82 protein-coding genes and 3 pseudogenes (1 of these 85 only partly in view) are annotated in these 88,460 nt (G+C 66.7%); 57 read left to right on the forward strand and 28 right to left on the reverse strand.

Going from position 1 to position 88,460, the window contains the following annotated elements:
- The 9 genes from ON19_RS35785 to ON19_RS35825 all read left to right on the forward strand — a co-directional run.
- Positions 1–1,231, forward strand: partial view of a PEP/pyruvate-binding domain-containing protein gene (locus ON19_RS35785; RefSeq protein WP_043703314.1) — the 3' end only. 1,517 nt of this gene lie to the left of the window's left edge; 1,231 of the gene's 2,748 nt are visible here — the last part of the coding sequence; its start codon lies off the left edge, out of view; its stop codon occupies positions 1,229–1,231.
- Entirely contained in the window at positions 1,228–2,520 is a 1,293-nt protein-coding gene (locus ON19_RS35790; RefSeq protein WP_051169659.1) for an aminotransferase class I/II-fold pyridoxal phosphate-dependent enzyme, read from the forward strand. Before ON19_RS35785 ends, ON19_RS35790 begins: the two co-directional genes overlap by 4 nt.
- Before the next feature lies 1 nt (position 2,521).
- Positions 2,522–3,928 (forward strand): nucleotidyltransferase domain-containing protein, encoded by a 1,407-nt coding sequence (locus ON19_RS35795; RefSeq protein ID WP_043703316.1) that lies wholly within the window; start codon positions 2,522–2,524, stop codon positions 3,926–3,928.
- Positions 3,925–4,659 carry an HAD family hydrolase gene (locus tag ON19_RS39545; RefSeq protein WP_083899871.1) on the forward strand — a complete coding sequence of 245 codons (735 nt, stop codon included), beginning with the start codon at positions 3,925–3,927 and terminating at the stop codon, positions 4,657–4,659. The genes ON19_RS35795 and ON19_RS39545 overlap by 4 nt, the downstream gene beginning before the upstream one ends.
- Positions 4,644–5,585 (forward strand): diacylglycerol/lipid kinase family protein, encoded by a 942-nt coding sequence (locus ON19_RS35805; RefSeq protein ID WP_043703317.1) that lies wholly within the window; start codon positions 4,644–4,646, stop codon positions 5,583–5,585. The genes ON19_RS39545 and ON19_RS35805 overlap by 16 nt, the downstream gene beginning before the upstream one ends.
- The gene (locus ON19_RS35810; protein ID WP_157230025.1) at positions 5,582–6,385 is read left to right on the forward strand and encodes an SDR family NAD(P)-dependent oxidoreductase; all 804 of its coding nucleotides are present in this window, start codon (positions 5,582–5,584) and stop codon (positions 6,383–6,385) included. The genes ON19_RS35805 and ON19_RS35810 overlap by 4 nt, the downstream gene beginning before the upstream one ends.
- Before the next feature lie 31 nt (positions 6,386–6,416).
- Complete coding sequence (locus ON19_RS35815) at positions 6,417–7,217, forward strand: phytanoyl-CoA dioxygenase family protein (RefSeq protein WP_051169662.1); 801 nt, start codon at positions 6,417–6,419, stop codon at positions 7,215–7,217.
- A gap of 170 nt (positions 7,218–7,387) precedes the next feature.
- Positions 7,388–8,920 (forward strand): esterase-like activity of phytase family protein, encoded by a 1,533-nt coding sequence (locus tag ON19_RS35820; protein WP_043703318.1) that lies wholly within the window; start codon positions 7,388–7,390, stop codon positions 8,918–8,920.
- A 92-nt stretch (positions 8,921–9,012) separates the two neighbouring features.
- Positions 9,013–10,281, forward strand: coding sequence for a TMEM143 family protein (locus tag ON19_RS35825; protein ID WP_051169663.1), 1,269 nt, complete (start codon positions 9,013–9,015; stop codon positions 10,279–10,281).
- Positions 10,282–10,312: 31 nt separating this feature from the next.
- Here ON19_RS35825 and ON19_RS35830 read toward each other — a convergent pair whose 3' ends face one another.
- The 5 genes from ON19_RS35830 to ON19_RS35845 form a co-directional block, all read right to left on the reverse strand.
- Positions 10,313–11,326 (reverse strand): MerR family transcriptional regulator, encoded by a 1,014-nt coding sequence (locus ON19_RS35830; protein WP_043703321.1) that lies wholly within the window; start codon positions 11,324–11,326, stop codon positions 10,313–10,315.
- Positions 11,320–12,006, reverse strand: a complete 687-nt coding sequence (locus ON19_RS35835; protein ID WP_218006541.1) for a HEAT repeat domain-containing protein — start codon at positions 12,004–12,006, stop codon at positions 11,320–11,322. The genes ON19_RS35830 and ON19_RS35835 overlap by 7 nt, the downstream gene beginning before the upstream one ends.
- Before the next feature lie 38 nt (positions 12,007–12,044).
- Positions 12,045–12,167 (reverse strand): hypothetical protein, encoded by a 123-nt coding sequence (locus ON19_RS44320; RefSeq protein WP_255218457.1) that lies wholly within the window; start codon positions 12,165–12,167, stop codon positions 12,045–12,047.
- A 13-nt stretch (positions 12,168–12,180) separates the two neighbouring features.
- Complete coding sequence (locus tag ON19_RS35840) at positions 12,181–12,945, reverse strand: potassium channel family protein (RefSeq protein WP_043703326.1); 765 nt, start codon at positions 12,943–12,945, stop codon at positions 12,181–12,183.
- A gap of 258 nt (positions 12,946–13,203) precedes the next feature.
- Positions 13,204–14,067, reverse strand: a complete 864-nt coding sequence (locus ON19_RS35845; RefSeq protein WP_043703328.1) for an IclR family transcriptional regulator — start codon at positions 14,065–14,067, stop codon at positions 13,204–13,206.
- A gap of 430 nt (positions 14,068–14,497) precedes the next feature.
- Here ON19_RS35845 and ON19_RS44325 point away from each other — a divergent pair, with 430 nt between their 5' ends.
- The 3 genes from ON19_RS44325 to ON19_RS35865 all read left to right on the forward strand — a co-directional run bounded on the left by ON19_RS44325 (position 14,498) and on the right by ON19_RS35865 (position 20,233).
- Positions 14,498–15,205 (forward strand): Zn-ribbon domain-containing OB-fold protein, encoded by a 708-nt coding sequence (locus ON19_RS44325; RefSeq protein WP_227955009.1) that lies wholly within the window; start codon positions 14,498–14,500, stop codon positions 15,203–15,205.
- Between the two features lie 164 nt (positions 15,206–15,369).
- Positions 15,370–18,642: a protein kinase domain-containing protein gene (locus tag ON19_RS35860; protein WP_043703331.1), complete on the forward strand. Its 3,273-nt coding sequence runs from the start codon at positions 15,370–15,372 to the stop codon at positions 18,640–18,642.
- A 421-nt stretch (positions 18,643–19,063) separates the two neighbouring features.
- Complete coding sequence (locus ON19_RS35865; protein ID WP_043703333.1) at positions 19,064–20,233, forward strand: type III polyketide synthase; 1,170 nt, start codon at positions 19,064–19,066, stop codon at positions 20,231–20,233.
- Between the two features lie 229 nt (positions 20,234–20,462).
- On the opposite strand, the gene ON19_RS35870 is transcribed toward ON19_RS35865, so the two are convergent.
- Positions 20,463–21,242, reverse strand: a complete 780-nt coding sequence (locus ON19_RS35870) for an enoyl-CoA hydratase-related protein (RefSeq protein WP_043703336.1) — start codon at positions 21,240–21,242, stop codon at positions 20,463–20,465.
- Positions 21,243–21,372: 130 nt separating this feature from the next.
- Positions 21,373–21,774, reverse strand: coding sequence for a VOC family protein (locus ON19_RS35875; RefSeq protein ID WP_218006538.1), 402 nt, complete (start codon positions 21,772–21,774; stop codon positions 21,373–21,375).
- Positions 21,775–22,175: 401 nt separating this feature from the next.
- Here ON19_RS35875 and ON19_RS35880 point away from each other — a divergent pair, with 401 nt between their 5' ends.
- The 3 genes and pseudogenes from ON19_RS35880 (at position 22,176) to ON19_RS35885 (ending at position 23,706) form a co-directional block, all read left to right on the forward strand.
- The gene (locus tag ON19_RS35880; RefSeq protein WP_227955010.1) at positions 22,176–22,592 is read left to right on the forward strand and encodes a Zn-ribbon domain-containing OB-fold protein; all 417 of its coding nucleotides are present in this window, start codon (positions 22,176–22,178) and stop codon (positions 22,590–22,592) included.
- 9 nt (positions 22,593–22,601) lie between these two features.
- A pseudogene (locus ON19_RS44915) lies at positions 22,602–22,892 on the forward strand (hypothetical protein); the annotation flags it as partial.
- Between the two features lie 91 nt (positions 22,893–22,983).
- Positions 22,984–23,706, forward strand: a complete 723-nt coding sequence (locus ON19_RS35885) for a spore photoproduct lyase family protein (protein ID WP_227954765.1) — start codon at positions 22,984–22,986, stop codon at positions 23,704–23,706.
- A 116-nt stretch (positions 23,707–23,822) separates the two neighbouring features.
- Here ON19_RS35885 and ON19_RS35890 read toward each other — a convergent pair whose 3' ends face one another.
- Positions 23,823–24,428, reverse strand: coding sequence for a helix-turn-helix domain-containing protein (locus tag ON19_RS35890; protein ID WP_043703341.1), 606 nt, complete (start codon positions 24,426–24,428; stop codon positions 23,823–23,825).
- Between the two features lie 87 nt (positions 24,429–24,515).
- On the opposite strand from ON19_RS35890, the gene ON19_RS35895 reads away from it, so the two are divergent.
- The 3 genes from ON19_RS35895 to ON19_RS35905 are packed head-to-tail and all read left to right on the forward strand — an operon-like array spanning position 24,516 to position 26,730.
- Entirely contained in the window at positions 24,516–25,142 is a 627-nt protein-coding gene (locus ON19_RS35895) for a class I SAM-dependent methyltransferase (RefSeq protein ID WP_043703344.1), read from the forward strand.
- A 37-nt stretch (positions 25,143–25,179) separates the two neighbouring features.
- Positions 25,180–25,680 (forward strand): DinB family protein, encoded by a 501-nt coding sequence (locus tag ON19_RS35900; RefSeq protein WP_043703347.1) that lies wholly within the window; start codon positions 25,180–25,182, stop codon positions 25,678–25,680.
- Positions 25,681–25,704: 24 nt separating this feature from the next.
- Entirely contained in the window at positions 25,705–26,730 is a 1,026-nt protein-coding gene (locus ON19_RS35905; RefSeq protein WP_043703350.1) for an alpha/beta fold hydrolase, read from the forward strand.
- 25 nt (positions 26,731–26,755) lie between these two features.
- On the opposite strand, the gene ON19_RS39550 is transcribed toward ON19_RS35905, so the two are convergent.
- Positions 26,756–28,183 carry a M48 family metalloprotease gene (locus ON19_RS39550; RefSeq protein ID WP_051169664.1) on the reverse strand — a complete coding sequence of 476 codons (1,428 nt, stop codon included), beginning with the start codon at positions 28,181–28,183 and terminating at the stop codon, positions 26,756–26,758.
- The gene (locus tag ON19_RS35910) at positions 28,180–28,647 is read right to left on the reverse strand and encodes a hypothetical protein (protein ID WP_051169665.1); all 468 of its coding nucleotides are present in this window, start codon (positions 28,645–28,647) and stop codon (positions 28,180–28,182) included. Before ON19_RS35910 ends, ON19_RS39550 begins: the two co-directional genes overlap by 4 nt.
- A 448-nt stretch (positions 28,648–29,095) precedes the next feature.
- Here ON19_RS35910 and ON19_RS35915 point away from each other — a divergent pair, with 448 nt between their 5' ends.
- On the forward strand, positions 29,096–29,506 hold the full coding sequence (locus ON19_RS35915; RefSeq protein WP_043703351.1) for a hypothetical protein: 411 nt from the start codon (positions 29,096–29,098) through the stop codon (positions 29,504–29,506).
- Between the two features lie 206 nt (positions 29,507–29,712).
- Positions 29,713–30,453, forward strand: a complete 741-nt coding sequence (locus ON19_RS35920) for a TetR/AcrR family transcriptional regulator C-terminal domain-containing protein (RefSeq protein WP_051169666.1) — start codon at positions 29,713–29,715, stop codon at positions 30,451–30,453.
- A gap of 80 nt (positions 30,454–30,533) precedes the next feature.
- Here ON19_RS35920 and ON19_RS35925 read toward each other — a convergent pair whose 3' ends face one another.
- A complete protein-coding gene (locus ON19_RS35925; protein ID WP_043703353.1) occupies positions 30,534–31,229 on the reverse strand; it encodes an MBL fold metallo-hydrolase in 696 nt (231 codons plus the stop codon).
- A gap of 414 nt (positions 31,230–31,643) precedes the next feature.
- Here ON19_RS35925 and ON19_RS35930 point away from each other — a divergent pair, with 414 nt between their 5' ends.
- The 4 genes from ON19_RS35930 to ON19_RS35945 all read left to right on the forward strand — a co-directional run bounded on the left by ON19_RS35930 (position 31,644) and on the right by ON19_RS35945 (position 36,115).
- Positions 31,644–33,044 (forward strand): hypothetical protein, encoded by a 1,401-nt coding sequence (locus ON19_RS35930; RefSeq protein ID WP_043703356.1) that lies wholly within the window; start codon positions 31,644–31,646, stop codon positions 33,042–33,044.
- 47 nt (positions 33,045–33,091) lie between these two features.
- Positions 33,092–34,333: an AAA family ATPase gene (locus ON19_RS35935; protein ID WP_043703359.1), complete on the forward strand. Its 1,242-nt coding sequence runs from the start codon at positions 33,092–33,094 to the stop codon at positions 34,331–34,333.
- Positions 34,330–35,568, forward strand: a complete 1,239-nt coding sequence (locus tag ON19_RS35940) for a vWA domain-containing protein (RefSeq protein WP_043703361.1) — start codon at positions 34,330–34,332, stop codon at positions 35,566–35,568. Before ON19_RS35935 ends, ON19_RS35940 begins: the two co-directional genes overlap by 4 nt.
- Before the next feature lie 169 nt (positions 35,569–35,737).
- On the forward strand, positions 35,738–36,115 hold the full coding sequence (locus tag ON19_RS35945; protein WP_043703363.1) for a PLDc N-terminal domain-containing protein: 378 nt from the start codon (positions 35,738–35,740) through the stop codon (positions 36,113–36,115).
- A gap of 157 nt (positions 36,116–36,272) precedes the next feature.
- On the opposite strand, the gene ON19_RS35950 is transcribed toward ON19_RS35945, so the two are convergent.
- Complete coding sequence (locus ON19_RS35950) at positions 36,273–37,484, reverse strand: cytochrome P450 family protein (protein ID WP_051169679.1); 1,212 nt, start codon at positions 37,482–37,484, stop codon at positions 36,273–36,275.
- 281 nt (positions 37,485–37,765) lie between these two features.
- Here ON19_RS35950 and ON19_RS35955 point away from each other — a divergent pair, with 281 nt between their 5' ends.
- The 3 genes from ON19_RS35955 (at position 37,766) to ON19_RS35965 (ending at position 39,880) form a co-directional block, all read left to right on the forward strand.
- Positions 37,766–38,161 carry a VOC family protein gene (locus ON19_RS35955; RefSeq protein WP_043703365.1) on the forward strand — a complete coding sequence of 132 codons (396 nt, stop codon included), beginning with the start codon at positions 37,766–37,768 and terminating at the stop codon, positions 38,159–38,161.
- Positions 38,162–38,163: 2 nt separating this feature from the next.
- Positions 38,164–38,532, forward strand: coding sequence for a VOC family protein (locus ON19_RS35960; RefSeq protein WP_043703368.1), 369 nt, complete (start codon positions 38,164–38,166; stop codon positions 38,530–38,532).
- A 196-nt stretch (positions 38,533–38,728) separates the two neighbouring features.
- Entirely contained in the window at positions 38,729–39,880 is a 1,152-nt protein-coding gene (locus tag ON19_RS35965; protein WP_227954766.1) for an ABC transporter substrate-binding protein, read from the forward strand.
- Between the two features lie 139 nt (positions 39,881–40,019).
- Here ON19_RS35965 and ON19_RS35970 read toward each other — a convergent pair whose 3' ends face one another.
- Positions 40,020–40,319 carry a hypothetical protein gene (locus ON19_RS35970; RefSeq protein ID WP_043703372.1) on the reverse strand — a complete coding sequence of 100 codons (300 nt, stop codon included), beginning with the start codon at positions 40,317–40,319 and terminating at the stop codon, positions 40,020–40,022.
- Between the two features lie 499 nt (positions 40,320–40,818).
- On the opposite strand from ON19_RS35970, the pseudogene ON19_RS35975 reads away from it, so the two are divergent.
- The 3 genes and pseudogenes from ON19_RS35975 to ON19_RS35980 form a co-directional block, all read left to right on the forward strand.
- Positions 40,819–41,238 (forward strand): annotated as a pseudogene (locus ON19_RS35975) (FAD-dependent oxidoreductase); the annotation flags it as partial.
- A gap of 71 nt (positions 41,239–41,309) precedes the next feature.
- Entirely contained in the window at positions 41,310–41,447 is a 138-nt protein-coding gene (locus ON19_RS41170) for a hypothetical protein (RefSeq protein WP_174377767.1), read from the forward strand.
- Between the two features lie 54 nt (positions 41,448–41,501).
- Entirely contained in the window at positions 41,502–41,936 is a 435-nt protein-coding gene (locus ON19_RS35980) for an ester cyclase (RefSeq protein ID WP_043703374.1), read from the forward strand.
- Positions 41,937–42,034: 98 nt separating this feature from the next.
- Here ON19_RS35980 and ON19_RS35985 read toward each other — a convergent pair whose 3' ends face one another.
- From ON19_RS35985 to ON19_RS36005, 5 genes are all read right to left on the reverse strand, one after another.
- Complete coding sequence (locus ON19_RS35985) at positions 42,035–42,793, reverse strand: MerR family transcriptional regulator (protein ID WP_043703376.1); 759 nt, start codon at positions 42,791–42,793, stop codon at positions 42,035–42,037.
- Between the two features lie 198 nt (positions 42,794–42,991).
- Positions 42,992–43,894, reverse strand: a complete 903-nt coding sequence (locus ON19_RS35990; protein WP_043703379.1) for an alpha/beta fold hydrolase — start codon at positions 43,892–43,894, stop codon at positions 42,992–42,994.
- 166 nt (positions 43,895–44,060) lie between these two features.
- Positions 44,061–45,038, reverse strand: a complete 978-nt coding sequence (locus ON19_RS35995) for an ATP-binding protein (protein ID WP_227954767.1) — start codon at positions 45,036–45,038, stop codon at positions 44,061–44,063.
- 463 nt (positions 45,039–45,501) lie between these two features.
- On the reverse strand, positions 45,502–46,263 hold the full coding sequence (locus ON19_RS36000) for a TIGR03943 family putative permease subunit (RefSeq protein WP_043703381.1): 762 nt from the start codon (positions 46,261–46,263) through the stop codon (positions 45,502–45,504).
- Positions 46,260–47,261 (reverse strand): permease, encoded by a 1,002-nt coding sequence (locus ON19_RS36005; protein WP_051169668.1) that lies wholly within the window; start codon positions 47,259–47,261, stop codon positions 46,260–46,262. Before ON19_RS36005 ends, ON19_RS36000 begins: the two co-directional genes overlap by 4 nt.
- 847 nt (positions 47,262–48,108) lie before the next feature.
- On the opposite strand from ON19_RS36005, the gene ON19_RS36010 reads away from it, so the two are divergent.
- The 3 genes from ON19_RS36010 to ON19_RS41190 all read left to right on the forward strand — a co-directional run bounded on the left by ON19_RS36010 (position 48,109) and on the right by ON19_RS41190 (position 49,906).
- Positions 48,109–49,197 carry an Rv2629 family ribosome hibernation factor gene (locus ON19_RS36010; protein ID WP_051169669.1) on the forward strand — a complete coding sequence of 363 codons (1,089 nt, stop codon included), beginning with the start codon at positions 48,109–48,111 and terminating at the stop codon, positions 49,195–49,197.
- 36 nt (positions 49,198–49,233) lie between these two features.
- The gene (locus tag ON19_RS41185) at positions 49,234–49,440 is read left to right on the forward strand and encodes a hypothetical protein (RefSeq protein ID WP_083899877.1); all 207 of its coding nucleotides are present in this window, start codon (positions 49,234–49,236) and stop codon (positions 49,438–49,440) included.
- Positions 49,441–49,618: 178 nt separating this feature from the next.
- Complete coding sequence (locus tag ON19_RS41190; protein ID WP_083899878.1) at positions 49,619–49,906, forward strand: hypothetical protein; 288 nt, start codon at positions 49,619–49,621, stop codon at positions 49,904–49,906.
- A 217-nt stretch (positions 49,907–50,123) separates the two neighbouring features.
- Here the strand turns inward: ON19_RS41190 and ON19_RS36015 are convergent, their stop codons facing one another.
- The 3 genes from ON19_RS36015 to ON19_RS36025 all read right to left on the reverse strand — a co-directional run bounded on the left by ON19_RS36015 (position 50,124) and on the right by ON19_RS36025 (position 52,145).
- Complete coding sequence (locus ON19_RS36015; RefSeq protein WP_043703383.1) at positions 50,124–50,471, reverse strand: DUF6766 family protein; 348 nt, start codon at positions 50,469–50,471, stop codon at positions 50,124–50,126.
- A gap of 169 nt (positions 50,472–50,640) precedes the next feature.
- On the reverse strand, positions 50,641–51,507 hold the full coding sequence (locus ON19_RS36020; RefSeq protein ID WP_043703385.1) for a Vgb family protein: 867 nt from the start codon (positions 51,505–51,507) through the stop codon (positions 50,641–50,643).
- Positions 51,504–52,145 (reverse strand): CatB-related O-acetyltransferase, encoded by a 642-nt coding sequence (locus ON19_RS36025; protein WP_043703387.1) that lies wholly within the window; start codon positions 52,143–52,145, stop codon positions 51,504–51,506. Before ON19_RS36025 ends, ON19_RS36020 begins: the two co-directional genes overlap by 4 nt.
- A 397-nt stretch (positions 52,146–52,542) precedes the next feature.
- Between ON19_RS36025 and ON19_RS36030 the strand changes: the two genes are divergently transcribed.
- Together ON19_RS36030 and ON19_RS36035 are read left to right on the forward strand one after the other, a co-directional pair.
- The gene (locus ON19_RS36030; RefSeq protein WP_043703390.1) at positions 52,543–53,829 is read left to right on the forward strand and encodes an ATP-grasp domain-containing protein; all 1,287 of its coding nucleotides are present in this window, start codon (positions 52,543–52,545) and stop codon (positions 53,827–53,829) included.
- Positions 53,830–55,875, forward strand: coding sequence for a CocE/NonD family hydrolase (locus ON19_RS36035; protein ID WP_043703392.1), 2,046 nt, complete (start codon positions 53,830–53,832; stop codon positions 55,873–55,875).
- A gap of 74 nt (positions 55,876–55,949) precedes the next feature.
- On the opposite strand, the gene ON19_RS36040 is transcribed toward ON19_RS36035, so the two are convergent.
- A complete protein-coding gene (locus ON19_RS36040; RefSeq protein ID WP_083899880.1) occupies positions 55,950–57,164 on the reverse strand; it encodes an RNA polymerase subunit sigma-70 in 1,215 nt (404 codons plus the stop codon).
- On the opposite strand from ON19_RS36040, the gene ON19_RS36045 reads away from it, so the two are divergent.
- Both ON19_RS36045 and ON19_RS36050 read left to right on the forward strand, forming a co-directional pair.
- Positions 57,082–57,846, forward strand: a complete 765-nt coding sequence (locus tag ON19_RS36045) for an SDR family NAD(P)-dependent oxidoreductase (protein ID WP_043703396.1) — start codon at positions 57,082–57,084, stop codon at positions 57,844–57,846. The two genes, ON19_RS36040 and ON19_RS36045, sit on opposite strands and share 83 nt — an antisense overlap.
- A 30-nt stretch (positions 57,847–57,876) precedes the next feature.
- Positions 57,877–58,635 carry a DUF899 domain-containing protein gene (locus ON19_RS36050; RefSeq protein ID WP_043703399.1) on the forward strand — a complete coding sequence of 253 codons (759 nt, stop codon included), beginning with the start codon at positions 57,877–57,879 and terminating at the stop codon, positions 58,633–58,635.
- A 25-nt stretch (positions 58,636–58,660) separates the two neighbouring features.
- Here the strand turns inward: ON19_RS36050 and ON19_RS36055 are convergent, their stop codons facing one another.
- Positions 58,661–59,386: an SDR family oxidoreductase gene (locus ON19_RS36055; protein ID WP_043703401.1), complete on the reverse strand. Its 726-nt coding sequence runs from the start codon at positions 59,384–59,386 to the stop codon at positions 58,661–58,663.
- Between the two features lie 105 nt (positions 59,387–59,491).
- Between ON19_RS36055 and ON19_RS36060 the strand changes: the two genes are divergently transcribed.
- Together ON19_RS36060 and ON19_RS36065 are read left to right on the forward strand one after the other, a co-directional pair.
- Positions 59,492–60,340, forward strand: a complete 849-nt coding sequence (locus ON19_RS36060; RefSeq protein ID WP_043703403.1) for a LysR family transcriptional regulator — start codon at positions 59,492–59,494, stop codon at positions 60,338–60,340.
- A gap of 10 nt (positions 60,341–60,350) precedes the next feature.
- Entirely contained in the window at positions 60,351–61,127 is a 777-nt protein-coding gene (locus ON19_RS36065) for a hemerythrin domain-containing protein (protein WP_227954768.1), read from the forward strand.
- Between the two features lie 161 nt (positions 61,128–61,288).
- On the opposite strand, the gene ON19_RS36070 is transcribed toward ON19_RS36065, so the two are convergent.
- A complete protein-coding gene (locus tag ON19_RS36070) occupies positions 61,289–62,617 on the reverse strand; it encodes a cytochrome P450 (protein ID WP_043703409.1) in 1,329 nt (442 codons plus the stop codon).
- Between the two features lie 192 nt (positions 62,618–62,809).
- Entirely contained in the window at positions 62,810–63,688 is an 879-nt protein-coding gene (locus ON19_RS36075; protein WP_043703411.1) for an alpha/beta hydrolase, read from the reverse strand.
- 594 nt (positions 63,689–64,282) lie between these two features.
- Here ON19_RS36075 and ON19_RS39555 point away from each other — a divergent pair.
- The 3 genes from ON19_RS39555 (at position 64,283) to ON19_RS36090 (ending at position 69,070) form a co-directional block, all read left to right on the forward strand.
- Entirely contained in the window at positions 64,283–66,637 is a 2,355-nt protein-coding gene (locus ON19_RS39555; protein WP_157230026.1) for a serine/threonine-protein kinase, read from the forward strand.
- Positions 66,638–66,930: 293 nt separating this feature from the next.
- Complete coding sequence (locus ON19_RS36085) at positions 66,931–68,121, forward strand: NAD(P)/FAD-dependent oxidoreductase (protein WP_043703413.1); 1,191 nt, start codon at positions 66,931–66,933, stop codon at positions 68,119–68,121.
- A 10-nt stretch (positions 68,122–68,131) separates the two neighbouring features.
- Entirely contained in the window at positions 68,132–69,070 is a 939-nt protein-coding gene (locus tag ON19_RS36090) for a sigma-70 family RNA polymerase sigma factor (RefSeq protein WP_043703416.1), read from the forward strand.
- Between the two features lie 149 nt (positions 69,071–69,219).
- Here ON19_RS36090 and ON19_RS36095 read toward each other — a convergent pair whose 3' ends face one another.
- Positions 69,220–69,612, reverse strand: coding sequence for an Rv0313 family protein (locus tag ON19_RS36095; RefSeq protein ID WP_043703418.1), 393 nt, complete (start codon positions 69,610–69,612; stop codon positions 69,220–69,222).
- Between the two features lie 237 nt (positions 69,613–69,849).
- Between ON19_RS36095 and ON19_RS42620 the strand changes: the two genes are divergently transcribed.
- Together ON19_RS42620 and ligA are read left to right on the forward strand one after the other, a co-directional pair.
- Complete coding sequence (locus tag ON19_RS42620; protein WP_157230027.1) at positions 69,850–70,437, forward strand: hypothetical protein; 588 nt, start codon at positions 69,850–69,852, stop codon at positions 70,435–70,437.
- A 215-nt stretch (positions 70,438–70,652) separates the two neighbouring features.
- Positions 70,653–72,644 (forward strand): NAD-dependent DNA ligase LigA, encoded by a 1,992-nt coding sequence (gene ligA / locus ON19_RS36105; RefSeq protein WP_043703518.1) that lies wholly within the window; start codon positions 70,653–70,655, stop codon positions 72,642–72,644.
- Positions 72,645–72,790: 146 nt separating this feature from the next.
- Here ligA and ON19_RS36110 read toward each other — a convergent pair whose 3' ends face one another.
- Complete coding sequence (locus ON19_RS36110; RefSeq protein ID WP_043703423.1) at positions 72,791–73,399, reverse strand: TetR/AcrR family transcriptional regulator; 609 nt, start codon at positions 73,397–73,399, stop codon at positions 72,791–72,793.
- Between the two features lie 184 nt (positions 73,400–73,583).
- On the opposite strand from ON19_RS36110, the gene ON19_RS36115 reads away from it, so the two are divergent.
- The 11 genes from ON19_RS36115 to ON19_RS36165 all read left to right on the forward strand — a co-directional run bounded on the left by ON19_RS36115 (position 73,584) and on the right by ON19_RS36165 (position 85,982).
- Entirely contained in the window at positions 73,584–74,756 is a 1,173-nt protein-coding gene (locus ON19_RS36115; protein ID WP_043703425.1) for a spirocyclase AveC family protein, read from the forward strand.
- A 1-nt stretch (position 74,757) separates the two neighbouring features.
- Complete coding sequence (locus ON19_RS36120; RefSeq protein ID WP_043703428.1) at positions 74,758–75,576, forward strand: CbbQ/NirQ/NorQ/GpvN family protein; 819 nt, start codon at positions 74,758–74,760, stop codon at positions 75,574–75,576.
- On the forward strand, positions 75,573–77,264 hold the full coding sequence (locus tag ON19_RS36125; protein ID WP_043703430.1) for a nitric oxide reductase activation protein NorD: 1,692 nt from the start codon (positions 75,573–75,575) through the stop codon (positions 77,262–77,264). The genes ON19_RS36120 and ON19_RS36125 overlap by 4 nt, the downstream gene beginning before the upstream one ends.
- A gap of 105 nt (positions 77,265–77,369) precedes the next feature.
- Positions 77,370–78,236, forward strand: a complete 867-nt coding sequence (locus tag ON19_RS36130; RefSeq protein WP_051169671.1) for an MlaE family ABC transporter permease — start codon at positions 77,370–77,372, stop codon at positions 78,234–78,236.
- Positions 78,236–79,090, forward strand: a complete 855-nt coding sequence (locus ON19_RS36135) for an ABC transporter permease (RefSeq protein WP_043703432.1) — start codon at positions 78,236–78,238, stop codon at positions 79,088–79,090. Before ON19_RS36130 ends, ON19_RS36135 begins: the two co-directional genes overlap by 1 nt.
- Positions 79,091–79,094: 4 nt before the next feature.
- Positions 79,095–80,393 (forward strand): MlaD family protein, encoded by a 1,299-nt coding sequence (locus ON19_RS36140; protein ID WP_051169672.1) that lies wholly within the window; start codon positions 79,095–79,097, stop codon positions 80,391–80,393.
- Positions 80,390–81,427 carry an MlaD family protein gene (locus ON19_RS36145; RefSeq protein ID WP_063709541.1) on the forward strand — a complete coding sequence of 346 codons (1,038 nt, stop codon included), beginning with the start codon at positions 80,390–80,392 and terminating at the stop codon, positions 81,425–81,427. Before ON19_RS36140 ends, ON19_RS36145 begins: the two co-directional genes overlap by 4 nt.
- 4 nt (positions 81,428–81,431) lie before the next feature.
- A complete protein-coding gene (locus ON19_RS36150) occupies positions 81,432–82,505 on the forward strand; it encodes an MCE family protein (RefSeq protein ID WP_083899882.1) in 1,074 nt (357 codons plus the stop codon).
- On the forward strand, positions 82,502–83,605 hold the full coding sequence (locus ON19_RS36155) for an MCE family protein (protein ID WP_043703434.1): 1,104 nt from the start codon (positions 82,502–82,504) through the stop codon (positions 83,603–83,605). The genes ON19_RS36150 and ON19_RS36155 overlap by 4 nt, the downstream gene beginning before the upstream one ends.
- A complete protein-coding gene (locus ON19_RS36160; RefSeq protein WP_043703435.1) occupies positions 83,602–84,708 on the forward strand; it encodes an MlaD family protein in 1,107 nt (368 codons plus the stop codon). The genes ON19_RS36155 and ON19_RS36160 overlap by 4 nt, the downstream gene beginning before the upstream one ends.
- Complete coding sequence (locus ON19_RS36165; protein WP_051169674.1) at positions 84,705–85,982, forward strand: MlaD family protein; 1,278 nt, start codon at positions 84,705–84,707, stop codon at positions 85,980–85,982. The genes ON19_RS36160 and ON19_RS36165 overlap by 4 nt, the downstream gene beginning before the upstream one ends.
- A gap of 89 nt (positions 85,983–86,071) precedes the next feature.
- On the opposite strand, the gene ON19_RS36170 is transcribed toward ON19_RS36165, so the two are convergent.
- The gene (locus ON19_RS36170) at positions 86,072–86,716 is read right to left on the reverse strand and encodes a TetR/AcrR family transcriptional regulator (protein ID WP_043703532.1); all 645 of its coding nucleotides are present in this window, start codon (positions 86,714–86,716) and stop codon (positions 86,072–86,074) included.
- A 471-nt stretch (positions 86,717–87,187) separates the two neighbouring features.
- Between ON19_RS36170 and ON19_RS36175 the strand changes: the two genes are divergently transcribed.
- Entirely contained in the window at positions 87,188–87,724 is a 537-nt protein-coding gene (locus ON19_RS36175) for a hypothetical protein (protein ID WP_043703436.1), read from the forward strand.
- Positions 87,725–88,181: 457 nt separating this feature from the next.
- Positions 88,182–88,460 (forward strand): annotated as a pseudogene (locus tag ON19_RS42625) (lipase); the annotation flags it as partial.

The raw sequence follows: 88,460 nt of genomic DNA on the forward strand, positions 1-88,460 counted from the left end.
CTTCGACGAGCTCGTGCCCGCGTATTCGGTGCAGATCTTCAACGACTTCCTCGCTCAGCAGATGTTCCATGTGGTCGGACTGCAGTTGCGACGAGCCGGCTCGGCCGAGGACGCCGCGCTCACCCTGCGCAACGAGTTGTTCTGCGGCGAGGACGGTGTGGACAGCGTCGATCCGGTGCGTTCTGCACTGGCACTGACCGCGCAAGTGCGCGCCGACTCGGCATTGCGTGCGCTGTTCGACGGCCCGGCCACCGCATCCGAGGTGTGGACGGCGTTGTCGGAAGATCGGTTCGCGAACTTCCACGCGGCTTGCCTGCGCCACATCAGGGAGTTCGGCGACCGCACCGTGGACGAACTCAAGCTGGAGACCGATCCACTGGGCGAGCATCCCGAACGACTGGTGCCCATGCTGCGCAACTATCTGCGCGGTGGACAGAACGCCGACGACATGATCGCGCGCGAGCAAGCGATCCGCCGCGCCGCCGAGCGCGAGGCGGACAACCTGTTCGCAGGTAAACGTCTGCAGCGCTGGATGTTTCGCTTCGCCCTCCGTCTCGCCCGCGAACACGTGAAGCAGCGGGAGAACATGCGGCTGGGCCGAAGCCGCTCCTTCGGCCTGGTCAAGCGGGTGTTCCGGGAGTACGGCAGGCGACTGCACACCGACGGCCTGCTGAGCGATCCGCGCGATATCTTCTGGCTCACCTACGAGGAGATCGCGGCCCTCACCCGCGGAACGGCGGTGGACACCGACACCACCCGTATCGTCGCCGTGCGGAAGGCCGATTACGAGCGCTGGCGCGCCCAACGACTGCCCTCCCGCATCGTCACGACCGGGATCGCCGCGGCGGGAATTGCGGATGTCACGCTGGAGGAACCGGGCGAGAGTGTCGCCGCCGGAGCGCGAGTACTGCACGGAATCGGTTGTGCCCCCGGTCGCGTCGAGGCGCCCGCGCTGGTTCTGCGCAGCCCGGACCCGGACGTCGCGATCGACGGACAGATCCTGGTCGCCTCGACCACCGACCCGGGCTGGGTGTTCCTAATGGTCGCCGCGGGCGGCCTGGTCAGCGAACGGGGCAGCCTCCTTTCCCACACCGCCATCATCGGACGCGAACTCGGTATCCCCACGGTCGTCGGCGTTCCGGGGGTCACCGGCCTGATCGAAAACGGTGACGTACTGGTACTGGACGGCCGCGCCGGAACCGTGACGCTCGGGCAGGAGCAACGACGATGACCGCACCCGATCTGGCCCACGGCGAGAACTTCAGCCTGGAGCACTACCTCGACCCCGCCGCGCACACGTTCGAACAGCGTTTCGCGGAATTCCGGCTGTATGCCCAGCACGCTCGCGGCAGCGGTTTCGTGTTGCGGGAAGTGGCCGGACCGTCCGGCGCGGTCGTGCCGGTGCGCGATCCGGCGACCGGCGCGACCGACGAGCTGATCATGCTCGGGTCCAACAACTATCTCGGCCTCGGCAACGAACCATCCATCGTCGAGGCGGCCATCGCCGCGATCCGCGAATACGGTGTGGGACACGGCGGCCCGCCCTTGCTCAACGGCACCACCACCTTGCACCGGCGGCTGGAGGAACGGCTGGCCGAGCTGAAGGGCTGCGAGGACGCCATGGTCTTCTCCTCGGGCTATGCCGCCAATGTCGGCTGGGTGACCGGTCTGCTGCGCAAAGGCGATGTGCTGCTCTACGACGAGCAGAACCATGCCAGCCTCTACGACGGCATCCAGCTCGGTCGCGTGCGCTCGATGGCCTTCGCGCACAACGACCTGCGACACCTGCGCCACCGGCTGATGCAGATCCGCTGGCGCAATCCGGGTGCGAATGTCGTGGTAGCCGTCGAGGGCGTGTACTCGATGGACGGCGACATCGCGCCGCTGGCCGAGATCCGCGCGCTGTGCGACGCGTTCGGCGCGTGGCTGGCAGTGGACGACGCGCACGGCACCGGAGTGCTCGGCGCGCACGGACACGGCACCGCCGAGCACTTCGGGCTCGGCCCGGGAGCGGTGGAACTGACCATGGGCACGTTCTCGAAGGTCTTCGCCGGCACCGGCGGTTTCGTCGCCGGATCCCGAGACCTGGTGGACACCCTGCGCTTCTTCGCCCGCTCCTACATGTTCTCCGCCGCGCTCGCACCCTCGGTGGTCGCGGCGGTGCTGGCGGGAATCGACTTCCTCGCCGCGCATCCCGAGCGGGTGGCGCGACTGCACGACAACGTCGGATATTTCGTGCGCGGTCTGCGTGCCATGGGCTTCGCCGTCGACCCGCAGACCGCGATCATCCCGCTCCTCGTGCCGCAGCGTCTCGCCGTCGCCGATGTGGTCGCCGCCCTGCACCGAGAAGGCGTGTTCGTCAACGGCGTCGAGTTCCCGGCCGTGCCCCGCGACCAGCAGCGCCTGCGCATCAGCATGATGGCCACCCTCACCCGCGACCACCTCGACCACGCTCTGGACCGTATCGACGTCGTCGCCCGCCGCTTCGGCTTCCATCCCGAACAGGAAGGGATCGCTTGACATGACCGACACCATGATCGCCGCGGGTGGGACGGAGGCCGATCGGCTGCTGGTGTACGCAGCGCTGGCCACACCCACCGAACAGGAACGTGCCGCGCTGGTCGAGCTGGCCCACCGGGTCACCGATTGGGCGGCCTTCTTCGAGCTGGCTCAGCTGAACGCGACTGTCCCGCTGGTGCGGCGTTCGCTGATCGCCGGCGAGGTGTATCCGCGCGTTCCGCCACTGGTTCGGGTACGGTTCGACGCCGCGACCGAGCGGATCGCGACCGCGAACGACCGCCGCCTGGCCGGTGCGGTGCGACTGCTGCGGCGCTTCGACGAACGCGGCGTGCGCTGCGTGGTGCTCAAAGGCATGCTTTTCGCCACCGAGATCTACCACGACCCGCGCTACAAACGCATGAACGACCTGGACATCCTGCTGGAACCGGACCAGATCGACGTGGCCGTCGAGATCTACCGTGAACTGGGTCTTTTCGCGACCTCGGAGCTGCTGGGGAAGGCGCCCAAGGCGCGGACCGAGCGATCCCACCACCTGCCGTCGTTCGTCTCCCGCGACGGCGCGCTCGTGGTGGGCACACACTGGGGATTGATCACGCCGCTGGCACCCTACACAGTCGACTACGCCGCGATCTGGAAACGCGTGCGGCCCATTGACTTCCACGGCGTGCCCGCATGGGCGATGGCGCACGAGGACAACCTGCACCATCTGGGCATCCACCTGCCCTATTACAAGACCGGCGTACGCGAGCTCGGTGACATCTGGAACCTGGCCCGTTATGCGGGTGCCGACCTGGACTACGACCTGCTGGCCGCGCAGATCGCGGCGGCAGGCAGCGAAGGCTTGATGTACCACGCCCTCGCACTGGCCCACCGGCTGGTGCCCGACCCGCACTTCGCCATGCTGCTGGACCGTATCGCACCGCGCGTGGACCGATTCACCCGCGCCGACACCGTACGCAAGATCGCCGATGTGCGTACGCTGCTGCGCAGCCGCTCCACGCACACCTCCCGAATCGAGAAGGCCTACACCGAATTCAACATGACCGCCGACCCGTGGGAGAAACTGGACGGCTTCCGGCGGTTGTGGTCCGGGCTGCTACTGGTCCCCGGCGCGGAGGCGGCCCGGATGAACTCGGTGCGCGACCCGGGCGCACTTGCCGCCGTCGGCGCCCGCCTGATCGCGCCCTACCGCCTGACCCGGGTGTTCCAGCGCGACCTGGGCCGGTGGCTGTTTCCCGCCGCGCTGGCCAAGACGGTCTACGACCTCGGCGCGGCATACGCCGGGGAGTTCCGGACCCGCACCGAGATCGGCGGTGCGCGGCCCGCGCCGCCCGGCATCGACGAGTACGCCGCCCGCCTCGGGCTGACCAGAGCGGACCTGCAAGCAGTACTGGACAGCCAGGAATGAGCCCACGACCGACCGTGCTGTGGGATCTGGACGGCACGTTGATCGGGCAGCGGCGGCGCACCTTCGCGACGCTGATGCCCACGGGAGCGGCCTGGGTATTCCGCGATCTCATGCCACCGCACCGTTTCCTGCCGCTGTTGGGCCGCACGCTGCGCGACGTACGTGCCAACGACACCGAACACACCAACACGGAGCTGATGTTGCGGCTGCTCGCCGAGCGCGTCGGCACCGGCCGCGACGTGGTGGAAGCCCGCCTGGCCCGGCTGGCAGAGGTCGAATTCGCCCGGTTGCGAGCGTGCTTCCCGGCACGACCGGCAGCGGTGGCGGCGGTACGCGGGCTGGCGGAGGCGGGTGCGCGTCAGGTGGTCGCGACCAACCCGTTGTGGCCGCGCAGCACCGTCGAAGCCAGGATCCGCTGGGGTGGACACGATCTCACCTCGTTCGCCTTCGTCACCAGCGGCGAGACCATGCGCCGCGCCAAGCCACGGCTCGATTTCTATCGCGAATTGCTCGATCGGCTGGGCGCGGCGGCGGGTGACTGCGTGATGGTCGGCAACGACCCGGCCGACGACGGACCCGCGGCGCAACTGGGGATCCCCGTGTTCCTGCTGGGCGCGCGGACAACCGATATTCCACCCACTGTGGCCCGGACCGGACTGATCACGACCGGAGACCACCGCGCACTACGCCGATGGCTCGGCATCGAGGAGGATCTGTGCTCGTCGTCCTGAACCCGCGATCGAACGCGGGCACCGCACTCCGGCGCTGGGAGCCGGTGGAATCCGTGCTGCGCGCTCGGCACCCGGACCTCTCCGTGGAACTGCCTGCCGACGCACAGCACGCCACCGAGCTCGTGCGCGCAGCCGTTACCCGCCCGAATCCACCGTCCGTGCTGGTCGCCGCCGGTGGCGACGGCATGGTGAACCTGGTGCTGAACGCCCTCATGGACCCCGCCACCGACCGCCCGCGCGCCGTCGGCTCGGCGCTGGGCGCGGTGGGACTGGGCAGCTCCAACGACTTCCACAAACCGGTGCCCGACAGCGCCCGCGTCGGGTCCGTTCCGGTGCGGATCGACGCAGCGCGCGCTGACCTGGTGGACGTCGGCAAGGCCAGCGTGCTGCTGGCCGACGGCACCCGCGCCGTGCGCTACTTCTTGCTCAACGCCAGTATGGGACTGGTCGCGGCGGGCAATCATTCGTTCAACCAGGCCGCCGGGCTGATCGGCTGGCTCAAGTCGCGCAGCGTGGATGCCGCCATTCTCGCCACGGCGCTGGCCACCATCGCCACTCATCGGCCGCTGCCGGTCGCGGTGCGCGGCGACAATTGGATGCATGCCGCCCCGATCACGAACATCGGCGTGCTCAAGAGCGTGCACTTCGCCGGCGGCATGCACTACGACACCGCGGTCACCCGTGCCGACGGCCGGTTCGACGTGAACATCTGGGCCGAAGCGGGCAGGCTGCGGACACTCGGCCTGGTCGCCGGGCTGTACGCCGGGCGATTCCGGCGGTCGCGGCTGGCGGTGTGCTATCGGGACGCGGTCGTGGAACTGCGGCCCGACCGTCCGGCGCCACTGGAACTGGACGGCGAGATCACGATGGTGGAGTCGGCGCGGCTGGAGGTTCTGCCACGGGTGCTGAAGGTGTGTGCCGCATGACGGTCGTGCTGGTCACCGGAGCCGCCAACGGAATGGGCGCGGCCACCGCGGAACATCTTGCCGCGCTGGGATATACGGTCGAAGGATGCGATCGGATGGCGGCGCCGGACATCGCTCAGGTCGACGTGGGTGACGCCGAGGCGGTGAACCGCTGGGTACAGGACGCGCACAACAGGCACGGCCGGATCGACGCGGTCGTCACGTTCGCGGCATACGGCGTCGTCGGCGCGGTCGAGGAGACCACACCCGAGGAGGCCGCGGCGCTGTACGACATTAACGTGCTCGGCACACACCGCGTGCTGCGAGCAGTGCTGCCACTCCTCCGCGACCAGGGCGAAGGCCGGGTGATCGTCGTGAGCTCGGGAGCGGGCGCCATCGCCGAGCCGTACGGCGGGTGGTATTCGGCCACCAAGGCGGCCGTGGAACGGATCGGCGAGGCCGCGCGAATGGAGACGGCTGGGTCCGGCGTGCACGTCTCGGTGCTCATTCCCGGTTGGACGGTCACCCCGATCATCGACACGGCGGTTCATGTGGCTACCCCGATCTCGGTGTACGACCACGACCGCGCCGCCGTACTCCACCTGGTGCGCGGCTATCTGGCCGCCGGACAGCCCGCCGCAGCGGTGGCCCGGAAGGTCGCGATGATCCTGGCGGCGGACCGGCCACGGCAGTCCTACCTCTGTGGCCGAGACGTCCGCTTGTCCTTCTGGACCCGCAGGCTGGTCCCGGCTCGTGTCTACGAGCGACTGGTACAGAGGTACTACGGTTTTCGACCGGGCGCTCTCCGGCTTAGGACGTGATTCGCCCTAAGCGGCTCCTATCGTGCGTCTTGTGACTGAAACAACCGAGCATCCTGGTCGTAGCGGCGGCGAGATCACGACAGCGCAGAACCTTCCGGCCGAATTCGTCGAGCGATACCGCCGAGACGGCTACGTCCACATTCCACGAGTACTCGATGCGACGGAAGTGGACGAGTTCCTGGCCGAAGCCCGTACCCAATTGCACGAGCAGCCCACGGTCTCCTGGGAGGCACCCGAAGGCGGGAACGTGATGGATTGGGTCGCCGAACCGGAGAACGCCAGTGCGCAGATGCGAAGGCTCGCATTGCATCCCGAGATCACCGCCATCGCCGAGCGTCTGGCCGGGCGGTCGCTGCGCATGTTCAAATCCGAACTGCTGCGCAAGCATTCGTCGGGAAGCGCCCCCACACCGTTGCACATCGACGAGCCTGCTTTCCCCATCGCGGCGGCGCCGGTCACCCTCACCGCCTGGGTGGCGCTGGTCGATGTGCCCGTGGAGCGGGGATGCCTGACGTTCATTCCGGGATCACACCGCTGGCCCGGTGACACGGTCCCCGCGGACGGTGAGCCGTTCGACGTTCGACCGGAATTGCGGTGGTGGCCCCAAGTGACCGTTCCGCTGCGAGCCGGTGACTGCACTTTCCACCACGCTCGGCTGGTCCACTCGGCCGGTGCCAATCATACGGAGGTGACGCGGATTTCCCTGGCATCGGTGTACATCGACGCAGAGGCGGTCTATGACCCCAACCCGGACTCGTGGTATCAGGACAAGGTGCCCGACCGGGAACCCGGACAAACACTCGTCGGCGACCGGTATCCGCGACTCAGCTGAATCCGAAACCACGTCCGGGTGGCCACGCATCCAGCCCGGTGTCGCGGCAGAATGATCGGATGGTTGTGGGGATGGACGGCTCGAGTTCAGCTCGATGCCAACTGATGGTCGGGCGCGGTCGGTACGCATCGCTGGTGAGAATGCACCGCCGTACCCGAAGCGCAGTCGTCATGGTGGCCGTATGCGCGAGCGCCGTTCTGTCCGCATGCTCCTCATCGAGTTCGGAGGGGGACTTCACGGCGACCGAAGATCAGCCCTTGGTGATCTCGCTGGACGATCTGCTCGCCCGGACCGGCGGCAGCGCGGCGGTCGGGATCGCCGATCCGCAGCACGGCACGATCACCCGGCGCACCGACGGTGCGGTGGTGTACACGCCGGCGGCCGGGTACACCGGGACCGACAGCGTCACCGTGACCACCACCGACGCCGTCAAGCTGTTCACCACCGATATTCCACCGCTCGGTGACTTCGGCGGGGTGAGCTTGCAGGGCAGTGGGTACGGGTCGGCGTTCACCCCGGTGCCCGGATCGACCGACGAGTTCTACGGTCTGACCGACCGTGGGCCGAATGTGGACGGCAAGGGCAAGAACGAGAAGATCACGCCCGTACCGTCTTTTACGCCCGCCATCGCCAAGTTCAAGCTGGTCGGCACGAAGGCGGTGCTGGAAAGCGCCATTCCCCTGAAGGATTCGGCGGGACGGCCGTTCAACGGCCTGGTCGACACCTCCGCAAGCACCGGCGAGACCATCCGCGCCCTCGACGGCGCCATCCTGCCGCCCACCGATCACGGCATCGACAGCGAGGGCCTGGTGGCGATGCCCGACGGAAGCTTCTGGGTGTCCGACGAGTATGGGCCGTTCATCGTGCACTTCGATGCCAACGGCACCGAGCTGGAGCGGCTGGCGCCGGGCCGCGGCCTGCCCAACGAGTTTTCGTTGCGCACCCCCAACCAGGGGATGGAGGGGCTCACCGTCACGCCGGACGGCAACACGCTGGTCGGCATCGTGCAGAGCGCACTGAGCGAGCCGGGTGTCGCGTCGGCTCGTGAGGTGCCCATGACGCGAATCGTCACCGTGGATCTGAAGACCCGGGATGTCGAAGAATTCGTGTATCCGCTCGAGGATCCGAAGCAGAAGCTCGCGGTCTCCGAGATCACCGCGCTGAGCAACACCACCTTCCTGGTCGATGAGCGCGACGGCAACAAAGCGCCCAGGGCGAACAAGAAACTCTGGACCATCGACATCACCGGCGCCACCGATGTCGGCCCGCGGGCGAAGGTCCAGGGCGCGCAATATGATCCGGAGTTGGGCCTGCTGGTGGACGGCAAGCCATTGGAACTCCTCGTCGGCGCCGTGCCCACCGCCGACGGCGTCGCCACGCTCCGGAAGGCGGGCATCGTCCCCGTCGCCAAGAAGTCCAACCTGGACCTCGGCGGCCTGCTGGACGGCCTCGACGCCGGCGGCAAGTTCTTCGGCCACGACAAGATCGAGGGAGTCGCCACCCGCGACGGCGGCAGGACCCTCTACATCGCCGACGACAGCGACTTCGGCATCGATGCCGCCACCGGCGACCAGCCGCCATTCGGGCTGAAGGCCAAGCTCCTCGCCAACGGCATGCAGGACTCGGGTGAGGTGCTGATGGTCGACACCACCAAGCTGCCCGCCGAGACGCAGACGAAGACGATCACCATCACCGTGAAGTAGGTCCCACCAGGCGGCAAGAACATACGGTGCCCGGCACCGGCTTTCCTCCTATGGTTATGGCCGACGGGCCGGTCCGTCGAGAGGAGTTGCCGATGGATGCCGAACACTTCCTGCCGTTCCGCAAGAGCGCGGTGATCTCTCTGTGTGCCGATGAACTCCCCGCCGCGGAACGCGAGTCGTTTGTGGAGTTCGCGCGTCTGCTGGCGGCAGTGGTGCACTACGAGTTCCATGTGCGCGGTGAGGCTGCACTCGATGCCTATCAGCTGGTCGATCCCGCGGACGACGAGCGGACGGTCCGTGCCGCTACGGCCGAGCGCCGGGCGGCGGCGCGGGCGAGGGTGGAAGGTGAGCTGGTCGCGCTGGCCGAGGCGGCGGATTTCACGCGTATCGATGCCGCTGAGATCGAGCGCGCGTTCGCCGAGCACTCCCTGGTGAAGCTGCGCTTGGAGGTCGACCAGGAAGACATCGATACCGCGATGTTCTTCCGGCGCGGGGTGTCGCAGCGCACCGAACAGGTGCGGTGGCTGTTCGGTTTGCGGCGGCGCAGCATCGAATTCACCAGCTACGGCAAGGTTTTGGTGTACATCGCATTCACCGAGCGTCCGGAGGCGGTCGCGGATCGGCCCAACGGCGGTGTGCTGCTGAAGCTGTTCCAGAACGTCCCGAAGAACGACCTCGAGATGCTGTATCCGAGCGTTCGGGTGCGGATGCGGCCACTGGACAAGCTGCTGATCGGGGTCCCCGCGGTGGTCTCCGGAATCGTCGTGGTCGTCACCAAGCTGGTCGCCTCATTGGGGCCGCTGGTACTGATGCTGGCGTTCTGGATCGGGCTGCGCGAGGAATCCGTACGGCTGGATCAGGCCACGCTGATCACCCTCGGCGCCGGGTTGGCCGCCTTCGGCGGTTACCTGGTGCGGCAGTTCTCCAAGTTCAAAAATCGCAAGATCAAGTTGATGAAGACGCTGTCGGAACACCTCTACTTCCGCAATCTCGACAACGATGCGGGAGTGTTCCACCATCTACTCGGTGCCGCCGAGGAATCCGAGGTGAAGGAAGCCGTGCTGGCCTACCACTTCTTGCGCACGGCCGACCGCCCGCTCACCGCCGCCGAACTCGATCAACGAGTGGAGGACTGGTTCGGCCGACAGTGGGGGACCACCTTCGACTTCCAGACCCGCGACGGGCTTCGCAGACTCCGGGAATGGGAACTTCTCATCGAGCACGAACAAGGCACACTCGGCGCGCTGCCGCTCGACGAGGCGAAACAGCGGCTGGACTCTCACTGGGACAACCTGTTTCGTCTCCGACCACAGGCAGACCACATCGCGACTGCGCGCCGGACGGCGGTGACATCCGGCTGAAGCGGGCGCCCTGATCCGCGGCACACCGGGTTCAGTGCTCGGACCGCTCTTCGATCACACCCGCGAGGGCCGACGCGATGAGAGCGACAGCCCGATCGTCGTCGTGGGCCAATTGCCGCAGGACGCCCAGCGCGATGGTTCCCGGCATCTCGGCGAAGGCCTGGGCCAGGCGTATCCGCACTGTGGAGTCCGCCGCATGTGCGGCGAGTTCATCGACCAGCGCACTCATGATCCGGTCCGCGAGCTCGGCGTCCAGTGCCAATGTTCCGAGGACCTCGGCCGCCTCGACGTCGCAGGTCCCCTCGACCACCATGCCGACGAGTGTCGGCACGGCTGCGGTCGCGCCGCGCTTACCCAACGCCAGACCAGCATGCCCGCGCACCGTCGGGTCGGAGTCTCCGAGTGCGTCCGCGAGCAACGCGGTCGCTTCGTCACCGGGCATCTCGGCGATCGCCAGGACGGCGCGCCGCCGGATGTCGACGTTCTCCGAGCGCAGGCCGGACGCCACGCTCGCCACACCGTCACCGCCTGCCCGCGCGAGGGCCCACCGTAGAGCACCGGCGACATTCGGATCCGATTCGGCGAGGACCGCCCCAGCCAGCAGCTCGAGGGGAACCGGCACGTCCTCGGCCGGGGCCAGGACGGTTTGCTGCCGGCGCGCAGCATCGGGCGAGTTGAGCCCGTGCAGCAGCTCGACGATGCGCAGCACGTCCTGCCAGCCGGAGGGCGCCGAGGCATCGACCGTACGGAGTCGCTCGAGTAGCTCCTGCTCCCGATTCAGTCGCTCTTCGGTGCGTCGGATGAGGTCACCGACCAGTGCGGACGGCGTGAAGGCGGGATCCTCCAGAGCGCGTCCGATCTGTCGCAGCGACAATCCCAGGGACCGTAGGCATTCCACGTGGAAGATCCGGCGAATGTCCTCGGCGGAGTACTCGCGGTAGCCACCCACGGTACGGCCTGTCGGCCGCACCAGTCCGAGGTTGTCGTAGTGCCTGAGCATCCGGGTGCTCACCCCCGAGCGGCGTGCCACCTCACCGATCAGCACGCTGTTCCCTCGACCCGTTCCGGGCCCAGCGCGACGATCCGCTTCGCCTCGTCGACGGCTGGGTCGAAACCGGCATCCGGGTCGTGCAGAAGCCGCTGGGTAGCGCGGGCATGCGCACGCACCGTCGGGTCCAGGCTCGCCAGTCCCGTCCGCAGGACAGGCTCGATCCCGTCGCCGAGTGCGACGAGCGCTCGGCTGAGACTCAGTTGCACAACTCGGTCGCCGCGACCGAGTTGTGCGGCCAGTTCCGCGGCCAGCCATTTCTGTTCCTCGGCGGGCACGAGGACGACGGCAGCACGCCATGCGCTGCGCGCGACCTCGTCGTCGGCGTCGTGCAGCAACGACCGCGTGATCGCGGGCCACGCAGTCGCGTCCCCGATCTTGGACAGCGTATGCAACGCCTGGCTCCGGGCCTGAGCGCGCTCGGAACGGAGCTCCGCACGAAGTATGGGCACCGTGATCTCCGACGGGAAACGAGTCAACGCCCATGTGAGCATGTCGCGCACGAAAAAGTCCGGCTCGATCGCGCACCGTGCTACGAGGGTATCGATGAGCCCGGGCTCGGGGTGCGTACCAGCGGCCAGAGCCGCCTGGAGCCGCGTCGACGAGTTTCCGGCGCCCAACGCGTCGAGCAGGCGCGTGTCCGGTGAATTCCTGTGTGGCGAGTTGATGGGGACCACCTCCTGCACTCAGTGAAGACCTTGTCACGGTGTCAACGTCAAGTCGCGATTCCGGGGGCGTCCGCCACCGCCAACGCCCCCGTGCCGGGGCGGTATGCCACCGCGAGCACCGCCACCAGACGCGCGCCGATCGGTGCGCGGCCTTGTGTGCGCAAGGGCACGGTGATCCGCGGGTCATTCGGCCGGTACGGTATCCGGCGCGACCGCAGGGGAGCGCAGAGCGGCCACTTCGGCGCGCAGGGCTCTGATCTCGGCGACGAGTTCGGTGAGCTCCCGGTCGGTATTCTCCACATTCGCCTCGACACTCTTCAGCTGATCCATCACCCAGCTGGTAGTGGTGCCGATCGCGAAACTGATCAGGCCGATGCCCAAGGTCATCAGGATCAACGAGATCAAACGACCTTCGGTCGTCACCGGATACACATCGCCGTAGCCGACGGTGGTCACCGACACCATCGACCACCACAGCGCGTCACCGAAATTGTGGATCTTGCTGTCGGTCGCCCCGTACTCGGCGTCGAAGAAGGCCAGACTGCACAGCAGCAGCAGGAGTATCGAACTGGCTCCGACGAACACCGCGAGCCTGGCTCTGGTGGTCGTGTTCCGGTTCAACGTGCCGATCACGAGCATGGCGGCCCGCAGCAGCCGCAACGGGCGAAGCGGTGGCAGCACCACGATCAGCAGGTCGACCGGATGGGTGCGCAGGAACCGCGACCGATTGCCGGACAGCCACCACCGCACCGCGAAGTCCAGCGCGAACGCCGCCCAGATCACCACGTCGACCCGGGTGAGCCAGGCGTCGAGACGAGGTGAGGCACCGGTATCGAGCACCTGCCAGGCGTAGACGCCGAGGAACGCGACGGCCAGCATCATCAGCGGAATGCCGGTCCTCCGCTCCCAGGACTGTCTGCGGGTGAACTCGGAATGTGTTTCGGGCATCGAACTACCTGTGTCGCTCGGCTGCGGCGTCGGCGACACCGCAGGTTCGGCCGCTGTGGCTCCCGAAAGAGACCGGCCGTTCTCCCGCTGATTCTCACACGGAACCGAAGACGCCATGCCGCTCCATGTCGGCACTGCGACGAGGCATGACCCCGACACGCTTTTGGTCGGTTTTCGGATTGTGAAACCCGGGCGCGAGTGACGGCCGGACGCGGGGGTCCGTTGTCGCCCACGCGCGGGATACCCGGCCAGGCGGACTCAGGAGCGGCCGGGCCGGGGCAGGGTAGTGATCGCCGCGGCCTTCCTGGTCAGATGTCGTCCGATGGCCTCGATGCGTTCGGAGGGGAGCTCGACTAGGGGATGCACCGCTATCAGCAGTGCGACATGACCTCGTGGATCCAGGACCGGCGCCGCGATCGCCGCGACCGGGCCGGACGTGGCGTCGGGGAATCCGATCGTGGTGAATTCCGCCCTGAGTTGATCGAGAGTCTCGCGGATGTTCGGCGGGAGCGCGATGGCGCCGGTGTCGAGGGTGCCCAGCAAGCTCGCGGCCTGGCCCAGGGCAGGGGAGGTGCAGTCCACGTCGAATCCGCGATCACGCACCGCGGCCAGCCCTTCGGCCAGTCGCTTCGAAGTCGGTGTGCCGGCGGGTGCGGTCCGCTGGATCCAAGCCCGGCGCCCCTCCTCGGTATCCCAGGCCGCGAACCCGGCGCCGAACGGCGGAGCGTACGGGATGCGATCACCCGGCCACAGTCGCTCGCCACCTTCGAACGCCGTGATCACCAAGGAGTCGTCGGTGAATTTCTCGGTAACCGAGGCGGCATAGCCGAACTCTGCGGCGAGTTCGACCACCGCAGCCCGCGCGGCCTCGACGAACGGGCGAGTGCTGACCGCCGCCGCCACCGGAGCCAGACCGGGCCCGAGCGCGAAAGTCTTGGCGGCGGGATCGCGGCTGACCCACCCCCGGTCGCACAGGGTTTTGAGAATCGCGTGTGTGGTGGCCTGCGTCAGGTCCAGCTCGCGAGCGATGTCGCTGTAACGCAGCCGTTCACTGCCGGGGCGGGACAGCAACTCGATGATATCGACTACCCGTGCTGTCGGCGCCGATACCGCTCCCCGCATTCTGGCTCCTTTCGCCCACGCATCACCTTCAGAAAACAAGCTGATTTGATAGAGTATATCGAATATTCGATTACTGCAAGAATTTCGATCTCGCTCACCACGCGGCAGTCGGGTCGCGCGTGCCGTCTGTTGGGCTGCCCCGACATGATCCAGCACGTCGATCCCGGTTCTCGGCCCCTGAGGACTGACCGCAGCGAGGCACTCGGACGAAATTCGACCATTGACTCGAGCAAGTGACGTCTGCCGGAGGGTCTGTGCGCGGGAACGCTCCGCAGAAGTAGGTATGCCCCCTAGTAGTTCGACGGTCGCGGTCGGGCTCCGAGGCGGACACGCTTCGTAGGGACAGAATCACAGCTACCACGCCGAGGTCTAGATGCCCGAGCACATATCCGAGCCCAGCGGCAAACCCGTACGAGACCAGAAAATATTGATGATTCAGCGGTGCGGGCGCTGTAGAAAGTTATTTGCGCCGCTGACCGCTGTGTGTTCCTCGTGTCTGCCGGGGGATCTCGAGTCGGTGCCATCGTCTGGTATCGGTTCGATCGTCTCGTGGCGACTTATCCATCGAAGCCTGAGCTGTGCGCACGCCCCAGTCGTGCCGTTGACGATCGCCATTGTGGAACTCGACGAGGGTCCGTGGGTATGTACGACGATCGAAGGAGACGTTCCACCGTTCTCCAGTCGGCCCGTCCGGGTGCGATTCGAGCCGCGGTCTCGGGTGGACCGATTCCCCGTGTTCGCCGTCTGCCCTGTTGCGCCCGGTTCGGATGACGGCGTCGGTCCCGCGCCGCAGTGCGGGAACGCTTCGAACAATGCGCGGTCGACGCGTCGTTCCGATGCAGAGCATTGCTACGACGCATCGTGGGTACGGACCTCGCTTCGCCAATGCGATCTCTTGGCGGGCGCGAAATCTCTCGACTCGGCGGACAGGTCCCTGGTCGGTTTCGCGATCCGATGGGCGCCGTTCGGCGGCGCCGATGCCGGCGAGCTGCTCGTGACCTTTGGCGTGACCCGCAGGCGGTTCTTGCAGATGATGGGCGAGGCGCTGCGTCCACGACGGACCGACAGCGTCAAGGTGCGCGGGCTGAAGCATCGTTTGACGGACTCGCTGATGTGGGCATGGCGGATAAATACGTAAATACGCCCCTGTTTCGGCCGGTGGGGCCGGATGTGTACACCTGGAATTCTCGATTCGGACGGGCAGACCGTTCGCCTTTGTTTGCGATACGCTGGTCATCATCCAAGGTGAGCGCATGGTGTTCCCGGTGTTCGCCCACATGCCCGGTGAATCGCATGCCGTAGATGACAGACGAGGATCCACTCCGGACCCGCCGCGACACGATCACACCCGTCACGGCCGATTTGAGTGCGTCCGGGTTCGAGGCCGCCGAGCAGGTCGGGCACGGCGGTTTCGGTGAGGTCTATCGCTGCACACAGGTAGCCCTGGAGCGCACGGTGGCGGTGAAGGTGCTGACCGCCGAACTCGACGAGGACAACCAGGCGCGATTCTTGCGCGAGCAGCGGGCGATGGGTCGGCTGACCGGACATCCGAACATCGTCACTGTGCTCCAAGCGGGTGTCACCGAAAGCGGGCGTCCCTACCTGGTGATGCCCTATTACCCCTTGGATTCGCTGGATGCCTGGATTCGTCGGCAGGGCGCGTTGCCGGTGGAGACCGTGCTGTGGATCGGGTTGAAGATCGCTGGTGCGCTGGAAAGCGCGAACCAGCTCGGAATTGTGCATCGCGATGTGAAACCGGGAAACATTCTCTTCACCGATTTCGGCGAGCCGGCGTTGACCGATTTCGGTATCGCGCGCATCGCCGATGCATTTCAAACGACCGCGGGCACCCTCACCGGGTCCCCGGCATTCACCGCGCCCGAGGCGCTCGGCGGCGATGCCCCGACTCCGGCCACGGATGTCTACGGCCTCGGTGCGACCTTGTTCTGCGCCCTCACCGGGCATGCCGCGTTCGAACGCCGCAGCGGTGAGCAGGTGGTAGCGCAGTTCCTGCGGACCACCAGCGAGCCGGTGCCGGATCTGCGGGAAAGCGGCATTCCCGACGACGTGTCGGCCCTGGTGGAATCGGCGATGAGCCGGGACCCGCGGGAGCGGCCGTCGGTGGCTGCGATCGGCGAGGCCATCCGGCGGATACAGCAGTGTCACGGATACCAGGTCGGTGAGATGGCGCTGCACGCGAGACCGGCCCGCGGGCCGCGGAATCAGACACCGTCGCTGCGAGTATGGGCACCGCCCGCTACGGCGGGGATCCGCGGCGACACCCGCCATCCGCCGCTCGAGCTGACCAGTTTCGTCGACCGCCGCACCGAGACGTCGGAGGTGAAGAATCTGCTGTCGGCCTGTCGGCTGGTGACGTTGGCCGGGATCGGTGGCGTCGGAAAGACCCGGCTGGCGCTCCGGGTGGCGACCAAGGCTCGGCGCGATTTCGCCGATGGGGTGTGGATCGTCGAGCTGGCCGATCTGCGCGACCCGTTACTGCTGGTCGAAGTCGTCGCGGGCACCCTGGGCCTGCGGGATCAGTCCGACCGGTCGCTGCTCGACGTTCTGGTCCGATTCCTGGGCTCGCAGGAAGCGCTGCTGGTTCTCGACAGCTGCGAGCACGTGGTGGCAGCCTCGGCGGAGCTGGCCGAGACGTTGTTGGCGGCTTGTCCGAATCTGCGGATCCTCGTCACCAGCCGCGAGCCGCTGGACATCGCCGGGGAAGCGATGGTGCGGGTGTTGCCACTGACGGTCCCGGATCCCGATCGCGAGCCGACGTTGCGGGGACTGCCCAAATACGACGCGGTCACGTTGTTCACCGACCGCGCCGCCGCGGCGGTGCCGGGCTTCGAACTTGCCGAGGGGAACAAGTCCACGGTGGCTCGGATCTGTTCCCGGCTGGACGGCTTGCCGCTGGCGATCGAACTCGCGGCGGCCCGGATGCGCACCATGTCGCCCGAGCAGATCCTGCAGCGGCTCACCAACCGGTACGCGCTGCTCACCCGCAACAGTCGCACCGCGCCGACCCGGCAGCAGACACTGCGCTGGTGCATCGACTGGAGCCACCAGCTGTGCACACCGGTCGAGCAACGGCTGTGGGCCCGGCTATCGGTGTTCGCCGGCGGCTTCGAACTAGACGCCGCCGAGCAGGTGTGCGGCGCCGGCCTGGCGCCAGAGGATTTGCTCGATGGTTTGTCCTCTCTGGTGGACAAATCGATTGCGATTCGGGAGGCAGCGGATGGCACCGTGCGCTTCCGGATGCTCGAGACCGTGCGCGACTACGGGCGAAAGAAGCTGCAAGAGACCGGCGAATACACCGATCTGCGTCGACGACACCGCGACTGGTACCAACGATTGGCTATGGACGCGGAGGCCGGGTGGATCAGCGACCAGCAGCTCGACTGGCTCGCTCGACTCGAGCGCGAACAAACGAATTTCCGGGACGCGCTCGAGTTCTGCCTGTCCGAGGACGATGCGGAGGCCGCCGAAACCGGGCTGCGCATCGCCGCCGCGCTATTCATGTTCTGGAGCTTTCGGGGCCTCTACAGCGAAGGTCGCCGCTGGCTCGGCCGCGTGCTCGCACACCCCGCCGCGCACTCGACACCCGATCGCGTCAGAGCACTTCACTCGAGCACGATCTTGGCGGCGGTGCAGGGGGACCTGCAGTACGCGACCACCTTGGTGGAGCAGGCACGCGCGCTCACCGAACAGGACGCCGCTCCCACATCCCAGGCGCTGGCCTCGTACGCCGACGGCGCTCTGGCGCTGTATCGAGGTGAACTCGACCGGGCGGTATCCGCGCTCGAGCCTGCCCTCGGAGTGTTCGAATCGGACAGGCCGGAATATCTGTATGTCGCCGCGTTGTCCATGCTCGGTTGGGCACACGCACTCCAGGGCAATATAAGCCGGGCGCTGGAGTATCACGAGCGAATACTCACCATCACCGAAGCGTGCGGTGAGTCGCTTTTTCGGTCGACCACGCTGTGGGGTATCGCCATTGCCGTATGGCAGCAGGGCGAGCGGTCCCGGGCACAAGAGTTGCTGCTGGAATCGCTGCGGGTCAATCGGCGCGTGGGCAGCCCGGTCGTCGCTGCCCTCGACCTCGAGGGGCTGGCTTGGACCATCGCCGATGGCAATGGTGAGCGCTCGGCCGTCCTGATGGGTGCCGCGGAAAATCTGTTGTGGTCCGCCTCCGGCGTCGCCACCTTTTTCACAGAGCTGACCCAATATCACGATGAATGTGAGCGCATGGTGCGTCGCGCGCTCGGGGCACGAAAATTCGATGCGGCATTCCGGCGCGGCCAGGCTCTGGGGATGAGTGCTGGAGTGGCCTACGCACTGGAGGAGCCGTCAACCGCCACGCAGCCCCCTTCGACACTGAAATTGACCAAGCGTGAGCGGCAGGTCGCGGACCTTGTCGCCCAAGGACTCACCAACAAGCAGATCGCCGCGAAATTTGTTCTCTCGCAACGCACCACAGAAGGCCATGTGGAACATATCCTGAGCAAACTCGGATTCACCTCTCGCGCGCAGATCGCCGCGTGGGTCGCGGAAGATGCTTACCAAGAGAGTTGACCGTTCGGCCGGCGCCTCGACCACGCGAATCGGCGCGGAGTTCGCCCCACGCATGTTGACTCCTTTCCCGCGACGGCCTACCGATGCACCAATCGATTAACTGATATCAAGTACCGAGTAATCGACAGGAGGTGCGCGGTGTGCAGTAAGGCATGCATGGCGACCTGGGCCATACCCACCTCGCCGTTCGCGCCCATCTGGATCACCGAGATGGTGCGCCGACAGCACGACAAGTAGGAAGGTTCGCGCCAACGAACACCCTCGCCGGCAGGGCTCGACCGCGAGCGCTTGCCTCGCACTCGAGCAACTCGGAGGCCGGGGTGGGGGATCCACACCCCTTGGGTGCCTATTTGCCAGGCGTTCGCTACTCGACGATTGGAGTACTCATCCCCAATCGCTCAGGCGAGGAAGAACGAGCCTTATGTCAATCGCTCTCGAACAGCCACGTCTCACCCGCAGGGCTGCGCACGCGCGCGAGCACACAACTCCCTCACCGCCGCGGACGACCGTCCCCGTCATCGAAGCAATCGCGACCGGTTCGCCTAGCCAGGTCCTCGACCAAACCGTCGCAGCCGACTGGATAGCTGGGCAATTCACCGATCCGGAGCAGCAAACCCGGATCAGACGCATCTTCCGCAAGACCATGATCGACACCCGGCGATTCGCGGTCGACCCGCTGGATCCTCGACATCATGCGCCCAGCGGCAAACCAGCGACGATCCAAGATCGCATGCAGCTGTTCTACCGCCACGCCGTCCCACTGGCGATCGATGTGGCGCGGCGAGCGCTCGACGGTGTCGACCCGGCCGACCTCGGACTTCTCGTGTTCGCCACGAGCACCGGCGTCATCGCGCCCGGCGTTGACGTCGCGGTCGTCGATGACCTCGGACTGCCCCGGTCGGTCGCCCGCCTGGTGGTCAACTTCATGGGCTGCGCGGCGGCGATGAACGGAATTCGCACCGCCTCGGACTTCGTCCGGGCCAACCCGGGCAAGAAGGCGATGGTCCTGTGCATCGAGCTCAACTCGGTGCATGCCGTCCCCATCGCAGACGTCGATGACGCGGTGAGCTACAGCCTGTTCGGAGACGGCTGCGGCGCGGTCGTCATCGGGGCGCGCCAAGGGGCAGAGCGTGCCGAAGCCGGAACGATCGTTATCCGTGACAACTTCACCCACCTGTTCGAGGGCACCCAAGACGGCATCGCGGTCGGCGTCAACCCCGACGCCATCACGTGCGAGCTGTCCGAGAACGTACCCCAGTACATCTACAACGGCGTTGCTCCCGTCGTCGGAGACATTCTGCGCCGCAATGAATTACGACAGCCAGACGTCGATGTGTGGGCAATCCACCCGGGCGGGCCGAAGATCTTGCTCGAATCCGCGCGATCGCTCGGCCTCCCGCCGGAGGCCTCGTCGACGAGCTGGGGCGTTCTCGGTGAGTACGGAAACATGTCGAGCGTCTCACTGGTCTTCGTGCTCGAACGGATAGCCGGTGAGACAGGGGCGGACAAGCCGATCTCGACGGGCGTCGCGTTCTCGTTCGCGCCGGGAATCACGATCGAGGGCATCGTCTTCGACGTCGTTCGCCGCTGATCATGCTGTCTCTCGGCCATCCGGCCCGTCGAGCGCCCCCTGCCTCCGAGAATGCGACAACTGCCCCTTCGAAGGTGGTGGACCTGCGAGCGATACCAGTTGATCCACCACTTCGACCAGCGGATCCCAGCTGTTCCAACGCAATCAGCGCGGCCAACTTCCCCGTGCCGGACATGCCCGTCACCAGGATCACCGCCACAAGCGGATCGTACGCCCAACTGGTGGAAGCTCAATCACGCCAGACGGGTGGGCGCTTCGCCAGGAACGCCGCCATCCCCTCGCGCGCGCCGGGAAGTTGCGCGGCGGCGGCCATGACTTCCAGGGCGAGAGCGTAGGCATCTGCTTCGGGGCGGTCGAGTTGGGCGTAGAGAGTGCGTTTGCCGAGTGCCTTGCTGGCACGGCTGCCACGGGTAGCGCGCGCGAGCAACTCGCCCACTGCGGCGTCCAGCTCGGCGTCCGGCACCGCCCGGTTGATCAGACCCCACTGTTCGGCGGTGCGGGCGTCGATCGGGTCGCCGGTGAGGGCCAGTTCCATCAGGCGTTTACGGCCGACGGCGCGGGCCACCGGCACCGCAGGGGTGTGGCAGAACCAGCCCCCTTTGCCGCCGGGGAGCGCGAAACCGGCCGATTCGGCGGCGACAGCGAGATCGCACGAGGCCACCAGCTGGCAGCCGGCGGCCGTGGCCAGACCTTGCACCCGGGCGATCACTACCTGCGGCACCGACTCGATGGTCGACATCAGCTCGGTGCACAGTGTGAGCAGTTCCCGCACACCGAGCAGGTCACGCGCGGCGACGTCGGCGAAGTCGTGTCCCGCGGAGAACACCGGGCCGTGCGCCCCGAGCACTATCCCGGTGGCGTCGGTCTCGCCGGCGTCCCGGAAGGAGGCGAGCAGTTCGGCCAGATGCTCGCCCGACAGCGCATTGCGCCGCTCCGGCCGGTTCATGGTGATGCGCACCGTGTCACCGTCCCGCGCGACCAGCAGATGCCGATATTCCAAGGCGGTCATCTCTCCACCGTAGATCCTTGGTCAGCGCTGCCGCGCCACGGATGACAGGCTGTTATCCGTGGCACCAGCCAACTTCTTCCGCGGGCTTTTCGCCGGTACCCGCCAGGACTCAATGGTTCAACTCGGCGGACTATTCCGCGTACGGCTGATCTGCCGCCTGGGCGCTGTAGCCGATGCTCCAGATGTAGCCGTCCGGGTCCGCGAAGGTGCCGCCGTATCCACCCCACTCCGTGGCGGCGGCAGGCTTGAGGATCGTGGCGCCTGCCTTCTCGGCTTCGGCGAGAATCTCATCGACCCGCGACTCGCTGCGGACCACGTAGGTCAGGGCCAGCCCGCTGAAACCGCTGCCCTCCGGATTCGTGCCCATCTCGGCGGCCAGACCATCGCGACCGTAGAAACCGATGAGCGGCCCGCCCTCTGATGAAAAGAACACCGATACGCCATAGTCCCGATCGATTTTCCAACCGAGCCCCTCCACATAGAAACGCTTCGACCGGTCCATGTCCTGGACCCCGAGGAGGACCGAACTCATCTTCGATTTCATTCCCTGTCTCCTAAGTTCGTAGAACCGTGTGATGCACACAGCGGCCACGTTATTTGCGGCTCGCTGCGCGGCGCTTCTCGATTCCTGATCGGTTCGTCGGCGCGCACGTATGGCGCCGCGGAACCGATGGAACGCAAGATGGCGCGCCCGAGCGATTCGAAGACTCGGGCGGTCGGCGAGCCCGCACAGGTGCTGGCCGCACTGTCACGCGGCAGGAAAAAACAGGTATGTCCCGGGTCATTCGGCCGACGCGCGGCGCGGCCTGTCGAGGCAGGCTGGAGCGGACTTTGCCAGCACCCTCTCGGGAGGCTCGTATGCACACGAACAAGGTGAACAACGCTTCGAATGTCGGCAGCGACGGCAGCGCACTGTGCCGGAATGGCATGTTGATGCTCTACCTCTGCGTGCAGTGCGACAAGTTGCTCGCGCCGATAACGGCTGCCTGTTCGTCCTGCGGATCGGACGAACTCGAGAGTGTGCCATCGTCGGGCACGGGTTCCGTCGTGTCATGGCGGGTGGTGGATCGCGCCCCGGCCGACCGGCATGGTGAGTTGGTGCCGCTGACGATCGCCATCGTCGAACTCGACGAAGGGCCGTTGGTATACACGTCCATCGAAGGGGAGATCCCCTCGTCGCCGGGCCGTCCGATGCGCGTCCGCTTCCAGCCCCACCCCCGCGAAGGCAGGTTCCCTGTCTTCGCGGTCAGTACCGATGAGCCATCGCTGACCCGAGCGACCCGGCCTGGGCGGTCGCACTGCTCACCCGGGGTCGCTCGCGCCCACCGGAATGTCGGTGGAGTGGAGTAGGCAGAGGTCATGACTCGATCCGCCAGAGCTCCCGACCCCTTCCTGCCCACCTCGGGCCCCCGCCTGCTGGACGTCCGTCGGCTGTGGGCCGAACCGGACGCGCTGGCGAGCCCGCGCGGCCGGCAGGTGCGCGCGCGCTTCCCCGATGCCGAGGTCATCACCGTCGCCTCGCACTGGAAGATCGACGAGCTGCACGGCAACGCGGGCAACATCGACCGCTGGATCCGGGTCAAGACCGAGGACCTCGTGCTCGGGATCAAGAAGTCGCTGACGGCCCGGGAGAACGGTCGCTCGGCCGACTGGATCGCACCCTCGACGTCCAACGGCTGCGCGATGGCGTGCGCCTACTGCTACGTCCCCCCGCCGCAAGGGCTACGCCAACCCGATCACGGTGTTCACGAACATCGACAAGATCATCGGCTACCTCGCAGGTCACGTGCGCAGGCAGGGGCCCAAGACCGTGCCGAACCAGTGCGACCCCCACGCGTGGGTCTACGACCTTGGCGAGAACAGCGACTGCTCGGTCGACGCCCTGGTCAGCGACAACGTCGCCGACCTGATCACTGCGTTCGGCGCGTGGCCCACCGCGAAGGCGTCGTTCGCCACCAAGTACGTCAACCGGGACCTGCTCGACCTCGACCCCCGCGGGCGTACCCGGATCAGGTTCTCGCTCATGCCCGAGGCCGACTCCCAGCTGCTCGACCTGCGCACCACGCCGATCCGGCAGCGGATCGCCGCGATCGACGACTTCGTGGCAGCGGGCTACGAGGTGCACGTCAACTTTTCGCCTGTGGTCGTCCGTCCCGGGTGGGAGGAGGACTGGGCGGAGCTGCTGGATCAGCTCTCGGACGGCACGGGTTCCGCGTTCAAGGCCCAGGCCGCTGCGGAGATCATCATGCTCACGCACAACGAGCAATTGCACGAACTCAACCTCGGCTGGCATCCGAAGTCCGAGGAACTGTTGTGGCGCCCGGAGATCCAGCAGGCCAAGCGCTCCCAATCGGGCATGTGGAACGTGCGCTATCGCAACAACGTCAAGGCCGCCGGGGTCGAGACGCTGACCGACCTCATTGCCCAGCGGGCACCCTGGTTGACGGTGCGCTACGCGTTCTGAACCGCCGAGTTGCCCTCCGCCGAACGCCATCTGGGTCGACGGTCGTCAACAGGTGACAGGGGTGCACCTGCGCTTCGGCCGGTCGATCGATCAGCCGACGCGGTTGCGGGCGCAGCTCACCGCTGAGTCCCTCCGTGCGGCACCAGAGGAGCGTCGGGCCGCACGTGCGCACGCATCCCTTGCAAGCCGAACAGGATGAGAAGCTCCACCACGCCGCCGTCGGCGCTGCCCAGCCAGTGCGGCAAGGACGTGTCGAATTCGGCTGCCTCACCGGCCGACAACGTCAGGTCGCGCTCGCCGAGCACCAGCCGCAGGCGACCGTTGAGCACGTACAGCCACTCGAAGCCTTCGTGCGTTTGCGGCGTCGGTTCCAGCGGTTCCGGCCGAGCGGGGATGATCATCTTGAACGCCTGGGTACCGCCGGGCCGGCGGGAAAGCGGAATGAAGATCATCCCGAACCGCCGGATCGGCTTCAGGTGGACCCGGGGGTCGCCGGTGCGGGGGGCGCCGACGAGCTCGTCCAGCGGAACGTCGTAGGTGCGTGCCAGCGGCAGCAGCAACTCCAGACTCGCCCGGCGCTGCCCGCTCTCCAGCCGCGACAGGGTGCTCTCCGACACCCCGGTCCGCACTGCGAGATCGGCGAGGGTGATGCCGCGGTCGCGTCGCAGCGCACGCAGCCGCGGCCCCACCGCGTCGAGTACATCGTTTGTTTCGGGGTCCACGAGCCCATCTTGCCGGAACCGCAAGATTTCGTGCCAGATCGCGGTGTGCGCGGCGAGACTGAGCGCGTCCCGACACTAGGAGCCTCGATGAGCACCACCGATGCGGTCACATTCTGGGACGGCGTCTACGCCGCCCGACCGGAAGCCACCGCCCCGCAGCCGAATTACCGTCTCGCCGAGTTGGTTTCGAGCCTGCCGCCCGGAAAGATGTTGGATCTGGGATGCGGCGCAGGTGGCGACGCACTGTGGCTCGCCCACCGGGGTTGGCACGTCACCGCCATCGACATCTCGGCCGTCGCGGTCGGGCGGCTCGGCCGCCTCGCCATCTCACACGGCCTCGGCGACCGCATCGTCGCCGAGCGGCACGACCTGCGCGAATCCTTCCCGCAGGGCCGGTTCGACCTGATCTGCGCCCACTACCTGCACACCCCCTTCGACCTGGATCGGGCAACCGTCCTGCGCGCGGCCGCGCAGGCGCTGCGTTCGAGTGGGCGGCTGCTGGTCGTCGACCACGGATCCACCGCGCCGTGGTCATGGAACCAGGATCCCGACCTGCGGTACCCGACCCCCCACGAGGTCGCCGCGGGAATCGGGCTCGACCCGGCGACATGGACGGTCGAGCGGGCTGACGCACCCCACCGGATCGCGACCGGACCGGACGGGCGCACCGCCGAGGTCACCGACCACGTCCTGCTCATCCGCCGCACCGCCTGACCAGCCGCCGAAGCCGCTCCCGCTGGAAGGAGCCACCATGCCCACCGCCTCCCACCGCAACCGCCGCGGCGACAACCCGCCGCCCCGGACCGGAAGCACCGAGGCCGAAACCCTGCGCGGTTTCCTCGACTACCTGCGGACCTCGATCGCAGCGAAGGTCGAAGGCGCCGCCGAACCGGAGGTCCGAACAGCCGCAGTGCCGTCGGGCACGAACCTGCTCGGACTGCTCGAGCACCTCACTTTCGTCGAGCGCTCGACGTTCCTGGGAGACACAGTCACCAACTGGCAGGCGACCTTCCAGGCCGCGCCGGCCGACAGCGTCGCCGACGTCGTCGCCCGCTACCGGCAAACGGTCGAACACGCGAACAAAGTGCTCGATGAATGCACCGAACTCGGCGCACCCGTCCCCCGGCGGCGGCCGAACAGCCCCGTTCCCAGCCTCCGCTGGGCACTCACCCACATGATCGAGGAAACCGCCCGACACGCCGGCCACGCAGACATCCTCCGCGAACTGATCGACGGCGCGACAGGCCGCTGACATCTTGTCCAGGAAAAGGACCACATGATCACCGTGACCCGGCCGCCGACGCGCGCCCTCCTCCGACCCGCACGCGCGATGGTTGCCGTCGCGCTCACCCTCCTGATCACGATGGGCGCCGCAGCCTGCTCCGCCACCACCCATGACGTCGCCCCCTACGCCACCGCCACCCAGGGCGACCCCGCGTTCGAGGAGACTTTCCGGCACGAGTTCGCCGACGTCGACGGTGTCGGTATGCACTATGTGACCGGCGGTAGCGGCACGCCGGTCGTCCTGATCCACGGCTGGCCACAGACCTGGTACGGCTGGTGGCCGATCATGCCCGCACTCGCCGAACACCACACCGTCTACGCCCTCGATCTCCCCGGACTGGGCGACAGCACCGGCTCACCGACCGGCTACGACAAGGCCACCCTCGCGCGATACATACACACCCTCATCGCCGACCAGCTCGGAGTGCGCGACGCCCGCGTCATCGGCCATGACTTCGGCGCCGCCGTCGCATTCCAGTACGCCGCTCAATTCCCCGCCGACACCACACGTCTCGGCTATCTCGACCTGCCGCTGCCTGGGCCCGCGATCGATGCGCCCACATACCGCTCACTGAGCTGGCACGTCGCCTTCCACACCCAGCGGCGGGTCCCCGAAACGGTGGTCGGCGACGACGTCCGCGAGTACCTGGCCTTGTTCTACCCACAAGTCTCCTTCGGCGGAACGGCATTCGGCGGCACGTCGGACCGAGCCCCCTTCACCGACGCCGAGATCACTGAATTCGCACGCAGTTACAGCAGGCCCGAGGTCCTCGCAGGCGGCTTCGAGCTCTACCGCACCCTCGACAAAGACGTCCGCGACACCATGGCGGCAGCACCGACACATGTCCCGACCCTTCTCCTGACCGCCCAGGGGCAACTCGATGCGGTCCGAGCCACCGTGTCCCCACGTCTGACCAATATCGTGCAAGCCGTGGACGTGCCGCGCGCGGGGCACTGGCTCGTCGAGGAGAATCCCCAGTTCGTCACCGCGGAACTACTGCGCTTCCTCGATCGATGACACCGCAATGGATCGAGAGACAGAACTAGAGCAACCATCTGTTGTCCTCGTCGCGGTACCGCCTGGGCATATCGAGCCTGCCGGGGTCCGCGAGGTTCGGCAGATCGGGGAAATCGTGACGGTCATGGGCGGCGGAGTGTTTCCACTGATGGGTCTTTCCCTTGGAAATGCCGTCGCTCAGTGAAAACAATATCGCGAGCGTCAGCACGACGAGAATCATCAATATGAGGCGGGGGACGCCTTCGATCCCGGGCCAGACGCGAATCATCCCGCCCCCGGTCAGCGTGCACGCGCCCACGGCGAGGAAGCTGGGCAGGATCTTGCCGTGATTGTCATCGATGAACCCGGACTCCGCCAGCCATCGGCATCTCCGGGCGCTCATCGGATGCGTCTGCCAGCTCTCGGCGAGCCGGGTGAGGATCCAGCCCATGACCCCGGCGATCAGAGCGAGCGGGCGGCGAACTCCATCGGTCCAGCGCAGGGGAGACAACCAGCCTGCGCGACGGATCTCCGCCAGCGCATCGGTGCCGCCCTCGAGCGCCGCCCACACCTCGGGGTCGGCTCCCCATACACGTGCATCGTGATCGGCTACCTGCTCGCGGGTGCGTTGCAGGCCCGCGTAGATCAGATGGCCCGTGACGATCAGCGATCCTAGAAAAACCAACTCTCGCAACGGGTTCGCCGCAACGTTCGGCTGGGAATTGCTACCCGCCGGGACAAGGCCGGTCGACAACCAGAGATGCACTGCCGCGGCGGGTACGGCGACACCGACGACGAACGTCAGCCACAGTGCACGCGCACCGTATCCGATCAGGACGTCTCGGTTGTGGACGTGGGCCAGTTCATGCAGCACCACCGCCCGGAAAATATCGGGCTGCCGCTGCCGCCTGCTCTGTCCCGTCCTGCTCAACTCCTCCTTGACCAGACCCGCGCCGAGGCAGATCGTCGGTCGGCCTCGACGGCGGATGGTGACAGCATCCGTGCTGCGATCGAAGATCGCGACAGCGAACTTCGGTGGGCGCGAGGTGAGTCCGGCGATCTCGACGAGGTCCTCGACCGTGGCCCGAAGCTGGGCGGGCACCGTCCCGAGCGTCGTACGCCGGGCCCACAGCGGCCCGATCCAGTAGATGACCAACGCCACGATCAGCACCGCAGCGGTCCACCAAAGCGCCGGCCGCACCGCCTGGGACACGGTTGCCGGAAGGCAATGAGAATACCGGCCGAATCCGGCCGGGAGTCGCAGCATCTCGACGTCCCATGGGTCGTCCGGATCGAATCCGGCCGCGTCCAGACAGCGTCGGTACGCGGCTTCGCCCTTCAAGGCCAGCAGCATCCGGCTGGACAGTATGAGCGACCATGCCGGGATCACCGCCAGCAGCAGTACGCAACGGCGGCGAGTACCCCAGGACAGAAAGCCGCGATGCCGCCGCGCACCGTCGGCGTTCCTGGTCACTGTCCGATATCCGGTTCGATCGCCCGGAGCCGGGCGACGACCTCCTCGGCCAGTTCCTCGGCCCGGGCGTTGTCGAATCCCCGCGCGACCGCGCCATCGACGACCTGGTGCCGCACGCGCCGCAGCGTCTCCGAATCCACCGGAGGCACAACGGGATCCGCCACACGCCGCCTGCCGACCATGGCGCGCACACGAGTGCCGATCCTGCTCGTGGCGGCATCGACGGCCTTTCCGGTCGCATGGTCGGAAAGTTGTTCGACCACCATCCAGACCAGCGGCAGCACGAACGGCGCGACATCGGCGAGCCCGAAACGTACCGGTCCCCGCCATCGCCCACCGGCGCGGCGCAGCGATCGGCTCACCTGCTCATCGTCCAAGGAATCCAGACTTTCCAGTAGCCACCGCTCTTCCGGAACCTTGCTTCCTACGACATCCCACACGATTTGGCGCACCGTCGTGACCATGAGACCCCCTATTCGTCAAGCTCGCCGAAATTGTGATGGTACCGATCGGGCACATCGGGTGCGGCTCCCTCGCGATGACCGCATCGGCTCACACGCGGTCAGTCTTCATGCGCCACCACGACGTTCCGCCTCCGGTGCAAAGGGGATCTCGACGAGGCACCTTCAGCTCAACCAGGCCCCCGGACCCTTGCCCGCACCCAGTACGACATCCCGGGCCGAGACCTTCCGATGTCCCACGGTGGCGGCTCGGTGCTCTTGCGCATGTACGAGCGCCGCAGCGGCCGTGAATGGCTCCGGGGGGGACCCGCCTGAATGGTTATCAAAGGGTGTCCGTTGTGTGGCTGTGCCGCGCTGTCAGCGCAGCCCCGCCTTTACCCGTTCATTTTTCCAGTTCAGGGGTAGTCGACTGGCGTTAGGGTGAAGAGGGGAGAGTGCGAGGAGTCGAAAGATGAGCACCACCATTGTGATCGTGATCGTCGTCGCGGTTGTAGTTCTGCTTTTGGCCGGCGTATGGGTGTTGATGCGCAAACGGCGCGAACACCAGCGGGCCGAAGCCCGAGGCATTCGTGACCGCGCGGCGGAACAAGCATTCGAGGTCGGTCAGCAGGAGGCGCGGGCGAAGGAGACCGCCGCCAAGAGCCGGGCGGCAAAGGCCGAAGCCGAGGCCAAGGCGGCGCAGGCCGAGCAACTTGCCCAGCAGGCGCACGTGCATCGCGGTGTGGCGGCGGATTCGCGAACCGAGCTGGACAAGGAGTGGGAGCGCGCGGATAAGGTCGATCCGGCCTCGAAGGCAGGTGAGTCGCAGCACAGGGCTGATCCTGATCAGCCGCCGCCGCCCAAAACCGGTGGCGTGGCGTGAACCTTCCATCCCGCGGTTCGCAGCCGCCGGCGGAACCGGCGTAGTCGAGCACCGCGCGTCAGAACGCTCGATAGGCGGTTGGTAGCAACAGCCGCTGCGCGAAACAGTTGTCTGCCCAGCTCAGGGCCTAGATACATCGTATGTCTACAGTGTAGACTTACAACGATGACAGGACAGCGCTCCGACCGAGAGGAGGCGTTGATCCGATGAGCCGTGTCAAGGCCGGACCGATCGGTTCCGCAGATTCCTCGGCAGACCGCGCCGCCCGCGTGAACCACGCGGGCAACCCGCTGACCCGGTCCGCGATGCTGGCGGCCGCCCTCGAGATCATCGATCGCGATAGTGTCGAGCGCCTGTCGATGCGGCGCCTCGGCCAAGCGCTCGACCGCGACCCGATGGTGCTCTACCGGCACGCGGCCAACAAAGCCGCACTCCTCGACGGAGTCGCCGAAAGCGTGCTCGAACAACTCACCGTCGACCCCACCGACCCGGACTGGCGCCGTCAACTGCGCATCATCGCCCGCGACTTCCGCCGACTGGCCGTAGCCCACCCGAACGTGGTTCCCCTGCTGGTCACCCACCCGCTGTCCACCCCGCTCGGACTGCGGCCGTTCGGCATCCTGCGGCCATTGGAACGCACCCTCGACCTGCTCACCCGAGCCGACTTCAGCAGTACCGACGCCCTGCACATCTACCGCGCGCTGTTCGGATTCCTCTATGGCCACGTCCTCAACGAACTCCAGGAAATCATCGAACGCCCCGAGGAGACCGACGATGTACTGCGCCTCGGCCTGCACCGCTTACCGGTCGGCGAATTTCCCTTACTTCGCGGCCTCGCCTCGGATCTGGCCGCCTACGAAGGCGGAGCCGAACTCGAACGCGGCCTCGACATCCTGATCAGTGGTCTCACCGAGACCATGGCACCAGCCGCCACGCCGCCGAGATAGGCGCCCAACGCCGGGCGTCAGGTTGACGGGTCCGGGGGGCGGACGGACTCGTGTTGGCCGCAGCCGTGGCGCGACCGGCGTCAGTGCGCCGACCGCTGACTGCGCCACGCGCGCAGCGGCTCGCCCATCAGTACGTCCCCGTGGCCGACGCAGACGATATCGACGTCCAGTGCGGTCAACCGATGCGCGGCTGCGTCGACGGCCGTGCTGTCGAGGTTGAACACGCCCGGCATGGTGACACCGCGAAGGTTGGCCAGCGTGTCACCGGTGAACAGCACACGGTGATGTGGCAGATGCAACGCCAGACTGCCTTCGGTGTGTCCAGGGACAGCGAGGATTTCGGCGCCGCCGCCGAAGTCGAGCACCTCGCCGCCGCGTAGCTCGCGGTGCACCGGGGCCGGGCGCGGAGGTGTGCCCGGTTCCAGAGCCTCGGCGATCGGACGTTCCCAATCGCGCAACACCGGCGCCGGCTGTGGACGTTCGCCGCGCACGATATCGGCATCGGCGTGATGGGCCCAGATCTCGGCTCCCCATTCGGCGAGGTCGGCTGCTGAGCCGATGTGGTCGTCATGGGCATGGGTGAGTATCACCCGCCGCACCTGGTCGGCGCCGAAACCCAAGGCGCGCAGCCCTTGCTCGATCTCTGCGGCGGCCCCCGGCAGACTGCTGTCGATCAGCGTCACCTCCGCTCCGTCGTTCCACACGTAGACGTTGAGGTCGTTCACCTCGGCAAACCGTAGCGCCCCGAGCTGCGGCAATACAGATACGATTTCCACTCTCGGAAATCTACTGAGGACCAGCTCGTCCGCCCCACGCGATCTGCTCTGGGCAGAAAACACCCGTCGACACCGGACGCCGAACTCACAGATTCCCGCCACGACCGCCGGGAACCCTGGGCATGGCCTCCATCGAATAGCTGCTGCTGGCCACCGACCGCCCGAACAACTCGGAGAAGATCCTTGGGCTCGATTGTGGATCGCTTCTGCTTGGTCGAGGGACCCACCAATTATCAACTGCGGCAACATATCTGGGCGGGTAAGTAGCAGTAGCTCGAAACGAGTGGGCGGCTCGGCGAAGCTACCGCCGGGCTCCCTTGGCTGGCCGGTGTCGGTGCGGGACGTTATGATCATCGCGATGACGACTCATTCTGTTCAAAGATTGGGGGTTCCATTCGTGCAAGGTGAGTGCTGATGCTCACTCACATCGCGAATGGGGACGACTCCCGTTTTTCCTTCTGGCTGCGTGTGCGTGAGTTCGCCGTGCCGCCCACCATGATCGAGACCGCTACCGCCCGCCGTCGCGTGGGCGACTGGGCGGGCGCGTGCGCCGCCGCAGGCTTCGATGTCGATTTCAGTTTGCGGTCGGTGGCGCGTAGCCACGGGCACGAACTCGCGGCTCGAATCCGGTCCGATCTCCGCCATCTGGCTCCTGACCTGTTGCGCTGGCATCTGCCGAGGGTTGCTCCGGACGGGTTGTTGCGACCAGGTCTGACCATCGCCTTGGCGCGGTACGACGTGGCACCGGACCAGCGCGGCGGCGCGCATCCCATACAGCTCGTCGTTCGAACCGCGCCGGCTTGGGCGGATGCCGGTCAGCGGATCAGTCTCGCGCTGTGGGACGGATCCGCCACCGGGCCCGGAACCAGCTTCCATCCGCATCCTCGTCCCAACCGGCGTTTCCGCCTGGATCTCCATCGCCACCTGTGGGACGCGCGGAGGATCGATGAGCTGGGGACGCGGTCCGGGGCGCAGCGGCCCGGAGACGACCGCCCGATGCCGGACTCCGAGCTGCTCGCCACGGTGCCGCAAGTCCACCGCTGCGCCGTTGACCGATGGGCGGCGGAGGCGGAAATTCTCCGCCACGCCGAGGGGCGGCGTAGCAATACTTTTGTCGTGCGGTTCGGGGCCCGGCAACGGTTGATCCTGGACGTGGATGCCGACGGCGCCGGACCGCCCGTGGTGCGGATCGCGTCGGGATACCCGGCCGGCGGCGTCTCCGCGCTGCCGGTCCTGCCCGACGCGGCGACCTGGGTGCTGCCTGATCTGGAACTGATCCGCACCGGCGCGATAGCGGCCGATCGGCTGCATCCGCTGGTCGCCTCGGCACTGGTACCCGACTGCTCGCCGACCGAGGCATCCCGCCTCCCGGACCGGGCAGGTCAACCGCGCGTCGTGCAGTGCAGGGGAGAACAGCACCGGATCGGACTGGTCAACGGGGTCTTGTCCGCGCTGGACCACGACCGGGCCGAGATCCGGCGGGAGGAACTGCTGGTCGCCCTGACCGGCACTCCGCTGCCTTGCCTGCGGGCTATTGACGAGGCGCACCGGCGTCCGGACTGTCTTGTTGGCGTCCGGGAGCGTTTGGACCATGGCGACACCGCCGGCGCGCTGGCCATCGTAGCGGGACTGCTCGGTACCGACGCATCACTGCGCGACGGTGCTCTGCGCGACGAACTCGAAACGTCCGCGCAACGGCGAATCACCTATGGACTGTTCAGAGCAGGCCTGTCCGAACCCGGAATCGGCCGCATTCCCCCGGTTCGCCGTCCACGCGACCGACGCGCGCACCCGCGCCACGCGACGTCGCACTGACTCGGCGATTTCGTCCCACATCCACTCGACCCCCGAGGTGATCACACATGCTTGCTGCTGTCCGCACATCCGCCGATCCGGCCCACCCCTCCCAGCTCGACGTCGCCGACGAGTTGCTGACTCTGCTGCGCGAGGTAACCACCGAACCCCGCCCCGACACCCAACTCGAAGCCCTGGCACTGGCCGTGGCCGCCGACCTACCGGTTCTCCTGTGGGGTGAACCGGGGATCGGGAAGACCGCGGCCCTGACCCAGCTCGCCGCCGACCTGGACCTACCGCTGACCACGGTAATCGCGAGTGTGCATGAGCCGTCGGACTTCTCGGGCCTGCCCATCATCGGAGACGATCCCGCCCAGAACGGCGTCCCGATGGCTCCGCCGGACTGGGCCGTACGACTCGTCCGGGCCGGCCGCGGACTGCTGTTCCTGGACGAGCTGTCCACCGCGCCGCCCGCTGTGCAAGCCGCCCTGCTCCGTCTGGTGCTGGAGCGGCGGATCGGCAACATCCAACTGCCGCGCGGTGTCCGGATCGTGGCCGCGGCCAACCCGCGATCTTCGGCGGCCGATGGCTGGGAGCTGAGCCCGCCGCTGGCCAACCGATTCGTGCACCTGCAATGGACCCACGATCACGACGTCGTCGTTCGCGGCCTCGGCGGGACCTGGCCCCATGCGACCCTGCCGCGGCTGGCTCCGGAGAAATTGAGCGAGGCGGTGGCTTTCGCACGCCGCGCGGTGTGTGTGCTCCTCGCGGCCCGTCCCGCTCTCGTGCACCAACTCCCCAGCGCTGAAACGCGCCGGGGCGGTCCCTGGCCGTCGCCTCGAAGCTGGGAGATGACACTGTGGCTGATCGCCTTCGCCACCGCGGCCGGCTCATCTCGCGAGGTGCTTTCCCTGCTGGTCCGGGGCACGGTGGGCGATGGGCCGGGCTTCGAACTGCTGGCCGGCCTGGACCGGATGGACCTCCCGGACCCGGAGGCGCTGCTCGCCGATCCGGCGGGCGCTGCCTTGCCCGAGCGAGGGGATCTGCGCCAGGCCGTGCTCGACGGTGTTGTGGCGGCGGTCCGTAAACGCCCGGAAAAATCCCGCTGGGATGCGGCATGGGCGCTTTTGGTGAAGGCTTTGGAAACCGGAGCCCCGGATCTGATCGTCGTTCCCGCAACCACTCTCGCCACGCTGCGCCGAGACCACTGGGACGTGCCTGCGGCGATCGAGGAACTCGCCGGAGTGGTATCGGTGTCCCAGGAAGCGGATCAGGCAGCCGACCGTGTCGCCGCGAAGGCAGGCCGATGACCGCGACCGCACCGCGGACGCTGGACCGCGACAAGCTCTTCGCCGCCCGATTGCACGCCGCCAGGGTCCGGCCCTATCTGGCGACCGCCCTGTTCGCCCTGTGCGTGGTCGAGTCGCGCCGAGTACCGACGATGGGCGTCGACCGGCACTGGCGGTGCTACGTTTCGCCGGTGTTCGTGGACCGGACTTCGGTGGAGGACCTGGCCGGAGTGTGGGTGCACGAGGTGTCGCATCTGCTGCGCGACCATCACGCTCGCAGCGACCGATTCGCCCGGCAACACGACCTGACCGGCCCGGCGGAACGACTGCGTATGAACATCGCCGCAGACTGCGAAATCAACGACGACGCATTCGGTGACGGGCTGGCTCAGCCCGAGGACGCTGTCACGCCCGCGTCCTTGGGGCTGCCCGAAGGGGAGCTGATGGAGGACTACCTGCGTGAGTTCCGGCTCGGACCGAATACACAGGGCATAGCCTGGCTCGACTGTGGCAGCGGCGCCGACGGATTGGAACGTGAGTGGGAACTGGGAGCGGACGGTGCCGACGGCCTCAGCGAACAGGAAAGAGACGCCGTCCGGTTCCGGGTGGCGCAGGGCATCATCGGCCGTCCGGGCAACGCGTCCAAAGGGTGGCAGCGCTGGGCGGAAGAGGCGTTCCACCCGCCGCAGCCATGGCGCGAGCTGCTGGGAGCGGCCATGCGCTCGGCGGTCTCCGGCGCCGGTGCGGGCGAGGACTACACCTATCGTCGGCCGGCCCGGCGCTCGGCTGGAGTGCCCGGCGTGGTGCTGCCGAGTCTGCGGCGAACGCCCCCTCGGGTCTCGGTGCTCATCGACACCTCGGGATCGGTCAGTGACACCGAACTGGGCAGCGCGCTCCTCGAAGTGGCCGCCATCTCCCGCGCCGTGGGCGGCCGCCGCGACCTGGTCACCGTGCTACCGTGCGACGCGGCGGCGAGGATCGTGCACCCGCTGTGTCGAGCCGAGCGAATACCGCTGGTGGGCGGCGGGGGCACGGACTTGCGTACGGGCATCGCCAAGGCGCTGCGAGCCCAACCCGGCCCCGATGTCCTCGTGATTCTGACCGATGGCCAGACACCCTGGCCGACCAGACGGCCACCGTGCCGGACAGTGGTGGGCCTGTTCCGTCGGCAGCACGCCGCTTCCTGGCGCGAACACGATCCCGATTACGTTCCGGACGCGCCGCCCGCATGGGCACGAGTAGTCGATATCGGGTAGGCGCCCGCCGCTCGGGGGCTGCGGGAGCCGACGACAACTTATCGGCCTCCGTGGCCGACTGTGCGTTGCGCGTGATGTGCGATCGAAATCGTGCGGCTTGCGAATCGGGCGTCCGAGCTCGACAATGACGGGTTGATATCGGGTGGGGAACGCGAGGAGAACGATCCAAATGCCATACGCCGTAGTGGGTTTGATCACCCTCATGCTGTGGGTCTACTGCATGATCGACGTGATCATGGCACCCGAAGCGGAGATCCGGCAGCTGCCCAAGGGCCTGTGGTTGGTGATCGTGCTCTTTGTCCCCACGATCGGAGCGATTCTGTGGCTGGTGCTGGGCCGACCGCCGAGCGTGCCCCGACGGCCGGGGACAAGCCGATACCCGGAGTACGATCGCCCGGGTCGTTACGTGCCGCAGAATCCGGCTGCCGATGAGGAGTTTCTGCGAGGATTGCGGGAGCGCGCAGAACAACAGCGGCGCGAAGCGCGGCGGCAGGAGCAGCAACGTCAGGCCGAGGCGGAACAGCGCCGGGCGGACGAAGAGCCGTAGAACATACGGCCGCCGCGGCCGCCCGACCCCCGTCACCAGCACCCGGCGACTCGTCTCCGGATCATGCGGACGGCAAGGGAGCGGGTCATACCGGGCCCTGGCGATTGTGGCCCGCGTCAGGGCGCGAGAAAAGGTGAGGGGATGGGTGTGCGCTGGGTCAGTTCGCGGGGGATCCGAGCAGTACGGGAAGAGTGAGGGGTCCGCTGGTGATGAACTGCGGGCTGTGCGGGATCAGGGCGGGGTCACACGCCAGGCTCAGGCGAGGGAACGCGTCGAACAGCGCGGACAACGCGATCCGGGTTTCGAGCCGAGCCAGCGGTGCGCCGAGGCAGAAGTGCGGTCCGTGACCGAACGCCAGTTGGTCGTGGTGATCGTGCTCGATGTCGAAGACATCGGCGTCGGGATACCGTCGTAAATCCCGTCCGACCCCGGCGAACCATCCGACGATGGCGCCGGCGGGGATGTCGACCCCGGCGATGCTGACATCCCGCAGCGCGTAGCGGTTGAACATCACGCAGGCTGACGAACGGAAACGCAGTGCCTCCTCCACCACATCCGTCCACCGGTCCTCGGCACGGGCCTTGGCGAGTTGCTCGGGATGGGTGCACAACGCGATGACCGCGGTGCCCAGCAGGTGCACTGTCGTCTCGTGTCCGGCGATGATGAGCAGCCACAACGTTTGCACCAGTTCCTCGTCGCCCAAACGGTTTTCGGCGTTGGCCCGCAGCAGGGCCGAGGTCAGGTCATCACCGGGAGCGCGCCGCTTGCGGTCGAGCAGTTCGGTGAGGTAGACCAGCATTTCCTCCACCGCGGTCTTCGTTTCGTCGCCTGTGCTGGTGTGTGACACGACCGTCGTGGTCCAGCGCCGGATCTGTGCTCGTTCGGCCGCAGGCACCCCGAACAGTTCGCAGATCACGCGTACCGGTAGGGGTGTCGTGAAGTGGGAAACCAGATCGACTTCGGTATCGCGATCGCGGAGGTCGTCGAGGAGTTCGCCGGTGATCTGCCGAATTCGCGGTTCCAGCGCGGCCACCCGGCCGGGGGTGAACGCTTGGCCGATCGTTCTGCGCAACCGGCGGTGATCGTCCCCGTCCTTGTTGAGCATGTGATCGATATCGGTCAACGCACGTAGGGGCCAGTCCGCCGGGATGGTTCCGTCGTGCAACGCGGGGCAGTTGCGGGCGTTCTTGCTGAACAGTGTGCCGTCGCCGGCAAGGACTTCGCGCACGGCCTGGTGACCGACCGCGAGCCAGGCCGCGACCGCGCCGGGCAACTCGATCGGGACCACCTGGCCCCGTTGGCGGATGCGCTCATAGGTGTCGAAGATGGATTCTCCAGCGGTGGGCAGTTGGATCACGGCTTCGGTCATGTCGTCTCCCAAAATCGCGAACAGGTGGCGCGCACGCAGCCGGGTCGGGCGCGGTGCCAAATGAGTGTGGACCACGGCTCTGCGCTGCTTCGACCGAACCGGAATCCTCTGCCCCGGAACGGAATTTCGCGGAACGAAACCGATGGACGGTGGCCGTTCGGGACTGGTTGCGCCCGGACCATGAGGAAGCCAGGTCTCGAGCAGCCGTGCCAGCCGGACCGACCTCTGTCGGGGATGCGCCGCACCGATGAGTTCGTCGGCCCCGTGTCGTCTTACCGAGTATGACTACACCCACAATCGGCAGTCTGTTGTTGTCCAGCACCGATCCGGCCCGTCTGCGTGATTGGTATGCGGCGGTCTTCGCGCCGAAGGTCGACCGTACGCCCGGCGAGCCCGGCTACGATGTGCTGGACTTCGGCGGTTTCTACGTGATGATCGACAGCCGCGACGACGTCGGGGCGGCGAACCCCGAACCGGGCCGAATGATCCTGAACGTCGATGTGGACGACGCCCGGGCGATAGCCGCTCGCATCGATGACCTCGGTGGACGATGGCTGGCCGAGCTCGACGATCGAGACGGCAGCCTGTTCGCCACCGCGATCGACCCTGATGGCAACTATGTTCAACTCATTCAGCTGAGCCCGCAGCATCGGGCTGCGATGACCGAGAGGGGCTAGTGATGCTCACCGACAGCAACGCGTTCAGTGGATTCTCGGTAGACGACATCGAGGCGGCCAAGACGTTCTACGCCGAGACGCTGGGGATACGGGTCGCCGAGGAGAACGGGATGCTCCAGCTGCACCTCGGCGGTGGGGGCACGGTGCTGGTGTACCCGAAACCGGACCACACACCCGCGACGTTCACCGTATTGAACTTCCCGGTCTCCGACATCGAGGCGGCTGTCGACGAACTCATCCGCCGCAACGTGCGCTTCGAACGCTACGAATTCGCCGAGCAGGACGAGAAAGGCATCCACCGCGGAGGCGGCCCCCTGATCGCCTGGTTCACCGACCCCGCGGGCAACGTCCTGTCCGTCCTGCAGCAGTAACGCTCCGGACACGGCACCTCCGGAGGCCTATCCGAGGCAGGCGGCGGGTGGGTCGGCGCGGTGAGCTGCGAACCGCACGCCGACCTCAGGCGTCCAGGTCATCCGCCACCATCGCCGCCAGGGCAACCCGAGCACAGCACGCCACGCACGATGTCGGTGTGCTGACAGCGAACAGATAATCGGTTGCCTATTGGCGATGGTGGCGGATGCAATGTCCGGCATGGTCACCCAGGGACGCCCGCCATGGCGAGATGAGACGAACGCGGAGCGGACTGACGGATCATCCATCCGGATCGGCGCTCTCGTTCCGCTGACCCGGCCTGGCTGGGTCGAGGCAGGCCGGCACTTGCTCGCTGGACTCGAGCTGGCCGTTCGCGAAGTCAATGAGGCCGGCGGGATCGCCGGAAGACCACTCGAGCTGGTGGTCCGAGATACCGCGGCTGATCCACAGAAGGCCGCGGCGGCCGTAGACGAATTGGCACACCTGGGCGTGGCTGCCTTGGCGGGGGAGTACCACAGCGTCGTCGCACGCGCCGCTGCCGCCAGGGCCGACGCCCTCGGCCTGCCGTTCCTCTGCTCGTCAGCGGTTCTCGACGCGCTCACCGAACGGCCCACGAAATGGGTCGCGCGCCTCGCCCCACCGCAGTCCCACGGCTGGCAGATCTACGCGGACTTCCTCCTCGGCGCGGGCCACAGTCGAATCGCCGTAGCAGTCGAGTCGAGTGTCTACTGGGCAGCTGGGTCCCGCATTCTGCGGGATCACCTCGCTCCACGCGGCGGCACCGTCATCGAACTCGACATGCGCGCGCTCGCCTCCACAGCCGTGTGCGACGAACTCGTGGACAAGCGCGCGACAGCCCTCGTTCTTCTGGTCGGCCACCCGGAGCCGGCAGTGTCGATCGTCAGGTCCGTCCGTCGTGACCAGCGTCTCGCCGAGATCATGATCGGTGCTCCGGCCGGGCAACCGGAGTTCGCCGAATGGGCGAGGTTGCTGGGTGACGACAGCGCCGCGATCCCGTTCTTGCGCTACCTGCCCGAGCGTCTCAGCTCACTCGGTGCACGAGTCGAGGCGGCCCTCCGCGCGCGGCTGGCCGAAGCGCCCTCCTTTGTCGCCTTCGAGGGCTACGACACGGTTGCCGTCCTCGCCGATGTGCTGCGTTCTCACGGCGCGGATCGGGCGCGCATTGCCGAAGCCTGGTCGCGCGTTGCGGTCGAAGGCGCCCGCGGGCAGATTCGGTTCTCCCGAACGCCAGGCATCAGCGTTTGGCAATGGGCTCGGACGCCCATCCAAGTCGTCGATCGTGATCCGGCGGGACCCGATCGCTTTCGAATCCTTCACGCCAACTGAGAGATCAGGAAGGTCTCCCAGTGCCCAGATCCGTCCAAAATCGGGGCTGTCTACTTTATGGCAAATTCACTGCAATTGCGCGCACCGGAGGATGGGTAGCGGGGCGACACGGACGAAGCGGTGATCTGCCGGTACTGAATCAGGCAGCCGGCTGGGGCTGGTTCAGGTCCCTGACGCCGGTGATCGCATCGATGATGTTGACGATGGCGGAGGTGCCGCCGTCGAGGGCCGAGCTGCCCGAGTCGAGCATGGCGGAACCGGAGGACGAGCCGGCCGAGCCCGTGGACGAGCCGCCGCCGGCCGAACCCGAGGCCAGGGCCGCGGAGCCGGTGGCGGCGGAGCCGGTGGCGGGATCGGCGGAGGCCACCGCGGCCGGGCCGAAGAACAGGGCGGCGGCGGAGACGGTGCCGGCGGCGACAAGCATCTTGCGAGAGAACATGTACGGAGTTTCCTTCCACAGTTGGATAACGACACCATCACGGCGCGCACCAGCAACGTTAAGAAAAAGAAATCGGCAAAGCCACTTCTCTTATTGTGGGAATGATCACCGTTAATAGTGGGCTAACGGCGTATTGTGCCGAGGTAACACAATTTGATCTTTACTCCGGATGCGGATCCGATGATCAAATTCGGTTGTTTCTACGACGGTGCCGCGTATCGACATGCGGCGGTGCCGATCTCGCAGCAAATCTTCGATCCCGACACGGCGCAACCCGAGCCGACGACGCGCTCGGCGGCCGTTGGCGGGAGGCGATCCGGCGCCAGCAGGTCAGTGCCCCTCGCGGAAGAAGGTCGTTCAAATGGCGATCAACGCCAGCCCGCCGCCTTCCCGCTGTGCGGGGAAACCAGGCGACCCGTCCAGCCGGACAAAAGTGGCAGAGTGGCGTACATCACATCGATTCGTGTCATGTTTCCGAGGCCCCCGGTGTCTTGAGGGCATGACTGAGGACAACACACGCCATAAGGTCGTCGTCGTCGTCGTCATCGGCGGTGGTTATGCCGGAACACTCGCAGCCAACCATCTGCGAATGCGCCCCGATGTCGATATCACGCTGGTCAACTCCCGCCCGACGTTCATCGATCGAATCCGGCTGCGCCAATTCGTATGCGGAACCGGCGATGCGACAGTCGACTACGGCACGCTGCTCGGCGAGGGCATCGAGTTGGTTGTCGACAGCGCCACGCGCATCGACACCGCCGCCCGTATGGTGCAGCTGGCCTCGGGTCGCGTGCTGGACTACGACCACGTCATCTACGCGGTCGGCAGCACAGCGGCGATACCGTCCGTGCCCGGCGCGGCCGAGTTCGCTTTCCCTATCGCTGACTTCGAGTTCGCGCAACGGCTGCGCGCCGAGCTGACCTGTTCTACCGGGCGAGGAAGACGCCGAACCTGCGGATCGAGAGGGTCAACTGCAACAACACGCCCGCGATGGCTGTCTACGGCGACGACAATCTGGAAGGGGTCTTCCTGATCGAGGTCCGCGAGGGCAAGATCACCAACTTCTACGCCATCCGCAACCCGGACAAACTCCTCACGGTGGCGGTACCGCGTCGGATCAGCCGGTAGGAAGCCGGCAAGCCGCAGAGAAGTGAATATCATGTCGAACCGAGGAGCAACGATATGTCGACAGCTCGAGCAACAAGCAACATAGCGACGTTCAGCCGCCTTCATGACGCCGTCAACAGCGGCGACGCGGAGGTCATCGCGAAGACGATCGACGAGGTCGTCGCGCCGGACTTGCTGTTCCACGCGCCAGTGCCGATGGATGCGACGGGGGCGCAGGCACTCGAGCAAGTGTGGGCGGTGCTGCTGCGCGCCTTCCCTGACATTCACGTCGCGGTCGAGGATGTGATTGCCGAGGGGGACAAGGTCGTCTTCAGGAACACCGTTACCGGGACCCATCAGGGCGAGTACAGGGGCCTGCCGCCAACCGGCAAATCCGTCACTTACAACGAGATCTTCATCGTCCGCTTCGCCGATGGCCGAATCGCTGAGATCTGGGGTGTCGTCGACGTCTTCGCACAAATGCGACAACTCGGCGTCATTCCGACCTAGTCTCGTCCGGGGTCGGTACTCGTGCAGGCCCGTCGCTGGCTCTGCCGCATCTCAGCACCGCGCCGGAATCGGCTGGTTTCTCCTCCGCGCTGCGTTCATCAGCTGTCGGACGTGACCACGGTGTCGGCTTCAGCTGCGGTGCGCCGCCGCCGGGCACGGTGGGCGAGTGCGTCGAGGATGCGTTGCCATGCCGGTGATGCCTCGGAGATCCGGGAAGAAACCAGCTTCAGGTAGCTCGGCCGGCTGCTGTCTCGTTCGTGTTCGATCTCCCAGGCGTCCAGGTCGTCGATGAGCTGGTCCAGGCGTGGATCGTGCGGATCCCAGTCGACTGATTGATCACAGGCGAGATACAGGCGCGTCGTCTCGGGGTCGTCGAAGCCGGCGTTCTTTTCCCGGATCCGCCGCGGCATGGCCCGCGGATCCAGTGCCTGCATCAGGATCCACGAGTCGCGCTCGAGTCGTATCCTCAATTCGCTGACCCCGAGACTGCGCATACGGTCCAGGATGGCGACCACTTCGGCAGGCAGGACAAGCCGCTCGCCGCTGGCCAATTCGGCGATCCGACGGCGGTTTTCGGTGAGCTGGTCGATCTTGCGCCGCAATTCGGCGTCGATGTCGGTGATGGCCGAGGAGAATTCGGTCGGCTGCGCATGCAGCAGCGCGTCGATACGGGCCAGCGGAACACCGGCATCGGCGAGTGTTCTGATCCGGATGAGATCCACCGCCGCTTGCGCGCTGTAGCGGCGGTAGCCGGAGGCATCGCGCTCGGGCTCGGGCAACAGGCCGACGTGATGGTAGTGGCGAACGGTGCGCACGGTCACGCCTGCGGTCGCCGCGAGCTGACTGATCGTGAGCACAGTCCTCCTCGCCTTCGTAAGTGATCGTGCCGAGTCTAGGGGTGCCCGTAAGGATCGTGTCACCAGCCGCAAGGTGGGGGCGACGCGGTCGGGGTGGTTCGAAGACTGCCCGACCGCAGCCTCGAGAGGCCTCGCCCAGGCGGCCACAACGTCATCCTGACTTGTTTGCGGCCGGTGGCACGATTCTCACCGGCACCCCTACGGGCGAGCCGCCCGGTCGACGACGTCGCGGATCGCCTGCACCACGGCATCTGGGCGGTCGAAGCAGAGCCGGTGGTGCACGGTGTCGGAGAGGATGCGTTGTTCCCCGTGCGAGACGGCGCTGAGCAGGGCCGCGTCCATTCGCCTCCTGCCATCATGCATCTGCTGCAGCGTCTCCGCCTGCTGGGCGGGGTCGGGGCCCAGCACGCTGAGAGCGACCACCGGGACATCAGGAAGGTCCGGCCCGGCCCGCAGTTCGGTGGCCACTTCGGTCAACTTGCTGCGCTCGGCGATGCCGACCTTGATCCATTCGTCACTCGCCTTGGCATCGATCAACGGCCCCCGGACGTGCTCCGGGTAGTCCGCGAGCAACTCGGTGCGCATCTCACGCATGGCCGAGCGCAGCTGGTCGAGCTGCTCCAGATCAGGTGCCATCTGCTCGGCCGCGGCCAGATGCATCGCGGGCGGCATGAAGTCGTCCCAGTCGCGGTGCAGGCCGTCCAACCAGACCAGCCCGGCCACCTCTCGCGGGTACAGCTGTGTGAACCTATGCGCGTAGAAGCCGCCGAGCGAGTGGGCCGCAAGAACATAAGGTGCGGCGATGTTCTGGGCGCGTAGCAGCTCGTGGAGTTCTGTGGCGACCGCGGCGGCGGTGCGCGGCAACGGGAGGGGATCGCTGTAGCCCGTGCCACCGCGGTCGTACACCACGGCGGTGGTGAACTGCGAAACCTGTTGCTGGACACCGAAATAGTCCAGACCGACCGCGCTGGCCCCCGGCAGGAACACAACGGCCGGCCCGCCGCTGCCCGACCGATGCACGAAAATTCGTCGGCCGTCGATCTCCTGGAACCCTCCGACCGGCGGCGCGAGCCGAGCCGAGGACGTGGTGTCTTTTGTCATGCGACAAATCCTCCAACCCTGACGCAGGGTCAAGGTCAAACCCTTGGGGCGTGGCTCCCGAGCACGCAGGGGCCGGGTGCATGCGGACACCCGGCCCCGTTTCGTTGCTCGTATCTCCCTGCGGGGCGATCGTCGTCGCGATCGGACGTGCCCCGCCGGCCCGGTCTTAGCGGATCGCCCCTGCGCTGAGCTGTTCGAGCTGCACTTCGGGTCGCAGCATGAAGCCCGGATCGACTTGCGCCACGAGGTCCTTGCCCGCCCATGCCTCGGCGTTGCGCACATGGAATTCGACGGCTTGGCGCTGGTAGGTTGCCCAGTCGCGGTCGACCGCATCGAGCGCCGACCGGAGTGTGGTCAGGGCGTCGCGGTTGTCGGGCTCGAGGTCGGTGATCGGCCGGATATCACCGCGCTCGGCGGCACGCACATGCGCCGAGCGGCCCACCCAGCACAGCAAATCATCTCCTACCTGCTCGCGCAGGAACGCGAGATCTTCCTCGTCGCAGACCTTGTTGCCGATCACGGCGACACGGATGCCGAAATCTTTGGCATAGCCCAGATACTGGCGATAAACGCCGACGCTGCGCAAAGTCGGTTCACACACCAGGGCGGTCAGATCGAAGCGGGTGAACAATCCCGACGCGAACGAGTCGGCGCCGGCCGTCATGTCGACCACCACATACTCGCCGGAGCCGTCGACCATATGGTTGAGCAGCATCTCGGCGGCGCCGACCTTGGAGTGATAGCACGCGACCCCCAGGTCCTCGTCGGCGAACGGTCCGGTCACCATCAGCCGCGCCCCGCCGGCCTGCCGCACGCAGGCGGCGTAGATCGGGTTGTCCTCCACGACACCGAGCAGCCGTGACCCGGTTCCCGGCGGCGTGGTCTTGATCATCGCCTCGGCCGAGGGAATTCGCGGATTCGTGCCACGCAGGTAGTCCTTGATCAACGGCAGGTGCTCGGCGAGGGTCGGCAGCGTCACCGATTCCTCCTCGCTGACGCCAAGAGCCGCGGCCAAGTGCTGGTTGATGTCGGCATCGATCGCCAGGGTCGGCGCACCCTGCTCGACGAGATGTCGGATGAACAACGAGGACAGAGTTGTCTTGCCGCTGCCACCTTTTCCGACGAAGGCGATCTTCACCGCCACACTTCCTCTCTATGGGTAACGAAAGTCATATTCGAAATGGGCGACGACAATGTACAGCGGCGCCCGGCAAGCCCGGAATCCGGGCGGTGCTACGAGCCTCTCGCGTCAGCGAATTACGGCCAGTTGCAGAGTGTTTCGAGCCATCTGTCTGTATCGAACCGGCGCGCCTCGGGTCGGCGGTTCACCCAGTTGAACCGGGGGTCAACAGCGCCGTTTTCAGCCGGTCCGGAGCCCGAATCGCAGTCGTCACTTCGGGATCGGCTGCCAATCGTCGCGGCCCGTCCGGTGGGAGGCCGTGAGGATCTGCCGCAGTTCGATCGTCGGATGGATCGGGAGGGCGCACAGAGGCTCGACTACGCTCGCGCCGAGCCGTTTCTGCCGTAACAGAATCCGAGCCCGTCGTATCGGGAACCGGCGTACAGGACGAGTCTCCCGCCTATCTCGCCGCCGCGACGGCGGAATCCTAGCGGCTGCGTTCGTATGTGTGTTCCGGAGCCGGGATCCGCTGATAGTCGGTGACGCGGAGGGTTGGTGTGTGGTCGGGGTCATGCTGGGCGCTGTCCGGTTCGACGATGCCGCGGACCTCGAGCCACGTGTCGTCCTCGATCACTTCCGTCATGCCCGTAAGGTGCACGAGTACATAGCGGGCATCAGCGACGCAGCAGGTGATGACCACACGCGCGAGATCTGTGTCGGTGGTGTCGGGATGCTGTGGACCGAGACCCACTGGCCGCATGGCGAATCCGCTGATGGTCACCTCCCGGCCGTCCAGGGAGCGGTTCGAGTCGAACAGCGCCCGATCCACCAGATCGACAACCCGCAAAGTCGGTGCGGGATCCGTCGGCAGTGGCGGAAACGGCCATCGCTCCGGTTGCGCCGAGGGCGAATCGCGGGGCACGACCTGTACCCGAGGGCTCGTCACGGCGGCGTCGGCGCCCAGCGCGGGCGGGGCGATCAGCAGCAGCGCGGCGGCCGGAAGCAGTAGTAACCACTGGGCCCGGCCGGTGCCGTGCGCATGGTCGTGCTCGTCGTTCGGGGTGGCCGCGCCGCGCCGGATGTCGCGCACGATCGCGATCAGTCCCAGCAGGACGAAACCTGCGCCGCTGATCAGCAGAAACGGAAAGAGGCCGGGTTTCACGTAGCGCAGGTAGGAGCCATCGAGCGCGATCCACGTGACCGCGCCGCCGATCAGCAGCAACAGCAGATTCTGGGTCTCCCGTCTCATCGGGCACCTCCGAGAAAGACGTATCCGGCGAGGGCGCCGCACACCACGGCCACCACGAACGTCAACGGCGCGAACCGCATTGCGAACGCTCGTCCGAATGTACCGGCCTGCATGGCGAACAGTTTCACATCGACTGCGGGCCCGACCACCAGGAACACCAGCCGCGGCAGCAGCGGCAGCGCCGACATGCTCGCCGCGACGAACGCGTCGGCCTCCGAGCACAGCGCGAGCACGATCGCCAAGACCGCCAGAACGACGATGGCTATCACCATCTGGCCGGCCAGATGTTCGTACCAGGAGGGCGGAACCAGCACATGAAGTGCGGCGGCAGCCACCGCGCCGAGTACGAGAAACGCGCTGGCCTGCAATAGATCGTGGCGCGCGGCCTCGGTGAAGACCTCCCAGCGGGTGCGGCCGACCACGCAGTGGCCATGCCCGGCCTTCGGCAACAGCCACGCCGGACGCCCGAACTTCGACCAGATGAAGCCCATCGCGACCGCGGTGGCCAGCGAACCGGTGAACCGCGCCGCGACCATCCCTGGCTCGCCTGGAAACGCCACTGCGGTGGAGATCAGGACGACCGGGTTGATCGCGGGCGCGGACAGCATGAAAGCCAGCGCCACCGAGCCCGGCGCCCCCTGATCGGTCAACCGCCGCGCCACCGGCACGACACCGCACTCACATCCCGGCAACGCCATACCCGCCAGCCCGGCTACACCGATCGCTGCGGACTCGTTGCGCGGCAGTACTTTTCGCAGCACAGCAGGGGAGACGAACGCCGCGATGCCGCCACTGACCAGTACCCCCAGGACCAGGAAGGGCACTGCCTGCACGAAGACGCCCGAGAATATCGTCACCGCGGTCTGCAATCGTGCCGACGCACCGACCGCGCGAACCAGCGGCGCCTGCATGACCAGCCCGAGGGCGATCAGCGCGACCAGTGCATACGTCGAGGGCACCTTCGTCCGGATCGAGGTCAGAGTGTTCTGCGCGAGCACGTTCCCATCCTGTCAGCAGAAGCCACCTAACCCGTCGACCGACCCTGGTCGATGGTGCGCGGTTCGGAGCAGTCGTCGGCCGCGCACGGGCAGCGGGTCTTCACCGCGCGGCATACCGTTGACCCGAGGAGCCCACGCCATGCACCCGCACCCCACTGTCGGCCGTCGATACACCGCCGCGGACTACTACGAGGTCGGCCGAGAGAAGACTCGCGACTTCGCCTGCGCTGTACGCGATTTCCATCCCGCCCAAATGCTGACGATGGGACTCTGTAGGTGAGGGACTTGATCACCCCGAACGCCAGATGCGGCACGAGGTCACTGAGCCAATCGGCACGCTGCCAGCGGCGGGGATCGGACACGCCCAATCTGAACAGCGACATCCCAGTGAGAGACATGGCTGTGGCGGTTCGGCCGGGCTCGCGGCCAGAATAGACGGCTGCCATCCCGTGGAACGGGCGAAACCGTAGGTACAGCCGACCGACGCCCGTCAACGCGCCCAGTAACGCTCCTGCGCCGGAGACCCGGCTCTGCCGCTGTTGTTCGTCGCCCGGCACCTGCATGCCGATCCTGTCGGCCATGCGCTGAATGCTCTGTTCTGGAGTACGGCTCGGCGGCCGACCACGCGCGATCGTGTCGAGGAACGTGCCGGCGTTCAGCGCGGTGGTGCCTACGGCCCCGGCCGCTGCGCCCCAGAGAACGGACTCCAGCACGTTGAACGGGTGCCCGGCGCACGATACGGGCAAACACTGCAAGTCCGCACTCGGTCCAGGAAGTTCCCGCGCGCATCGAGGCCGGTTTCCGGGTTCGTTGCTGCCGGATCGGGTACGCGCTCGATGTGTATGGCATGAATCTCAGGGAAGTAGCGCAACGGCGGGGCCCGTTCGTCTCGCTCTGCATCGACGCCTCACACGACACCGAGGACGCCGAGAATCAAAGAAAGCTGCGGTGGCGCTCGATTCGCGAGCGGCTGGCCGCGCAGCAGGCCCCCGAGACAGCATTGGCGCTGCTGGACGACGCAGTCGCCGAAACCAGGCCGGGTCAGGGACGTGCCGGACGCGTGCTGATCGCCGATTCGGACAGGGTGCTCGTGGATCACCTGCTACCGGAGCCGCCCCCGCGAGAGATCACCCGGGTGTCGCCACTACCGTATCTCCTGCCTCTGATCGAGGAGCAGTCGCGCGAGGTGCCGCACGTGATCGCAGTGGTCGACCGTATCGGCTGTGATCTGTACGGCGTCGACGAAGACGAGAACCTGATCGAAGAGGTCGCCCAGGGCACCGCGCATCCGGTGCACAAGGTGCATCACGGCGGAGGTTGGGCACATCGCTCGATGCATCGGCGGGTCGAGGAAACGGTCCGCCGGAACGTCGACGAGGCCGCCACGGCGGTCCGAAATCTCGCAGATCGAATCAACGCGCAGATCATCGTGCTGGTCGGCGAGGTCGGCGCCCGCTCCGCGCTGGCCAAGGCACTCGAGTCGCCCACCGCCCGCATCGTCGAAGTCGAGGCCGGGGCACGCGCCGCGGGCGCGGACTCCGCCGCACTCGAAGCCCAGGTCCAGCAGGCGGTGCGGACGCAGGCACGGCAGCGGCAGCGGCAGGTCGTCGAGCAATTGACCACCGCGCGCGGCAGGGCCGATGGCATGGCCGTGGAAGGGGTGCCTGAGACGGTCTCGGCACTGCTGGCGGCGAATGCCGACACCCTGCTGATCGACGCGGAGACCATAGGCGACCGATCCGTCGAACTCGATCCGGAACTGCTTCGGGGCATCACTGAGGCGGACTGGATCAATGACAGTGCGCAACAGCCTTGTATCTACCGCGCGGACGAAGCGTTGCCGGTGGTCACGTTGCTGCAGGGCGGCTCCATCGTGCCCGTCGAAGGTGCTGTCGTACCCGAGGAAGGGGTCGCCGCCCTCTTGCGTCACCGCTGACGCTTGCGCGTATCGAGCGATCGAAAGGAGGAGACCATGGAACGAGGAAGCAGCAAGCACGGCCCACTGCGTGATGACGAGCTGGCCCATGAGTTGGAGGGCACGTTGCGCGGAAATCGCTCCAGCCGGGCAGAGGAATGGCATGACCCCGAGCCCCCGGCTGACGATGACACGCTCATCAACGAACAGGTGCAACGAACCGAACGCCCTGGCGGGAACCCACCTACTCCAGACCAGGACTAGCGTCGAACGTTTCGGTCGAGCGTGTTCTAACAGATTGCGGACATCGGCGCACTACCACCACCTGGGCAGCCCAAACCATGGATCGCCGCACGTCGGCACGACGGTCTCGAGCCAACAGAATCAGCGGCACAGCCTCAACACACTGTTTTCGCGGTCGGGCTTCGGGAATGCGACCACTATGCCCAGATCCGCGCAATTGGCGGTGGCCGCCGCGAGCCGGTGGACCGGCGAGGACGGCATTCGCTACCCCGGTGGCGACACCCACGCCTGGGCGCCGGGTACCAATCAGACCCTGTGCGGCGTGCCGTTGTCTCGTGCTCGCCTCGCCCGCTTCCCCCATGTGCCATGGAGTGAAGCGCAGTGGTTGGCCGATACGGGCGATCGCCGTCTCGCACTGTGCCGCCGATGCGCCGCTGCCATGCGCTCCGAGGGACGCGGCTGGCAGCGGATCAACCCGCGCCCATGATCTCGAAACGGGTGTTCCGCCTATGACGGCACACCTGATCGGCGCGGCCGCGAGCTAAGGCGACTGGCGGCGGAGACGTTCGGATTGCCACGGCTGCGGAACGAACAACTGACGGCGATGGAGCTGGCGCTGGACGGGCACGACACCTCTGTCGAGTATCCCGATGTCGGCTACACCGGTAGCCTCGGCCCGCACCGCGGGACGGGGCGGATCGGTGTCAGTCGCCGGGAGGCGGGGTCCGACGCTCCGGTGGGATGAGGTAGGCGCGCAGGTCGTCGATCTTGGATTCGATGCGTTCGGTGTTTTCGGCATCGACACGGAAGATCCAGTGTTTGGCGCCCAGCAGCAGGATGGCTTGGAAGACCAGTTGCAGCCATTCGCTCTGCCAGTTCTCGAAGGTACTGGCCAGGAAGTCGGGCCAGTACCCAGACCAGGTGAAGGGCTGGCCATGTTCTTCGCTGGTGTTGCGGAAGTCGATGAGCTGGGTGCAGAACTGGGCAGCCAATGATCCCGTGAACAACAGGAGCAACACATACACCGCGCCCCAACGCCTGAAATGAGCCATACCCTGCGCCTTCCCGCAACAGCTCGACCGACGCAGGGACCCACCTCACAATTTCACGACACAACAGGACACTGCGACAGCCGGTGCGCCCGGATTCTGGTCGACGTGGCGGAACCGACGGTGGTCGGCGGTGGATGCACGAGGCGCCCCTCCGTGCGGCCGTCGGCGGTCAAACCGTGATGCGGGCGAGTGCGCCGGTTTCGAGTGCTGTCCACAGTGCACCGTCGGGGCCGAGGGTGATGCCGTGCGGTTCGGCGCCGGGGACGGGCAGGTCGTGTGTTTCGATCACGCCATCGGTGGTGATGGACCCGACACGGTTGCCGCCCCACTCCGTGAACCACAGCGCGTCGACCGGTCCGGCGGTGATGGCGTGCGGCCGGGCCGCCCGGTCGGGTAGCGGGAACTCGGTGACCTGGCCACGAGGGGTGATCCGGCCGATCTGTCCGGCGGCGATCTCGACGAACCACAACGCACCGTCCGGCCCCGCGGCGATCCCGACCGGCGCGGCGGCCTCGGTCGGTAGCGGGTGGACGGTGATGGTGCCGTCCATGTCGATCCGCCCGATGGCGTTGGCCTGGTTCATGGTGAACCACATCCCACCGTCCGGGCCGATTGTGATCGCGGAGGGGAACGCGCCCGTGGTCGGGAGTGGGAACTCCGTAACCACACCCTCGGTGGTGACCCGGCCGATGCGATCGGCGGCGGTCTCGGTGAACCACATCGCACCATCCGGTCCGGCGGCGATGCCGAACGGTCCGCACTCCCGCAACGGGAACTCCGTGATCTCGCCAGTGGTCGTGATCCGGCCGATCCGGTGCGCCTGGTACTCGGTGAACCACAACGCACCGTCCGGGCCGGACGCGATGATCGTCGGCCCGCAGCCCGGGTCGAGCTGGTGGTTCTCCGGTTCACCGCCGGGCGCCAACCTGCCGATCTGTCCACTCCGGACAAGCGTGTACCACAGGGCGTCGTCCGGGCCCGTGGTGATCGCGTACGGGCCGCTGCCGGGCACGGCGTTGTGCTGGATGGTGGTCATCGGATTCCCTCGGCGATGCGGGCGATGTCGGCGGGAGTGCCGGCCATGATGGTGCGGACGTGCTCGGTGACGAGTTCGGTCGGCCAGTCCCACCAGGCGGCGCGGAGGAGGCGCTCGATGTCGGCGTCGTCGAAGCGTTGGCGGATCGGGCGGGCCGGGTTGCCGCCGACGATCGTGTACGGCGGCACGTCCGCGGTGACCACCGCGCCGGTCGCGATGATCGCGCCATCCCCGATGGTCGTACCGGGCATGACGGTGGACTGGTAGCCGAACCACACGTCGTTGCCGACCACGGTGTCACCCCGGCTGGGCATGCCCATGACGATGTCGAGAGTCTTGTCGGCCCACTCACCACCGAACATGGTGAACGGGAACGTGGACACGCCCACCGTCGGGTGCTCGGCGCCGGCCATCAGGAACCGCGTGCCGGCGGCGATCGCGCAGTATCTGCCGATGACCAGCCGCTCCGGACCGTAGGCGTAGAGCACGTTGCGGGACTCGAACTCCGTCGCGCCGTCCGGGTCGTCATAGTAGGTGTACTCGCCCACCACGATCTTCGGCGAACTGATCAGCGGCGCGAGGAAAACCACCCGCTCGTGCGCAGGCAGGGGGTGAACGGTCGTCGGATCAGGGGTCAACTTCCAGCTCCTGGTGAAGGGGTGTCTGCGGGAAAGGGAACGCCGCGCAGGCGGCCCTGCTCGGCGACCATCACGGCCGGTCCGACGATCACCGCCCGGCCGGCTCGTTGGTGTCGAACATGATCATCACGCTACGGGCCGCGACGGGATGGGGAATCGCGCCCCGGCGAGAACAGGGACTCCGGCCATGGAACCTCGGCCGAATCTGCCGCAGACGCAGCGAGTTCGGGGCTTGTTGCGTTGTCGCAGCCGGCGCCGTCGCGTTCGAGCGGTGAGACCACACGGCGGCAGATGGCACACAGCGACGGTGCGGGCCCATCGAGCCCGTTCCAGCGCTCGGCCGACGGGTGAAGACCGGTCGGTGTTTCAGAAAGCCAGACGAGGCTAGACCCGAGGAATGACGAAGAACGTTTTCGTTCCTGCCCTGACAGACCTACAGCGCGGGGAGATCGGCACGGTCGATATCCCCGGCGGGATCCGGTTGCACGGACTGCTCGACTACGACACTTTGATCAGCGCGGAGGAGTTCGACTTCGAGGATCTGCTCGACCGTGCCCGCAACGAGCTACGCGCATTCGACGGCGACGTCGATGCGATCATCGCCCACTGGGACTTTCCGACCAGCGTGATCGTGCCGATTCTCGCGGCCGAATTCGGTTTGCCGTCGCCGAGCCCGGAAAGTGTGATCCGGTCCGAGCACAAGCTGTGGAGCCGGGTGTTGCAGCGGGAATCGGTCCCTGAATGCGTGCCCGAATTCAGTGCGTTCGATCCTTTCGATCCCGACGCCTTGGACAAGATCGACGTCGCTTTTCCGTTCTGGGTCAAGCCGATCAAATCCCACTCCTCCCAGCTGGGGTTCGAGGTGTCCGACGCCGAGGAGTTCGCGGCGGCGACCGAGCGCATCAGGAACGAGATCGGCCGCATCGCGGATCCGTTCGACCGAGCCCTCGCTCACGTGACCGTGCCCGAGCAGGTCCGGGCCGCAGGTGCGCGCACCTGCCTGGCCGAGCAGATCGTCACCGGCACGCAGGCCGCGCCGGAAGGTTCGCTGTTCCGCGGCGAGTACCACGTGCACGGCGTATTCGATATGCGCAAGGATGCGACCGGCCACAGCTTCGCCCACCTCGACTACCCCGCGCACACCGTGCCCGAGGCGGTGCAGCAGCAGATGATCGAGGTCACCGAGCGCTATCTACGCCACACCGGGTACGACAACGGCTGCTTCAACTCGGAGTTCATGTGGGATGCCGATACCGGCAAATTGTGGTTGATCGAAGTCAATACCCGTATCTCGCAGTCGCACAGCGATCTGTTCGCCAAGGTGGACGGCGCCTCGAACCATGCCGTCGCCATCGATGTCGCATTGGGGAGGCGCCCCGAAATGTCGCATCGCAAAGGCGAATTCGCTGTGGCGGCACAGTGCATGGTGCCGCACTACGACGACGGCGTCGTCACGCGCGTCCCCGGCGATGACGAGATCGCCGCGCTGCGGCAGCGATTCCCCGGCACGGTGGTCCGGATCGAGGTGGAAGTAGGCGACCGCCTGTCCGAGTTGCCCAACCAGGACCCTTACCGATACAAGCTCGCCACCCTCTATATCGGCGCAGCCGACCACGCCGCACTCGAGCAGCGCTACCGCGACTGCCTCGAGGCCCTGTCGTTCGAATTCGAGGAGGTCGACTGAGTGCATACGGTCGAATCGTTCCCGTACGAGGTGCGCGTCACCGAGAACGTCTTCATCCCTATGCGCGACGGAGCGCGGCTGGCCGCCCGGGTGTGGCGGCCGGTGACCGAGGAGGCGTTGCCCGCCGTATTCGAATACATCCCTTATCGCAAGCGCGACCTCACCCGCGCCCGCGACTCCATGAATCACCCCTACCTCGCCGGACACGGCTACGTGACGGTGCGCGTGGACCTGCGCGGCAGCGGCGACTCCGACGGTGTGCTTCTCGACGAGTACCTGGCAACCGAGCACGACGATGCCTGTGACGTCATCGCATGGCTCGCCGCGCAGCCGTGGTGCGACGGCAATGTCGGCATGATGGGCATTTCGTGGGGTGGTTTCAACAGTCTGCAGGTCGCCGCGCATCGGCCACCCGCGCTGAAGGCGATTGTGAGCGCTTCCGCCACCGAAGACCTGTACGTCGACAACATGCACTACATGGGGGGCTGCTTGCTGTCGGACAACCTGTCCGAGGCGACGGTGATGTTCGCGTTCAACAGCCTGCCGCCCGATCCCGCGATCGTCGGGGACCGGTGGCGCGAGATGTGGTACGAACGCCTCGAGGGCAGCGGACTGTGGATCGAGAAGTGGCTGGAACATCAACGCCGTGACGACTATTGGAAGCGCGCGTCGGTCAACGAGGACTACAGCGCGGTGCAGTGCCCGGTCCTCGCGGTCGGCGGGTGGGCCGACGGCTACACCAACGCGATCTTCCGGCTGCTCGAGCACCTCGACGTGCCGCGCCGCGGTCTGATCGGACCGTGGGGCCACAAGTACCCACATCTGGGCGTGCCCGGACCGGCGATCGGATTCCTGCAGGAGATGGTCCGGTGGTGGGACCACTGGCTCAAAGGCCGCGACACCGGAATCATGGACGAGCCGATGCTGCGCGCGTGGATGCAGGACAGTATCCCTCCGCACCCGTCCTACGCGGACCGGCCGGGACGCTGGGTGGGTGAACCGTGCTGGCCCTCACCGAACGTGGAGCCGCGCCGATTCACGCTGGGGCGGCACTCCTTGTCCGAAGACCTGGACGCGGAGGAGTCACGCAACCTGCGTCTGCAATCCCCATTGAGCGTCGGTATGTTCGCGGGCAAATGGGCGTCGTATGCCGCGACACCGGATCTACCGTCCGATCAGCGAGATGAGGACGGCGGTTCGCTGGTGTTCGAAACCGAAGCACTCGATGACACATTCGAGGTGCTGGGCCTGCCGACGCTGGAACTCGAGATATCGGCCGATCGGCCGAATGCGATGGTGGCGGCCCGGCTGTCCGACGTCGCGCCCAACGGTGAGGCGACCCGGGTGACCTACGGTCTGCTCAATCTCACCCATCGGGACGGCAGCGCGGCACCGGAACCCCTCGAGATCGGCCGCGTCTACCGCGTGCGGGTGCCGCTCAACGGCATAGCGCACTCCTTCCCACCTGGGCATCGGATCCGGCTATCGGTGTCGTCGTCGTACTGGCCGCTGGCCTGGCCGTCGCCGGAGCAGGTGGTGCTGACCGTTACGACCGGCCGCAGCGCACTGACCTTGCCGCACCGGCCGCCCCGTGCGGACGATGACCAGCTGCGCCCGTTCGATCCGCCCGAGGCGGCGCCGGAGGCGCCTGCCACGCATATCGAACCCGGTGAACACCACTGGAAGGTCGAGCGGGATCTGGCGAGCGGGGTATCGACCCTCGAGATCGAGAACGATCAGGGCACCATCTCGCTCGACGACACCGACACCATCGTGCGCCGCGCCACCACCGAATGGTTCAGCTTCCGTGGCAACGACGTCACCTCGGTCCGGGGCGAGACCCGCACATTACGCCGGCTCGAGCGCGACGATTGGCGTACCGAAGTCACCACCCATACCGTATTGCGCTGTACTCCCGAAGAATTCGTGCTCGACGCGCAGCTCGACGCGTTCGAACTCGAAGATCCGCAGACCGATCCCCGGACGGTGCGCAAGCGGGTGTACTCGCAGAACTGGCAGCGCCGGAGTCCTCGCGATTTCGTCTGATCGGCCACCGATGCCGTGACACCGCCGGGCCGATCGGCGCGACAGCCGGTATCGATCGTCCGGGCACGAAGGTCTTATCGGGTCAGTGGCATGCCGAACGCGGCGAACAGGGTTGGTTGAAGAAAGACGGTGATGGCGGCAACCCCGCCGTGACCGGTGGTGATGACGTGTATCGAGTGGGCTTCCAGGATGCCGTTGGCGCCACGACGGTATTCGGCGACAGCGGGCTGTCCGTTCGCGGCCGTCGGGACCAGCAGGAGATCGCCGGGCTTCGCGAAAGCACGCTTGGCAAGGAACCGGGTCACCGCATCGCGCCCGGTGAACCATACTGGCACCGGCGGCATTTCGAGCCTGACGTCGGCGGCCAGTAGCTCGGTGAGAGCTGCGAGGTCGGCTTTCTCGAATGCCGCGCAATAGCGGTCGAGTAAGGCGCGGCGTTGGACGTCCTCCGGTTCGGTCGCACTCTCGTCGGTGGGAGCGACCTCGGCGAGGCGGGCGCGTGCCCGCTGAAGTGCGCTGTTGACCGCGGATGGCGTGGTTTCGAGTAGTTCCGCGACTTCGGCGGCGCTGAACTGGACGACGTCGCGCAGGATCAGCACCGCTCGCTGGCGTGCGGGCAACTCCTGCATGGCCGTCATCACGGCCAGCCGGACGCTTTCCTTGGCGACGACTGTGGTTTCCGGCGTCAACGCGTCGGGCAGCGGCTCCAGCCATTGGTGAGCGCCGGTGTCGCTGTCGAGACCCGCATCGGGGTCGACCGAACCTGCGCCGAGTCCAGCCGGCAGTACCCGGCGGGCGCGATTCTCCAGTGCGCGCAAGCACGCGGTGGTCGCGATGCGGTACAGCCAGGTCCGCAGCGCCGCGCGCTCCTCGAACGCCGGATAGCCGCGCCAGCCGCGCAGGTAGGTCTCCTGGACGAGATCCTCGGCGTCGTGCACCGAACCGAGCATGCGGTAGCAGTGGGCGATCAATTCGGCGCGAAACGGCGCCGCATGCTCGATGAAATCTTCCTTGACCGGCACAGCCGTACTCCTATGTGTCTCGACGTGACGGGGACGCGAGCCCCATACCAGTACAGATACGTCCGGCAACCGAAATTCATCGGTCGGCCCGTCACGAACAACAGCGGCGTCGCACCGATGAATTTCGGCGGCGCGACGTATCTGAATCAGTACGAGCACATCCCCGACGAAAGCGAATACGACCGTGAACGAGACAATCAACCCCGGCGCCCTCGACGGCACGACGTCGATCGTGACCGGAGCCAGCCGTGGATTCGGCCGCGGCATCGCCCGGGCGCTGTCGGCCGCGGGCGCCCATGTCGTCGGCGTCGCCCGGGTCGGCGCGCATCTCGCTGCGGTGCGCGAGGAACTCGGCGATACCTTCACCGCGGTCAGCGCCGACGCCGCCGATCCCGCGACGGCCGGCCGCCTCCTCGACGAGCATCGACCGCACACGGTGGTCCTGTGCGCGGGAGCCGCTCCGCGCATGAGCGCTTTACAGGACCAAACCTGGGAAACCTTCAGCCAAAACTGGAATGTCGACGTCGCGCAGGTGTTCTATTGGATTCGCGAAGCGCTGCGGCGCCCGCTGGCGCCGGGTAGCTCGGTGATCACGATCTCCAGCGGGGCGGCGATCAACGGATCGCCGCTCAGCGGCGGTTACGCAGGGGCGAAGGGCACTGTCAAGCTCATCACGAGCTATGCCGCCGTCGAGTCGGAACGGGCCGAGCTGGGAATCAGGTTCGTGTCCGTTCTCCCTCAGTTGACGCCCGCCACCGACCTCGGGGCAGCGGCAGTGGCTGCCTACGCCGAGCGGCAAGGTGTCGATGTCGACACGTTCGTGCGGGCCTTGGGACCTCCTCTCACCCCGGAGCAGGTGGGCAACGCGGTTCTCGAGATCGCGACCGCTGAACACCCCGTCCACCACGCGAACACGCTCACCGCCGCAGGCATAGCACCGCTGGCCTGAATCACCTGAACCGAAGGAAGGACATAAGCAATGAGTACACCGCCGATCGTCTCGCCACAGGAGTGGGAGGCAGCGTGGCAGCAGCTGCTGGTGAAGGAGAAGGAGGTGACCCGAGCCCGCGACGCGCTGGCCGCCTCGCGACGACGAATGCCATGGCTGCCCGTGGACAAGGAGTACGTGTTCGAGGGCCCCGAGGGCAAAGCAACGCTGCTCGACCTGTTTCACGGCAGACGTCAGCTGATCGTCTATCGCGCCTTCTTCGAGCCCGGCGTGGGCGGCTGGCCCCATCATGCCTGCCGCGGCTGCTCCATGATGGCCGATCATGTCGCCGACCTCGCCCACCTGAACGCTCGCGACACCACACTCGTATTCGCCTCCCGTGCGCCCCAGCCCGACATCGACCGCGTGAAGGCGCGGATGGGCTGGAAGATGCCGTGGTACACCATCACCGACGACTTCGACGCCGACTTCGGCGTGGACGAATGGCACGGCACGAACGCATTCATCAACGACGGCGACCGCGTGTTCCGCACCTACTTCATCAACAACCGCGGCGACGAGGCGCTGGGGACCACGTGGAGCTTCCTCGACATGACCGCGCTGGGACGCCAGGAGCAGTGGGAGGACTCGCCGGAGGATTACCCCCAGACCCCACCCTACGAGTGGTGGGACTGGCACGACACATACGGCGAGCACAAGCCCTCTCGGTGGTTCGGTGACCCCGACCCGGACAACCCCAACGACCAGCGGCCACCGCGCGCCGACTCGAAGGACTGCGGCTGCCCCTGATCGGCAACTCCGCGCGCCGAGCATGTCACCACGGCACTACCCCTGCGTCGTCGAAGAACCCGCCGGTCGGTCCTCCGTCGGGCAGCGTCGCGAGCCGGATGGCGATTGCCGCGCCCTGCTCCGGTGTGCGGACGCCACGAAAACCGTTGAGGTCGGTTGCGGTGAAGCCGGGGCAGGCTGCGTTGATCAGGATGTTGGTGTCGCGAAGCTCCTTGACGTACTGGACGGTGACGGCGTTCAGGAACGTCTTCGACGCCGTGTACGCAGCGGAAATCGGGCCCGTATCGGTACCGGGAGTGGTCTGGCGGGTGAGGGAGCCGACGGTGCTGGACATATTCACGATGCGTGGTGATGCCGACCGTCGCAGCAGCGGTAGCACCGCGTTGGTCACGCGGATGACGCCGATCACGTTGGTTTCCACGGCGGCCCGCACTGTCGCGGGGTCGACGGCGGTGGGCGCCTGTGGCATGCCGCCGGTTATCCCAGCGTTGTTGACGAGCACGTCGAGGCGTCCGACGCGGTCCTCGATCAGCTCGGCGGCGGCAGCCACGCTCGCGTCGTCGGTCACGTCGAGCGGTACGCCGAACGCGTCGGCACCGGCCGCTCGCAGCTTCTCCACAGCGGCTTCACGGCGCTGTTCATCCCGGGCGCCGACACCGACACTCCAACCGAGGGCGCCCAAGCCGGCCGCGATCTGGTACCCGATGCCCTTGTTCGCGCCGGTCACCAGCGCGATCGTCTGTTCACTCATGGGGTCGATCCTGTTCGGAGTCCGGCGGGGCGTCCAAGACCGACTGGGTGGCCAGCGATACCGCTCGGGTATCGATCCCGGTGGGCGCCGGATACGCTGAGGATCGTGGAGACGCGGGAGCTGCGATACTTCGTCACCGTCGCTGAGGAGCTGCACTTCGGGCGGGCGGCGCAGCGGCTCGGGATCGCGCAGCCCCCACTGTCCCGGGCGATCGGGCAACTCGAACGGCGGCTCGGGGTGGTCCTGCTGCAACGCACCAGTCGCGCCGTCACCCTGACCGAGGCCGGGTTGGTGCTCCTGGGGGAGGCCCGGGCGGCGCTGGACGCGGTCGCGGCCGCCGAGCGACGCACCCGCCGCGCTGCCCTCGCCGCCACCGGCCGCGCCGGTGTGGTCCTGGCCACGAAGGCCGGAGCGTCCATCGAACTGCTGTCCAAACTCCTCGACGCCTACGCCGCCGAGCCCGGCTCGGTCACCGTAGAGGTGCTCCTGTGCGGGATCGGCGAGCAGGAACGACTGCTGCGCGACGGACGCGCCGACGTGGCTTTGTTGCACCGGCCGTTCGACGCGATGGCCGGATTCGACATCGAGGAGCTGTACACCGAGGAACAGGTCGTGCTCCTGCCGGCCGGGCATCCCCTCGCCGACCGGACGCACGTGCGGATGGCCGAGGTCGCCGAGCTACCCGGCCTACCGCTGCCGCGCTGGCCCCGACGAGACGGTACGTACCCGGACGGCCCCGGTCCGCAGGTTCGCGACCATACCCAACTGCTCCAGCTGATCGCGCTCGGACGGGCTTCGGCGATCCTGCCGGAGTCGGTCCGAGCCCATCTGCGCCGCGACCACGCCGCCGTGCCGGTGCTGGACGCGCCGACCGTCACGACGGTAATCGCGTGGCCACCGCACAGCCGATCCAAAGCTGTCGCCGACCTCGTCCGGACTGCTACACGCCTCTAGCCGATTCCGCATGATCGGCACCCGTGCGCGCATCGGTAGAAATGCCGCTGGGCGCTCGGCTCCTGGACGCGGCAGCGGGGTGGCTCAGCGGTGCGTCAGCAACGAGGCGGCTCGGCAATGCGTTATCGTCGGCTGCCTAAGGACATGCCAGCTGCCCCGAGAAACAGTCTGCCCTGGCGTTCAGCGCCGACCTGAAGTGCGGTATCAGGGAGGAATTGTGGACATTACCGAACTGATCCTTGATGACCACCATGAGCAGCGGCGGCTGTTCGCGATCCTGGAGCAGATCGATCGTGCGGAGACCGGCGTGCTCTCCGCGATCTGGGACAGGCTGGCGGCCTTCCTCGAGCTGCACGCGCAGGCAGAGGAGGAGATCTTCTACCCCGCGCTGCTGCAGGTGGGTATCGCGGCCCGGCGCGCGGGCGGGGTGGAAGACGAGACGCTCGACGCAATCCACGACCACAACGAGATCAGGGACGCGATCGCCGAAGTGGCGCGTCATCAGACCGGCACCGATGAGTGGTACGCCGCCGTCGCGGCAGCGAACTCGGCCAACAGCGATCATATGGCCGAGGAAGAACGCGAGGGCCTCACCGATTTCCGCCGCCTGGCCGGGCTGCCGCGCCGCCATCAGCTGGCCGTCGCCTTCGCCGCTTACGAGGCGCGGAACTACGCCGGCGTCCGGTCGGTCGACAAGGATCCCGTCAGCTATGTCCGCGCGGCAGAGAAGAAGCTGCGGACCGCTGCAAGTGGATCGCTGAGTGTCGGCACCCTGAAACGGAACTGACCCGGCGGACCGGCGCGGCAGTCGGTAACCGCTCCGCTCCCGCAACATCCCTCATGCCGCATGACGCTCGGGCAGCGGATGAGATCCGCTGCCACACACGCCGAAGGGGCGCTTTTATACCCCAGCGGCGGCGAATCATTTTGCCGCGGTGCGTATCTCGTTCAGCGGGGAAGTAGGGTGATCCGGGCGTTGTGGGCGGGGCTGAGGCCGGTGTGATAGCGCCGTGGGGGCTCGACGGGGCCGGGGGCCACACCGATGCGGCGATGCTCGAGGATGGTGCGGAAGAGGATGCGCGCTTCCGCCAGGGCGAATTGGGCACCCAGACAGCGATGCGCGCCGGCACCGAAGGTCAGCCAGGTGCGGCCGTTCGGCGGCTCGTCGAGAAAGCGTTCGGGACGGAAGACCATCGGGTCCGGGTAGTGCCGTGGTGATTCGTGGATGAGGAGAATCGGGACTATGACGATGGCGCCCTTGGGGACGCTGACACCGTTGACCACGGTGTCGCGCAGCGCCCGCCGCCCGGTGAACGGTGACACCGGGCGCACCCGCATCGTTTCGGCGACCACGGCGTCGAGGTATGTGTCGAGCCGGGCACTGTCGCCGGCGTCGACCGCCGCGTCGAGCTCGGCCATGGCTGCCGGGTGGACGGCCAGCATGGCGGCGATCCAGCCGAGCGTGATCGCGGTGGTCTCGTAGGCGCCCAGCAGGATGCCACGCATGTTGCGGGCCAATGCGGCGTCGTCGTGCTGATCCGATTCGGTACCGACATACCGGGACAGCACATCTCTCCGGCCGTTGCCGTCGCCGGGCGTGGTCCGGCGCGCGGCGATTTCCTCGATGATGATGGCGTCCACCTCGGACTGGCGGCGGCTGAGCGGCGGGTAGGGCAGTGTGTAGCCACCGACCAACGGGGTGAGCAAGGTGACGGCGAGAAAACCGCGACTCTCGATTTCCCCGAACCACCGGCTCACCGCCTGTTTCAGCCGGTCCTTACGGGGCGCAGCCACGTCGCCGAACACGACGCCGAGCAGCACGCCGATGGCCAGGTCGTAGCCGACCTTCAGAAACTCGAACGGTTCAGCGACAGGCCAGTTCGGCAGCTCGCGCTGAACCACCTCCACCATGAGCTCTTCGTAGGACCGGAGCGCCTTGCTCTGGAACGGCGGCGCGAACAGCTTGCGTTCCCGCCGATGTTCGTCACCGTCGAGGAAGATCAACGTCTGTTTGCCGAACATCATGTCGTGGCTGGAGAAGCGGCTCAGCACCTGCCCGACCGAGAAGTCCTCGTGGTTGGCGAACAGTTCTCGCACATCGTCCATGTTGTAGGTGACCAGCATGGTCGGAAACCCTGGCGGCGAGACGACGAACCGCTCGCCCATTTCCAGCAAGGGGGAACGGTGCGTGCCGGGGCGCATCAGTCCACCGATCTGCGCGATATGGCGGTTGCGTAGCCGAGGAAGTTCACGCAGAGATATCGGGGCATGCGACATGTAGCCATCCTTGACCCGTGGCTCGGCGACTCGCAAACATGAAATCCCCGCAGTGGCAATAGGAAGCGAGCGCCTGCCGCAGGTCCACTGTGGCGGGGCCGAGGATATTGGTGACGGCGTGCCTCTCGTGGTGCCGTGCCGCTGTGAACGCGGGCCGCTACAGCAGTGGTCCGGCTGGAGGCCAGGCAGACGTCACTCGGACGTATGCGCGAGGATGGCGGTGGCCAGCTCCTCGTGTACTTCCAGCGGCAGCGTGTGACCCATGCCCGCCACGATCATCAGCTGTGCCCCCGGGATCTGCTCGGCGATGATCGTACCGTGGCCGGGTTTGGCCGGCTCGTGGCTGCCCTCGATGACCAGCGTGGGCGCTTTCACCTGGTGCAGCACGTCCATTGGCTCGAAGTCCGGCTCGGCGGCTGCGGCTAGTCGGTGGTTGGACACTGCGGACAGGTCGCGGGCCCGGTCGTAGATCTGTTCCTGTAGCCGACGCGCCGCGTCTTCGTCGAACGGCAGCCCGGTGCCGTGCAGCAGGCGTTGCTCGGCGATCATGCCGTCGATCCGGGCGCGCCGGTCCTCTGGCGGTGGGGTGGCGATCAGTTCGCGGTAGAAGGATGTGAACTCCGGTGCCGGCTCGGGCAGGCTTCCCTCGGGTTGTGGCTGCCCCATCAGAGCCCGCATGATCACCTGACCTTCCCCGCCGCCGAGCGGTGAGGAGCCGATGACGGTCAGCGAGCGCACCCGCTCCGGCCGCTCCACCGCGACGAACTGGGCGAGCAGCCCGCCCGCCGAGTGGCCTACCAGGTGCGCGCTGTCCAGACCGTGGGCGTCCATCACGCGGTACACGTCGTTCTTGATGTCGTCCCACGTGTACGGATTCGACGCGAAGTCGACGGTGTCCGACAAGCCGGTGTCGCGGTGGTCGTACCGGATCACGCGGCGGCCTCCGGCGACAAGGCGGCCGACGAACTCGTCCGGCCACAGGATGCCCTGGGACATCGACCCCATGATCAACAGGATCGGCGCATCCGTCGCGGCGCCGAACTCTTCACTCCAAATATTCACGTCACGCATATCTCAGAGCATGTCCTTCTGGCCGGTTCCGGCCTCGTCGAAATATTCACGCCCACCACCAGGCATTGCCAGAACCTGGGGGTGTCACCGACCCCGGATAACCGGGTGCGGCGGACTGTTCCGGCCGGGCGCTACCGTGCTCCACGCATGCCGTGCCGGGGCCATCCGTTCTTGGCGGAGGTGGCAGCCCGCGGAGGCGCGGGTCGAGCCACGGATCGCTGCTGATTGTTTCGAATCGGGTAGGTGCTGTGCTGCTTTCGCATATCGGTCGTGCCTTTCGTGAAACCGGTGGAGGCCGGGCCTTCGGCGGGGCGGAAGAAGAGCTCCCGCAGGTTTATCGCATCATTTGTAGTACTCTGGATGAAGTGATTGAACCGTAGTGCTACAGATGGAGTGGTGTCAAGTGGGTTGCAGGAATCCCGGACGCCGCCAAGCGCTGCTGGACGCATCGATCGAGGTCCCGGTCCCTGGGAAGGGGTGGCGGCAATCGCGGATTCGGTCGCAGCGGTGACGCCGAGCTCGATTCGCAAAGTTGCCGATGAGTCCGGGATGCGGTGTGATCGACCCACCATCGCGTATCGGAGGGATCGAACGTTGGCCGCATTGGAGCCGGGGTCGGTGTTCGCGGGATACACCATCGAACGCCTTCTCGGTGTCGGCGGCATGGGCGAGGTCTACGTCGCCCGGCATCCACGGCTACCCCGTTCCGACGCGGTGAAAGTGCTTGCCGCGCAGTTCACCCGCGACGACTCGTACCGACGCCGTTTCGAGCGCGAGGCCGACCTCGCCGCATCCCTGTCGCATCCCGGCATCGTCAGCGTCCACGACCGTGGGGAATCCGAGGGGCGGTTGTGGATCGCGTTGGAGCTGATCGACGGCATCGATCTATCGGCGTCGCTCAGCTGCTCGCCGGGCGGGTTGCCCGGCACCGACGTGGCACGCGCGATCATGGAAATAGCCGATGCGCTCGACTACGCGGGTGCTCGCGGGTTGGTCCATCGAGACGTGAAGCCCGCCAACATCCTGCTCGCCAGAACCGGCCACTACCTGCTCGCCGACTTCGGGATCGCACGAATGGGACCGGAGACCTCCGACCTCACCGGAACCGGCCTGACCATCGGCACCATCGCATACGCCTCCCCTGAACAGATGCAGGGACTGCCTGTCGAGCCGCGATCCGACCAGTACTCACTGGCTGCCACCGCCTTTCATCTTCTCACCGGTGCGCAGCCGTTCACCGGCGCCAACCCGGTCGCGGTGATCATGGCTCATGCCCAACAGCCCGTCCCCAGTGTGCGAGAGCATCGTCCCGATCTCGCGCTGCACGTCGATTCGGTGATCGAACGGGCGATGGCAAAGAGCCCGGTGCACCGCTTTCCCACCAGCAAAGATTTCGCGACCGCCCTCGGTCACGCCCTCGCCGTGCCCGCGACGCACCGGCAATGGTCGGCCGGAACGGCGGCCCCAACCGCGGCGGTGGCCGACCGCTACGCAGAAACCGTCGTCCGCTCGGCCCCGATCGGCCGTGGACCGCATCATCCCGCCCCGCCGATGCCGCGCCGCAATATGCCTCGCCTTATCGGAGCGATGGTGATCACGGTGGCGCTGTTTGTCGTCGGCTTGCTGGGTGTCCGGGCATTCATGCACGACGCGGGTGCGGAGGAAGCCGCGCGGCTGCCCCGTCGACCCGTGACGCCGATTCTGCCGTCGCTCGACAAGCGGCCCGATACCGCGATCTGGACGTTGCAGGATATTCCTGGCCCTCCCGGCTCCGAGTCGGACGGCGTGTCAGCGCTCGGCGGAGACTCCGACGTCGTCATCTTCAGCCGCAGAGTCCGCCTGGCCGACGCGAACCGCGTCAAGTACCTCGACATAGTCGATGCGAACACCGGTCGGCTCCGGGCCGGCACCGAGCCCATCATGGTGGACACGAGCCAACGAAGCCTCAGCCGCTGTGTCGTCAGCGCAAGTCATTCGGCAGCGGCTTGTCACCTCGACGGCTCGTCGGTGCCCTCCGATGCCGTGGTGGTGGTCGACCTCGCGGCGAGCCGGATCATCGACACCTTTCCCGCCATGGGCCAAATCGACAGCCTGACCGCCGCGGGTGGGCGTTTCGTCTTCGTGGACAGGACGGTTCAGTCTCAACGGCCGTCACTGCGATCGATCGGTGAGGACGGGCGGGAACTTCCGGCGATCCACTGGACCGATGCCTACCCGCGGTCGGGGTCGACGCAACCGCGCCATTCGATCGAAGTCTTCGACCTGGTCCGGCTGGCCGTGGTCGAGTCCGCACCAGATCCGTCGGAACCCTTGTCGAAGTGGGAGTTCCGCGTGATCCGGCTCGAAGACGGCAAAGAGGTGTTCCGGCGCGACTCCGTCGAAGAGATCGGTGACAAGGACTGGAACGTCTTCATCGACGGATTCGTCGTCGCCGACGGCCGGTCACCGACCGGGATCTACGATCGGAACGGCACCAAGACAGCGGATCTACCGAAGGGCTGGCGGCCGAGCGAGCGCCCGACCAGACTGGTCGGGCTGGGACCGGCGGAGACTTCGGTGCCGACCGCCATTCAGACACAGGGCGATAGGACGACCTACGCGGGAATCAGCCCGCGCAACGGTACCGTCCTGTGGCAGAAGCAGTCATTCGGCGCCGGCGACAGTCCCGAGCGACTCCTGTTGCGCGGCACCGGAACCCTGATCCTCACCTCGGAATCAGGCCGTGTGGTAAACGCCTATACCGGTGAGTATGTGATCCCTGGTCTCGTAGCGAAAGGCGCCGAGCTCGGCACCGACGGCAGCCGGATCGCCGTCGGCATCGACGCGGTCCGTTCTGGCAACTCACTCGAAGTGTGGAGCAGCGACGGTGAAGTCTGGGAGATCACGAGCGAGAATCCACCTGTCGCGATCGGTGGCAAGGTCTATGTCGGAAACCTGAGGCTCTTCTGACCGCAGGGGGTGCTCGGCCGAACCTCTGCGTCGACCGGCGACTCCTGTGATGCTCTCCTGGACGGCGGTCGGTGCGATGAAGGCGCGGTCGGCGCGTTCAATGCGGTGGCTAGCGCGTTCTGCCGCCCCGAACCGAGGCTGAGAGCAGTGACACGGTGCGATGCCCGTTCAACGGGCCGAATGGAGTTCGTCCGCTGAGCAAGTCTCGGGAGTGATCCACATCACTGTCGATGCTGTCAGGAATTCGGGGCCTGTCTCGTTCAGGGAGCACGCGAACCAGACAGGAGCGAAACATGCAGCACCGCATCGTCGTCCTCGGGGCCGGATACGCCGGAGCCTTCTCTGCCGGATACTTGGCCCGCCAACTGCACTCCGACGACTTCGAGATCACCGTCGTCAACGCCGAACCCGATTTCGTCGAGCGGCTGCGCCTGCATCAGCTCGCCGCCGGGCAGGATCTCCGTCACCGGCCGCTGGCAGAGGTGTTCGCGGGCACCGGCATTCGGCTACGAGTGGCCCGGGTAACCCAAGTCGACGCCGAGCACCGGACCGTCACAGTCATCGACAGCGCGGGCATCGACAGGCTCGAATACGACACCCTCCTCTACACGCTCGGCAGCACCGCCGCCGACCACGGCGTTCCTGGCGTCCACGAGCACGCCTTCCACGTGGCCGCGCGGCCGTCCGCGCTGCGCCTGCGCGCACGCCTGGATGAGCTGGGCGAGGACGGAAAGGTGCTGGTAGTCGGCGGCAACCTGACCGCGATCGAGGCCGCCACGGAGATCGCCGAATCCCGTCCAGGACTTCGGGTCAGCCTCGCCACCAGCGGCGAACTGGGCGGCTGGCTGGGGACGAAGGCCCGCCGTCACCTGCTGCGCGCCTTCGACCGGTTGGGTATCGCGGTCCACGAGCACACCACCATCGAGCGCGTCGAGGAGGCGTCCGCGGTCGCCGCCGACGGCACCGTTTTCGCCTCCGACGCGACCGTGTGGGCCGCCGGCTTCGCCGTCCACCCGATTGCCGCGGCCAGCGGCCTCGAGGTGGTAGCCAACGGCCAGATCACGGTCGACCGTCAGATGCGGTCGGTCTCGCACCCGGATATCTATGTTGCCGGTGACAGCGCCTTCGTCATCGGCGAGAACGGTCGGCCGTTGCCGATGTCCTGCGCTTCCGCGGGACCCACCAGCAAGCAGGCGACGGCCGCGATCATCGGGAACCTCACCGGGCGCAAGATCCCGACGATCACGATGTCGTATGTCGGCAACCACATCAGCCTCGGCCGCAAGGACGCGATCTTCCAGCCGGTCGACGGTGCCGCGCGATCGAAGTCGCGGGCCCTGTGTGGCCGCACGGCCGCGCGCGTCAAGTCGGCAATCCTCGACACTGCCGCCTGGGCACTGAGCCACCCGACCTTCGGGATGCCGAGCCACAAGTACCGTTTGGCCACCACCCGAGAGCACTCGCCCGACGTGGTCGCTGCATAGAGTCGTGCTCATGGACACTGCCACCGTGGCGCGTTTCGAGGCCAGCCGGAATCGGCTGGCCTCGCTCGCCTACCGCCTGCTCGGCTCGGCCGCCGACGCCGAGGACACGGTGCAGGACGCGTTCCTGCGGTGGCAGGCCGCCGACCCGGAGTACGTCGAGGTGCCCGAGGCATGGCTGACCAAGATCGTCACCAACCTGGCGCTAGACCGGCTCCGTTCGGCGAAGGTGCGGCGCGAACGCGCGGTCGGCGCCTGGATGCCCGAACCGCTGCTCGACGGCGACCCGATGCTGGGCCCGGCCGACACCGTCGAGCAGCGCGAATCGGTGACCCTGGCGGTGCTTACGCTCATGGAGCGCCTCTCGCCGGTCGAACGGGCCGTTTACGTGCTGCGTGAGGCGTTCTCCTACAGCCACGCCGAGATAGCCGAGATCCTCGACATCACCGAATCCGCGAGCCAACAGCACGCCCACCGGGCCCGGCGCCGTATCACCGCCGAGCGCAACTCCCGGGATATCGACCGTGCCTCCGCGCGGCGAATCGTCGAGGCGTTCGTCGCTGCCGCCTCCTCGGGCCGGACCGAACGGCTGGTGGCGCTGCTGACCGACGACGCGACCGGCCTCTCCGACGGCGCCGCGGGACTGGCCGAGACGCTGATCCGGTACTCGACTCCGCAGCGGCTCGCCGACGCGGTGCGGGCGGGTTTCAGACCGTCCGCGGCCAAGCGGAGACTCGCCGGTGGTTCGCCGTCGATCCATGCCGCCGTGGTCAACGGCTGCCCGGCCATGTTGTTCGCGCTCGACGACCGGGTCCTCGGTGTCGCGATCCTGGAGATCCGTGACGACAAGATCGCAGGCGTGCGCGGCATCGCCGCCCCGCACCGACTCGGTCGCCTCACCGAGGAATGGCAGCGGCAGGAGCATGATGTCCCGCTGATCGAATCGTGGTAGGGGGCCGTCGGATACTCGATCTCACGTCAGCGAGGAGCGGGGCGTTTCCAGGTGAGGTTCATGGTGCGGCCGTGCCCCTCGCGGAGCGATACTGCCGTCTACGGCGAAGCTACCGTCGTGCACTGCTACTCGTGCAGCGAGCAGCGCTGTCAGGGCGCATCCAACACACTTGCCGGAACCCCATAGGGCAGGAACCGCACCCGACGGCGATCATCGGTGTTGTCGCGATGCGCGCGTAAGGCTTCGAGCTCGCTCGGGAAGACCTGGTCGACCCTGGCCTCGCCGACGTCATCGAGGCTGTAGATCGCCCACACCCCGCTGCCGGTTTCACCGGTGGTCTCGCCCTCGGGTTCGGGTGGACGCGGCCGTTCCGGTTGGACGAACTGACCGAACAGCGACGCCAGCGAACTGACGCTCGCGTGATCCACGCGATCCAGGTATACGCCGGCTTTCCCGAGCAGGTCGCGGAGTTCGGTGCCCGCCCCGCGCAGTGCGCGTTCGAAATCTTCCGGATCGATGCCGAAAGGCCCGTTGGTTGCCATCGCATGTGCTCCTGGGGACGAGTTGGGCGCTACGTCCTCAGTGTCCTCGCGAAACGCCGACTTCGCCACGCCGACCTCGCCCGTCCTGAACGCCGTCACGCTGTGCGCGCGATCGCACCGGTGGGTAGCCGCTCTCGCGGCGCTAGAGGCGGGGGTTGATCTTCGAAAGCTACGTTGTCTACGACAGCGACTCCGCCATTGCGGGGGTGTGTGTGGCTACTAGGAGGGGCAGCAGCGATGCAGGATGGCGCTACACCGGAGAGCGGCGGCGGCGGCCGTGACGAGACAGCGTTGTGGACAAAGGTTGGCGGTATCGCCGCGGTTGTCAGTGTTTTGATCGCGGTGCTCGCCTTCTTCGTGCAATGCTGGCCGAGATCGTCACCGAACGGCCAGAGTCCGCCGACAAGCTCTCCAGCAGCAGCGGCGCCTTCCACGACAGCGGCGGATGGTGATCCGGTGCCGCAGGTGCACAGCTCCGGCACAGTTCGCATTTCCGCTACGCGCTCTGGCATCGCATTCCACAGCCCGAATTGGAGCGGTACTCCCGAAAGTACTTCCGATGTCGTTGTCGATGCCGGTTTCGGCCTGAGCGCGGCGAACGCTTCCGCGTTCGCGGTCGTTACCGATCCGAGCTACTCCACCTGCCGCGACACGACCTACGAAGTCAACTCGCTGGCATGGGAGCAGTTGCCTTCCAAAACGACCGTGTGTGTGCGATCCCGAGACACCCGCGTCGGAATCCTGCAGGTCATTTGGAAGGAGAACCGCGACGGCGAAGTCAGCGATATCACCGTGACCGGCGTGATCTGGCAGCCGAAACGCTAGCTGCCACGACTGCGATCTCCGCGACGATCGAACGATACGGCGCCCACACGCACCACCCGCGTCCAACTCGCCGGTGACCCACCGGTGCAACCGAACAACCGGATGCGCGGTGCTGACCGCCGAAATCTACCGGCGGCCGAGTGAAGGTTCGCAGTGCCGTCACTGGGTGTGCCGGTGCACACCGGGTGTCGGTGTGTATCGGTAGCGTCACCGCCGTGGACACAGGGCAACACATCCGAGACCTCGCCGACCGCATTGTGGCGCTGCGCGACGCCTACTATCAGGGCTCGCCGCTGGTCGCGGACGCCGAGTACGACGCGATCGAGGACGAGCTACGTGGCCTGATCGAGGCGCGCCCCGACCTCACGCCCGACCCGAATCCGCTGGAGCAGGTCGGCGCGCCCGCAGTGCTGCACGCCCCGATCCGGCACTCGCGTCCGATGCTGTCACTCGAGAAGGCGACCACGCCCGAGCAGGTCGCGGCGTTCTTCGACCGCTTCCCCGGCCAGCCGGTGGTGGTGATGCCGAAGCTCGACGGCTTGTCCCTGGCCCTGGTCTTCGAGGACGGGCGGCTGGTGCGTGCCGTGACCAGGGGTGATGGCACCACCGGTGATGACGTGACGGTGCTGGTCCGCGCGTTGGTCGATGGCGTCCCCGAGCGGATCGACGTCCCGGGGCGGGTGGAGGTGCGTGGCGAGGCGGTGATGCTGCGTTCGACCTTTCTTGCCTACAACACAGCGCATCCGGACAAGCCGCTGATCAATCCGCGCAACGCCGCGGCGGGCACGCTGCGGGCGAAGGACCCGGCCACGGTCTCCGAGCGCCGCCTGCGGTTCTTCGGTTTCGACTTGGACACCTCTGCCGGCGGCGCTGCGGTCGATCTGGGGGAGGGCCTGCGGGCGCTGGGGGTCGCGGGTGCGCAGATGCGGCTGTGCGCCGACGCCGAGCAGGCGCAGGCGGCGATCGCCGCGATCGAGCAAGGTCGCAACGAGCTGGACTACGACCTCGACGGCGCGGTGCTGCGGCTGGCCGACCGCGATGCCTACGCCGCGGCCGGGACTCGGTCGAACTCCCCACGTGGCGCGCTGGCGTTCAAGTTCGCGGCCGAGGAGAAGACCACGTTGCTGGCCGATGTGGTCTGGGACGTCGGCAAGACGGGCAAGATCGTCCCGGTCGCGTGGCTGAAGCCGGTGTTCGTGGGTGGCACGACGGTCACGAAGGCGACGCTGGCCAACCAAGAGGTGATCCGTGCCCGCGACATCAAGGTCGGTGACACTGTGCTGGTGCGCCGCGCGGGCGACGTGATCCCGTTCGTGGCGGGCGTGCTCGACGCCGCCAAGCGCACGGGCGAGGAGCGCGAGATCGTGCCGCCCACCGCCTGCCCGTCCTGCGAACAGCCGGTGACCGAGCAGGGCAACAGCCGAGAGCTGTTCTGCACCAACGTCTCCTGCCCCGCTCAGACGGTGCGCAGGCTGATCCACTGGGCGTCGCGGGCGGCGGCCGACATCGACGCCATCGGGCAGGTATGGATCGAGCGCCTGGCCGAGGCGGGCATTCTGGAGCGCCCGTCGGACTTCTACACCCTGACAAAGGAGCGCCTGCTCGAGTTCGACCGCATCGGCGAGGTCTCGGCCGCGCGCATGATCGACTCGATCGATGCTAGCCGACGAGTCGGCCTGCGCCGCGCGCTGATCGGCCTGGCGATCCCGATGGCCTCCGACGGCACCGCCGCCCGCCTGGCCCGAGCGGGATTCGGCTCCCTGGAGGAGGTCGCCGACGCGGGCGAGGAACGGCTCGTGGCGGTGGAGGATATCGGACCGAAGGTCGCCGCCTCCCTGGTCGCGCACCTCACTCGACTGCGTCCGGAACTGGCGCGGCTGCGAGCCGCGGGCGTCTGCCTGGACGTGCGCGAGGAAGACCTTCCCCCAGTGATCGCCGCCGGCGCGCCCCTGGCAGGCAAGACGGTGGTGATCACCGGCGCAATCAGCGACCCGCGCTCCGGTGAGAAGGTCGCCCGCCCGACATTTCAACGCCTGTGCGAGAAGGCGGGAGCGACGGCAGCCTCCTCGGTCTCGGCGAACACCGACCTGCTGATCACCGGCGCGGGAGTCGGTGAGAGCAAACTGGCCAAGGCGGAGAAGCTCGGCGTCGAAGTCATCGATCAGGGCGAGATCTGGAACCTGCTGATCACCGCCAAGATCATCTAGACCTCGGCGCGCCCGGCTGGGTCGCACCGACCGGAGCATGCCGAAATGACTCGTCGCCACGTGTGCTCGACCGTGGAATCCGAGCGCGGATCGCGCCGGCCTGGCTGTCGGCGCAGGGCACCGATCATGCGGAGTGCACAGCGGAACTACCGTCCGGGCAGTTTGATTGCCGACATGTACATTTCGAGCGTTGGTCTGTAGAGGTCGACGTCATCGAGTTGGGTTCCCAGTGCGACGGAGTCGGTGGTGGCGATGAGCACGCGCGCGAACGTCAGTGGGGGGATCAGCAGGGTGGCACCGATTCGGTCGAGGCCCTCGACGATGAACCGTCCCAGCGCTTCGACGACCTCTGCTCGTTTGGCCGCTACCCGTTCGCGGGCCTCGGGGTTGCGCAGCAGATACAAAGTGAATTCGTAGCCCAACGCGGCGGGCTCCGCCCCGCGGTCTTCACTGAGTTGGCGCCACCGCTGGGCAACTTGGTCGAGTTCATGCGCTCCCACATCGGTTGCCGCCGATAGCAGTTCGCTGAACGTATCGAAGTAGCGCTGCCAGTACCGGTCGCTCACCGCCAGGAAAAGCTCTTCCTTCGTGGAGAAGTGCTTGTAGATGGCGCCTTTCGTGTAGCCGGCCGCACGTGCGATGTCGTCGAGACTTGCCAGCGTGAAGCCCTTCTCGGCGAACACCTGCTCCGCGGCGTCGACGAGAAGCGAACGGGTGTGCTCGAGGCGTCGCTCCCTCGTCCAAGGCTCAACCATACCTGCGATTATGCCATGAATCTAAGAAACCCTTCCGATACTCAGATTCTCACTGGTATATTTTCGGACGTCAGGCTACTGAAGGAGGGCGACCGATGACTGCCCCATCGACGACAGACATTTCCCGCGACGCCGACGAGCTTGCGGTGCGTTGGACAGTGGTGATCCCGAAGGAGGCTGTGCGATGAGCGGCCCGGGGGAGAGGAAGAAGTCGACCACCGTCACCGAGCCGCTCGGCGAAGCGGCCTCGCTGGGCGCCCAGGTTCAGTCACCGAGCAAGCCTGTCGTGATCTGGGCGATCGTCGGCGGTCTGATCCTGGCGTTCCAGGTATATGTGTGGATCCGTTGGGTGTCCGGGCCATTCTTCGTGCGGGTGCCCACCGGACCCAGTGATCCGCCGACGTGGATGAAGACGATCCTCATCACCTGGACAGCCGTGATCTTGGTCGGCTGGCCGATCGGCATCTACTACTTCATCATCAGGCCCTGGCGGCGTGAGCGGCGGATCACGACCGACGGCATGTTGCTGGTGGCCTGCGGCCTGCTGTTCTTCCAGGATCCGCTCCTCAACTACTTCAACACGTGGAGCACGTACAACACCTGGATGTTCAACCGGGGCTCGTGGGTTCCGCACATTCCGGGCTGGCGGTCGTATGCGGAACCGGGCCAGATGATGGCCGAACCGCTGCTGATGAATGCCGCGGGCTATTCCTACGGAGTTCTGCTGTGCACGATCCTCGGATGTTGGATCATGCGCCGAGCCAAGGCGAAATGGCCGAATATCAACAACTACGGATTGATCGGCGTCCTGATCGTCTGGACGTTCTTCTTCGATCTCGTCATCGAAGGCATGTTCTTGATGCCGATGGGGCTTTTCACCTACCCCGGCGCGATCCAGTCCCTGTCGATCAATGCCGGTACCTACTACCAATGGCCGATCTATGAAGGGCTCATGTGGGGAGGCGTCCAAGCTGGCCTGTGCGCTCTGCGCTATTTCACCGACGATCGTGGACGGACATTCGTAGAGCGGGGACTCGAACGTATCCAAGGGGGGTTCGTGAAGCAGCAAGCTACGCGCTTCCTGGCGATCTTCGCGGCGTGCAGCCTTTTCTTCTTCGTGTGCTACAACCTTCCCGCGCAGTGGTTCGCCATGAACGCCGATCCCTGGCCCGAGGACATCCAGAAGCGCTCGTACTTCGACATGGGTATCTGCGGTGAAGGCACAGGGCGGCTCTGCCCCGATCCTGTCCTGCCGCTCCCCGGCAAGGACACCGGCTACATCGATCCGGACGGCCGGCTGGTTCTACCCGAGGGCGCGAAGCTTCCGGAAGTCGTTCCATTCGAGCGAGGGAATTGATATGTCGATCAGTCGATCCACCGCTGTACTCCCGGTTCTGGATGCGCCGTTCTACCGGCCGGTCGGTGATGAAGTGGAGGTCTTCCGTGCCGCGGCCCGGCGTGGTTCGCCGGTGCTGTTGAAGGGCCCCACGGGATGCGGGAAGACGCGCTTCGTGGAGGCCATGGCCCACGAGCTCGGCCGCGAGCTGATCACCGCCGCGGGTCACGAGGACATGACCTCGGCGGACCTGGTGGGCCGGTTCCTGCTCAAGGGCGGGGAAACGGTCTGGTCGGACGGGCCCTTGACGCGGGCCGTGCGCGAGGGCGCCATCTGCTACCTGGACGAGGTGGTGGAGGCGCGCCAGGACACCACCGTGGTCATCCATCCGCTCGCCGACCACCGCCGTGAGCTCCCGATCGATCGACTCGGCACGACGTTGCGCGCGGCGCCCGGCTTCCAGCTGGTGATCTCCTACAATCCCGGCTATCAGAGCGTCCTGAAGAGCCTCAAGGAATCCACCCGTCAGCGTTTCGTCGCGATCGAACTCGACTTCCCACCCATCGACATCGAGACGGAAGTGGTCGCCTACGAAGCCGGAATCGGATCCGATACCGCGAGTTCACTGGTCAAACTCGGTCACGCGATTCGAAACCTGGATGGCTCACCTCTGCGCGAAGTCGCCTCCACCCGGTTGTTGATCCTGGCCGGCGGCCTCGTCGCGGAAGGGCTGAGCCTGCGCAGTGCCGTCCAGTCGGCCATCGTCCAAGCACTGTCGGATGATCCGGATGTCGTGCGCGCCCTCGGCGAACTCGTCGATGCCGTCCTGCCTCGAACATGAACGCTTCCGATCCGAACAGCCTCGACCGGTTTCGCCTCCTCGCCACCTTCATCGCCGGCCGGTCTGTCGATATCGCTGAGGCACCGGCCGGCGAGGCTGCGCACACCAACGGTCAGATGATTTTCGTCTCGGCGGGCAGTTCGGTCGCCGAACAGCGCCGTGAAATGCTGCTGCAGACCGCGTTGCTGGGAGCGGGGAGCCTGGATCCGCGTCTGGTGAGGACATTTCGGGCACGCCCCGCAGTAGCGCGACGCTACCTGGCGCTGGAAGGTCGGCGAGTGATCGCCGACCTCGCCGAGCGAATTCCACTCGCGGCAGCGCTCGGTCCTGACGAGCAACCGGCCACCACGACCGCCGAAGAGTCACTCGAGGTAGCCGCAGGCCGCGTGCCGGTAGGCGACCCACCGCAGTGGTTCGGTGTCATCAAACCCTCCCGATTGCTGGCACCTACGACTGGACCGGGCGCGCGGGCCACCAACAAAGAGCTGCGCTTGGAATTCGATCTCATCGACTTGCCCGAGGTCGATGAGGACGACGATGACAGCGAGCAGTCCGGAGGAAGCAAGATCCTCAAACTGTTCGAGAATCCACTGTTCAACTCGCGGGCGCTGTCGGACCAACTGCGCAAGCTACTCGGCAACTCCCGCGCCCCCGGGGACGGATCCGCCGGCGCGGAGATGCAGGTTCGCGCTGTTCGGCGAGTGCGCACGGTGGGAGCCAATGCCCAACCTCTGCCTACCCGTATCCAATTCACCGATGACGGAAAGCCCGGTGCGGCGCTGGGGGTAGGCGGCGCGCTGCATCCGGAGTGGGACGTGCACAACAACCGGTATCGGCCGGAATGGTGCCGGGTCATCGACTTTCCGCTCACCGTCGCCGCCGATATCTCCGCCGCCGGTGTTCCGCACGACGACGTACTCCGGCGACGGTTGTCTCGCATCGGCCTCGGCCCCAAGGTCCTGCGCGGCCGCCCCGATGGCGACGAACTCGATATCGAAGCGCTCATCGATCTGTTCGTCGATCTGCGTTCGGGCTACTCACCACCGGAAAACGTCTACCTGGAACGCCGCAAACTCGAGCGCAATCTCGGCGTCCTCATTCTGCTCGATGCCTCCGGGTCGGCCACCGATACCGATACCGAGGGCCTCGCCGTCCATGACCACCAGCGACGGGCAGCCGCCATACTGGCCGTCACGCTCGAAGAACTCGGCGACCGCGTCGCGGTCTACGCGTTTCGCTCACAGGGCCGCCACGCTGTTCATCTGCCGGCGATCAAGACGTTCGGGCAACGTTTCGGCGCCGTCGGAAGAGCCCGGCTCAACCAGCTCCAACCCTCGAACTACACACGCCTCGGCGCCGGCATCCGCGGTGCGGGTGAAATCCTGAAAACCGAAGCGGGCACCCAGAACCGGCTGCTGATCGTCCTGTCGGACGGTTGTCCCTACGACGACGGTTACGAAGGCCGCTACGCGGAAGCCGACGCTTACAAGGCACTCGAAGAACTCCGCGCCGACGGTATCGCCTGCCTGTGTCTTTCCATCGGCGCCACGACACCCACCGATGCCCTCGAACGTGTCTTCGGCTCTGTCGGCCATGCCAGCGCCGCGACCCTGAGCGAACTGAGCCCGCGCATGGATGAACTGTTCCTGTCTTCCCTTCGAGAACTCGCCGCACCGAAATCGCGGTAACGATTCGAGCCGGGGATCCACCGCCATGGTGCGGCCGGTCGAGAACAGGTTCGTTCCGCGTCACCGTCAAGCACCAACGTCGACACCGGAAAGAGGAGGCTCATAGTGACACTCGATGAGACCTCGAATTCCCACCCGGCCGCGTCATCCGCGGTCGCCGAGATCAAGGACTGGTCGAAGAATTACGCACAGCGACACCCCATCGCGTCGCTGCGGACCGTCGGACGGCAGGTCGCGCTCGGTCGACGTGCTTTTCGCTACCTCGTCACCGACATCGCCGAACGGCGCTTTCCCTTCGACGAGTTCGTCGCTCAAGCGGTGTTCATGGTCAAGACCTCACTGCTTCCGACGGTGGCGGTCGCACTGCCCATCAGCGCCACACTGTCCATCCAATTCGGTCTGCTGGCCGGGCAGGTCGGCGCCACCGCGCTGGCCGGCGCGGCGAGCGGCTTGGCCGTGATCCGTCAGTCGGCGCCGCTGGTCACCGCCCTTCTGCTCGCGGCAGCGGTCGGTTCGGCACTGTGCGCCGATCTCGGTTCGCGCAAGATCCGCGAGGAGATCGATGCGATGGAGGTCATGGGAGTCTCGGTGCTGCGCCGGCTCGTGGTGCCTCGACTGGCCGCGGGGATCGTCATTGCCATGGCACTCACGAGTGTCAGCTGTTTTGTCGGATTCCTCGCCGGCTACCTGTTCAACGTCTATGTCCAGGACGGAACACCGGGCAGTTACATGGCGACCTTCTCCTCCTTCGCGACCGCGGGTGATCTGTACCTGGCAATGGTCAAAGCCGCCGTATTCGGTGTGATCGTCGTTGTCATCGCGTGCGAAAAGGGCCTGAACACGCGGGGCGGCCCGGGAGGCGTCGCGAACTCGGTCAATGCTGCCGTCGTGGCCTCCATCGTCGTTCTGATGGTGGTCAATCTCGGCTTCACCCAGCTCTACACCATGCTGTTCCCGAGGACGACACTGTAATGGCCACCGTCTATCGCCCCCCAGGAGTTCGGGCCGCGATCGCCGTGGCGCGCCCACCGTGGTACGGCATCATCCGGCTCGGGCACATGTTCACCTTTTTCGTGCGCGCCGTGGTCTCGATACCGGTGGCCCTGCGGCACTACACCAAGGAATCCACGCGGATCCTGTCCGATGTGACCTGGGGAAACGGCTCGCTCATTGTCGGTGGCGGAACGGCGGGGGTGATGATCATCCTGGGTGCCGCCGCCGGGGGCATCGTCGGTATCGAGGGATTCAACGCGTTGAAGCTGCTCGGCATGCAGCCGGCGACCGGGATGATCGCCGCGACCGCCGCGACCCGTGAGCTGGCTCCGATCATGGCCTCTATCGCATTCGCCGCCCAAGCGGGGTGCCGGTTCACCGCCCAGCTGGGCGCGATGCGGATCTCCGAGGAGATCGATGCGCTCGACGCCATCGCGATCCGCCCGGTTCCCTTCCTCGTCTCGACACGGTTGGTCGCTTCGATCGTGGCGGTGATTCCTTTGTTCCTGGCCGGCCTCGCCGCGGATTACCTCGCCGTGGAGCTGTTCGTCGGATTCATCGGCGGGCAATCGTTCGGGACCTACGAACACTATTTCGACCTGGTGCTCAGCGGCACCGACATCCTGTACTCGCTGCTGAAGGCGATCGTATTCGTCATCGTCACCACCACGATCCAGTGCTACTACGGCTATTACGCACGCGGTGGGCCACAGGGAGTCGGTGTCGCGGCCGGTCGAGCGATGCGCGCGAGCATCACCGTGATGATCTCGGTGAATCTGCTGATGACATTGGCACTGTGGGGTTTCGACGCCGGTTCGAGAATAAGCGGGTAGAGCGATGTCGATACTGTTCGAATCCGATGACAGGCATCTGACCAACGCGGGCCTGTTCGTGCGCGGCGTAGCCGTCCTGGTCGTTGTCACCGCCGCCGCCGCGGCGATGATCGCCCGGTCCGAAGGTGCGTTCACGCCCACCGTCGAGGTCACCGCGCTGCTGGTCGACGTCGGCGACGGGCTGCCGAAGCGGTCCGATGTCAAATACCGCGGTGTCCTGGTGGGCAGCGTGCAGGAGGTGGTTCCCGCAGCCGATGGGCAACCCAACAAGGTACGCATCGACCTGGTGCCCGAGCACGCCGCGGGGATTCCTGCCACCGTGACCGCGCGGGTCGTCCCGAGCAACGTCTTCGCTGTGCCGTCGATCCAGCTCATCGACAACGGTCCTGGTACCGCCGTGACGGCCGGCGCATCCATCCCGGAGGATCACAGCCGCGCCAGTGTGCAGCTACAGACCTCGCTGACAGCGTTGAGCCGCATCGTCGCCGCGGTAGGACGCCCCGGCTCAGACCCAACCGTCGGGATCTTCGAAACCGTCGAGCGAGCGACCCGGGGCCGGGGGGAGGACGCGCTCGCAGCCGCTGCCCAGCTCGAGCGAGTCGTGCGCGCCTACAACGCGGAGGCGACTTCCGGTGGCGAACACTCTCTCCTCACTGGGCTCTCGGAGGCAGTGCACGGGTTACAGCAGTCAGCACCCGACCTGCTCGCCGCCCTGCACGACGCGGTCGTGCCCATGCGCAGCGTGGCCGAGCAGCGACTCCGATTGACGCAATTGCTGACCGGCAGCATCGCGACCACCGAACGGGTCGGCACAGCGATGACCAATCGGACCGACACCATCATCGACCTCAACAGCAGAATGGGGCCGGTTCTCCAGATCCTCGCCGCAGGCAGCGGCAACTTCGTCCAGATGACGACCTCGCAGACCCGGATCGCTCGGGTATTCGCTCGCGATTTCTGGCAACCCGACAGCCAGAGCGGCACCGCCAAAGTCATCATCGAGCTCACCCCGCACAAGCAGTACACCCGGACCGACTGCCCCCGCTACGGCGAACTGGCCGGGGCAAGTTGCGAAAACGGCCCTGCCGGGGGGCCGCCCGTCATCGGCTCCACCGATCCGCCGCTGAACACACCGGAACAACGACAACGTGTCGCCGAGCGCCTCGGCCTGCCACCCGAATCCGTCGGCCTCGCAGAGTTGTTCGGCCTGACACAGCAGCCGCTCGCCGATCCCGGCACACCGCCCGCGGCCGATCCCACGGCAAGCGCTGCCACATCACCGGCATCAGGGGGACCGCGGTGAAACGTAGACGCGACCTCGCCGGACTGACCGTGTTCCTGCTCGTCGCCGCGCTCTTGACGTGGATGGTCCGCGTGACGCTGCAACGCGATGTCACCGGCGACACGCACTCCTATTCCGCGGTGTTCACCGATGTCTCCGGACTGCGTGTCGGCGATGACGTTCGGGTCGCCGGGGTGCAGGTCGGCCGAGTCGATGCCATCGACATCCACGGACCGCAGGCGAAGGTCACCTTCCGGCTGCGCCGGGATCAACCCGTCTACGGCAACACCCTCGCCTCGGTGATCTATCAGAATCTGATCGGGCAACGCTACCTTGGACTGAGCATGTCCGACTTCGGCGACCCGGCGCCTCTGGCGCCCGGAGCGCAGATCCCGCTCGAACACACCGAACCCTCCTTCGATCTGTCCGGGCTGCTCAACGGATTCCAGCCATTGTTCAGCACCCTCGCCCCTCAGGACGTCGACAATCTGACTTCCGCGCTGATCCGAGCACTCCAGGGCGACGACGGCGCGATCGCCGCCCTGATCACCGAGACCGCGACACTGGCGCAAGCCTTCGCCGGGCCCGACCAGATCCTCGGAGCACTCATCGACAACCTCTCGGCTGTCATGACCGCGCTGGCCGGCCAAAGCGCGGGGATGCGGACAACGATCGCCCAAACCCGCAAGATCTTCGACGCACTCCAGGACCGCCGTGACACACTGATGGACCAGACCGGCCGGATCGCCACCGTCGTGGCCGATGCCGCGGCCGTCGTCGACGGCGCCACGCCGTCGCTGAACGAATTCGTCGGCCGGGAACCCGGATTCGCACGGCATTTCGTCGCCGGCCGGGAGCGTTTCGCCTATCTCGGCTTCAATCTTCCGCTGCTGCTCAAATCCATGGTCCGAGCCACCGACAGTGGCGCCTTCGTCAACGCCTATGTCTGCGATATCGGCTTCAGCATCGTTCCGGGAGTCGATCCAGTGATCTCGCAGATCCTGGGAGCCGCTTCTCCCACAGGCCGACCCCAGAACTCCGCGATCTGCAGGTAGAACAATGATCAAGCAACTGCATGCCCTCACCCGCCTGCTACCGCGGCCGCGCACAGCGGGCACCGGCCCGCCAGACGCGGACAAGTCGCTGCGCACCGGGCTCATCGCCGTCGTCGCGCTGGCGCTGGTGCTCGTCGCGATGGTCGTAGTCGACTCGCTGCCTCTCGGCTCACGCACATACCGAGCCGACTTCGCGCAGGCCGCCGGGCTCGGCGCGGGCGACGCGGTGACCTGGGCAGGTATCCCCGTCGGCACGGTGACCAGCACGCGACTGGCCGGTGACCATGTCGAGGTGACCATGACGATCGATAACGACGACGTCACACTGGGCGCAGACACCGAAGCCGCGATCAAACTTACCACCCTGCTCGGCTCGCGTTATGTCGAACTGCGCTCCACCGGCACCGGCGAACTTCGCGACAATCTGATCCCGTTGTCCCGCACCACCGTCCCCTACGATCTCGAGACCGCGCTGCAGGACGCCACCAGCACATTCGGCCAGCTCGACGCCGACCGGATCGCCCAGTCGATGACGTCGCTGTCTCGCGGGCTCGAAGGCGTGCCATCCTTGATCCCGGGCATACTGCGCGACATCCGAGCACTCTCGACCGTCGTCGCGCAACGCCGTGACCAGATCGGCGCCCTGATCACCAGTGCCGGCCAGGTCAGCACCGTCATCCGAACTCAGCAGGCCGATCTCGCGGCGGTGATCGGCCAGGGCCGCACCGTCCTACAGCAGATCATCGCCCGCCAGGACGCGCTGCGCCGGCTGCTCGATGCGACCACCACCCTGGTCCGGCGACTCGAACCGATCGTGGTCGGCGAACACGCCGAGATCGAGCAACTGCTGACCGACCTGCACGACATGGCCGCGATGATCGCAGGCCACGACGACCTGCTACGCAACATCCTGCGAATCCTTCCGGTCCCGTGGCGGCTGTTCGCCAACGCCACCGGTACGGGAGCGGAACTGAGCGCCAACGCACCCGATGGCGCTTTCATCGACTCCTGGATGTGCGCGTTGAGCGCCACCGCTGTCGCGGCCGGCCGAGCCCCCTACCTCCAGGACTGCCGATGAGCGTCACGCTGTCCACCCTCAAACTGGCCGTGGTCACGCTGACCGCCGCCTGCCTGGCCGGATGCTCGTCCGGACCCGGCGTCGACACCACCACCATCACAGCCCGATTCGCCAATGCCAACGGTCTCTACGAGGGCAACTCCGTCTCGGTCCTCGGAATGCGCGTCGGCCGCATCGTGCGCATCGACGCCCGCGGCGCCGACGTCGAAGTCGAGATGAGAATCGACAGCGAAATCCGGCTTCCAGCCGATGTCCAAGCGGTCACGATCTCCGACTCGATACTCACCGACCGCCACATCGAACTCACACCGGTCTACCGAGGTGGCCCCACACTGCCTGCGGGTGCGGTGCTGGACACGACCCGCACGAAGACCCCGGTCGAGTTCGATGCCCTGCTGTCGATGGCGCAGAAGCTGTCCACCTCGCTCGGCGGTGACGGCAACGGCTCAGGCCCGATCGCCGACCTGATGAACCTGGGGGATGCGGCGACCAGCGGCAACGGCGGCGACATGCGGGCCGCGCTCGGTGAGCTTTCCCGCGCGCTGCAACTGGGCGAGGACCACGGTGCCGCGACCCGCGACGCGATCACCACCGTCGTCACCAACCTCGACTCCCTGACCGCGGCCGCCGCGCGCAACGATCGAACGCTCCGTGAATTCGGCAGGGCAGTAGCGCAACTCAGTGATTTCCTGGCCGAGCAGCAGCTGGGCACAGGCGCCACCGGTGCAGCGCTGAACAGGATCATCGTGCAGGTCACCGATCTACTCCGACGCCACCAGGGCACCATTTCCGAGCTGGCGACCGACGCGAACACCGTGTCGGCCTCCCTGGCCGCCTACGACTACAACATCGCCGAATTCCTGGACGTGTTCCCCTTGGTCACCGACAACACCTACCACGCCATCGACCAGAACGTCGGCGCGCTACGCGCCACGATCGACCTCAACAGACTCTTGCTCGACGGCCAGATGGTCAAGGAGATCTGCAATCTGCTGCAGCTGCAAAATCTCGGCTGCGCCACCGGGACCATGCGGGACATGGGACCGGATTTCGGTATCACCGCCATCTTGGCGGGAATCGCGGAAAAGCACAGCCGATGACACGATCGAAATGCATGTTCCACCTCGCCGCCGCCACCGCACTCGCGTTGTCCGCCACCGGATGCGCCGCGGGGCTGGACCGGCTGCCGCTCCCCGCGCCAGGACTCGGTGGTGACACCTACACCCTCACCGCGACCTTCTCCAACGCCCTCAACCTGCCCACCAAGGCGAAGGTAAAGCTCCACGGCGCCGACATCGGCCAGGTCGACTCCATGTCCGCCCGCGACTACACCGCCGTGGTCACCCTGCGCATCATCTCCACCGTGCGTCTGCCCCTCGGCACGTCCGCAGAGCTGAGATCGGCCACGCCCATGGGCGATGTCTTCGTCGCGATGAAACCACCTCGTGTCCGGGAGCCCGACACCGCAATGCTCGGCGACGGCAGCGCGATTCCGCTGGAGTTCACCTCGGCTGCCACAACGATCGAGGAAATGCTCACTCGCGCATCACTTCTGGTCAGCGGCGGCACCATCGACTATCTCACCAAAGTGATCTCCGCGCTCGGCGAGCACGTCGGGGGGCGCGGCGAGCGACTCGCCGCGCTGCTCGACCAGACGCGGACACTGCTGGCCACGCTCTCGGCCCGATCCGAGCGGATCGATGAAGTCTTGCGCTCCGCAGCCGATCTCAGCGCGACCGCCGCCACCCATCAGGCCACCCTCACCGACACCGTCGCAGCGGCAGGACCAGCCATGCAGGTGCTCGCCGACAACACCGACTCGTTCGTCACACTGGTGGACCGCATCCACACGATCACCGCGCAACTCGCGCGGTTCCCCAGCATCCAGGGCACCAACGACACGAGCATGATCGCCAACATCAACCAACTGGCCGCGGGGCTGAATGCCGCGGCTGTCAATCCCGACGCCGACCTCGACGAGCTGAACAACATGCTGGGCATCGTCCTCAAGATGATCAGTGGTCCCAACGGCCACGTCGACGTCGACCTCGTCCAACTCGCCGTCGGCGCCGTCCCCGACCCCGGATTTCCCGGCACACCCGGTGGCAGGCTTCCCGACGTGACGGACTGGACCGCCTTCGTGGGCTCGCTGCAGCACATGCTCGATCGACTGGGCAATCGACTGGAAGGCCCGCCACGATGACCAGCACATCCGGCCAGAGCAAGTGGGAGGCACCCGCCCGCCTAGTCGTCGGCATCGTCCGCCGCGCACACCGGTATCGGGTGGCGGCCTCGCTGCTCGGTCTGCTCGCGATACTCGGCAGTGCCAGTGGGTATCTGCTGATCGGGACACTCGAGATCGATCCGCTCAACCATCCGTACCGGGTACGCGTCGAACTGGATCGATCCGGCGGGCTGCTCCCGGGACAGGAGGTCACACTGCGTGGAGTCCGCGTCGGGCGTCTCGACGCCGTCGACGTCGCAGGCGACAAAGTGATCGCCGTGGCCGCCATCGATGAGCATGTCCGGATCCCCGCGTCCGGACAGGTCCGTGCCGCCGCCCTCTCCGCGGCCGGCGAGCAGTATCTGGATTTCCTTCCCGCCGGCAATGACGGCCCCTACCTCGCGGACGGCGCACTGATCACGGCCGACCGCACTTCCACCCCCGTGCCGCTGTCGGACATGCTCGAAAGCCTCAGCGGCACACTCGCCCAGATCGATCCCGCCCGGCTGGCAGCCATCTCCCGGGAACTGGGTGTCAGCCAGGCGGGCCCCGACAAACTGGCGACGATCATCGACGGCGGTACGTTCCTCATCTCGACGCTGGACACGACACTGCCGCACACGGTGAACCTGCTCCGCAACAGCAGAGTCGTCTTCGCCGCCTTGCGCGACGGCCAGAACGCACTGCAGTCGACTTCGGCGAACCTGGCGGCCACACTCAGCGGCATATCTTCGATGACCGGCGGCTTCGAACGACTCGTCACACAGACTCCGCCGATGCTGACCACCCTCGACACCATCATCGTCGAGAACGCACCGACCATGGTGCAATTGCTGGGCAACCTCGTCACCGTCTCACAGGTCTCCTACTCCAGAATCCCCGCCTTCAACGAGTTCTTCTTCCCCCAGCAGCGTGCCGGATCGGCACTCGATGCCGTGACCTCGGCGTTTCACGACGGCGGTGTCTGGGCACTGGCGAGTATCTACCCCCGCTACGCCTGCGACTACAACGTGCCACGACGTCCCGGTTCCGTGCCCGACTACGCCGAGCCCTACCTCCACGTGGACTGCACCGATCCCGATACCACACTCATGCCTCGCGGCGCCCGCAACGCTCCACGACCACCCGACGACCCGGTGCCACGCCCCCCGCACGGCGATCCCTTCCAGACCGCCGACCCCGCACCGGTCGGACCACTGTCCATCCCCACTCCCTACGGCGGTCCCCATGCCCCGGTGCCGATCCCACGATGACAGATTGCGAGCGGACTGCTCGCCATCACCGTTGACTCCTGGGGGCTTTCACGCCCGCACCTCGTTCGGGGCTTGCAGCGAAGGCTCTTTCATTCGTGGCGCGTCCGCTGCCCGCGCTGCAGTTCATCGGCTACCGGCTGGAAAGGTGCCGCGAGGGTAGGGCTCACGCTCCATGTGGGCGTATCGTGCTGGGCCATCGTGCTTCCGGCTATGCCGGCCACTGCGCGGTTGTCGCTGGTCAGCCGGTGCACAGCTCGCTCGAGGATGGGTAGGATCTCGGTGATCTCGAGGCTTCGGTCGACGAACTGTCCGATCAGTGCGTAGGTCATATTGGACAGGACCAGTGCGACATCCTCGACGTAGGACGAGTCGGCACCCTTGAACAGCGCAGCGGCGATCGGCAGCAATGCGTGAATGCCCTGGGTGTCCAAGCGATGTCCGCCCGCACCGGTGCGCGCGCGGTGGTATGCCTCGAGCATCCGGGGGTTGCGCTCCCACGGTTCGAATACGTACCGCAGGACTCGCATCAGCCCGTCGTGCAATGCCTCATCCGCGGGCGGTCGCTCCATCGCCGCGTAGCTGTGTCTCGCCATCCAGCGCTCGACAGCGGTGACGATCAAGTCGTCGCGATCGGTGAAGTGCTTGTAGACGGTGGTCAGCGAGACATGCGCTCGGCGCGCGACCTCCCTGAGGTGGACGGCGTCGTAGCCGTCGGATTCCAACAACTCGAGCACAACGCCGATGATGACTTGCCGGGTGGAAGCGGCTCTCGGTCCCGGACCCATCCGCCTACGGTAACGCCGAGGGCGAAGCTCGGCACCACTGCGGTGCCAAGCTGTTCTTGGCCCGGCTCGCCGGGATGCCCGCCACGAAGGCTGTAGGCGACCGCGGCCTCGCCTCGAGCGGCAGTGCAGCGACTCTGGCCGCAAAGCAGAGTAACTATGTTACCGTTCGGTGGTTTCCTGTGATGGACGTCATGTTCATCCCCGGGTGATTCGTATCACACCGGCGGCAAGTCGCGATGGTGGAGTTCGTGGGAGGTTTTCGATGCATCGACAACGTCCGATTGGGAGGGCGAGCGCGTGCCGATCGGAGCACGGCGGCGGTGGTCCTGCGATCGTGTGCCGTGGCCGTTCGGAAATGAGGATCGACACTCGCGAGTCGGCAGCCGCCTCGGGTGACCTCGCCGGGCGGAGGGGGAGTCGATGAGGTATCGCCTCGACGTGCTTGCCAGCAGTATTCCCGATGCCGTCGAGCACGCCGGTGGCTGGCTGTTCGATCGAGCTGTCGGGGGCTGGGATGTGACGGTGCTCGTTGCGGAGATGTCGGATATCCGGCCGCTGCGCATCCTGGGCGCGGAGGTGGCCGAGCTCGAGTCGGCGCTCGCCGCATGGGGCGATGGGCGTCGACCGGACGCATTGGCTGTTGCCGCGAACGTTTGCGAACGCGATCACCGGGCGCGCAGGGGGCTGCTCGAGGCGCTGAACGACGGCGGTGTCGAAGTGCTCGTGTGGGGTGAGGGTCGGCCGTCTCCGTCCGGGTATCGGGTCGATCCGGTGCTGCACCGGTTGAGTGTCGCCGCGCAGGCGTTCAAGGCGCAGGCGCTGATCGCCGCGGCGACCCCGGGAGTCTCGGTCGGCGCGATCGAGATCTTCCGTAGCGGGCTCTGGCCCTATCCCCTGGCCGGTGCCGATCTCGGCCCGCTCGGCAGGCCGCGTCCATATTTCGTGCCGCCTCGGTAAACCTCGGACGCCGCGCGGGCTCCACACGTCTCATACGTTCGGCCTGTGGCGGATCACCTGTGCTCGTGTCATGACGCGGTACGCATCGCCGCAGCTGAATCCGCCGAACTCGCTGCGGCGCCGACCGCACAGCAGGCCGCGATGAGGTTTGCTCTGAGCTTGCTCGGCAAGCGCCGACCTTCTTGGACGGGTTTCTCCAGTCGCCAGAAGTTGGCATCGCGCGATTCCAACTTTTCGGTAACCGTGTTACCGTTCCGTAGGTCGGAAGCTGTGACGTACTTCATGTTGTACGGCTATAGCGACTCAGGACACTTCGGCGACGGTGCCGGGTGGAGTTCATGGAGAGTGATCGATGCAGCGACAGCAGGGGCGGTCTCGGTCGGGGTGGCGGCGGTGGGCCGTTGCGGTGGCGGCGGCGGTGGCCGTAGCTTGTGCTACCGCGGTGGCGGTGGTGGGGGTGGACACAAGGGAGGCGGCCGCGGCCCCGGTGAACGATTTCTATCTTCCGCCTTCGCAGATTCCGGTGGAGCCGGGTGCGATTGTGAAGACCGCGCCGATGGCGTTGTTCGCGACGGTGCCCACGGATAAGGGGTGGCCGGGTAAGGCGCAGCATGTCATGTACACCAGCCGGTTGCAGGACGGGTCGCCGGTGGCGGTGTCGGGAACGTTCATCGACGCGACCGGTCCGTGGCAGGGGCCGGGTGCGCGTCCGACGGTGGTGATCGCTCCGGGTACG

It is taken from the genome of Nocardia abscessus NBRC 100374, from assembly GCF_000308455.1.
Classification (GTDB): Bacteria; Actinomycetota; Actinomycetes; order Mycobacteriales; family Mycobacteriaceae; genus Nocardia; species Nocardia abscessus.

Coding starts and splice junctions, on each gene's coding strand:
- ON19_RS35790 (WP_051169659.1), top strand. CDS start 1,228: ATGACCGCACCCGATCTGGCCCACGGCGAGAACTTCAGCCTGGAGCAC.
- ON19_RS35795 (WP_043703316.1), top strand. CDS start 2,522: ATGACCGACACCATGATCGCCGCGGGTGGGACGGAGGCCGATCGGCTG.
- ON19_RS39545 (WP_083899871.1), top strand. CDS start 3,925: ATGAGCCCACGACCGACCGTGCTGTGGGATCTGGACGGCACGTTGATC.
- ON19_RS35810 (WP_157230025.1), top strand. CDS start 5,582: ATGACGGTCGTGCTGGTCACCGGAGCCGCCAACGGAATGGGCGCGGCC.
- ON19_RS35820 (WP_043703318.1), top strand. CDS start 7,388: ATGGTGGCCGTATGCGCGAGCGCCGTTCTGTCCGCATGCTCCTCATCG.
- ON19_RS35825 (WP_051169663.1), top strand. CDS start 9,013: ATGGATGCCGAACACTTCCTGCCGTTCCGCAAGAGCGCGGTGATCTCT.
- ON19_RS35840 (WP_043703326.1), bottom strand. CDS start 12,945: ATGCCCGAAACACATTCCGAGTTCACCCGCAGACAGTCCTGGGAGCGG.
- ON19_RS35845 (WP_043703328.1), bottom strand. CDS start 14,067: ATGCGGGGAGCGGTATCGGCGCCGACAGCACGGGTAGTCGATATCATC.
- ON19_RS44325 (WP_227955009.1), top strand. CDS start 14,498: ATGATTCAGCGGTGCGGGCGCTGTAGAAAGTTATTTGCGCCGCTGACC.
- ON19_RS35860 (WP_043703331.1), top strand. CDS start 15,370: ATGACAGACGAGGATCCACTCCGGACCCGCCGCGACACGATCACACCC.
- ON19_RS35865 (WP_043703333.1), top strand. CDS start 19,064: ATGTCAATCGCTCTCGAACAGCCACGTCTCACCCGCAGGGCTGCGCAC.
- ON19_RS35870 (WP_043703336.1), bottom strand. CDS start 21,242: ATGACCGCCTTGGAATATCGGCATCTGCTGGTCGCGCGGGACGGTGAC.
- ON19_RS35875 (WP_218006538.1), bottom strand. CDS start 21,774: ATGAGTTCGGTCCTCCTCGGGGTCCAGGACATGGACCGGTCGAAGCGT.
- ON19_RS35880 (WP_227955010.1), top strand. CDS start 22,176: ATGCTCTACCTCTGCGTGCAGTGCGACAAGTTGCTCGCGCCGATAACG.
- ON19_RS35895 (WP_043703344.1), top strand. CDS start 24,516: ATGAGCACCACCGATGCGGTCACATTCTGGGACGGCGTCTACGCCGCC.
- ON19_RS35900 (WP_043703347.1), top strand. CDS start 25,180: ATGCCCACCGCCTCCCACCGCAACCGCCGCGGCGACAACCCGCCGCCC.
- ON19_RS35905 (WP_043703350.1), top strand. CDS start 25,705: ATGATCACCGTGACCCGGCCGCCGACGCGCGCCCTCCTCCGACCCGCA.
- ON19_RS35910 (WP_051169665.1), bottom strand. CDS start 28,647: ATGGTCACGACGGTGCGCCAAATCGTGTGGGATGTCGTAGGAAGCAAG.
- ON19_RS35915 (WP_043703351.1), top strand. CDS start 29,096: ATGAGCACCACCATTGTGATCGTGATCGTCGTCGCGGTTGTAGTTCTG.
- ON19_RS35920 (WP_051169666.1), top strand. CDS start 29,713: ATGAGCCGTGTCAAGGCCGGACCGATCGGTTCCGCAGATTCCTCGGCA.
- ON19_RS35930 (WP_043703356.1), top strand. CDS start 31,644: ATGCTCACTCACATCGCGAATGGGGACGACTCCCGTTTTTCCTTCTGG.
- ON19_RS35935 (WP_043703359.1), top strand. CDS start 33,092: ATGCTTGCTGCTGTCCGCACATCCGCCGATCCGGCCCACCCCTCCCAG.
- ON19_RS35940 (WP_043703361.1), top strand. CDS start 34,330: ATGACCGCGACCGCACCGCGGACGCTGGACCGCGACAAGCTCTTCGCC.
- ON19_RS35945 (WP_043703363.1), top strand. CDS start 35,738: ATGCCATACGCCGTAGTGGGTTTGATCACCCTCATGCTGTGGGTCTAC.
- ON19_RS35950 (WP_051169679.1), bottom strand. CDS start 37,484: ATGACCGAAGCCGTGATCCAACTGCCCACCGCTGGAGAATCCATCTTC.
- ON19_RS35955 (WP_043703365.1), top strand. CDS start 37,766: ATGACTACACCCACAATCGGCAGTCTGTTGTTGTCCAGCACCGATCCG.
- ON19_RS35960 (WP_043703368.1), top strand. CDS start 38,164: ATGCTCACCGACAGCAACGCGTTCAGTGGATTCTCGGTAGACGACATC.
- ON19_RS35965 (WP_227954766.1), top strand. CDS start 38,729: ATGGTGGCGGATGCAATGTCCGGCATGGTCACCCAGGGACGCCCGCCA.
- ON19_RS35970 (WP_043703372.1), bottom strand. CDS start 40,319: ATGTTCTCTCGCAAGATGCTTGTCGCCGCCGGCACCGTCTCCGCCGCC.
- ON19_RS41170 (WP_174377767.1), top strand. CDS start 41,310: ATGGCTGTCTACGGCGACGACAATCTGGAAGGGGTCTTCCTGATCGAG.
- ON19_RS35980 (WP_043703374.1), top strand. CDS start 41,502: ATGTCGACAGCTCGAGCAACAAGCAACATAGCGACGTTCAGCCGCCTT.
- ON19_RS35990 (WP_043703379.1), bottom strand. CDS start 43,894: ATGACAAAAGACACCACGTCCTCGGCTCGGCTCGCGCCGCCGGTCGGA.
- ON19_RS36000 (WP_043703381.1), bottom strand. CDS start 46,263: ATGAGACGGGAGACCCAGAATCTGCTGTTGCTGCTGATCGGCGGCGCG.
- ON19_RS36010 (WP_051169669.1), top strand. CDS start 48,109: ATGAATCTCAGGGAAGTAGCGCAACGGCGGGGCCCGTTCGTCTCGCTC.
- ON19_RS41185 (WP_083899877.1), top strand. CDS start 49,234: ATGGAACGAGGAAGCAGCAAGCACGGCCCACTGCGTGATGACGAGCTG.
- ON19_RS41190 (WP_083899878.1), top strand. CDS start 49,619: ATGCCCAGATCCGCGCAATTGGCGGTGGCCGCCGCGAGCCGGTGGACC.
- ON19_RS36015 (WP_043703383.1), bottom strand. CDS start 50,471: ATGGCTCATTTCAGGCGTTGGGGCGCGGTGTATGTGTTGCTCCTGTTG.
- ON19_RS36020 (WP_043703385.1), bottom strand. CDS start 51,507: ATGACCACCATCCAGCACAACGCCGTGCCCGGCAGCGGCCCGTACGCG.
- ON19_RS36030 (WP_043703390.1), top strand. CDS start 52,543: ATGACGAAGAACGTTTTCGTTCCTGCCCTGACAGACCTACAGCGCGGG.
- ON19_RS36040 (WP_083899880.1), bottom strand. CDS start 57,164: ATGCCGCGGCCGAATCCACGGCTGGCTCCGGTCACGATCGACGTCGTG.
- ON19_RS36050 (WP_043703399.1), top strand. CDS start 57,877: ATGAGTACACCGCCGATCGTCTCGCCACAGGAGTGGGAGGCAGCGTGG.
- ON19_RS36055 (WP_043703401.1), bottom strand. CDS start 59,386: ATGAGTGAACAGACGATCGCGCTGGTGACCGGCGCGAACAAGGGCATC.
- ON19_RS36065 (WP_227954768.1), top strand. CDS start 60,351: ATGATCGGCACCCGTGCGCGCATCGGTAGAAATGCCGCTGGGCGCTCG.
- ON19_RS36070 (WP_043703409.1), bottom strand. CDS start 62,617: ATGTCGCATGCCCCGATATCTCTGCGTGAACTTCCTCGGCTACGCAAC.
- ON19_RS36075 (WP_043703411.1), bottom strand. CDS start 63,688: ATGCGTGACGTGAATATTTGGAGTGAAGAGTTCGGCGCCGCGACGGAT.
- ON19_RS36085 (WP_043703413.1), top strand. CDS start 66,931: ATGCAGCACCGCATCGTCGTCCTCGGGGCCGGATACGCCGGAGCCTTC.
- ON19_RS36090 (WP_043703416.1), top strand. CDS start 68,132: ATGGACACTGCCACCGTGGCGCGTTTCGAGGCCAGCCGGAATCGGCTG.
- ON19_RS36095 (WP_043703418.1), bottom strand. CDS start 69,612: ATGGCAACCAACGGGCCTTTCGGCATCGATCCGGAAGATTTCGAACGC.
- ON19_RS42620 (WP_157230027.1), top strand. CDS start 69,850: ATGCAGGATGGCGCTACACCGGAGAGCGGCGGCGGCGGCCGTGACGAG.
- ON19_RS36110 (WP_043703423.1), bottom strand. CDS start 73,399: ATGGTTGAGCCTTGGACGAGGGAGCGACGCCTCGAGCACACCCGTTCG.
- ON19_RS36115 (WP_043703425.1), top strand. CDS start 73,584: ATGAGCGGCCCGGGGGAGAGGAAGAAGTCGACCACCGTCACCGAGCCG.
- ON19_RS36120 (WP_043703428.1), top strand. CDS start 74,758: ATGTCGATCAGTCGATCCACCGCTGTACTCCCGGTTCTGGATGCGCCG.
- ON19_RS36125 (WP_043703430.1), top strand. CDS start 75,573: ATGAACGCTTCCGATCCGAACAGCCTCGACCGGTTTCGCCTCCTCGCC.
- ON19_RS36135 (WP_043703432.1), top strand. CDS start 78,236: ATGGCCACCGTCTATCGCCCCCCAGGAGTTCGGGCCGCGATCGCCGTG.
- ON19_RS36140 (WP_051169672.1), top strand. CDS start 79,095: ATGTCGATACTGTTCGAATCCGATGACAGGCATCTGACCAACGCGGGC.
- ON19_RS36150 (WP_083899882.1), top strand. CDS start 81,432: ATGATCAAGCAACTGCATGCCCTCACCCGCCTGCTACCGCGGCCGCGC.
- ON19_RS36155 (WP_043703434.1), top strand. CDS start 82,502: ATGAGCGTCACGCTGTCCACCCTCAAACTGGCCGTGGTCACGCTGACC.
- ON19_RS36160 (WP_043703435.1), top strand. CDS start 83,602: ATGACACGATCGAAATGCATGTTCCACCTCGCCGCCGCCACCGCACTC.
- ON19_RS36165 (WP_051169674.1), top strand. CDS start 84,705: ATGACCAGCACATCCGGCCAGAGCAAGTGGGAGGCACCCGCCCGCCTA.
- ON19_RS36175 (WP_043703436.1), top strand. CDS start 87,188: ATGAGGTATCGCCTCGACGTGCTTGCCAGCAGTATTCCCGATGCCGTC.